The organism is Klebsiella sp. 141161 (genome assembly GCF_050600815.1).
In the GTDB taxonomy this organism is placed as follows: Bacteria; Pseudomonadota; Gammaproteobacteria; order Enterobacterales; family Enterobacteriaceae; genus Klebsiella; species Klebsiella aerogenes.
Map to the genome: position 1 here is coordinate 858,382 of NZ_JAQIRN010000001.1, position 105,926 is coordinate 964,307.

The 105,926-nt window shown below is 47.9% G+C and carries 86 protein-coding genes and 1 other annotated feature (1 of these 87 running past the window's edge); of the genes, 30 read left to right on the forward strand and 56 right to left on the reverse strand.

Annotated elements, in window-relative coordinates:
- The 3 genes from PGR79_RS04145 to PGR79_RS04155 form a co-directional block, all read right to left on the reverse strand.
- Nucleotides 1–740, reverse strand: partial view of a glycoside-pentoside-hexuronide (GPH):cation symporter gene (locus PGR79_RS04145; RefSeq protein ID WP_113373529.1) — the 5' portion only. It extends 694 nt beyond the left edge of the window; 740 of the gene's 1,434 nt are visible here — the first part of the coding sequence; its start codon is at nt 738–740; the stop codon falls past the left edge of the window.
- 94 nt (nt 741–834) lie between these two features.
- Nucleotides 835–1,845 carry a LacI family DNA-binding transcriptional regulator gene (locus PGR79_RS04150; protein WP_113373528.1) on the reverse strand — a complete coding sequence of 337 codons (1,011 nt, stop codon included), beginning with the start codon at nt 1,843–1,845 and terminating at the stop codon, nt 835–837.
- A 271-nt stretch (nt 1,846–2,116) separates the two neighbouring features.
- Nucleotides 2,117–2,689: a hypothetical protein gene (locus PGR79_RS04155; RefSeq protein WP_113373527.1), complete on the reverse strand. Its 573-nt coding sequence runs from the start codon at nt 2,687–2,689 to the stop codon at nt 2,117–2,119.
- Nucleotides 2,690–2,820: 131 nt separating this feature from the next.
- Here PGR79_RS04155 and PGR79_RS04160 point away from each other — a divergent pair, with 131 nt between their 5' ends.
- Nucleotides 2,821–3,711, forward strand: a complete 891-nt coding sequence (locus PGR79_RS04160; RefSeq protein WP_087860491.1) for a LysR substrate-binding domain-containing protein — start codon at nt 2,821–2,823, stop codon at nt 3,709–3,711.
- 47 nt (nt 3,712–3,758) lie between these two features.
- Here the strand turns inward: PGR79_RS04160 and PGR79_RS04165 are convergent, their stop codons facing one another.
- The 4 genes from PGR79_RS04165 to PGR79_RS04180 all read right to left on the reverse strand — a co-directional run bounded on the left by PGR79_RS04165 (nt 3,759) and on the right by PGR79_RS04180 (nt 7,078).
- Entirely contained in the window at nt 3,759–4,097 is a 339-nt protein-coding gene (locus tag PGR79_RS04165) for a DUF1869 domain-containing protein (protein ID WP_113373526.1), read from the reverse strand.
- Nucleotides 4,098–4,106: 9 nt separating this feature from the next.
- Nucleotides 4,107–4,439 carry a DUF1971 domain-containing protein gene (locus PGR79_RS04170; RefSeq protein WP_087860660.1) on the reverse strand — a complete coding sequence of 111 codons (333 nt, stop codon included), beginning with the start codon at nt 4,437–4,439 and terminating at the stop codon, nt 4,107–4,109.
- 214 nt (nt 4,440–4,653) lie between these two features.
- Nucleotides 4,654–6,570 carry a putative bifunctional diguanylate cyclase/phosphodiesterase gene (locus PGR79_RS04175; RefSeq protein ID WP_113373525.1) on the reverse strand — a complete coding sequence of 639 codons (1,917 nt, stop codon included), beginning with the start codon at nt 6,568–6,570 and terminating at the stop codon, nt 4,654–4,656.
- A gap of 10 nt (nt 6,571–6,580) precedes the next feature.
- Nucleotides 6,581–7,078: a molybdopterin-dependent oxidoreductase gene (locus PGR79_RS04180; RefSeq protein ID WP_113373701.1), complete on the reverse strand. Its 498-nt coding sequence runs from the start codon at nt 7,076–7,078 to the stop codon at nt 6,581–6,583.
- A gap of 287 nt (nt 7,079–7,365) precedes the next feature.
- On the opposite strand from PGR79_RS04180, the gene shiA reads away from it, so the two are divergent.
- Together shiA and PGR79_RS04190 are read left to right on the forward strand one after the other, a co-directional pair.
- Nucleotides 7,366–8,685, forward strand: a complete 1,320-nt coding sequence (gene shiA / locus PGR79_RS04185; protein ID WP_113373524.1) for a shikimate transporter — start codon at nt 7,366–7,368, stop codon at nt 8,683–8,685.
- A 13-nt stretch (nt 8,686–8,698) separates the two neighbouring features.
- Nucleotides 8,699–9,439, forward strand: a complete 741-nt coding sequence (locus tag PGR79_RS04190; RefSeq protein ID WP_113373523.1) for a lipoyl protein ligase domain-containing protein — start codon at nt 8,699–8,701, stop codon at nt 9,437–9,439.
- Between the two features lie 5 nt (nt 9,440–9,444).
- Here the strand turns inward: PGR79_RS04190 and PGR79_RS04195 are convergent, their stop codons facing one another.
- Entirely contained in the window at nt 9,445–10,182 is a 738-nt protein-coding gene (locus tag PGR79_RS04195; protein WP_087860486.1) for an HPP family protein, read from the reverse strand.
- 199 nt (nt 10,183–10,381) lie between these two features.
- Between PGR79_RS04195 and PGR79_RS04200 the strand changes: the two genes are divergently transcribed.
- A complete protein-coding gene (locus PGR79_RS04200) occupies nt 10,382–11,491 on the forward strand; it encodes an adenosylhomocysteinase (protein ID WP_087860485.1) in 1,110 nt (369 codons plus the stop codon).
- Nucleotides 11,492–11,529: 38 nt separating this feature from the next.
- Here the strand turns inward: PGR79_RS04200 and cobT are convergent, their stop codons facing one another.
- From cobT to dacD, 7 genes are all read right to left on the reverse strand, one after another.
- Entirely contained in the window at nt 11,530–12,588 is a 1,059-nt protein-coding gene (gene cobT, locus PGR79_RS04205) for a nicotinate-nucleotide--dimethylbenzimidazole phosphoribosyltransferase (RefSeq protein ID WP_113373521.1), read from the reverse strand.
- Between the two features lie 27 nt (nt 12,589–12,615).
- Entirely contained in the window at nt 12,616–13,356 is a 741-nt protein-coding gene (gene cobS, locus PGR79_RS04210) for an adenosylcobinamide-GDP ribazoletransferase (protein WP_113373520.1), read from the reverse strand.
- Nucleotides 13,353–13,895, reverse strand: coding sequence for a bifunctional adenosylcobinamide kinase/adenosylcobinamide-phosphate guanylyltransferase (gene cobU, locus PGR79_RS04215; protein WP_308958549.1), 543 nt, complete (start codon nt 13,893–13,895; stop codon nt 13,353–13,355). Before cobU ends, cobS begins: the two co-directional genes overlap by 4 nt.
- A gap of 172 nt (nt 13,896–14,067) precedes the next feature.
- Nucleotides 14,068–14,391, reverse strand: a complete 324-nt coding sequence (locus tag PGR79_RS04220) for a DUF496 family protein (protein ID WP_015365834.1) — start codon at nt 14,389–14,391, stop codon at nt 14,068–14,070.
- 168 nt (nt 14,392–14,559) lie between these two features.
- Entirely contained in the window at nt 14,560–15,618 is a 1,059-nt protein-coding gene (locus tag PGR79_RS04225; RefSeq protein WP_045391654.1) for an FUSC family protein, read from the reverse strand.
- 98 nt (nt 15,619–15,716) lie between these two features.
- Nucleotides 15,717–16,190, reverse strand: coding sequence for a DNA gyrase inhibitor SbmC (gene sbmC / locus PGR79_RS04230; RefSeq protein ID WP_087860481.1), 474 nt, complete (start codon nt 16,188–16,190; stop codon nt 15,717–15,719).
- Nucleotides 16,191–16,340: 150 nt separating this feature from the next.
- Nucleotides 16,341–17,507: a serine-type D-Ala-D-Ala carboxypeptidase DacD gene (gene dacD, locus PGR79_RS04235; protein WP_162750160.1), complete on the reverse strand. Its 1,167-nt coding sequence runs from the start codon at nt 17,505–17,507 to the stop codon at nt 16,341–16,343.
- A gap of 406 nt (nt 17,508–17,913) precedes the next feature.
- On the opposite strand from dacD, the gene PGR79_RS04240 reads away from it, so the two are divergent.
- The 4 genes from PGR79_RS04240 (at nt 17,914) to sbcB (ending at nt 23,998) form a co-directional block, all read left to right on the forward strand.
- The gene (locus tag PGR79_RS04240; RefSeq protein WP_113373517.1) at nt 17,914–19,062 is read left to right on the forward strand and encodes an acyltransferase family protein; all 1,149 of its coding nucleotides are present in this window, start codon (nt 17,914–17,916) and stop codon (nt 19,060–19,062) included.
- 382 nt (nt 19,063–19,444) lie between these two features.
- Nucleotides 19,445–20,704: an O-antigen ligase family protein gene (locus PGR79_RS04245; RefSeq protein ID WP_113373516.1), complete on the forward strand. Its 1,260-nt coding sequence runs from the start codon at nt 19,445–19,447 to the stop codon at nt 20,702–20,704.
- A 21-nt stretch (nt 20,705–20,725) separates the two neighbouring features.
- Nucleotides 20,726–22,405 carry a hypothetical protein gene (locus PGR79_RS04250; RefSeq protein WP_162750159.1) on the forward strand — a complete coding sequence of 560 codons (1,680 nt, stop codon included), beginning with the start codon at nt 20,726–20,728 and terminating at the stop codon, nt 22,403–22,405.
- Between the two features lie 171 nt (nt 22,406–22,576).
- Complete coding sequence (sbcB, locus tag PGR79_RS04255; RefSeq protein ID WP_430921109.1) at nt 22,577–23,998, forward strand: exodeoxyribonuclease I; 1,422 nt, start codon at nt 22,577–22,579, stop codon at nt 23,996–23,998.
- Between the two features lie 38 nt (nt 23,999–24,036).
- Here sbcB and fusA read toward each other — a convergent pair whose 3' ends face one another.
- Nucleotides 24,037–26,139, reverse strand: coding sequence for an elongation factor G (fusA, locus tag PGR79_RS04260; protein ID WP_430921111.1), 2,103 nt, complete (start codon nt 26,137–26,139; stop codon nt 24,037–24,039).
- A 238-nt stretch (nt 26,140–26,377) separates the two neighbouring features.
- Here fusA and PGR79_RS04265 point away from each other — a divergent pair, with 238 nt between their 5' ends.
- A complete protein-coding gene (locus tag PGR79_RS04265; protein ID WP_015365828.1) occupies nt 26,378–26,689 on the forward strand; it encodes an ArsR/SmtB family transcription factor in 312 nt (103 codons plus the stop codon).
- 112 nt (nt 26,690–26,801) lie between these two features.
- On the opposite strand, the gene plaP is transcribed toward PGR79_RS04265, so the two are convergent.
- The 4 genes from plaP to PGR79_RS04285 all read right to left on the reverse strand — a co-directional run bounded on the left by plaP (nt 26,802) and on the right by PGR79_RS04285 (nt 30,191).
- Nucleotides 26,802–28,160, reverse strand: a complete 1,359-nt coding sequence (plaP, locus tag PGR79_RS04270) for a putrescine/proton symporter PlaP (protein WP_015365827.1) — start codon at nt 28,158–28,160, stop codon at nt 26,802–26,804.
- On the reverse strand, nt 28,150–28,212 hold the full coding sequence (gene yoeI / locus PGR79_RS04275; protein WP_096335043.1) for a membrane protein YoeI: 63 nt from the start codon (nt 28,210–28,212) through the stop codon (nt 28,150–28,152). Before yoeI ends, plaP begins: the two co-directional genes overlap by 11 nt.
- 236 nt (nt 28,213–28,448) lie before the next feature.
- The gene (locus tag PGR79_RS04280) at nt 28,449–29,330 is read right to left on the reverse strand and encodes a LysR substrate-binding domain-containing protein (RefSeq protein WP_113373513.1); all 882 of its coding nucleotides are present in this window, start codon (nt 29,328–29,330) and stop codon (nt 28,449–28,451) included.
- Nucleotides 29,331–29,366: 36 nt separating this feature from the next.
- Nucleotides 29,367–30,191: an SDR family oxidoreductase gene (locus tag PGR79_RS04285; RefSeq protein ID WP_045379289.1), complete on the reverse strand. Its 825-nt coding sequence runs from the start codon at nt 30,189–30,191 to the stop codon at nt 29,367–29,369.
- Between the two features lie 176 nt (nt 30,192–30,367).
- Here PGR79_RS04285 and hisL point away from each other — a divergent pair, with 176 nt between their 5' ends.
- From hisL to hisIE, 9 genes are all read left to right on the forward strand, one after another.
- Entirely contained in the window at nt 30,368–30,418 is a 51-nt protein-coding gene (gene hisL, locus PGR79_RS04290; RefSeq protein WP_009654477.1) for a his operon leader peptide, read from the forward strand.
- Nucleotides 30,394–30,516 (forward strand) — a sequence feature (His leader region). Its footprint overlaps the gene before it by 25 nt.
- 47 nt (nt 30,517–30,563) lie before the next feature.
- Nucleotides 30,564–31,463, forward strand: coding sequence for an ATP phosphoribosyltransferase (gene hisG, locus PGR79_RS04295; RefSeq protein ID WP_045379285.1), 900 nt, complete (start codon nt 30,564–30,566; stop codon nt 31,461–31,463).
- A gap of 39 nt (nt 31,464–31,502) precedes the next feature.
- A complete protein-coding gene (gene hisD, locus PGR79_RS04300; protein WP_430921113.1) occupies nt 31,503–32,807 on the forward strand; it encodes a histidinol dehydrogenase in 1,305 nt (434 codons plus the stop codon).
- Nucleotides 32,804–33,865 (forward strand): histidinol-phosphate transaminase, encoded by a 1,062-nt coding sequence (gene hisC, locus PGR79_RS04305; protein ID WP_430921115.1) that lies wholly within the window; start codon nt 32,804–32,806, stop codon nt 33,863–33,865. Before hisD ends, hisC begins: the two co-directional genes overlap by 4 nt.
- Nucleotides 33,862–34,929, forward strand: a complete 1,068-nt coding sequence (gene hisB / locus PGR79_RS04310; protein ID WP_271031465.1) for a bifunctional histidinol-phosphatase/imidazoleglycerol-phosphate dehydratase HisB — start codon at nt 33,862–33,864, stop codon at nt 34,927–34,929. The genes hisC and hisB overlap by 4 nt, the downstream gene beginning before the upstream one ends.
- Nucleotides 34,929–35,519: an imidazole glycerol phosphate synthase subunit HisH gene (gene hisH, locus PGR79_RS04315; RefSeq protein ID WP_087860475.1), complete on the forward strand. Its 591-nt coding sequence runs from the start codon at nt 34,929–34,931 to the stop codon at nt 35,517–35,519. The genes hisB and hisH overlap by 1 nt, the downstream gene beginning before the upstream one ends.
- On the forward strand, nt 35,519–36,256 hold the full coding sequence (gene hisA, locus PGR79_RS04320; protein WP_213794935.1) for a 1-(5-phosphoribosyl)-5-[(5-phosphoribosylamino)methylideneamino]imidazole-4-carboxamide isomerase: 738 nt from the start codon (nt 35,519–35,521) through the stop codon (nt 36,254–36,256). The genes hisH and hisA overlap by 1 nt, the downstream gene beginning before the upstream one ends.
- Nucleotides 36,238–37,014, forward strand: a complete 777-nt coding sequence (gene hisF, locus PGR79_RS04325) for an imidazole glycerol phosphate synthase subunit HisF (protein WP_045391773.1) — start codon at nt 36,238–36,240, stop codon at nt 37,012–37,014. The genes hisA and hisF overlap by 19 nt, the downstream gene beginning before the upstream one ends.
- Complete coding sequence (hisIE, locus tag PGR79_RS04330) at nt 37,008–37,604, forward strand: bifunctional phosphoribosyl-AMP cyclohydrolase/phosphoribosyl-ATP diphosphatase HisIE (RefSeq protein WP_113373509.1); 597 nt, start codon at nt 37,008–37,010, stop codon at nt 37,602–37,604. Before hisF ends, hisIE begins: the two co-directional genes overlap by 7 nt.
- A 78-nt stretch (nt 37,605–37,682) precedes the next feature.
- Here hisIE and PGR79_RS04335 read toward each other — a convergent pair whose 3' ends face one another.
- On the reverse strand, nt 37,683–39,287 hold the full coding sequence (locus PGR79_RS04335) for a phosphoethanolamine transferase (RefSeq protein WP_162750158.1): 1,605 nt from the start codon (nt 39,285–39,287) through the stop codon (nt 37,683–37,685).
- A gap of 341 nt (nt 39,288–39,628) precedes the next feature.
- On the opposite strand from PGR79_RS04335, the gene PGR79_RS04340 reads away from it, so the two are divergent.
- Entirely contained in the window at nt 39,629–40,762 is a 1,134-nt protein-coding gene (locus tag PGR79_RS04340; protein WP_113373507.1) for an acyltransferase family protein, read from the forward strand.
- 49 nt (nt 40,763–40,811) lie between these two features.
- Here PGR79_RS04340 and PGR79_RS04345 read toward each other — a convergent pair whose 3' ends face one another.
- From PGR79_RS04345 to PGR79_RS04380, 8 genes are all read right to left on the reverse strand, one after another.
- Nucleotides 40,812–42,296, reverse strand: a complete 1,485-nt coding sequence (locus PGR79_RS04345) for a glycosyltransferase (RefSeq protein WP_271031461.1) — start codon at nt 42,294–42,296, stop codon at nt 40,812–40,814.
- Nucleotides 42,297–42,300: 4 nt separating this feature from the next.
- Complete coding sequence (locus PGR79_RS04350; RefSeq protein ID WP_087860469.1) at nt 42,301–43,470, reverse strand: glycosyltransferase family 2 protein; 1,170 nt, start codon at nt 43,468–43,470, stop codon at nt 42,301–42,303.
- Nucleotides 43,471–43,636: 166 nt separating this feature from the next.
- Nucleotides 43,637–45,391, reverse strand: a complete 1,755-nt coding sequence (locus PGR79_RS04355; RefSeq protein WP_113373504.1) for a glycosyltransferase — start codon at nt 45,389–45,391, stop codon at nt 43,637–43,639.
- Between the two features lie 23 nt (nt 45,392–45,414).
- Nucleotides 45,415–46,551 carry a glycosyltransferase family 4 protein gene (locus tag PGR79_RS04360; RefSeq protein WP_113373503.1) on the reverse strand — a complete coding sequence of 379 codons (1,137 nt, stop codon included), beginning with the start codon at nt 46,549–46,551 and terminating at the stop codon, nt 45,415–45,417.
- 6 nt (nt 46,552–46,557) lie between these two features.
- Nucleotides 46,558–47,448: a glycosyltransferase gene (locus tag PGR79_RS04365; RefSeq protein WP_113373502.1), complete on the reverse strand. Its 891-nt coding sequence runs from the start codon at nt 47,446–47,448 to the stop codon at nt 46,558–46,560.
- Nucleotides 47,445–48,596, reverse strand: a complete 1,152-nt coding sequence (gene glf / locus PGR79_RS04370) for a UDP-galactopyranose mutase (protein ID WP_113373501.1) — start codon at nt 48,594–48,596, stop codon at nt 47,445–47,447. The genes PGR79_RS04365 and glf overlap by 4 nt, the downstream gene beginning before the upstream one ends.
- Nucleotides 48,597–48,607: 11 nt before the next feature.
- Nucleotides 48,608–49,348 (reverse strand): ABC transporter ATP-binding protein, encoded by a 741-nt coding sequence (locus tag PGR79_RS04375; RefSeq protein WP_045391802.1) that lies wholly within the window; start codon nt 49,346–49,348, stop codon nt 48,608–48,610.
- Nucleotides 49,348–50,115 (reverse strand): ABC transporter permease, encoded by a 768-nt coding sequence (locus PGR79_RS04380; protein WP_087860464.1) that lies wholly within the window; start codon nt 50,113–50,115, stop codon nt 49,348–49,350. The genes PGR79_RS04375 and PGR79_RS04380 overlap by 1 nt, the downstream gene beginning before the upstream one ends.
- Nucleotides 50,116–51,080: 965 nt before the next feature.
- Between PGR79_RS04380 and PGR79_RS04385 the strand changes: the two genes are divergently transcribed.
- Nucleotides 51,081–52,085 carry an NAD-dependent epimerase gene (locus PGR79_RS04385; protein ID WP_087860463.1) on the forward strand — a complete coding sequence of 335 codons (1,005 nt, stop codon included), beginning with the start codon at nt 51,081–51,083 and terminating at the stop codon, nt 52,083–52,085.
- Between the two features lie 258 nt (nt 52,086–52,343).
- On the opposite strand, the gene ugd is transcribed toward PGR79_RS04385, so the two are convergent.
- The 21 genes from ugd to galF form a co-directional block, all read right to left on the reverse strand.
- Nucleotides 52,344–53,510: a UDP-glucose 6-dehydrogenase gene (gene ugd / locus PGR79_RS04390; protein WP_113373500.1), complete on the reverse strand. Its 1,167-nt coding sequence runs from the start codon at nt 53,508–53,510 to the stop codon at nt 52,344–52,346.
- Between the two features lie 223 nt (nt 53,511–53,733).
- Nucleotides 53,734–55,086, reverse strand: coding sequence for a TolC family outer membrane protein (locus PGR79_RS04395; protein WP_228302325.1), 1,353 nt, complete (start codon nt 55,084–55,086; stop codon nt 53,734–53,736).
- Between the two features lie 23 nt (nt 55,087–55,109).
- Entirely contained in the window at nt 55,110–56,441 is a 1,332-nt protein-coding gene (locus PGR79_RS04400; RefSeq protein WP_430921119.1) for an HlyD family type I secretion periplasmic adaptor subunit, read from the reverse strand.
- A gap of 52 nt (nt 56,442–56,493) precedes the next feature.
- The gene (locus PGR79_RS04405; RefSeq protein WP_087860460.1) at nt 56,494–58,269 is read right to left on the reverse strand and encodes a type I secretion system permease/ATPase; all 1,776 of its coding nucleotides are present in this window, start codon (nt 58,267–58,269) and stop codon (nt 56,494–56,496) included.
- A gap of 255 nt (nt 58,270–58,524) precedes the next feature.
- The gene (locus tag PGR79_RS04410; RefSeq protein ID WP_113373499.1) at nt 58,525–61,119 is read right to left on the reverse strand and encodes a beta strand repeat-containing protein; all 2,595 of its coding nucleotides are present in this window, start codon (nt 61,117–61,119) and stop codon (nt 58,525–58,527) included.
- A gap of 510 nt (nt 61,120–61,629) precedes the next feature.
- On the reverse strand, nt 61,630–62,691 hold the full coding sequence (locus PGR79_RS04415) for a glycosyltransferase family 4 protein (protein WP_430921121.1): 1,062 nt from the start codon (nt 62,689–62,691) through the stop codon (nt 61,630–61,632).
- 156 nt (nt 62,692–62,847) lie between these two features.
- The gene (gene gndA, locus PGR79_RS04420; RefSeq protein WP_113373497.1) at nt 62,848–64,254 is read right to left on the reverse strand and encodes an NADP-dependent phosphogluconate dehydrogenase; all 1,407 of its coding nucleotides are present in this window, start codon (nt 64,252–64,254) and stop codon (nt 62,848–62,850) included.
- Nucleotides 64,255–64,473: 219 nt separating this feature from the next.
- Nucleotides 64,474–65,625: a glycosyltransferase family 4 protein gene (locus tag PGR79_RS04425; RefSeq protein WP_113373496.1), complete on the reverse strand. Its 1,152-nt coding sequence runs from the start codon at nt 65,623–65,625 to the stop codon at nt 64,474–64,476.
- 83 nt (nt 65,626–65,708) lie between these two features.
- The gene (gene cpsG, locus PGR79_RS04430; protein ID WP_113373699.1) at nt 65,709–67,082 is read right to left on the reverse strand and encodes a phosphomannomutase CpsG; all 1,374 of its coding nucleotides are present in this window, start codon (nt 67,080–67,082) and stop codon (nt 65,709–65,711) included.
- 16 nt (nt 67,083–67,098) lie between these two features.
- Entirely contained in the window at nt 67,099–68,517 is a 1,419-nt protein-coding gene (locus PGR79_RS04435) for a mannose-1-phosphate guanylyltransferase/mannose-6-phosphate isomerase (protein WP_113373495.1), read from the reverse strand.
- A gap of 55 nt (nt 68,518–68,572) precedes the next feature.
- Nucleotides 68,573–69,562 carry a polysaccharide pyruvyl transferase family protein gene (locus PGR79_RS04440; RefSeq protein ID WP_049047040.1) on the reverse strand — a complete coding sequence of 330 codons (990 nt, stop codon included), beginning with the start codon at nt 69,560–69,562 and terminating at the stop codon, nt 68,573–68,575.
- 1 nt (nt 69,563) lies between these two features.
- Nucleotides 69,564–71,105 carry a hypothetical protein gene (locus PGR79_RS04445; RefSeq protein ID WP_113373698.1) on the reverse strand — a complete coding sequence of 514 codons (1,542 nt, stop codon included), beginning with the start codon at nt 71,103–71,105 and terminating at the stop codon, nt 69,564–69,566.
- Nucleotides 71,106–71,165: 60 nt separating this feature from the next.
- Nucleotides 71,166–72,149, reverse strand: a complete 984-nt coding sequence (locus tag PGR79_RS04450) for a glycosyltransferase family 4 protein (RefSeq protein ID WP_113373494.1) — start codon at nt 72,147–72,149, stop codon at nt 71,166–71,168.
- Nucleotides 72,150–72,166: 17 nt separating this feature from the next.
- Nucleotides 72,167–73,213, reverse strand: a complete 1,047-nt coding sequence (locus PGR79_RS04455; protein ID WP_113373493.1) for a glycosyltransferase — start codon at nt 73,211–73,213, stop codon at nt 72,167–72,169.
- A 113-nt stretch (nt 73,214–73,326) separates the two neighbouring features.
- On the reverse strand, nt 73,327–74,754 hold the full coding sequence (wbaP, locus tag PGR79_RS04460) for an undecaprenyl-phosphate galactose phosphotransferase WbaP (RefSeq protein ID WP_430921125.1): 1,428 nt from the start codon (nt 74,752–74,754) through the stop codon (nt 73,327–73,329).
- 100 nt (nt 74,755–74,854) lie between these two features.
- Nucleotides 74,855–77,020, reverse strand: a complete 2,166-nt coding sequence (locus PGR79_RS04465; RefSeq protein WP_113373491.1) for a polysaccharide biosynthesis tyrosine autokinase — start codon at nt 77,018–77,020, stop codon at nt 74,855–74,857.
- Between the two features lie 16 nt (nt 77,021–77,036).
- A complete protein-coding gene (locus PGR79_RS04470; protein ID WP_072047967.1) occupies nt 77,037–77,471 on the reverse strand; it encodes a protein tyrosine phosphatase in 435 nt (144 codons plus the stop codon).
- A 1-nt stretch (nt 77,472) separates the two neighbouring features.
- A complete protein-coding gene (locus PGR79_RS04475; protein WP_113373490.1) occupies nt 77,473–78,609 on the reverse strand; it encodes a polysaccharide export protein in 1,137 nt (378 codons plus the stop codon).
- Nucleotides 78,610–78,719: 110 nt separating this feature from the next.
- The gene (locus PGR79_RS04480; protein ID WP_047046462.1) at nt 78,720–80,159 is read right to left on the reverse strand and encodes a capsule assembly Wzi family protein; all 1,440 of its coding nucleotides are present in this window, start codon (nt 80,157–80,159) and stop codon (nt 78,720–78,722) included.
- A gap of 920 nt (nt 80,160–81,079) precedes the next feature.
- On the reverse strand, nt 81,080–81,709 hold the full coding sequence (locus PGR79_RS04485; protein WP_113373489.1) for a phosphatase PAP2 family protein: 630 nt from the start codon (nt 81,707–81,709) through the stop codon (nt 81,080–81,082).
- A 448-nt stretch (nt 81,710–82,157) separates the two neighbouring features.
- Nucleotides 82,158–83,048 carry a UTP--glucose-1-phosphate uridylyltransferase GalF gene (galF, locus tag PGR79_RS04490; protein WP_015706060.1) on the reverse strand — a complete coding sequence of 297 codons (891 nt, stop codon included), beginning with the start codon at nt 83,046–83,048 and terminating at the stop codon, nt 82,158–82,160.
- Between the two features lie 854 nt (nt 83,049–83,902).
- Between galF and PGR79_RS04495 the strand changes: the two genes are divergently transcribed.
- Nucleotides 83,903–85,489, forward strand: coding sequence for a TerC family protein (locus PGR79_RS04495; RefSeq protein WP_113373488.1), 1,587 nt, complete (start codon nt 83,903–83,905; stop codon nt 85,487–85,489).
- Nucleotides 85,490–85,537: 48 nt separating this feature from the next.
- On the opposite strand, the gene asmA is transcribed toward PGR79_RS04495, so the two are convergent.
- The 4 genes from asmA to alkA all read right to left on the reverse strand — a co-directional run bounded on the left by asmA (nt 85,538) and on the right by alkA (nt 89,689).
- On the reverse strand, nt 85,538–87,385 hold the full coding sequence (asmA, locus tag PGR79_RS04500; RefSeq protein WP_113373487.1) for an outer membrane assembly protein AsmA: 1,848 nt from the start codon (nt 87,383–87,385) through the stop codon (nt 85,538–85,540).
- A gap of 27 nt (nt 87,386–87,412) precedes the next feature.
- Nucleotides 87,413–87,994, reverse strand: a complete 582-nt coding sequence (dcd, locus tag PGR79_RS04505; RefSeq protein ID WP_015365790.1) for a dCTP deaminase — start codon at nt 87,992–87,994, stop codon at nt 87,413–87,415.
- A 90-nt stretch (nt 87,995–88,084) separates the two neighbouring features.
- Nucleotides 88,085–88,726, reverse strand: a complete 642-nt coding sequence (gene udk / locus PGR79_RS04510; RefSeq protein ID WP_015365789.1) for a uridine kinase — start codon at nt 88,724–88,726, stop codon at nt 88,085–88,087.
- Between the two features lie 114 nt (nt 88,727–88,840).
- A complete protein-coding gene (gene alkA, locus PGR79_RS04515; RefSeq protein WP_113373486.1) occupies nt 88,841–89,689 on the reverse strand; it encodes a DNA-3-methyladenine glycosylase 2 in 849 nt (282 codons plus the stop codon).
- A 136-nt stretch (nt 89,690–89,825) separates the two neighbouring features.
- Here alkA and yegD point away from each other — a divergent pair, with 136 nt between their 5' ends.
- Nucleotides 89,826–91,178 carry a molecular chaperone gene (gene yegD, locus PGR79_RS04520; RefSeq protein ID WP_430921129.1) on the forward strand — a complete coding sequence of 451 codons (1,353 nt, stop codon included), beginning with the start codon at nt 89,826–89,828 and terminating at the stop codon, nt 91,176–91,178.
- A 102-nt stretch (nt 91,179–91,280) separates the two neighbouring features.
- Here the strand turns inward: yegD and PGR79_RS04525 are convergent, their stop codons facing one another.
- Nucleotides 91,281–91,340: a type I toxin-antitoxin system Ibs family toxin gene (locus tag PGR79_RS04525; RefSeq protein ID WP_113373696.1), complete on the reverse strand. Its 60-nt coding sequence runs from the start codon at nt 91,338–91,340 to the stop codon at nt 91,281–91,283.
- Nucleotides 91,341–91,593: 253 nt separating this feature from the next.
- Between PGR79_RS04525 and PGR79_RS04530 the strand changes: the two genes are divergently transcribed.
- From PGR79_RS04530 to yegS, 8 genes are all read left to right on the forward strand, one after another.
- Nucleotides 91,594–92,838, forward strand: coding sequence for an MdtA/MuxA family multidrug efflux RND transporter periplasmic adaptor subunit (locus tag PGR79_RS04530; protein ID WP_113373485.1), 1,245 nt, complete (start codon nt 91,594–91,596; stop codon nt 92,836–92,838).
- Nucleotides 92,838–95,960: an MdtB/MuxB family multidrug efflux RND transporter permease subunit gene (locus PGR79_RS04535; protein WP_113373484.1), complete on the forward strand. Its 3,123-nt coding sequence runs from the start codon at nt 92,838–92,840 to the stop codon at nt 95,958–95,960. Before PGR79_RS04530 ends, PGR79_RS04535 begins: the two co-directional genes overlap by 1 nt.
- Nucleotides 95,961–99,038 carry a multidrug efflux RND transporter permease subunit MdtC gene (gene mdtC / locus PGR79_RS04540; protein WP_430921132.1) on the forward strand — a complete coding sequence of 1,026 codons (3,078 nt, stop codon included), beginning with the start codon at nt 95,961–95,963 and terminating at the stop codon, nt 99,036–99,038.
- Between the two features lies 1 nt (nt 99,039).
- Nucleotides 99,040–100,455, forward strand: coding sequence for an MFS transporter (locus PGR79_RS04545; RefSeq protein ID WP_113373482.1), 1,416 nt, complete (start codon nt 99,040–99,042; stop codon nt 100,453–100,455).
- Entirely contained in the window at nt 100,452–101,906 is a 1,455-nt protein-coding gene (baeS, locus tag PGR79_RS04550) for a two-component system sensor histidine kinase BaeS (RefSeq protein WP_113373481.1), read from the forward strand. The genes PGR79_RS04545 and baeS overlap by 4 nt, the downstream gene beginning before the upstream one ends.
- On the forward strand, nt 101,903–102,625 hold the full coding sequence (baeR, locus tag PGR79_RS04555; RefSeq protein WP_087860434.1) for a two-component system response regulator BaeR: 723 nt from the start codon (nt 101,903–101,905) through the stop codon (nt 102,623–102,625). The genes baeS and baeR overlap by 4 nt, the downstream gene beginning before the upstream one ends.
- A gap of 145 nt (nt 102,626–102,770) precedes the next feature.
- Complete coding sequence (gene yegQ, locus PGR79_RS04560; protein WP_430921134.1) at nt 102,771–104,132, forward strand: tRNA 5-hydroxyuridine modification protein YegQ; 1,362 nt, start codon at nt 102,771–102,773, stop codon at nt 104,130–104,132.
- Nucleotides 104,133–104,389: 257 nt separating this feature from the next.
- On the forward strand, nt 104,390–105,283 hold the full coding sequence (gene yegS / locus PGR79_RS04565; protein WP_047078109.1) for a lipid kinase YegS: 894 nt from the start codon (nt 104,390–104,392) through the stop codon (nt 105,281–105,283).
- Nucleotides 105,284–105,317: 34 nt separating this feature from the next.
- Here the strand turns inward: yegS and PGR79_RS04570 are convergent.
- Nucleotides 105,318–105,926, reverse strand: a 609-nt coding sequence (locus tag PGR79_RS04570; RefSeq protein WP_430921136.1) for an MFS transporter, incomplete at its 5' end; no start/stop codon positions are given.

Sequence of the window (105,926 nt, forward strand, 5' to 3'; positions counted from 1 at the left end):
AAAGTAATAAAAATCATCAATAACCATTGATCGTTTTTGATGATATCTTTTAGATCATTTATTAAAGAGTCATTAACTTTAATTGCAGTAACACGTTCTTTGATACTGGCAAAACAAAAGAAGAACATTAGTGTCGCAGCACCTCCCATGATTACCATAGTCAACTGAAAACCAGCCGCTCTGTTACCGTTACCTAACCAGTCTGTTAAGGGTAAAATTGAAGAGGAGACTATTAGCGTCGCCAATCCATTGAGGAAAAATCGCCATGACAAACAGCCTAAACGCTCTTTCTGATTTAGCGTGATCACACCAGCTACTGAGCAATATGGAATATTGATAGCAGTATAAATCAATGACATCACAAGATATGTCACCCAGGCATAAACAATTTTTCCATTCATGCTTAAATCGGGTGTTGTGAACATCAGTACTGCTCCCAAACCAAATGGCAATGCCATCCATAATAACCATGGTCGGAATTTACCCCATCGGCTACGAGTACGATCGCAAATCGCCCCCATAACCGGGTCGCTAAAGGCATCAAAAATACGAATGACCAGAAACAAGGTACCGACAACACCGGGAGCTAAACCATAAACATCCGTGTAGAACCATGTTAGATATAACGCCAGTACACTCCAAATCATACAAGAACCAGCATCTCCCATTCCATAACCAATTTTTTCTTTTAAACGCAGTTTGCCGTAAACACCTTGCCTTTCGATTGAGTTTGCAGACATAGAAGACCTCTAGAGTATACAGTCATAAGTGTTCAACAGAGGTTAGTAAACCAATGTTAGTTTATATTTATAAGTTGATAACGGCGTATGTAGATTAAAGCAAAGTAATATTAATACTCACGCTACTCTCCCGTATAATTAACCGAGAGACAATTTCGTGCATTTCAATACTTTCTTGTTTTGTTTCGTTGTTAATCATTTGAAATGCCAGATGGGCGATTTCACTTATCGGTTGCGCCACACTAGTGATTTTTTTAGTTTGTGCCAGTAAAGTATTATCAAAACTAGCGATGGCAATATCTTTAGGCACAGATATTCCTTTTTCTTTCAAGCCATCAATAATATAACTAGCAGCCACATCGTTATAGACCCAGAGAGATGAACAATGATTTATTCTCTCGGCTAGCCTGACAATAATATCATCGAGTATACTAATATGCCCTGATGTTTTCTCACCCTCGCCTTTCGCTATCCAAAACTGATTCTCTTTATCTATAGTCAATCCCTGAGCGGTAATTCGTTTTGCCCATGAAAAAACCTTTCGGTTATCCGCGCCTTCCTGCGCTACAAATCCAAACGTGGTATGACCGGTCTGAATAAAATGCTCGGCTATAACTTCCGCCCCTTTACTTTGATCGATAGAAACAGAATTGAAAAATCGCGATACCAGCGTAACCACTGCAACGGGGATATTAGTCGCGATGAGCCATTCTGCAAGTTCGCTTTCGGCTTCTGTTGGCACCCATAGCAAACTGTCAATACCCATACTAATAAGCGTATATATTATTTGCTTATCTATCTGCGGTTGATTCTGATGAGTTTTGACGATAACCGTTTTACCGATGTATCTTGCCTCTTCTTCAAATGTCGCCAGCAGTTCACAAAAATGTGGGTTGACAAGGTTTGGCAGAACAACTGCAATCAGCCCAGAACATTTCCCACTCAATTGAAACGCACTCTTGCTAGGCACATAGCATAAGAAATCCATTGCCTCACGAACTGCTTTGCGAGTTTCTGGCGCCACGCTGGGATGATTATTCAGCACGCGTGAGACCGTAGCGGTAGATACTCCAGCTTTTATTGCTACGTCTTTAATGGATGCCATAGTAAATAACTGCGTCGACCAAGAATGACGTAACTATAAAGTGTGATGGAAGTCAAAAATGTAAGCCACTTCACATGTTGCCGCGTTACATAAATCCCCGCTTTTTCTCTCAATTCTGCTGTCACTAAAATAACTAAGCGTTCACGACTAATATTTAATGGATTCACTGACAAACAGAGAATAACGGGCGCCACGCCAGAACCAAAGTCGTCGTGGTGTTACGCTTGCGCAGATGATAGGTAGGATTTGCTATGGTAAATAACGGGCCGATTTACGACATTTCCTGCTGTCTAATTTTCACCAGCACCGCTCCCAGCAATGCCAGATCTACCAGGACCGCCAGTGCGTAGACAAAACCTCCCTTTCCCGAATCCGCATAGTGATTGGTTAGCAGAGTCGCCAGGATAATAATAACGATACCTGTTGTCATCGGGATGTTCGCCATCATGCCCGACGAGAATCTTGCTGTAGCATTGTTTTTCCAGACAATACCCGCACCTAATCCACCAAAGGCGATCCCCGGAATTTGAGATAGCCAACCGTGTCCGCTATTCCACAGCACCAGTAACATTAACCAGCCCATAGCGGACAGCACAAAGGCGTAGCACGATACCCTAACGCTATAATGCGCTGGCCACAGCTGCCAACGCGCGATTGCATAGCCAACAGCAAAAGCTCCCGTCAGCGTCAGCAGCGACGCCAGAGTACCGAGAGCGCCAATCATGGAGGAAACGCTCAATAGCAGCGCCCCCGCCGCGAATACGCCACTTAGCGCGATAGTTTGCGTGAGCGGGGCCTCGCAAGTGGTTGCCCCACCAGCTCGCTGATTACGGTAGATATTCATTATTCACTCCTGATAATCGCAAACACTGATGAATTTAATTCAGTGTCTATTTCACATATCAGTAGGCTATCCTCTGTATAATAAGTACGGCAAACGCATAAATTTCAGCAATAGATGAGAAAAACTCAGCCATGAGAAAAACCCGCCTCCCGCCGCTGGGCGCGCTACGCGCCTTTCATGCCGTTGCCCGCTGTCGCAGTTTTAAACGCGCCGCCGATATGCTTGGGGTGAGCGCTACCGCAGTGAGCCACCAGATAAAACTACTGGAATCTGTGCTGGAGTGCCGCGTCTGTGAACGCAATGCCCTGGGAGTCAGCCTTACCGACAGCGGTGAAATTCTCTATGCAGGGACTCAACGCGCCTTTAGCGCGCTGGAAGAAGCGACTACGCAAATTGTTCGCTCACACCAGCCGCCGTCACTCACCGTCACCACCACCTCCAACTTTCTAACTCACTGGCTGGTACCACGGCTGGCAGCATTTAAAGCGGAATTCCCCGCTATTGACCTGCGGCTGCATACCAGCGTCGAGCGGGTGGATCTCAACCAGCGCAGCGTTGACGTCGCGATTCGCTATCGTGAAACGCCGGAGCGCGAACTGCACTGTACCTTGCTACATGAAGACCGCTTTATCGTCGTCGCTAGCCCAACGCTGGGTATTACACGGCTGGAGGATTTGCATCACGCAACCCTGTTCCACGTTGAACATCGTCACGTTCCGGCTGATTCGCCGGGCTGGGAAAACTGGCAGCGTCGCTACGGGCCACCGCAGCTGAATATCGATGCTGGGTTAACCTTCAGCGATGAGACGCATGCGCTACAGGCGGCGGTAGCAGGACAAGGCGTAGTGATTGCCAGCGAGCTGCTGGCGCGCGATCTGTTGCAACGCGGGGTATTAGCGGCACCATTTGAGATGTCCTTACCGGGAGCAAACTATTATCTGGTGGCGACACAAGAGTTAGCCCAGCGCGACGATATCAGCGCGTTGCGGGACTGGCTACTGCAGCAGATAGCGATGAGTTGAAACCGGAGAAAGAGGCAGATATCGGACGATATCTGCCAGACGGTGTGTTACCAGCCGCAGACGTTAGTCTCTTCGTCAGATTCATAACCGCGCACAATATTGATGAGCTCTTTCACCGCGTCAGCGGCATGCAGTGGATCCTGAAGCGCCTCGATTGAGGCGAAATCTTTATCTACCGATACACCATTATTATTGTTAGTCACCATCAGGCTGAACCCTTTGCCCTGTGCGTTATCGGCAGAAAGATCCTGAAGCAATTCCGCTACTGCCTGAACCGCAATATCAGGGACATAAAGCGCCATCGGCTTCAGATAAATTTTCTCTTTTTTTTCATTATTGTTGTTATTGGTTATCGCTAATGAGTAACCTTTATTTTCACTATTCATAGACTCAGCTTATCCCTCAATCAGAATTTTAGGGTCGACGTAAAAATCGACATTAAATACGGTATCGTCAGTTAATGCCTCAATGCAGTGCCATTTTTCCGCAGGGAAGACACCAAACTGCCCCGCTTCAATAGTCATCGTTTCAACAGGGTCTGGGCTCGTTTCATCGGCATAACCATAATAGCGTATTGCACCCTGCATCACCGATAAACGCGGATAGACGCCCTGTCGCGTACCGGCATCAAGATGGCGCTTCCAGATGGACGCGGGCGCGGTCTCCTTGGTCCACATGGGGGTGGAGCGGGTCTGAACATAATGGGTAGGTATAATGATTCGCTGCATGATTTGCCTCTCTTTCCGCGCCGTGAAATAGCGCCGCGAATGAAACGATATATTGCATATCATATACCCCTTTTAATTGCTAAGGGTATTATTTTTTTGATCCTATTTTATCTACCACTATTTATACCCATTACGGATTAGGTTTATTTAAAATATAAAAAAGCGCCTGTGATAGTTCACAGGCGACAGTTTAAAGACCGAAGATTATCTTTTTTCAGTTGTTATTTAAAAGCCCCGGCTTCCCGATTAAATATCCCTGAACGAGATCGCAACCCAATTGTTGCAGCGAAGTTAACTGTTCCTCGGTTTCAACACCTTCGGCGACAATGCGCATATGTAAACTTTTCCCCATACTGATGATCAGGCGCACGATATCGAGGTCATCTTTTTGCATAGGAATATTGACCACAAACGAGCGGTCAATTTTGATCTTATCAAAAGGGAAATAACTCAGCCGCGACAATGACGAATAGCCGGTACCAAAATCGTCAATTGAGATCTGAATCCCCTGCTCGCGCAACTGGCTGAGGATCTCCAGCGAGCGCGTATTCTCGTTAAATACATCAGATTCCGTAATCTCAAGATCAAGGCGCCGCGGGTCGAGACCGGTCTTCTTTAGCACCGCCGCCACCGTGTCTGTGAGTGAGGTATTGATAAGTTGAATCGGTGAGACGTTTACCGAAACCTTCAGCGGTTGCTCCCAGCGGGCCGCCTCCTCGCAGGCGGTCTTCAGCACCCACTCGCCAAGTGGGTTAATCAGGCCGGTTTTCTCCGCCACTGGGATAAATTCTGTAGGCGGCACCATGCCGCGCAGTGGATGAAACCAGCGTACCAACGCTTCGTAACCGTAGATTTCACGCGACACCGTGTCGGCGATCGGCTGGTAGTAAACCTTGAACTGGTCGTTTTCCAGTGCATGTAGCAGATCGTCCTCAAAGGATTTGTTTTCCTGTAAACGTTGTAACATGCCGGGACGAAAAATCTCCACGTTGCCCGCGCCCGACTTTTTCGCTTCATACAACGCTAAATCGGCACATTTGTATAAGTAATCAGTGCGACTTTCACCATCGGAGATAACGATGCCGATGCAAGCGCCAATGTTAATTAAGGAATCGTAGATATAGTACGGCTGGCTGATTTTTTCGCGGATCACATCCGCCCGCTCCAGCGCCATTTCTTCGCTCAGATCCTGCGATACCAGGGCAAACTCATCGCCACCAAGGCGGTACAGCGTCTCTGATGTTTTACGAAAGAACGACAGACGGCTGGCGAGCTCCTGCAGCAACTTATCGCCGGCATCATGTCCTAAGGTATCATTAACATCTTTAAAATTATCGAGGTCAAACAACATAACCACTGCGCAACCATTATAAGGTTTCACGTGATTAACCACTTCCTGTAGCCTCTGCCAGAAAGAGAGGCGATTAGGCATACCTGTTAACGAATCGTGATAAGCGTCATACTGCAAACGGCGGTTCTGTACCTGAAGTTTCTCTTTCGACAGCTGTAAATCATTAGCTAACAGCTTCATGCGCACATGCGCGCGACGCAAGTTGTTATTTTGTCGAAGCATCAATAGGCCAAGAGTGATACACATCGTAATCAGCAAGATTGAAATCACCGAATAGATGTAATAGAGATGCTGAATCTTATCATGCGTAAGATTAACGACATCAAAGTCCTGCGCCAGGGTCATGGAGGCCAGTGAGGTCATTGGGCCATCCAACTTACTCATCGTGTATAGCAGAGTCATCATCTGCTCAGGCGTCATGGAATCCAGTTGCCTGTCGAGTTGATCGAGGATCTGAATCAGACTGGTGACCGTCGCCTGCCGCTGCTCGCTTTTTCTGATGAACTGACCAAGATCGCCCTGCTGCAGCAATTCAATCTGGCTCATCATTATTTCCAGGCGCAGGCGTACCTCATCGCGGTCGGTCCCCTTCACGTTCAGCGCCAGGGCGCTTAAACGAGCCTCCAGACGCATGTATTCAGAGACCATCTGGGACACAGACCACGAGTCGGTATAACGTGTTAATTTTTGCAGCTCACTCTGCCGCTCATGCACCAGATAGGTAATGTATCCGGTGACGATAAAAAGCGACAAAATAATGGCAGTGAGTATTCGATTCAAGATCAGAGCCTTACTCAATTATAATCTTTGAAACCTGCCATGCCGAGCGGGAATAATAGATTTGGTTCTGTAACTCCGCGCTACTATCGTAGGGATAAACAATAAAAAGGGGCCCTTTGTCACGAATGCGCATATATTCACCATTCATCTTCAGCGCGAGGATCACCGGGAATTTATGAAAATCATCCACCGGCACCTCGGTCGTATAATCGTTAAGGGCCATCACCTTCGCCGTCTTACCTTGCGCACCCACTAAGTCCATAAGTTTGCTAAGTGAAATACCATCAAAGCGCACTTTTCCTGAATACCAGGGAGTGGTTGTGATCACTGTCTCATTGCCCAACTTTTCTAACGCGGCGACGTCAAATACGGCAGTATCGCCTTCGTTTGTATTGGTAATCTTTCCTGAAATGGTTAAAACGGGTTTGCCCGTTGGCACAGGCAGTTTTTCTGCGAAAGCATTAGGTAAAACTAAAACATAAAATAAAACTGCAAAAATTAGACGCATATCACCCACCATATCCAGCGTTGGAGATAGTAATTGTAAACCATTTACGTGAATTCTTAAAAGCCGTCCCAATGGGGCAACAAAAATAAAATAGCAGTAATGGTCAACAGTTAACCCACGCCAGTGGTGAAAATTAAATGTTCGATTTAGACATTTTTTACTTTATTGTCTTTCCGGCAGGTAAAAAACTTTTCAGTTGCGCTTATGCACGGTAATCTCCCTAACGGCGCGTAGATAAGAAAGCGTCTCATTCAAATAATAACAAGTTAGCAACAAACAGGACAGGCATGGACTCAACGCTTATTTCTCCCGACTCCGGCAACGGGGTTGCCTCTCTTCATCGCGCTCGTCGTGCGGCATGGGGCAGCTTTGCCGGCGCCGTCGTCGACTGGTACGATTTTCTGCTGTACGGCATTACCGCCGCACTGGTGTTCAACCGCGAATTTTTCCCACAAATTGGCCCGGCAATGGGCACGCTGGCAGCCTTCGCGACCTTCGGCGTCGGCTTCCTCTTCCGCCCGCTCGGCGGCGTGATCTTCGGCCATTTCGGCGACCGCTTAGGTCGTAAGCGCATGCTGATGATGACCGTGTGGATGATGGGGATCGCCACCGCCTGTATCGGGCTCCTGCCTTCCTTTAACCAGATTGGCTGGTGGGCGCCGGTTTTGCTGGTGATTTTGCGCGCAGTACAGGGCTTCGCCGTCGGCGGCGAATGGGGCGGCGCGGCGTTGCTGTCAGTTGAAAGCGCGCCGAAAAACAAAAAAGCGTTCTATAGCAGCGGCGTGCAGGTGGGTTACGGCGTCGGGCTGCTACTCTCTACTGGGCTGGTATCGCTTATCAGCAGTTTCACCACCGATGAGCAGTTCCTTAGCTGGGGCTGGCGCCTGCCGTTCCTGTTTAGCGTAGTGCTGGTACTGGCGGCATTGTGGATCCGCAACGGCATGGCCGAGTCGGCAGAGTTTGAGCAGCAGGTGCAGAAAACACCCGCCGCGGTGAAAAAACGCCTGCCGGTACTGGAAGCGTTGGTACGCCATCCGGGTGCCTTCTTATTAATCATTGCCCTGCGCCTGTGTGAACTGTTAACGATGTATATCGTGACCGCATTCGCCCTCAACTACTCGACACAAAACCTCGGCCTGCCGCGTGAACTGTTCCTCAATATTGGGTTGCTGGTGGGCGGCATTAGCTGTTTTACCATTCCCTGCTTTGCGTGGCTGGCAGATAGGTTTGGCCGCCGACGTATCTATATTACCGGGGCGCTGATCGGAACATTAAGCGGCTTCCCCTTCTTTATGGCGCTGGAGCAGCACTCGCTGTTCTGGATCCTGTTTTTTGCCCTGATGCTGGCCAACATCGCCCATGATATGGTGGTCTGCGTACAGCAACCGATGTTTACCGAAATGTTTGGCGCCAGCTATCGCTACAGCGGCGCAGGCGTCGGATACCAGGTGGCCAGCGTGGTCGGCGGCGGTTTTACGCCATTTATCGCCGCCGCGCTGGTCACCTTCTCTGGCGGCTCGTGGCACAGCGTGGCGATTTATCTGACGGTCGGCTGCCTGATCTCTGCCGTCACGGCGATGTTGATGAAAAACCGGCATCCGACATAACAAGGGAGGCTTCGTGATAACACAACAGAACACAGACTGCTGGCCTGCCGGGTTCAACGCCGACGAATTACCGATTGTCCGCTGCGATGATCCCACGCTCGCCGAACAGCCTCTGTTCGAGCGCGCGCGCCGCGGCGAAGCCGTCGCTCAACTCTGGCAGGCGCCGCAAGGGTTCGTGGTTCCCGGCAGTTACCGGAAATTCGCCAATCTGGCCACCGTCAGTGAATCCTTTGCCGCCCGCGGCTGGCCGGTGTGGATGCGTCGCTCCGGCGGTGGGCTGGTGCCGCAGGGGCCGGGGATCCTCAACCTGAGTCTTGCCTGGCCGGTAACCCAGCCGTTAGGCGAAGCCGCCGAACCTATCTATCTGTTGCTGTGTGGAATATTGCAACGCACGCTGGCGACCCTCGGCGTCGAAAGCCATTTTCAGGCCGTCAGCGGTTCCTTCTGCGACGGCCGCTATAATCTGGCCTGCGGTGAGGGGGAAAATGCACGCAAGATTGCCGGTACCGCTCAATACTGGCGGCCCATAGCCGACAGCCAGGGGCACATCGTCCTGGCTCACGCCGTGATATTACTGGATGCCGATCTGCAGGCCGCACATCAGGCGGCCAATGATATTGAGGCGCTGCTCGGCAGCGGTAAGGTCTACCGCGCGGACAAAACGATTACGCTCGCCGAATTATTGCCTGGTGAACCCGACCTCATCGAGCGATTCAGGCTGGCGCTAGCTAAGGCATTGCAACGGGTGCCTTAATAGCATCACTGGCGCGCTTTTTGACCGGCGGCGAGACGCAGCCGGGCCTGCTGTTCGATATTCTCCAGTAGTTCCTGCACATCGTCCTCGCCGATATCAAGGAACTGCCCTTCCATCAGCGCGGCGTGAATATCTTCGCGAGTGACTGCAATCCCCATCGGCACTACATTCGGCTTCACCTCTTCCGCCGCCAGCGGATGCGGATAGCGGCGCCCGACCAGATTGTTGAAGACGATCGCCAGCAGCGCCAACATCATGGAGTTCAATAATACCGGCGTCAGCACAAACTGGTAGCCTTCACTGTGTACGCCGGCGCCGCCAAGAATGGCCGTGAGCGCCACCGCGCCGCCAGGTGGATGCAGACAACGCAAAAAGTACATCCCGGCAATCGCCAGCGCCGCCGCCAGGCCGCAGGCGATTGCCGTATCCGGCACCAACAGTCCGACTGTGACGCCGATCAGCGCCGAAAGCACGTTGCCGCCAACGATAGACCAGGGTTGAGCAAGCGGGCTGCTGGGCACGCCGAATAGCAATACCGCCGAGGCCCCCATCGGCGCAATAAACCACAGATTCACCTCGCCCAGCAGCCAGTGGCTGAACATACTGGTCACCGCAAGTCCCGTTCCGGCGCCGATTGAGCCCAATAAAATATGCTTTTTAGCAACGGGTAAGGCATGAGGTTTTAAACGGCCGAGAAAAATACGCGCGCGGGAAAATAGCGGGCGCTGTAAAACGCGTAACATCGAACGAATCGCTCACATCATAGGAATAAATGATGTTTCATTGTCTTTATTTAACCATTCATTAACAACCATGTATTTATGATGCCTATTATTTGCAACTTTACCGGGCAGTGTGGGTTATGTGATTTATACACCCTGCGTTAGAATCATCTTCCCCACTGGGGTTAAACCCACTCTACGGATTAAAGGTCACAATACGGTGAATAATAAGACAAATTTAACGAAAGAAGTGGCATGGGCCAGCCAGAATATGCCGCGTACCCTGCGTCAGGTGGCGGCCCTTCCCGACCTCAGCGAAGTGCGCCTGGCCTGCTGTATGCATCTCGATATGAAAATGATCCCGCTGGTGCAGGGGCTCCTTGAGAAAGGGGCGAAAGTCTTTTTGACCACCTGTAATCCAACCACCGTGCAGGATGAGGTTGTCTCCTGGCTGGTGGAGCGCGGCGCGGAAGCCTGCGCCTGGCGCAATATGAGCGATGCTGACTGGCAACAATCATGGGAAAAAGCCATCGCCTGGCAACCAACCCACCTGTGCGAGATGGGCGCGGATATTACCACCCTGCTCCACCAGCGCGGCGAGTTCGGCAATGTCGTCGCCGGCCTTGAAGCCACCGGCTCCGGCGTCAATCGCCTCGGTGATATTCGCCCCGGCTACCCTATCTTTAACTGGGATGATCTGCCGGTCAAAGAAGGGCTACATAACCGCCATATGGTCGGCCTGACGGCCTGGCACACTTTCTTCCAGACCACTCACCTTACCCTACATGAGAAAAAAGTACTGGTGATCGGCTACGGTCTGGTCGGGCAAGGCGTTGCCGCGGCGGCAAAAGCCTTCGGCGGCCAGGTTATGGTGGCGGAAATCGATCCGGCGCGCCGTTTACAGGCCGCTTATGACGGCTGGCATGTCGTAGATTTACAGGATGCAATCGCATCAGCCGATGTCGTCGCCACCGCCACCGGCGGCAAGAAAGTGGTCAACAGCCTGGCGCTGGATAGCGCTAAAGATGGCGTGTTTATTCTCAACGTCGGACACGTGGCGGAAGAGATTGATTGCGAACACCTGCGCCAGTTCCCGCATGAAGAGGTTATGCCCTATATCAACGCTTATCGGATGCCGGGGAAAACAATCTATCTGATGGCCGATGGCTCAATGCTCAACCTTACCGCCGGTTTTGGCGATAGCCTGAATGCGTTTGATGTCACCCTTGCGGTGATGGCCAGCGGCATTCGTCATATCGTTACCGACGGTATGCAGGCTAAAGCGGATGTTTATCTGCTGCCGCAAAGCGTGTGGCAGCAGGCGCTGTAAGCACTATTTCGGGGGGCCGGTCGGCGCCCCGAAGCCGGTTAACGGTTTTCCGGCAGCACGATATTGCTCTCAGCCAGCGTCCCCATGTCGTTGAACATCGCTCCTGCCGCCTCCACCAGATGCATGGCTAATGCCGCGCCGCTGCCCTCGCCTAAGCGCATGCCCATCTCCAGATAAGGTTGCAACTGCAGGTGCTCCAGCGCAATACGTGCCCCCTTCTCCGCCGACAGATGCGACGGAATCAGGTACGGATGCAACTGTGGCGCGATCCGGCAGGCCGCCAGTGCCGACGCGTACGATAAAAAGCCATCGAGTATTACCGGCAATCCGCAGGAAGCGGCGCCCAGCATGACCCCGGCCATCCCGAGCAAGTCAAAACCGCCCACTTTTGCCAGCACGTCGAGGCCATCTTCGGGTGAAGGCTGGTTGACCGCTATCGCCCGGCGTACCACTTCCGCCTTGTGCGCCAGCTGCGATACTGGAAGGTTCGCGCCGATGCCCACAACATCGCCGGCATCATGATCGGTCAGCACGCTGACTACTGCCGCAGCGGGGGTCGTGTTAGCCATTCCTAATTCGCCCACGCCGAACAGACGCACGCCCTGCTCCGCAAGCTGGCGGGTGTAGCGCATGCTCGCCAGCAGCAGCGTTTCAGCCTGCTCCCGGTTCATCGCCGCGGTACAGGCAATATTACCGCTACCGCGCGCCACTTTCATATTCACCAGACCAGGGATTGGTTCGGCGTCAATCCCGACGTCAATCACCTGAACATCAGCCCCCGCCTGCGCTGCCAGCACGCAAACGCCGGTATTCTTACGGGTCATATTGACCGCCTGAATCGCGGTCACCGCCTGTGGCGAGACGGTAACACCTTCATGCCAGACGCCGTGGTCGGCGCACATGACCACGATAGTTTTGCGTGTAAAACGTAATGCGCCCTGTAGCCCCGGCATACCGGCTAACTGAATCGCCAGCGATTCCAGACGCCCCAGGCTGCCGGGCGGTTTCAACAAGCCGTCAATATGCTGACGAGCCAGCGACATCGCGCTTTCGTCCGGCCGCGGGATGGCCGCTAACCATTCACTTATTGTATCCATATGCTTCCTGTCTGCGCGGTGTGTGCTCTATAGCAACGCCAGTAAAAAGATAACTTCGCCCAGTTCAATGGCCGCTCCCAGCGTATCGCCGGTTTGCCCGCCCAGCGTGCGCTTCAGCGCCTGACCAAGCGCCGATACCACCAGCAGCGTTATAACCGCAGCCAGCAGGCCCTGCACGCCCAGCAGCAGCGTTGCCAGCGCCAATGATAGCGCCAGGGTAATGACGGTCTGCCGGAAAGTCACCTTGCCAATAAATACGTTACCAAGCCCCTGCTCCCGGGCATAACGCTGGCGGTACATTAGCAGCACCGACATCCCGCGCGCCACAGCGCAGGCGGCAGCCAGCGCCGCCAGCATCGAGGTACCGCGCAGCGCCAGTTCGCTAATGACCAATACCTTTGCCACCAGCACAAAGATCAGCGCCAGCCCGCCGTGCGTCCCCAGCCGACTATCACGCATGATCTCCAGCATCCGCTCGCGGCGACGGGCTGAAAAGATCCCATCGCAGGTATCCGCCAGGCCATCAAGATGAAAACCGCCGGTCAGCAGCGCCAGCGCCAGTACGGCGAACAGCGCGGCCAACGGCAGGCCGCACCAGGCATGAAGCGCCAGCATCACCAGCCCGGCAATCGCGCCAAGTAGTAACCCCACCAGTGGGAAAGTCACGATCCCGCGCTCATATTGATCGATTTCCAGCCCCTGCGACCAGCGGGCCGGAACCGGTATGCGGCTCATAAAGGAAAGCGTGGCAAAGAACGATTTAATCATTTGATTTTGACTCCTATCCCCGAAACAACCAGCCACACCTCATCGGCAGCCGCGGCCAGCATCTGATTCACACGCCCGGCAATATCGCGAAAATGCCGCGCCAGCCGGTTGTCCGGCACGATTCCCAGCCCCACCTCATTGGTGACCAGCAGCACCGGCGACGGGCAGGCACGGCAGGCAGCAATCAGCTGAGTGATTTCTTGCGTGACTATCCTTTCCAACGCAGCGTAATCCCATTCATCAGGATCCGTTTCCCCACCTTCAGCGAACAGAATATTGGTGACCAGTGTAGTGACGCACTCAAGCAAAATGGCTTCATCGGGTGCGTTATCGGGGGTAATGAGTGGCGTCAGGTCACGGCTGCGCTCCGCTGTACGCCAGTGCGGCGGTCGGCTATTGCGGTGATGTTGAATGCGTGCGGCCATTTCATCGTCAATAACGGCTGAAGTGGCGATATAGAGCACCGACGTGCAGGATTGGAGTAAAGATTCGGCGTGACGGCTTTTGCCGCTACGCGCGCCGCCGGTAATCAGTATCATCGCGGCGGTACCTGAATCTGGGACAGCATGTGATAAACCCTTCCGGTATCAATAAGTTCACGGCGGCAGTATAACAAACTGTCGGCTTAAAGGGCGATGCTTATACGGAGGTTTAAGGCAGGAAGACGGAAAAGCCCGGCGGCCAGCAATGCCGCCGGAACTAATGAGTGGTTTATTCGCCGACTTTGGCTTCACCCATCACTTTGAGTTTTTTAGAGATGTCGCGACGCTCTTTCGACAGCTCGGCGTTTTTGATGATGTAATCGTCAACGCGGTCTTCATAATCGGTTTTCATGCTGGCGATGATACCCTGAATGGCTTCAACGCTCATACCCGGCTTGATGTAGTCGCTGAGGTTGTCCAGCAGCAGGACACGCTTCTGGTTATCACGGATCTTTTTCTCAACGTCCTGAATTTCACGCTGCAGCTTGTTCTTACGACGGAACAGACGAACAAACTCCAGAACGTCCTGGAAAGAAGGCTTAGTTGTTTCCATTTTTACACCCCTAATATTTGAGATTCGGATTCGCTAAAGCGACTGCCCTATAGGGCTAACATAACTGCTAGCAGTCGCTGATGACAATGTTTTTTCCTTTGCGTTTATCATAACCCTAAATGCTGCTGAATCGAAGCAACCTGTTCACTTCGCGCACGTATCTGTCTTTTATTTGCGCAGCGCGCGGCAAATAAGGTGCGACAGCAGCTCAAGCTGGCGCGCCAGCTCAATGGTCAGCCAAACATAGCCGTGAATCGGCGTTTCCGACAGATTATCGTCCTGATGCTCTTTGATAAGCTGTCGCAACTCGACCACAATCTCGTTGAGCTTCTCGGTGTTGGCGCGTACCGGCTGCGGGTTTCCCTCATACAGGGCATGGGCGATGGTCAGCAACGTTTGCTGGGTCATCCGTTGGGTTTCGCGCAATGTCTGGGCGTTGAGCATCACAAAATGGCCCTGACGAGAGGCCCAATAAGCGTTGATTTGCAGTTCCAGCATGCATACCAGATTACGGCTGACGGTCTGAATGGCTTCGAAGATTGCTTTCTGAATATGCGTTTCTTTGCTGGCCGGGGTTATCAACCCGCGCATTTTCACCACGTCATTGAGCGCTTTCTGAAGATGTTTTTCCAACCGCGGGCGCTCAACCAGATTCGGCGAAAAACCGGCCTGATACAGCCGATTAAACGTTGTGACGTAATTCGCCATCTGGATGCGCCAGTGCAAAAACGCCCGCTGCGGCCAGATACCGGTAAACAGCATCGCCAATAGCGAGCCGAAAATGACATCGCCACTTCGCCACAGCGCGGTGTTCATATCACCCGGCGGCGCGCCGACCACCACCGCCAGCGTAATGCCAATCAGCAGCGCCTGGTAGGGCCGCTTGCCGAGCGCCAGCCAGCCGCAAAGGAACATCGCCACCGCGCACCACAGCACCATGATTGGCAGTGAGATAAGTTCGAGTTTGAGCGCCACCAGCCCCAGTACCGAACCGAGGATAGTGCCGCCAATACGTTCGAAGGCCCGCGGCACCACATTGCCCCAGAAAGAGATAGGCCCCATCACCACCACCAGGGTGATCAGAGGCCAGGTGCCCTCCGGCACGTTCAGCAGACGCACCAGCAGGAAGGTCAGGACAAAAGCCAGCGCGATGCGGATACCGTGCACAATTCGGTAATGACGATACAGACGGATCTCAAATGGCTTAAGGGATTTATCAGCGCGCACGGCCTGCTCCGGCAAACAGAAAAGGCCAATTGTAGCCGCTTTTTTCGCAAGCGCACTGCGCTAATGTAAAAAACCTTGTCAACATAAGGGATAACGACTTACGAGCCGATGCGGTTCACCGCCACGTACATCTCAATATCCCAGTGACCGTCCTGGTTGCCGTCATTAAGGTAGATTTCAAAACAGGGTTTATCCGCGATTTCTAACTCGCTGCTCTGCAGCAGGCTGTCAAAGAACTGCAGCCAGGGCGTGGAGAAATCATGGTTAATGACCCGCGCGCTGGCGCAGGCGTAGTCGCCGCCGGCAATTGCGGTGAGGATCACCCCTTCGCTATTAGGCGGGATGACGTAATCATCCGCCACGGTAACAACGGTGTCACAACGCAGTTTTTCCGCCGGTACCTGCTGCGGATTATCGTAATAAACCGCGACCCACTCCTGCGCCGGCACCTGGTGGTGACTGACCCACGCCGCCAGTTGTTCAAACCCCTGTTTTACGGTCTGCTCCCAGGGGCCAACCATATGAAACCCGGCAATCTTGCGGGGAGAGAGAGATTGAATGCTGTAGTTCATAGCGCCTCCAGTGTTGATAAAATACTGTATAAACATACACTAAATTTAGCAGCCGGCTGAACAACAGTATGTGCGCGGATTCACAGAGTCGCCACAAGCGCGAAATGAATGAAGCCCGCCGCGGAGTGCGGCGGGCCGGAGGTAACGAGATTAAATGCCGTGATGCAGATAATCGCTCAGGCGGGAAAACATCCCGCCCTTGCCGACGCTTTCAAGGGTCACCAGCGGCCAATGCCCGACCACTTTGTCGCCATCGTAAAGCGAGATTTCGCCCACGCGTTGGTTAGCGGCGAGCGGCGCTTCCAGATCCTTAGTATCCAGTACATATTTTGCTTTGATACGCGGAACTTCTGATTTCGGGATCGCGAGCCAGAAGTCCCGATCGGTGCCGAGCTTGATCTGCTCTTTGTCGCCATACCAGATATGTTCGACGCCGACCTGCTTACCTTTTTGCAGCACCTGCACGGTGTCAAAGTTCTGTTGACCCCAGTGCAGCAGCTTAGCCGCCTGCTCTTCTCGCCCTTTTGGACTATCGGCCCCCATCACCACGGCAATCAAACGACGCTGGCCATCGACCGCCGAGGCAATAAGATTGAAGCCCGCTCCTGAGGTATGGCCGGTTTTCAGGCCATCGACATTCATGGTTTTGTCCCACAGCAAACCGTTACGGTTCTGTTGGGTGATACCGTTCCACGTCAGGCTTTTTTCGCTATACATGTGATAGACATCCGGCTCGCCGTGAATAATCGCCCGCGACAACACCGCTAAATCATAGGCGGAGCTATGCTGGCCAGGCGCGTCGAGTCCGTGGACGGTTTCAAAATGGGTATCTTTCAAATGCAATTTTTCAACGTAGCTATTCATCAACGCGACAAATTGCGGTTGGCCGCCAGCAACATAGTCAGCGAGCGCGACGCAGGCGTCATTACCGGAGTCGACGATCAGACCGCGGCTAAGATCGCGAACGCTGACGCGATCGCCCTCTTTAAGGAACATCAGCGAAGAACCGTTAAACACCGGATTGCCCTTGGCCCAGGCATCCTTACCGACGGTGACCATATCATCAAAGGTAATGCGGTGGCTGTCTATGGCCCGGTCGACGACGTAACCGGTCATCAGTTTGGTTAGGCTGGCGGGGTTACGCTGTTGGTGTTCGTTACCGGCGGTCAGGATTTGACCGGTAGTGTAGTCCATCAGCACCCAGGAACCGGCCTGGATCGAAGGCGGCGTCACGGTGACGGGCAAATCAGCGGCAGCAAATGCGCAGGAAACGCTCGAAGCGAGCAAAGTTACAGCAAATAAAAAACGGCCTTTCAACGGCATATCCTCAAGATTTACAGATTCGCCGTCCTTTTTACGGAAGTTCGCCTGAGAGATCAGGGTTAAATTGCAAGAAAATATGACATGATCTTTTTATCTAATGTTATTCAAAGACGCCATGTACAGAAGCTAGTCTCTATTGTTGTTAATAGATCAATAAAGCGCCAACAATCACCATGCAATCAATAAGGATAAATTATTGTCTTTTTATTGAATAAAAAGCTTTCATGAAAGAAATCGGAAAGAAGTACGGATGTATTACCTACTAAAATTTTGGATCACAACCATTACTCAGTGAACTCCTAAAATCATGTACAAGCCATACTGGCGTTAGACATTTGTTTCATATTATAGTAGGTATTGGAAGATCTTTTACATGTTATTACTCAATGATGGTGGAAAAATGCATCAAAATAAAAACTGGTCTCCTGAGCTTGATGGCTTGCGAGGCTATGCTTCCTTGTGGGTCCTGCTCGGTCACATTTGTATTTTGACACGATGCAACATCCCTATCCTGAGTAACCCGGATTTTGGTGTCGATCTTTTCATTTTGCTGTCCGGCTACCTGATGGCCAAGAATTACATAGAGAGGCAGCATGTCGAACCCTGGACGTCCGTGAAAACGGTAACTTCATTTTGGACAAGGCGCTTTTTCCGAATCGCCCCGCTTTACTATGTCCTTCTAATTGTGGCATTTATTTTCGGTGAAACCTTTGGCCATTACCGGGATGCTATCGCGCTGGCATGGCCTGAAACGCAAACGGAGACCGCGAGATATACCGACTCTTCAATGGCGAACGTGTTAACGCACATCTCATTCACCTTTGGTTTCCTTCCTTATTATTCATTCAGGACAGTTCTTCCTGACTGGAGTATTGGGCTTGAAATGCAATACTATGCCCTGTTCCCGTTTATCATGATGCTGGTTTTGGGGATTGGTTTCATTAGGACTTGCCTGGCAGTGATTGTAATGTGCGTAATGGCAGCATTTATTTTTCCTGGATATTTCGCCGCATTCCCTATGCCCTCAATGATTTTATTCAAACTACCTTTATTTATATCAGGAATGTTGCTCTATAAAGCCGTAGCAGAGAACAGTAAGATTTATGTTATGGTTGCATTGCTTTCCCCACTCGCTGCATTTTTAATGGGTTACTTTACTTCACCTATCCGGATGATCATTGAGATTATGATAATCCTTGGGATGTCGACTCTTCTGATGCCACATAGTGAGAAATCGCCACTAAAAGGTATTGTCTTCCTGGGCAGAAAGCTACTTTCCGCCCGCTTCAGCCAGTTCCTCGGCGACGTATCTTATTCGGTATATCTGTTGCATTTAATGATTGTTATTCCAGTTATAGGAATACTTGTCAAGTATAATGGATTTATTGATTTGGCCTCCCCATTACGTAGTCTACTAGTTGCCGTTATTTCATTACCAATTATCTACATGCTGTCATTAGGTCTTTATCAATACATTGAGAAAAAGGGAATTATGCTTGGAAGAAAAATCATTAATTCCAAAAAAGTAAAAACAAATGAAGTGATGTAATTACTTCGAGCACATTATTTTCGCGCGATGTTTATTATTTAAAATAAAATCGCGCTCATTTTATATAACAATACAAAAAAGAACTTTAACAACTTAACACATAAGTATGTCTATTAAATGTTATCCCAAAAACAGTTGATACTATTAACATCTAAATTCTCTTATACAGTCTCGATAGCAAATTGTCCTAAAGTTTATCCCAACAAATTTTTGCAGTGGAAAAATGCGCTTACTCTTGAGATACTGAGTATAGCCATATGACGCTTTAGCTGTAAATTTACACAGCGTCATTTATTGCTTATAAATCATATGGTTATCTTGTAACTATTATTACTCAGGTGAATTTTACTATGAAATCACAGACTACAGGGAACGCTCAAGTATGATGCTCAAAGTAAAGTATGCATCGTTTATCATGTTCATCTGTGCACTAGGAAGCCAGCTAACTGACGTGAGTGTGGGGGTGCTGAAGCTATGGGAGTTGATGGCGATTATCATTTTCCCATTTTTCATGACTAAAATACACAAAAAGACATTACCTTTCGTATTGTTCTTTTTTTCTTTATTAGTGATATCATTAGCTACACAGCTTTTTACAGATGTTTTCTTCTGGAATTATGGTGGCCTAAAACAAAAATATATAATATCAGTAGTTCGTTTCGCTGAACTTATGCTATGTATCTCAACCGCTATTGTAATGCTCAACGTTGCACGAAAATATAAAGTTGAACTTCCCGAGTTGATTAGTAAATTCATTACTTATAATTTCTACATGACATTATTTGTACTTGGGTTATTAACGATAGATATAGTCGCAGGGACACATATTGTTAGTTATTATCAGATCCATCGATTGAAGGGATTCTATGTTGAAGGTGGACCTTACGGTTTATATTTAGCGTCTCTGATATTTCTTGAGTTTCTTTACAAGAAAAGAAAAATGATGATGTTTACATTTGCAATAGCACTTGTGTTTTCACAGTCAAAAGCAGGGATATGTGCAATTGCAATTTTCCTTTTTGTTAGTTTTATGATGAAAAACAAATACTTAAGCGGGTTCCTTAAACCTGGAAACTTCATAAGATTTTCTTTCTTTGTAGTATTGAGTATTTCTATTTCGGCATTCGCAATTTTTAAGATTGCATATAACTATATTGATGACTATCAGAATGTTTATTCATTAATAAAAGGGCGTGCAGGTGATCCAAGTTTGATTATGGGTCGAATTGCTGCATCCCACATTGGCCCGAAAATTTTCGAAGACAATCCTATATTTGGCGTTGGCCTCGGTGGTTATTCGTTAGTAAGAAATAACTTAGAGTACAGGGAAGGTTTCCCCGTTGTATCTGGATGGGATCTAACTGGTCTTGGAGGATTTTTCAATTTAATGATTGAAAATGGTATATTTGGCGTATTGGGCTTCACTATCATTATTTTATTGACTTACAAAAAAGATCTTCCAGGCATGTGCTTTATGATGCTATTTATTATTCCTTTTATTTTTGGTGCACAGTTGTATATGTTCTATCCTTGGGTATTTCTTGGATTCTACTTTGTATATCGTTATGGAGACCCAAAATTGAGTTCTGTTCAAAAAGTCACTGTCGATAGTGCATTAACGGCTAGTCAGGCAAAGCTCTAATTAAGAATACTGGAGAAACTGATGATTTTTTCACGAAGGAATTTTCTTAGATATATACTTCCATCCGCCTTTATTGTGGATGCAACCCTTAACAAATCAGAAGCTTCTCCAGTTGCTATTGCTAACGATAACACTCATTTAGAAAATAATGCAGTCCTTTCCGCCTCTCCCTTACATTATAAGGCTCAATACAGTAGTCAGCCAGATGATACGTCTGCGGTTCTTACAGCGATTAACGATTGTATTAAAAATAATAAATATCTTGACCTTAGGGGCGGGCCGTGGAAAATATCGAAAACTTTAGATCTGACAGGTGTCAAATCTATTATCACAGACTGGTCAGGTCGGCTAATTATCAATACAGATAATTTTCAAGCAACTAATAATAGTAATTTTGCTGTAATTATCGGAAACCCGGACTCTGATTATAAAAGTGATCGAGCAAATTATACAACAGTTAATGGCCTTTTGTGTATTATTGCTGAAGATCGAAAAATGCTTTTAAATGGATTGTTTATAAAAGGCTCACTTTTAAGCTTCGATTCTATACGAGTCATCGGATTTAATGGTTCAGGTATAGTATTATCTTCAGTATGGGATAGTTCTTTTAAAAGTCTGTCAAGCGAGCTTTGTGGCAACGTCCACAAATACCAAATAGCAATAATTAGCGGAGGTGATACCTCAAATTGCCTTTCAATCGATAGGATACAGTCGGAAAGAGCATTTCATAAATGTTTATATATAAACGCGATCCGTTCAACACTAAACACTCTACATGCGGAGAGAACTACGATTTTAACTAGAGATGATGGCTCAAACCTTTCATCTTCCTTAAAGTACACCAATGTCTCTATAACATTGAGTAACTGCGTTCTAAATCAAGTTATTCATGACACGTCCGCAAAAAGTAATGATCTTAGCAAATCAGAGAAAATTGTTGCAGATAAATCATCCGTTGTCTTAAATTTAGTTGATACTATTCTTAATTCTGCTCATTTAAATGGATGTGTTCTATCAACCTCAATGGCAATAAGATCTCAATTTAATTCTGTTTTCTGCGAATCATGGTTCTTTGAGGATATCCAGTCAATAGATAATTCTTCAATCGACTGCTCAAACATTAGTAAAACACTTGTAATCACTCGAAATCTATTATTACAAAATTCAAACCTGGCATCACTCACTATGCCAGAGAATGCCCACAACATACTTATCGATAAATGTAAAATCAGCAACGTTTCTATAAGTAAAAAAATCACCGGCAATATACTATTTCGCTCCTGCCTATTCCAGCCAGAGATGGAATTATTGGAAACAGGTAGCCAAAGTGATACAACGCCACAAATATCACTTTCAGCAAACATCCCTGTTTCTTTTAATGATTGTATTTTCCTTGGCAAGGTTAAAGGAATGCAGAACTCCCAAGCAATATTTAAGGGGGGGTTTATTAATGATGCAGACATCGCGAGTGGATTTGTTGGTCAATTTTATAATGTGCAAATTAAAAAATTCACTTTCTCTGGTGAAGCGGCCTTTATAACCAATCAATGCATTATTGAGGATGTTATTTCATGGAGTCCTCCTAAGAATTTAATCGCGCCATTAGGTGTAAAATCTGAAATAATGAGTATTAAAAATGGACATACTCAATATTATTCCCCTGGAAACAATGGCCAGTGGCTATTAAAACAAAAAGATTAATATTTTAGAGGAAGTGCCACGTGGGAGTCTATCAAAGACTCCCATTTGAACTTGTATTATGTAAAAACATCATTTAAAAATGCGTCAAAAATGCTATAATCAATTAAATTGATATTCTCCATTTAATTTTATATCTTTTCTTTCGGAAGACTATATGGATTTTATGTAACTATGATAGAAAGAGAACAACAATCTTTCCTCTTCCACGACTACGAAACCTTCGGTACCAGTCCTTCGCTCGACCGGCCGGCGCAGTTCGCCGCCATCCGCACCGATAGCGATCTGAATGTCATTGGCGAACCGGAAGTCTTCTACTGCAAGCCTGCCGACGACTATCTGCCGCAACCGCAGGCGGTGATGATTACCGGAATTACGCCACAGGAAGCGCTGGCCAAAGGTGACAACGAGGCCGCTTTCGCCCGCCGCATCAACGATCTGTTCACGGTGCCGAAAACCTGTATCGTCGGCTACAACAATGTCCGCTTTGATGATGAAGTCAGCCGTAATATTTTTTACCGCAACTTCTACGATCCGTACGCCTGGAGCTGGCAGCATGATAATTCGCGCTGGGACCTGCTGGATGTGATGCGCGCCTGCTATGCCCTGCGCCCGGAAGGTATAAACTGGCCGGAAAATGAAGACGGTCTGCCAAGCTTCCGCCTTGAGCATCTGACCGTCGCGAATGGCATTGAGCATAGCAATGCCCACGATGCAATGGCCGATGTGTACGCCACTATCGCGATGGCGAAACTGGTGAAGGCCCGTCAGCCGCGCCTGTTTGAATATCTGTACAGTCATCGTAATAAACGCAAGCTGGCGACGTTAATTGACGTGCCGCAGTTGAAACCACTGGTCCACGTTTCCGGGATGTTCGGCGCCGCCCGCGGCAACACTAGCCTGGTCGCGCCGCTGGCCTGGCATCCGGATAACCGCAATGCGGTGATAATGGTTGATCTGGCGGGGGATATGTCACCGCTACTGGAGCTTGAGGCTGATACTCTGCGCGAGCGTTTGTACACCCCGAAAGACGAACTCGGCGATTTACCGGCAGTGCCGATTAAGCTCGTTCATTTAAATAAATGCCCGGTGCTGGCGCAGGCCAATACGTTGCGCCCGCAGGATGCCGACCGTTTAGGTATCAATATTCAGCGCTGCCTGGAGAACGCCCAACTGCTGCGCGCAAATCCGCAGGTTCGTGAGAAAGTGGTGGCCCTGTATGCCGAAGCCGAGCCGTTCGTGCCATCGGATAATGTTGACGCCCAACTGTACAACGGATTCTTTAGCGATGCCGATCGCGCGGCGATGAAGATAGTGCTGGAAACCGAACCCCGTAATCTGCCGGCGCTGGATATTACGTTTGCGGATAAACGCATTGAACGCCTGCTGTTTAACTACCGCGCGCGCAACTTCCCCGGTACGCTTGATGAAAACGAACAGCAGCGCTGGTTAGAGCACCGCCGTAACGTCTTTACGCCGGAATTTTTGCAGGCCTACGCCGATGAACTGCAGGTGATGTATCAACAGTATGCAGACGATAGTGAAAAACAGGCCCTGTTGAAGGCGCTGTGGCAATATGCGCAGGAAATCGTTTAACCCGGGCCAGGCCTTCACCGTAGCCCGGGAGTACTGACTTAACTTTTCGCGCGGCTGGCGATGATGTCGTCGGCCACGTTACGCGGCGCTTCCGCGTAATGATGGAACTCCATGCTATAGGTCGCGCGGCCTTGCGACATCGAGCGCAGCGTGGTGGAATAACCGAACATTTCGGCCAGCGGCACATCGGCACGAATAATCTGGCTACCGAAACGCTCCTCCATCCCCTGCACCATTCCGCGACGGGAAGAGAGATCGCCCATAATATTGCCGGCGTACTCTTCCGGCGTCTCCACTTCGACGTGCATCACCGGCTCCAGGATCACCGGGTCCGCTTTTCGCGCCCCTTCCTTAAAGCCGAAAATCGCCGCCATACGGAAAGCCATCTCGGACGAATCGACGTCATGATACGAACCAAACGTCAGGGTCGCTTTAACGTCGACAACCGGATAGCCCGCCAGCACGCCGGCGCCCATCGCTTCACGCAGCCCTTTTTCCACAGAAGGGATGTATTCACGCGGTACCACCCCGCCTTTGGTGGCATCTTCAAACACAAAACCGCTACCCGCAGCCAGTGGCTCCAGGGTCAGCACGACGTGCCCATACTGCCCCTTACCGCCGGACTGCCGCACAAATTTCCCTTCCACATCCTTCACCGTTTTACGGATGGTTTCCCGATAGGTAACCTGCGGACGGCCAATATTTGCCTCAACGCCAAACTCGCGTTTCATACGGTCGACGATAATCTCCAGATGCAACTCCCCCATCCCGGAGATAATCGTCTGCCCGGACTCTTCATCGGTATGCAGGCGGAAGGACGGATCCTCGGAAGCCAACCGCTGTAGCGCAATGCCCATTTTCTCCTGGTCGGCCTTGGTCTTCGGTTCAATCGCCAGCGAAATAACCGGTTCCGGGAACTCCATACGCTCGAGAGTGATGACCGCATCCGGATCGCACAGCGTATCACCCGTCGTGACATCTTTTAAACCCACGCAGGCGGCAATATCACCGGCATGCAGCTCGTCGACTTCGTGGCGATCGTTGGCATGCATCAGCACGATGCGCCCGATACGCTCTTTCTTGCCCTTCACCGGGTTAAAGACCGCATCGCCTTTTTTCAACGTTCCGGAATAGACGCGAATAAAGGTCAACTGGCCGACGTAGGGATCGGTCATGAGTTTAAACGCCAGCGCCGACAGCGGCTCATCGTCGCTCGGGTGACGTTCCGCCGGTTGCCCCTTGTCATCAATGCCCTGAATCGCCGGAATATCCAGCGGCGACGGCATTAACTCAACGACCGCATCGAGCATCCGCTGCACGCCTTTATTTTTAAAGGCGCTGCCGCAGAGCACCGGCTGGATTTCGCCGTCGACCGTGCGTTTACGTAGCCCGGCCACAATTTCCACTTCGCTCAGTTCACCGCTTTCGAGATATTTATCCATCAGCTCATCACTGGCTTCCGCCGCAGCCGAAACCATTTTTTCCCGCCACTCCTGAGCCGTCGGCAGCAGGTCATCAGGCACAGGCGCATAGCTGAACGTCATCCCCTGCGTTGCATCATCCCACAGAATGGCCCGCATCTTTATCAGGTCGACGACACCGGTGAAATGCTCTTCGGCGCCAATAGGGATCACAATGGGGACCGGGTTGGCCTTCAGGCGATCGATCATCATTTGCACCACGCGGAAGCAATCGGCGCCCGGGCGGTCCATTTTGTTCACGAACGCCAGTCGCGGAACGTGATACTTGTTGGCCTGCCGCCAGACGGTCTCTGACTGCGGCTGTACGCCGCCGACCGAGTCATAGACCATCACCGCGCCGTCCAGCACGCGCATCGAGCGTTCTACTTCGATGGTAAAGTCCACGTGCCCCGGGGTATCAATGATATTGATACGATGGGGCTCAAAGCTGCGGTCCATCCCGGGCCAGAAGCAGCTTACCGCTGCCGAAGTAATGGTAATCCCACGCTCCTGCTCCTGCGCCATCCAGTCGGTAGTTGCCGCGCCATCGTGTACTTCACCCAGCTTATGGCTCATCCCGGTGTAAAACAGAATGCGCTCAGTGGTGGTGGTTTTGCCGGCATCGATATGCGCGGAGATACCGATGTTGCGATAACGTTCGAGGGGGATGGGTCGGGGCATGATGCGTCCTTAGTCATTTTGACTGTCAATGAGCGGCTAAATCTGCCGCGGTTAGGTTTACGGCATCTATAATAGTACAATTGTACGAGTATACTCGAACTATTTTCACTATCACTGCTATCGGTCAGCTTGCGACGGCGCGCGTGGCGCAAGAAAAGGAGTTTGGGTATAGTAGCCGCCAGCCGCCAATACGGGTTGCTGTTCGCGTGAACAGCACAACCGCCGACACAGGAATATTATGATCGCCAATCACCCCGAACGTGAACAAATTCGCCTCGAAAATGTTCTTTTTGCCCTCGGCAACCCCTTGCGGCTGGAAATCATTCGCACGCTATCCGACGGCAGCGAGCAGAGCTGTAACGCGCTGCGCAAAGAAGATATCGCTAAATCCACCATGACTCACCACTGGCGGGTGCTGCGCGACAGCGGCGTGATCTGGCAGCGGCCACAAGGGCGTGAAAATCTCATTTCGCTGCGCCGCGACGATTTGGATGCCCGTTTTCCAGGACTGTTGGATACACTGCTTAATGTGATGCGACAGGAGAAGTAAGCCATCCCTGTCCCCCCGGTAAGGCGACAGGCGCCAGCGGGGGAAAACCAGCGGACGCCAAAAACAAAAAAGCCGGAGGTCTCCCTCCGGCTTTTCTTATCATAAAGCGTAATTACGCAACGTCTTCGTACTGCGGTACCGGGTTGCGGAAGCTTTTGGTTACGCACGCCAGGTAAATCAGACCGATACCGGCCCAGATCAGACCCAGGATCATCGAGCTCTCTTCCAGGTTAACCCACAGCGCGCCAACGGTCAGAGCGCCGCACATCGGCAGGAACAGATACTGGAAGTGGTCCTTCAGCGTCTTGTTGCGTTTCTCGCGGATCCAGAACTGGGAGATAACCGACAGGTTAACGAAGGTAAACGCCACCAGCGCGCCAAAGTTAATCAGCGCAGTCGCCATCACCAGATCAAAGTTAATCGCCAGCAGCGCGATCGCGCCAACCAGGATGATGTTCATCGCCGGGGTGCGCCAGGTCGGGTGAACGTAGCCGAAGAAGCTTTTCGGGAATACGCCATCACGGCCCATCACGTACATCAGACGCGCAACGCCAGCATGCGCCGCCATACCGGAAGCCAGCACGGTGATGGTGGAGAAGATCAGCGCGCCCACCTGGAAGGCTTTACCTGCCACATACAGCATAATTTCAGGCTGTGAGGCATCCGGATCCTTAAAGCGCGAGATATCCGGGAAGTACAGCTGCAGGAAGTAGGTGGCAAAAATGAAGATCAGGCCGCCAATCAGCGCAGTCAGGAAGATAGCGCGCGGAATAACGCGTTCAGCATCTTTGGTCTCTTCAGACAGATTGCTGATACCGTCAAAACCGGTAAATGAGAAGCAGAGTATCGTCGCCCCGGTAATCATCGGGATAACGTGCGCATCGCCGGACCAGAACGGACGGCTGCTGGCCAGCGTACCGGCGCCCTCGCCTTCAAATACGCCATACACCACCATGCCAAGTATCACGGCAATCAGCACCACCTGCAACACCACGATAACGGTATTGAAGTTGGCGACGGACTTGATGCTGCGCAGGTTGAAGGCGGTCATGAACGCGACCAGCGCGATAACAAACACCCACGATGGAATCGAAGGCACCAGCGCTTCAAAGTAGATTTTCGCCAGCAGGATGTTGATCATCGGCGCGAACAGGTAGTCGAGCAGAGAGGACCAACCCACCATGAAGCCTACGGTCGGGCTAATGGATTTCTGGGCGTAGGTATACGCGGAACCCGCGGAAGGATAACGGCGTACCAGCTTCCCGTAGCTCAGCGCAGTAAAAAGAATAGCGATTAACGCAAAGGCGTAGGCCGTCGGCACGTGACCGTCGGTCATACCAGAGACGATACCAAACGTATCGAACAGCGTCATCGGCTGCATATAGGCCAGGCCCATCATTACAACCGGAACTAACGTAAGCGTTTTACGTAATTCCACGCGAGAGGTATTTGGAGTAGCGTTATGCGACATAGTTATCCCCTTTTACGGTGAAGGCCAGCGCGTAAGCAAAAAATTGCCCCATTTCTTTCTATTCCTCAGCGACAACGACTGTCGGTTTTTAGTAAATATCTATCCGGTACGAAGCCCGGCCTCTTGGTATTGAATGATGTGTCTTTCGACCAAAAAAATAACCGACACTTTAAAAAAAGCGTCGGCTAGTCTCTGGTTTTCAGGCTGCGTATTTTGCAACAACTTCTGGCTTAATGACAAGATGTTGTAGGGTTTATTAATAGGCTAAGAATTCTAACCGACTAATATTCATACTATTTTAGTATTGTAGATCTGACGAATAGCACTATTTGCTAATATCGCTTGTAACCACCATTGCGCGGCAAGGCCAAAAACGTCTTCATTCCAGCCAATCCATGCCCGATGCAACCGCGCGGGTGTGGTAATGCGTTTCTCGACCAATTTTCCCTTCTCCAGCAAGGCCTCTGCCAGATAGCGCGGCAGGTAAGCCCAGCCCAGCCCGGCGCATACCAGCTCCAGCAGGCTATTCATATCATAAACCGTCACACTCTCCTGCTTTTCGCTTTGCAGCAACCCGGCATTGCAAATAATCGCCCGATATCGCTGTAACACCCGCAAATTCAACGGTTCCTTAGCCTGCGCCAGCGGATGATTAATCGCGACCACAAAACACAGATCCACATCGCCAAGCAGGCTAAAACCATAACCCACCAGCGTTGGCGGCTCGTTAAGCGCGCCCAGCACCATGTCGACCTCGCCTGCCGCCAGAGCATCCCAACCACCAGCGCTAGTGAACTGCAAACGGGTCACGTTGCGTTGTTGATAAAACTGTTCCATCAGTGAAGTTAAAAGAGAGAAAGGAAAAGTCATATCGACACTGATGGTCAGGGTATTTTCCCAGCCCTGATGTAGCCTGATGGCCTGCAGCTCAAGTTCGCGAGCGGTATGGAGTAGCTCACGTCCTTTCTCCAGCAGCATCTGCCCGGTGCAAGTAAAGCGCGCCCGATGACCACTGCGATCCAGCAGTTGGATATTCAGATCGCTTTCTAATTTATGGATGGTATAGCTTAGCGCCGAGGGGGTTTTATAGAGCTTTGCCGAGGCCGCGGCAAAGCTCCCCTCTTTATCTAAGGCATCAAGAATAACGAGAACATCCAGCAGTGGTTTCATCGCCCCCCCTTACGGTACGCGATCGTCTGCTGGCGGTTACTCCATCGGCATCACCAGCGGATCGGGGTACTGGTATTCAAAGCCAAGCTCATAGCATATCCGGTTGCCATCAATGATTTTGCCTTTACCCCCCTCCGGGTTATCGGTAAATACCGGTAACGGCAGCCCAAGTTCACGGGCCATCTGCGGATAAAAGACGCCGCGCGCCGGATGCTGCGGCGCACATATATTATAGATGTGTCCGCCTTTCGGAGCCTGAAGCAATAACTCAATCGCGGCAATAACGTCCTGCAGATGCACCAGATTGACCCCGTGCTGGCCATCCGGGGCCGATTTACCGGCAAAGAAACGGCCCGGATGGCGCGATGGTCCAACCAGTCCGGCAAGACGCAGAATATCCACCGAGGTCCCCGGCAACGCATGCAGCCAGTCCTCCAGCTCTTTCAGAACCCTGCCGCTGGCGGTTTGTGGATTGCGTGGCGAATTTTCCTTCATCGTTCCTTCGGTATTGCCATAAACCGAAGTCGAACTGGTAAAAATAATGCGTGGAATATGCCGCGAGAGCGCGGTATCGACAATCTCCTGCACCGCCTGTAGATAAAAATCTTCCCCGGGCCCCGTGCGCCGCGCAGGTAACGTGATGACCAGCGCATCGACGTTCATCATCGCGTCCAGATCCTCTGCATCACAGATCAACTGGGGTTCAAGGCGCAGCGGATACCCTTCAATTCCGCACATCCGCGCCGCCTCTACGCCGTCCTGCGTCGTTTTACTGCCGGTGACATGCCAACCGCGCGCCCGCAATGACAACGCAAGCGGCATGCCCAGCCATCCTAACCCGACAATCGCGACCTTTTTCATACCCTGGCTCCTGACTCATTCGCTGTGCTGATACTAGGCTACGCTAGCCTGCGAGACCTGACAATTTGTTCGGCGAATATGAAATGAATTAATGATGGAAAAAAGGGCTTGCTTTATTCGCCGCAACTGGTTTAGGTTAAAAGACATCAAATGCATAGTCATTCAAAGAGAATTTTATGAACAGCGTTCAATTTAAAAACCACCACCATCACCATCATCCTGACTAGTCTTTCAGGCGATGTGTGCTGGAAGACGTTTGGATCTTCCAGTGGTGCATGAACGCAAAGAGAGCCCCCGGAAGATTCACTTCCGGGGGCTTTTTTTTGGACCGAATTCGGACAGATTCAGACAGGTATTCAGAGGAAAACAACAATGTTAGACAACACCCGTTTACGCATAGCTATTCAGAAATCCGGCCGTTTGAGTGAGGATTCACGCGAACTGCTCGGCCGCTGCGGCATTAAAGTCAACCTGCACACCCAGCGTCTGATCGCCCTTGCGGAAAACATGCCGATCGATATTCTGCGCGTTCGCGATGACGATATTCCGGGGCTGGTGATGGACGGCGTTGTCGACCTTGGAATTATCGGCGAGAACGTGCTGGAAGAAGAGCTGCTGAGCCGCCGCGCGCAGGGCGAAGACCCGCGCTATTTCACCCTGCGCCGTCTCGATTTTGGCGGATGCCGCCTGTCGCTGGCGACACCGGTGGATGAAAACTGGAATGGCCCGGCGGCGCTGGACGGCAAACGCATCGCCACCTCTTACCCGCACCTGTTAAAACGCTATCTCGATCAGAAAGGTATCTCCTTTAAATCCTGTCTGCTGAACGGTTCTGTCGAAGTCGCGCCGCGCGCTGGCCTTGCCGATGCCATCTGCGATCTCGTTTCTACCGGCGCAACCCTTGAAGCCAACGGTCTGCGCGAAGTTGAAGTTATTTATCGTTCCAAAGCCTGCCTGATCCAGCGCGACGGTGAGATGGACGATGCGAAACAGCAGCTGATCGACCGTCTGCTGACCCGTATTCAGGGGGTTATCCAGGCCCGCGAATCGAAATACATCATGATGCACGCGCCGACCGAACGGCTGGAAGAAGTGGTGGCACTGCTGCCGGGCGCCGAGCGGCCAACTATTCTGCCGCTGGCGGGCGACAAACAGCGGGTAGCGATGCACATGGTCAGCAGCGAAACCCTGTTTTGGGAAACCATGGAAAAACTGAAAGCGCTGGGCGCCAGCTCCATCCTGGTGCTGCCGATCGAGAAGATGATGGAGTAATCCAGCAATCCGCATACGGGACAAACAGGGGAAATGACCATGAGCTTCAATACCATTATCGACTGGAATAGCTGCAGCGCCGCACAACAGCAACAACTATTAATGCGCCCGGCGATTTCAGCTTCCGAGAGCATCAGCAAAACGGTAGCCGGGATCCTCGGCAACGTTAAAGAGAATGGCGATGCCGCTTTACGCGAATATAGCGCCAAATTCGATAAAACCACCGTCACGGCGCTGAAAGTGTCTGACGAAGAAATTGCCGCTGCCGGCGCGCGCCTCAGCGACGAACTCAAACAAGCGATGGCGGTAGCGGTCAACAATATCGAGACCTTTCATAACGCGCAGCAGTTGCAGGTTGTCGATGTTGAAACCCAGCCCGGCGTACGCTGCCAGCAGCTTACCCGCCCTATCGCCTCCGTCGGCTTATATATTCCGGGCGGCTCGGCGCCGCTGTTTTCAACGGTGCTGATGCTGGCAACGCCAGCGCGCATTGCCGGCTGTCAGGAAGTGGTACTGTGTTCGCCGCCGCCGATTGCCGATGAAATCCTTTATGCGGCGCACCTGTGCGGCGTGCGTAATATCTTTAACGTCGGCGGCGCGCAGGCTATCGCGGCAATGGCCTTCGGTACCGAATCGGTGGCAAAAGTCGCTAAAATCTTTGGCCCCGGCAACGCCTTCGTCACCGAGGCCAAACGCCAGGTCAGCCAGCGCCTCGACGGCGCGGCCATCGATATGCCTGCCGGCCCGTCGGAAGTTCTGGTGATCGCCGACGGCGGCGCGACGCCGGATTTCGTCGCCTCCGATTTACTCTCCCAGGCGGAACATGGCCCGGATTCCCAGGTTATCTTGCTGACCCCTGACGCCGACATGGGCTCCCGGGTCGCCGCAGCGGTTGAACGTCAGCTAGCTGCCCTGCCGCGTGCCGAAACCGCACGTGAAGCGCTTTCCGCCAGCCGTATCATTGTCGCCCGCGATCTCGCGCAATGTGTAGAGATCTCAAATCAGTACGGGCCGGAGCACCTGATTATCCAGACCCGCAACGCCCGTGAACTGGTTGACGGTATCACCAGCGCCGGTTCGGTATTCCTCGGCGACTGGTCGCCAGAATCGGCAGGTGATTACGCCTCCGGCACCAACCACGTGCTGCCAACTTATGGGTACACCGCGACCTGTTCCAGCCTCGGTCTGGCGGATTTCCAGAAACGAATGACCGTACAGGAACTGACGCGTGAAGGCTTTGCCGCCCTCGCCCCGACTATCGAGATCCTGGCTGCAGCCGAACTGCTGACCGCCCACAAAAACGCCGTGACGCTACGCGTGGCCGCCCTTAAGGAGCAAGCATGAGCATTGAAGACTTAGCCCGCGCCAATATTCGCGCGCTGACGCCGTATCAATCCGCCCGCCGTCTTGGGGGAAAAGGCGACGTGTGGCTGAACGCCAACGAATTCCCCACCGCTGTGGAATTCCAGTTGACCGAACAGACGTTAAACCGCTACCCGGAACCACAGCCGAAAGCGGTTATCGAAAACTACGCGCAATATGCTGGCGTAAAACCAGAGCAGGTACTGGTGAGCCGCGGTGCTGACGAAGGTATCGAGTTATTAATCCGAGCTTTTTGCGAACCCGGCGAAGACGCGGTCCTTTATTGCCCGCCTACCTACGGCATGTATAGCGTCAGCGCCGAAACTATCGGCGTTGAGTGCCGCACGGTGCCGACGCTCGCCGACTGGCAGCTCGATTTGCCTGCTATCGAAGCGAATCTCACCGGCGTGAAAGTGGTGTTTGTCTGCAGCCCAAATAATCCAACCGGGCAGATAATCAATCCACAAGATTTCCGCGCCCTGTTGGAAATGACGCGCGGTAAAGCGATCGTGGTAGCGGATGAAGCCTATATTGAGTTCTGTCCGCAGGCGTCGCTCGCCGGTTGGCTAAATGAATACCCGAACCTGGTTATCCTGCGCACCTTATCGAAGGCTTTTGCGCTGGCCGGACTGCGCTGCGGTTTTACGCTGGCGAATGCAGAGGTGATTAATGTCCTGCTGAAAGTCATCGCGCCTTATCCGCTTTCGACGCCGGTCGCCGATATCGCCGCCCAGGCGTTGAGCCCGGCAGGCATTGCCGCTATGCGCGCGCGTGTGGCGCAGATCCTTAATGAGCGCGCATACCTGGTCAATGCGCTGCGCGGCATCGCCTGCGTCGAGCAGGTTTTCGATTCCGAGACCAACTACCTGCTGGCGCGGATAACCGCCTCCAGCGCGGTGTTTAAATCTTTGTGGGATCAGGGCATTATCTTACGTGACCAAAATAAACAACCCTCATTAAGCTGCTGTTTGCGTATCACTATCGGTACCCGTGCAGAGAGCCAGCGCGTGATTGACGCTTTGACTGCGGAGAATGTATGACCCAGAAGTTTCTCTTTATTGACCGTGACGGTACGCTTATCTCCGAACCGCCGGTTGATTTTCAGGTAGACCGGTTTGAAAAACTGGCCTTCGAGCCGCAGGTGATCCCGGCGCTGCTTAAGCTGCAGCAGGAAGGCTACAAGCTGGTGATGATCACCAACCAGGACGGACTTGGTACCGATAGCCTGCCGCAAAATGAGTTCGACGGCCCGCACAACCTGATGATGCAAGTCTTCTCCTCGCAGGGCGTTAATTTTGAATTCGTCCTGATCTGCCCGCACATGCCTGGCGATAACTGCGACTGCCGCAAGCCGAAGACCCAGCTGGTATTGCCTTGGCTGGAAGACGGCGTGATGGATAAAGCCCACAGTTACGTCATCGGCGACCGCGCCACTGATATCGAGTTGGCGGATAACATGGGTATCACCGGCCTGCGCTATAACAGTGAAACGCTAAACTGGCCGACCATCTGCGAACAGCTGACCCGTCGCGATCGCTACGCTCACGTTGAACGTATCACCAAAGAGACTCAGGTTGACGTTAAAGTCTGGCTGGACCGTGAAGGCGGCAGCAAGATCCACACCGGCGTTGGTTTCTTCGACCACATGCTCGATCAGATTGCCACCCACGGCGGCTTTCGCCTGGAGATTAACGTCGGCGGCGATCTTTACATCGACGATCACCACACCGTAGAAGATACCGGCCTGGCGTTAGGTGAAGCGTTGAAGCTGGCGCTGGGTGATAAGCGCGGCATTAACCGCTTTGGCTTTGTGCTGCCGATGGATGAGTGCCTGGCGCGCTGCGCGCTGGATATCTCTGGCCGTCCACACCTCGAATATAAAGCTGACTTCACCTATCAGCGCGTTGGCGACCTGAGCACCGAGATGGTCGAACACTTCTTCCGCTCGCTCTCCTATACCATGGCGGTGACGCTGCACCTGAAAACCAAAGGTAAAAACGACCATCACCGCGTTGAGAGCCTGTTCAAAGCCTTCGGTCGTACGCTGCGCCAGGCCATTCGGGTCCAGGGCGACACCTTGCCATCTTCAAAAGGGGTATTGTGATGAACGTGGTGATCCTCGATACCGGGTGCGCCAACCTCAACTCGGTGAAATCTGCGGTGAGCCGCCACGGCTATGAGCCAGTGGTCAGCCGCGAGCCGGATGTTGTTCTGCGCGCCGATAAACTTTTTCTGCCCGGCGTCGGCACCGCGCAGGCTGCGATGGATCAGCTGCGCGAACGCGAGCTCATTGACTTAATTAAAGCCTGTACCCAGCCGGTGCTGGGGATCTGTCTCGGCATGCAGTTACTCGGTGCGCGCAGCGAAGAGAATAACGGCGTTGAGTTACTGGGCATTATTGATGAAGACGTGCCGAAAATGACCGACCACGGATTGCCGCTGCCGCATATGGGATGGAACCGGGTGTATGCCAAAGCAGGCGATCGTCTGTTCCGCGGCATTGAAGAAGGCGCTTATTTCTATTTCGTCCATAGCTACGCCATGCCGGTCAATCCGTACACTATCGCCCAATGCAACTACGGCGAGGCCTTCACCGCGGCGGTACAGAAAGATAACTTCTTTGGCGTACAGTTCCACCCTGAGCGCTCAGGTAGCGCCGGTGCGCAGCTGCTGAAAAATTTCCTGGAGATGTAATGATCATTCCAGCTTTAGATTTAATTGACGGTACCGTGGTACGCCTGCATCAGGGCGACTACGGCCAGCAGCGCGACTATGGCAACGATCCGTTACCACGCCTGCAATCCTATGCAGACCAGGGCGCGGAAGTATTGCACCTGGTTGATCTGACCGGGGCAAAAGACCCGGCAAAACGTCAGATTCCGCTGCTTAAGACCCTGGTCGCCGGTGTTACGGTACCGGTGCAGGTCGGCGGCGGCGTACGTACGGAAGAAGACGTTGCCGCACTGCTTGACGCCGGCGTGGCGCGCGTAGTGGTCGGTTCAACGGCGGTGAAATCGCCGGAAGTGGTCAAAGCCTGGTTTAAACGCTTTGGCCCCGAACATCTGGTGCTGGCGCTGGATGTACGTATTGATGCCGAGGGCAATAAACAGGTGGCGGTGAGCGGCTGGCAGGAAAACTCTGGCATCACTCTGGAAGAGCTGGTGGAAAGCTATCTGCCGGTCGGCTTGCAACATGTGCTGTGTACCGATATCTCCCGCGATGGTACTCTCGCGGGTTCCAACGTCTCACTGTATGAAGAGGTCTGCGCGCGTTATCCGCAGGTGGCGTTCCAGTCTTCCGGCGGGATCGGCGGTCTCAACGATATCGCCGCGCTGCGCGGAACCGGCGTCCGCGGCGTGATCGTCGGCCGCGCGCTGCTGGAAGGTAAATTCAACGTAACGGAGGCCATCCAATGCTGGCAAAACGGATAATCCCCTGCCTCGACGTCCGCGACGGCCAGGTAGTGAAAGGCGTACAGTTCCGCAATCACGAAATTATCGGTGATATTGTGCCGCTGGCAAAACGCTATGCCGATGAAGGCGCGGATGAACTGGTGTTCTACGATATTACCGCCTCCAGCGATGGCCGGGTAGTCGATAAAAGTTGGGTTTCACGCGTGGCGGAAGTCATTGATATTCCCTTCTGCGTCGCTGGCGGGATTAAGTCGCTGGAAGACGCGGCGCAGATCCTCTCCTTTGGCGCCGACAAAATTTCAATTAACTCGCCTGCGCTTGCGGATCCAACGTTAATCACCCGCCTCGCCGATCGCTTTGGCGTGCAGTGCATCGTGGTAGGTATCGATACCTGGTTTGATGAACAAACCGGTAAATATCACGTTAATCAGTACACCGGCGATGAGAGCCGAACTCGCGTCACCCAATGGGAAACGCTGGATTGGGTGCAGGAAGTACAAAAGCGCGGAGCAGGAGAAATCGTCCTCAACATGATGAACCAGGACGGCGTGCGCAACGGTTACGATCTGGATCAGCTCAGAAAGGTCCGTGAAGTATGTAACGTTCCGTTAATTGCCTCCGGCGGCGCCGGAACCATGGAGCACTTCCTTGAGGCCTTCCGCGACGCCAACGTCGATGGCGCCCTCGCCGCTTCCGTGTTCCATAAACAGATTATTAATATTGGCGAATTAAAAACGTTCCTGTCAGCCCAGGGCGTGGAGATCAGGGTATGTTGAGTGAACAGCTCGATTGGCAAAAAACCGACGGCATGATGCCGGCCATCATACAGCACGCTGAATCTGGCGAAGTGTTAATGCTGGGATATATGAATGAAGACGCGCTGGCGAAAACGCAAGAAAGTGGCAAAGTGACCTTCTACTCGCGCACCAAACAGCGCCTGTGGACAAAGGGTGAAACCTCCGGCAACTTTCTTAATGTGGTCAGCATCACCCCCGATTGCGATAACGATACCCTATTAGTGTTGGTCAACCCGATAGGCCCGACCTGCCACAAAGGGACTTCAAGCTGCTTTGGGGAAACCGGACACCAATGGCTGTTCCTCTATCAACTGGAACAACTGCTGGCCGAACGCAAACATGCTGACCCGGAGAGCTCATACACCGCGAAACTGTATGCCAGCGGCACCAAACGTATTGCGCAAAAAGTAGGTGAAGAAGGCGTGGAGACCGCGCTTGCAGCAACGGTACATGATACGTTTGAGCTGAAGAATGAGGCTTCTGACCTGATGTATCACCTGCTGGTGCTGCTGCAGGATCAGGGGCTGAATTTAGGGGAAGTGATCGATAATCTTAAGTCTCGACATTAGTAAAACATTACCTGCATAAAATAGACTCTGGTTTAATGTGATGACCATTTAAACCAGAGTCAATGTGTTAACCGTCTATTAAGGATGTTGCGGTAAGGGCACATCCCTTAATTCAGAGAAACGAATAGCGTCTTCTTTTTCATTCAGCACAAAATCAGAATTTTTTACCGCGTCTTTCATATGCTCATCAGAAACAGCATAGCCCATCATTTCTAACACCAGAAATTTGGTTAAATCAGATGAGAAGTAGTGGTTGTTGTTGCGCAATTTTTCAGCCTTCGCACACCAGGAGGTATCATTCATCAGCAATGGAATTTTATACATCTCATTATCGCTGGATGGGAAACCATGCCCCTGACCAACAACTTCCCCATGGTCTGATACATAAACCAACTTGTAATCTTTAAGATAGGTATCAGCAAGGGTAAAAATACTCTTTAAGGTATCATCGACGCTATAAATAGACGCATCATAATCATCAACCATTGGGTTGTCCGCTTCCCCTCTACGGTCAGAATAAGGCAAATGGTTACCCATCAAATGAATGACGTAAAAATTTCTCTCTTGCGATTGCTTAAAATAATGCTTGATTGCCGGTAATAACTTTTCATCCTGCCCCTCGTTAACTGGGAAACGGGTATTATTATCTTCCGGAGTTTGCAGTACTTCAGCATATTTTGCCAGATAACCGAAAGGCTTGTTCCACATGTTGTTTTGCATCTGAGAGTCGAACCAGTACGTGTGGTAGCCCTGCAATTGTGCCATCTCGATAAGATTCTTAAATTTAAACAAGTTGCCACGCTGCAAGGGCGTTTCAAAAGAAACCAGCATCGGTACTGCAAGTCGTGTTTGCGCAGCCGGTGAGTGAACGTTATTAACGACACATATTTGTCCATCTCTATCCATCTGCGATAAGTTTGGCGTAGTATCTTTTCCATAGCCATAAATGCCATAGCGCCCAGGGTTCGATGATTCGCCGATGACATAAATAATGTTCTTGCTACCTTCCGTCTCTTTTTTAATATAAGCAGGATATTCTTTATGCTCTATTTTTTTGTATTTAACATCATCAACTATATTTTCAGCGATAATCGACACTGAGGAAACAAGAGGCCCAAAAAAAATCTTGTACTGATCGATGTATGGCTGCGAAATAAAAGTTGGTGAATATTCGAGATTGTTAATAAAGAATTTTGTACCCCAAAAACTAACACCATCGATCACTGGCTTTGAAAGAATAAGAATAAGACTAATAGTCAAAACAACACGCTCTTTAACAGAGTAGCGTGCCTTCGGTATTTTAATCGATAACAGTGAGAGCGCAAAAAGTATGAAAAGGAAACCCACAAGGAATTTGAGACCAAACGTTTGCACTGTACCTAATGAAACGGATAGGCCTACCCCGAAGGTTGACATAACCATACTGGTAGATAGTCCACCATATTTTTGATAGATAAAATAAGTCAGGAATGTGATCAATGAAACAAAAACAACCAGACTATTTCTAATTATTTTATTACGAATACAAAAAATCAAACGTAAGAAAATAAAGACAGAGAAAAAAGTGGTAAAAAATATGTTTGTAGGTTCAAACCAACACAACACAAGGGACAGAAAAAACAGTATAAAATATAAAAAACGTCTGGTTTTTAAATACTCTAAACATCTAAAAAAAGCGCTCATGCAAACTCCGAAATAAAGCAACTTATTATTGTGCATTGTAATGTTGCTATTTTAACACACTGAATCTCACTGACAAATATCACTCCATTGATCCTGGATAATGAAAGCGTTTAAAAATAATTTATTCGGCATGATGGGAGCTGCACTCCGGGCTTAATTTCACATACTTAAGCAAATTTAATGTTAAATCCACAATCGTGAAACCGATCACAACAACAAAAAAATAACTACCAGTTAACATCAGTGTGGTAATATAAACAAATACCGTCAGGTTCTCCTACTTGACGCGTTGATTATGGAATCACAACAAAAATAAAGCCAAACAGGCTACGGGGTCTCACTTGCAACATTATAAACATCTCGACGGACTCCGCGGAGTCGCGTCGCTTGTCGTCGTGCTTTACCATATGGATGTATTTATGGGGGTGCTGGTATCGCCAAATGGATTATATTCACAAAACTCAGTATGGTGGCAGATATATCGAAGAATATTGGATGGGAACTTCTCAGTTTGTCTATTTTTCGTGATGAGTGGCTATGTGTTGCTCATTGGCTTTTATAAGCGGCAAAACGACATTTCTTATCTTAAAGAAAGTTTTATAAAAAGATACTTTAGACTTACCCCACTGGTACTCGCTTCAGTCATTCTGGCTGTTGTTTTACAAAATACGATTGGCTTCCATAATGTCGACATGGCGGCCATCGTAGGTGGACACGAGTGGTTAAAATCTAACTATCAATCAGAACTCACACTAACTGGCGCTATATACAATGGTCTGTATTCTGCTTACATAGGTGATACATCCTATAATGGCCCCCTCTGGACGATTAAAATAGAGTTAATGGGATCACTCTTTTTGTATCTCTATGCCGCATTATTTTTTGTCAAAAAAAAAGGTGCCCACATCATTATATCAGCAATACTTATCTATCTGATTGAACCGACACTTGGCTGCTATTTGATACTATTTATCATTGGCGGTACTATTTTGGTATATAACATAAAGCTTGAACCTAAGTTTTTTCTTCCAGCCAGTATATTGACAATTGTTCTTGCAACAGAAAATCCGTGGACAATTGAAATTAACTTCTTAAATGAACTCACTGGTTTTAGTAAAGAAGGTTTAGCCACATTCTGTCATTCAATCGCAGCAGTAGTTTTATTATTAATAGCAAATACATCATCAATACTTTCAAATTATCTGTCCAGACCTGTATTTACTTTTCTGGGTAAGATATCATTTTCCTTATATGTGTTTCATATCCCTATTATCATGAGTATTGGAACGGCATTATTTGTTTATTTACATGATGCAGGTATTACTAACCAATTTGCCAGTATAATAAGCACATTAGTCAGTTTATTATGTTGCGTGCTTATCTCATGGCTGGGCTATACATTTGTTGATAAACCTTCAACCAAAATCGCATCCTTAGTTGGCGACAAGTTGAATATGAGAGCCAGCGAATTGTAAAAAAAAACCGCGAAAGAAATCTTTCGCGGCTTTTAGTAAAACAGAAAAGTTAAAATGTTTTAGCTTTTAGTAGCTTTAAATAAAACATAAACCTTTCTCTTCCTTTATTTTTGGCTATTACCAGCATATCAAATTTTGACAGAATCTTTTTGGATACGAAAATTTGTGCCAGGACCTGTTTAAAATACTCATCCTTGAATTTGGCTTCAATCACACTCCACGCCCAGAAATGGACATCGAGTTCTAACTCAAATAATTTACGTTCTTCATCATAGTTGAACGTATCTGAGTTACGACTGTAGATCCAATCAAAAATAGGGAAATGAACATAAAGTCGGTCATCCCGCACAGAAATATCCTGACCTAAGCGCCCTTGACGATAATAGTAATAATCAAAAGGTATATTAGCAATAATCTTAGCGTTTAAAAAAGTCTCGAACTGGAAAGGTAAATCATCAAACCGGCGAATATGCTCAGGGAAAGAAATGCCTTTGTTTTTCAGCATGTCGGCAGAGTAAATACGACGCCACATCGTTGGGCGTTCGCGTAACAAATCCAGGCGAGTGAGATTGATGTCCAGTGGGAACTTGACTATTTCACCAGTCTCGTAAGCTTCTTTATAGCCACACTGGGAAATATCAGCATTTTTCATCACCGCGGCACGGAACAAATCTTCATACATCTGAAGATCGCACCAATCATCACCGTCAACAAAACCAATATATTGACCTTTGGCCTGGCTAACGCCGGCATTTCGCGCTGTCGCGCAACCACCGTTTACTTTATGGATGACTTTCACTCTACCTGGGTATTTCGCCGCCCAGGCGTCAGCTTTCTCACCGGAATCATCCGGCGTACCATCATCGACGACTAAAATCTCAATATTCTCAATGGACTGATTTGCCAGTGACTCTATGCACTGGTCGATATAGGCGCTGATATTATATGCAGGTACGACGACTGAAACTTCATACTCATACTTCTGGCGGCTACCCGTAAGAGGTTGGTGTTGATCCTGGATACGCCAGTAAAAAGTATCCGCCGCACGCGCGCATTGGCGATAAACAATCAATGGATCAATATCATATTGGTTGAATTCACCACAAATATGGTCAAGTTTCCACTGCGCAGTGACATATTCCAAAGCTGCCCGACTAAAGGCCGGAAGAGAAATACGTACACTAACGTGCCGCTCTCCAATCAATTCATTAATTTCGGGGTTCGAGAAATTATCAAACAGGTAGACACGATCTTTCAGTTCAGGGTTTTTGTTTAATAGTTCCTGAATACGCTTAAATTTGCTTGCATTAGATTCAACAACAATAATCGCGCGCGGCTTGCTGTTATAAAATGCGACCAGAATTTCAAGACCAGTATAAGTCCCCACAAAAGCCAGAACATCACTTTCGCAAGAAAAGAAATCTACGCCAAAAAAACTGCGCTCGATAATATGCTTATGTTGTGCTAGCTCATCATGGCTAATTGCTGAAGGTAGTTTATTTAGATATGCATTCAATTGTGTTCTATTGATCATTTTGTTAACCCACTACCCGTTTTCCGAACTTGTTTTTTGCAAAACGCAAAGCTTTTTTGAAGATCAATTTATTGACATCAATGTTTGCAGTTGAAATAGCCTTCAACAATTTAAATTTTGTTGACAGCGTTTGCTTACCAGTACTGTACTCAGTGAGGAAATCCGTAGCACCATTGAAAAACGCCAACATGAGAATGAACTCTCTGTTACGTTCCGCAAAGCCTAAGGATGTTTTTAAACGCGAACGCACAACCGGATTCGATGCCGAAAATAGATCCACACCTTGCTGGAAGTAACGCCGTCTGTCGCTCAGAGTTGTATATCGTCCACACCAGAAAATCATTTTGAATATTAGCGACATCACACAATATTGCTGATAAGCATTGAGGCCCGTAACTTCAGGCTTTTGCAATAACTCTTTCGCTGTCTTAATGATATCAAATCGCTTTTCGCTTTTTTGATCTGTAATCTTCCCTTCGCGATTAACTCGGTAAAAATAGCCGACAGTATCTATCATACCAATTTTTGTTGCGTTAACCAGACTTACAATATGCGGGGTAACATCTTCAAAATGAATACCCACTGGGAAGATAGTTATATACTTGTCAAAAAACTCTTTCTTAAGGATACGGTTGTTCGTATTTGGTTCAAGGCTGAGAATTTGCGGATATGCTGCAATATTAACAGTCTTCTTAAGTTCACCGCCTAAAATATAATCCCACGTCGCCGCATCATAGAATGGGTAGGAGTCTTTAGTTTGGTTGTCATACACGTATGAACGATATAATACAATATCAAGATCGTCAGACTCAGCAAACTTCAGCGAATCCAGAACAGCTTTTTCATTTAACCAATCATCGCTATCGCAGAAAGAAATATATTGGCCATTCGCATAGCGTAAGGCCGTGTTTCTGGCCTCTGATAGTCCTTTATTTTCCTGGGATATGAAAACTGCATTACCTTTATAGGTATCAAGCCACTGCTGAACAACTTCGACACTATTGTCAGTACTACCATCATTTACAATGATAATTTCTATTTGATCATTACCATTTTTATCAAATGAAGATAAAGTCTTCTCCACAAAACCAGAGGTATTATAGACTGGTACAATAATAGACAATTTTGGTATAACCTTCGATTGTCGAGTATCACAAACTATCATGTCGCTCATTACTGTCTCTTGTATGAATATATTTAACTTCAGGCTGGATTTTATAACCTAACCAAATCAAAATTTATATCTTTCGTATAAATACAACTCTGATTCTTACCCGTAAGAAGAAATAATTAACTGTAACAACATTATCATTAAGAATAAAGACCAAAGCAGTCAATATTTAAATAAAGTATTTCTTCCAAAAAGTCTCAGATGTAAAGTATGAAATCTTATTTCCATACTCTTCTGCAACAGCATTATAAGCAAAGTACCCTTTGCTAATGACCCATAGTGTTTTAATTATCAATCTAGCGCAGCGTAATTTATTTTGTTTCAGTACGATAAAACTACCGTCAGTAGTTTCATAGTAAACTTCAGTATTCAAAAAAACCTGTTTTGTCGGATGAATTTCTGTGTTCGGTATTCGTACACTATTTCCAGACGTGATAAAGTTAGGAACCAAATGACCATTGAGAAGAAACAGCCTGAGTATCTTAGCCCATTTAGGTTCAGGTCCATTACGGTCCGTTTTTTTCACGGCCTTGCCATCCGCTACTTCTCCAGCGCGTTCATCTTTCGACAACTCACTAATCCGTCTACGAGCTTTTTCAGCATCAGGATCGTCAATCCAAAAATCACCACCTTTCATCACATCTAAATAAGCTTCGATGATAGCCTCGGCCGAAGAATATCGGTAGGAAAAGCATAGTAAAAGCACTTTTGCTAATATCCAAAAAGCTATCTGTCTTCTTTTCTTTGGCGACGGGTATACAAACGCCGGGACCAGCAACCCTCTGACGCTTAAATATTCAACTAATGCACTATATTTTTGATTAAAATTCATCTGCCATGATGCAATGCCATTGAGAGTCACGATCGGGTAGGCGTGCATTACCCCGAATAAAATGTCATCGCCACGGACAAAGAATGGAAAAGCATAGTGTTTTGCCGCTGATACTTTAAAAGCGCAGAACCACCATGCGGCATAATTGGCCTGTCCGTCCTCTTGATTAAACACATCAAGCCCGCCTGGTGTTGAAACATCAACACCGTTTTTTAAGGGCCGCATTCGTATCTGCTTGTAAGGATAAATAGCGCCGGCCTCGTATACTGTCTGGGGTTTATCCTCATATAGCATACTGCCTGCAATCATCTGTTCATCGTTTTTTGAAAAACACATGAACCAATATGCTCTTTTGATACTTTCAATTTCACAGGATGCGTCATCATCCATAAAGATACAATAAGTTTCTTTATTGTTCTTTTTCACCTCAAATAAACCGCGGGTGAAACCACCGGCCCCCCCCATGTTTTTATTTTTTATATAGGTAACATTAGGTCCTGGCTCTAAATCTAAATTGCACCCATTATCTATAACATATACATGAAATTTTGACTGACCGATACTATCGGCAAATAAGTTCTCCTCAAATCTCGACAATGTCGATAATAATGCTGCCTGTCGATTATAAGTAGTGATGACAATCGCTAACTTACCAAAATCCTCTACTGCCCCATATGTAGTAAAAGAAAAACTCCTGATTTCACTATCATCAATTGACGACCAGTAAAAATAAAGCCTACCGTCAAGACATTCACTTAATTCTAGATTATCTATTGTGACTGCCCCTTCAACTTCGCGCTGAAAGACTTTCTTTAATACATCATGGTTTTTGAAGAAAATAGTGGCAATACCTCTACCAACAACATCAATTTTAAAACCAAGCTGATTAACCGTTGTGTATTTAGACCATTTTTGGAGATCAAATGAATTATAAAAAGTATCAAAACAAACTTCTTGATTTTTAAATACCCTAACGTACCCTGCATCATTAACACATGTAGATACATTATCAGATAAAAAATACAGAGCGCTAATTTCACGGTGGTGTATATCAGGGAATACTGATGACTGTAACGAAATACTATTATTCATAGACCTAACCGTATCTTTATTTTTCAGCGCTGGAACAGTTCTTCATATACTTGTAATGTTTTATCAATAACAATTTCTGATGTATAATGATTGACAATATTTTCCCTGGCATTGATACCCATTTTCTGTCTGTCATCATCTTCATTTATCAATGCTTTAATTCTCGCGGCCAGTTCTTTGACATTTTTGCGTTCAACTATATAACCATTATAGCCGTCTTTAATTAGTGAGTTACACCCACCATTATCATAGACAACACAAGCTCTACCCACGGCACCAGCCTCAAGCAGAATTCGTGGTACACCTTCGGGATATACAGAAGGAAGAGCAACAATATTTGCCCCAGCAATCAATTCTCTAATATCATCTCGAGTACCTAACCAGACAATATCTCCCGCTGCGTGCCATTTTTCTATTTGCCCCAAGGTAATTCCATCGTCGTCATTCTCAACGATAATACCTGCTACGTGGATGGTACAATCTATCCCTTCTAACTTTAGGATTCTTTTCGCCTTAATGAGGTCAAGTAATCCTTTACTGTGTAGCATGCGGCTGGCAAAAAGTATTGTTCCATGTGTCAATTTCGGCTCTTGCTGGTAAGAAAAATAACTGGTATTAACACCAGCGCCGTCAATGACCTTTGCCTTCTCCTCTTTGATTCCTAGCAGAGAAAGTATTTTTCTTTTATCTTCTCGGTGTTCAAATATGATTTTACAATCGACATTTGAGAACAAGTATCGATACAATCTAAGCACCAGCCAACGTAATATTTTAAAAATGAGTTGCTCACTTTCAAATACCCGCCCTAAACCTACAAAACTATAAACAAGTTTAGTTTTATGATATTTTGCCCACAGGCAACTTATAATACCGGGTTTAATCGTAATACAATGAAGGATATCAGGATTAATCGTTTTCAATATCTTCGAGGCATTTAAAAAGCCTTTGATAAAAGCAAATGGATTGATGCTTTTCTCATTAATTTGACTATTGATACAGTGAAATCCTAATGCAGAAAGTCTATCTGAAATTGCATCATCTAAAAAATTAGCAATAACATAGACATCATATCCATTATCTAAAGCAGCAATTCCTCTTTCTAGCCAATGAAGCTCAAAATACCAGGCAGAGTTTACAAAATAGCATAACTTCTTCTTCATAGCGGATTATGCACCTCTACCTTTTGGCTTCCAGAAACCATCCTTGATTCCATTATAGACATTAATCATACATTCTTTCCGCTTGTCATGTTTCAATGCTGTGAATATATACTTCAATAATCTTAATGAAACATCAAACAAGGTGAAAGGCGAATCATCCTGGAATATTTTACGGGACAAGATAAGGTTTCTGCTTAAATAATATAATTTCCATGGCGCAATTAATTTATTCGTAGTATCAATATCATGGACAATACATAATTCAGGAAGGTATATAATAGGTGTATGCAGTAGAACCAGATGATGACCAAAGTAAACATCGTCATAATAGATAAAAAGCTCATCATATATAAACGATATAGATTTCTTTAGTGTTTCCTGACTAATCAACATCCCTACAAATGAAACACTCACCACGGTCTCTTGTTTATGGCCGTCAGGAATAAAACGTGCAGGATTAGTTCTGTAAGCTATATTACCCAAAATGCCATTAGGAATTTTCTTCCAGGGTATATTCATTTTACAGTAATTGCCTGAAGTATCCACCACCGTGCAGACATAAACATTTTCAATTGATAGGTCAAGGGTCTGAAACGCAACGCCAAAATTATGATTCGGATATGCATCGTCATCGTAAAACAGAACCCAATCAGTGTTCAAATTTTGCGTTATCCATTGCGCTCCGTATTTAAAACCGCCAGCCCCACCATCATTCACCTCTCGATGTAAAACTTTAACTCGCTCATCGCAAACAGAATCAAGATAGGCTTGAGTATCATCGGTTGATGCATTGTTAACCACAACTATATACTGAAAAGGCAACGCCAGCGTTGCCTCAATTGTTGTTTTTAACTTTTCTAACCGATTATAAGTGACGATTAGAGCAGCTACATTCATCTGACTTTAACCGTAAATACAGGCATCACTGAATTCTGTTCTAATGACTTAAGATAAGTTCTTCCCGTTTCCAGAGCTTCAGCAATAGTTACGTCCATATCAAGATAGCGGTATGTCCCCAGACGACCAACAAAGGTAATATTTGCTTCTTTTTCAGCGCGATCGAGATAATTTTGCAGCATGGCCATCTCACCTACCTGTCGAATTGGGTAGTATGGAATATCCTCAGGCTCACATGCTCGACTAAATTCGCGGTAGCAGATTGATTTCTCGTGACTCTCCCATGGAGCAAAGTATTTATGCTCAGTAATACGGGTGTAAGGCACTTTTTGCTCACCATAATTCATTACCGCACATCCCTGATAATCACCTTCGGTTCGGAAAGCATCGAAATCCAGGGTACGATAGCCCAGGCGCCCCATATCGTATTTATAAAAACCATCCAGCGCGCCACTATAAAATACATGATCATATTCGCCACGAGTGGTCTCATCATACTGGGTGTTTAAAGCCACAGTAATATTTTTGTGATCTAATATCTTATCAACGATTACCGTATAGCCGTCTTTTGGCATTCCCTGATATTTATGATTAAAGTAGTTATCATCATAATTGAATCGTACAGGCAGACGCTTAAGAATTGAAGCCGGGAGCTCCGACGGAGACATTCCCCACTGTTTGATGGTGTAACCTTTAAAAAAGGCTTCATATAGTTCTTTGCCGACAAAACGCAGTGCCTGCTCTTCAAATGTTGCAGGTTCTTCTATCGTTTTATCACTCTTCTCATCAATTAATTTACGCGCTTCGGTTGGGGAGCACGTAGTATGGAAGAACTGATTAATTGTGTGTAAGTTGATTGGTAAGGAAAAGACTTGCCCATTGACCGTCGTCTTCACTCGGTTCACATAAGGCATCATTTCCGTGTATTGGTTGATGTACTCCCAAACTTCAGCATTGTCAGTATGGAAAATATGAGGGCCATAAGTATGAACCATAACATTGGTTTCACTATCCCGCTCACTATAGCAGTTACCAGCAACATGCGGCCGGCTGTCAATAATCGTCACCTGATGACCAGCTTCAGCCAATAAGCGACCAATAACCGCGCCTGAAAATCCTGCGCCGACAATAAGTACATTCTTCTGCATTAGTTTTTCCATCAAGCCATTGAGGCTACATATTCATCAACAATTGAGCTTGCCTCACCGATCGCTTTCAACCGATGATTTTCAACCCACACAACTTTATCGCAAATCTGCATGACATCTTTCATGCTGTGGCTAACAAACAGGATTGTTACCCCACGTTTTCTGAACTCATTGATTGTTTCAATGCATTTGCGTTGGAATGCGATATCACCAACCGCAAGGACTTCGTCGATAATCAATACATCTGGATCAACCTGACTAATTACTGAAAAGCCCAGTTTCGCCAGCATTCCACTGGAGTATACGCGAATAGGCTCATCAATAAACTCGCCTAGCTCTGAGAACTCGATAATTTTATCAAGCCGCTTGTTTACTTCTGCTCTGCGTAACCCCAGTAAGGTGGCATTAAGTTTGATATTTTCGCGCCCGGTCAGTTCCGGATGAAAACCGCCTCCCAACTCCAGCATCGAAGCCACGCGTCCGACAACTTTAACCTCGCCCTTACTTGGCTTTAGCACACCAGCAACGAGACCAAGGGTAGTACTTTTGCCTGCGCCATTGCGTCCAATCAATGCAACTGATTCACCCTTATTAACGGTGAATGACACGTTTTCGATCGCCAGATATTTGCGACCTTTTAGCAAATTAAAGGCCCGACGCGGATGAAAAAACAGATCTTTAATGCCAGAGCCAATATGATGATATAGAGGATACTCTTTTGTTACATTGCAAAATTCAATAACAGCTGTCATCACAAAATCTCTGCAAATCGATATTTTAATTTATTAAAGACCCACACCCCTAGCAGCAATACAACCATGCCTGATGAGTATAGATAAGTGATATGCACATAATCCAGGTTGCCATTCATAAGCAGATCTCGCCAGGCCATAATCATGCTAGCCAGTGGATTATAATCAATGATCCAGGTAAATTGTTGCGGGATCATATCGGAATTATAGAGTATCGGGGTACAGTAGAACATCAACATGATACCTAAAGCGACAAATCGCTCCAGGTCACGGAAGAACAAATTTAGCGTTGAGAAAATTAGAGCAAATCCAAATGTAAAAATAATTTGACCGATCGCCAGTAGCGGAATGCCCCAGAACCAACTAAGCGATGGCGACATACCATAAATATAAAGAAATACTGCAATTACAGGAATTGTACACAAGAAATGTAACCCTTCCATCATTACATTGCTCAAAGGGATAACCGAGCGTGGAAATACTGTTTTCTTAATAATCTGCGCGTTGGAGATAAATGAATACAATGAATTGGTTGCTGAACTTGCAAACCATTGCCATGGGAACAATCCAGTGATTAGAAAAACGGTATAATTTGGAATTTGTACTCTCATTACCATTTTAAAAATAAAATAGTAAATCATCGCAAATAATAAAGGGTTTGCAATAGACCATAAATATCCAAAGATGCTACTTTTATAGCGAACTTTTAAATCTTTATTAGTTATCACAACAAGTAGATCAAATAAATATCCTAATTTAAACTTCATTATTTGCACTCATTTTTTTGAAATCGACCACGCAACCATACTCACCTTTATTACCTCGGAGAAAATAGTGCATAGCTATAATATCAACATAATTATTATATAGTCACCAAAAGCGGCCGTTGCCTTTTAACCCACTGTATGGATAAACCCTTCTCAGCAACCATACGCAGTTCCACATAATAGCGTACTATACACCATCATTTAGAGTATGTTACGGGGGGAACTATACGGCCACAAATGATTAGCTTTCTCATTTTGACCTGCTTCAGCCATCTACCTCACCAATCAGAGACACGCTACCGCCATTGGCTATCGCAACCAAAGCGCGCAGAACAAGTCTATAATTTTATAAATCTTCATAAACTTCAATGCATTGCAATCTAAATGCTACCGCAAGAGCCTATGATCTCGCTCTATCTCAAGCATCATTCTTGAGCTCAATCTGAGTGCGGTCACTCTCTCTGCTTTAGAGGCAACTTGCCATCAGGTTAGTCTCATTTCAGACAACGGACCTGGCAACGGAGATGCTTAACGTTAAGTGAGTTGCCCCATTCGGCAGCATCATTAATGTTAGTGGTATACTTGTCTATTATGGTAATAAAATCAGAAAGTTGCAATGTGAGCTTCTCAAGCGAATACCATATGAATGAAACAGCAGCATAGTATACTCCCGGCCTATAAGATTAAAAGCGAAAAAGCAGGATTGACTGGCAAAGAAGATTCATACACCAGGTAAGTACAATGCCATTTAAACGTTTGTTACAACTTAGAAAACTTGCTCACCAATGAGAATAATTTTCACTCTCATAATTGGACATGGCGTGCGCTTTACCGGGCGGTTTAGCTTTAAATGTTATTCTCCCCATCCTTTCCAAGCCAACCAGTAAACAAGATGATCGTTACCTCCCCCCTGTGTAAAATAGGCGCCTATAAGTAGTGGGACATCATGATCCTGGAGGATATAAATGAAATTTTTAGTCACTGGCGCTGCTGGCTTCATCGGCTTCCATGTATGTAAACGCCTGCTGGAAGCTGGTCATGAGGTTGTCGGGATCGACAACATGAATGACTACTACGATGTGAGCCTCAAACAAGCCCGCCTGGATCTTCTGAAAACGCCTTTGTTCAGTTTTCACAAAATTGATCTCGCCGATCGGGTTAACATGGAGCAGCTTTTTTCTAGAGAGAAATTTAATCGCGTAATCCACCTTGCCGCGCAAGCCGGCGTACGCTACTCACTGGAAAACCCGCACGCTTATGCTGACGCCAACCTGATGGGGTTCCTGAATATCCTTGAGGGGTGTCGCCATACTAAAATCGAGCATCTGGTCTACGCGTCATCCAGTTCCGTTTATGGTTTAAATCGTAAGATGCCGTTCTCAACCGATGATTCGGTAGATCACCCAGTATCGCTTTACGCGGCAACCAAAAAAGCTAATGAATTGATGGCGCATACTTATGCGCATCTCTATGGAATTCCAACAACCGGTCTGCGGTTTTTTACCGTCTATGGCCCATGGGGACGTCCGGATATGGCATTATTCAAGTTCACAAAAGCCATGCTCGAAGGTCAAAGCATCGACGTATACAACTACGGAAAAATGAAAAGAGACTTCACCTATATTGACGATATAGTTGAAGCTGTTGTTCGTGTTCAGGATGTCATTCCGCAGCCAAATCCGGACTGGACGGTAGAAACCGGGTCTCCGGCCACCAGTTCTGCCCCCTATCGGGTCTATAACATTGGCAATAGCTCGCCGGTTGAACTAATGGACTACATCACCGCGCTTGAAGAAGCTATGGGTATGGAAGCTAAGAAAAACATGATGCCGATGCAGCCAGGCGATGTTCTGGAAACAAGCGCTGAAACTCAACCGCTGTATGATCTGGTTGGTTTCAGGCCGCAAACTACGGTCAAGCAAGGCGTGAAAAACTTCGTGGAGTGGTATAAAGACTACTACGCAATTTGATAATTTCTTATCTTCTGTTTTTACCGCAATCCACCGATTGCGGTATATTAACAGCCCATAGTGTAATCAGAGTAGTAGTTTCCTCAACGTTATATACTTCTAATTCGACAGGGATATCTTTCGATGTAGAATACAGAGATAGTCTCGTAAATGCCACGGTAGCATTAGTATTTTATTTCAGCACATAATGATGCTGCGTTTTTATCATCATAAAAATTAAGGCAGGTAATTTTGCAAACCACCTGCCGTTATTAGAATTTAATCGTTACCAAATAGGTCTCGCGTATACACTTTATCTTTCACATCCGCCAATTCTTCTGCCATGCGGTTAGAGATAATTACATCCGACTCCTGCTTAAAAACATCAAGGTCGCGAATAACACGCGAGTTAAAAAATTCATCTTCCTTCATCACTGGCTCGTAAATAATTACAGGTATACCTTTCGCTTTTATTCTTTTCATTATACCTTGAATAGAGGAAGCACGGAAATTATCAGAGCCGCTCTTCATAATTAACCGATACACACCAACAACCTTCGGATTTTTCGCCAGGATGGAGTCTGCAATAAAATCTTTCCGCGTGCGATTTGCATCAACAATTGCCGAAATAATATTATTGGGTACCGACTCATAATTCGCCAGCAACTGTTTGGTATCTTTCGGTAAGCAGTACCCACCATAGCCAAAAGAGGGATTGTTGTAATGATTACCAATTCGCGGATCCAGACATACACCCTCAATAATTTGTTTACTGTTTAGCCCCTGGCTTTCAGCGTAGCTGTCTAACTCATTAAAATAGGCAACACGTAGTGCTAAGTAAGTATTAGCAAAGAGCTTAATAGCTTCAGCTTCAGTTGAATCAGTAAAAAGGGTCGGAATGTCTTTCTTAATCGCACCTTCTTTCAATAGGTCTGCGAATCGCTCAGCACGAGCAGAACGCTCACCAATGACAATTCGCGATGGATATAAATTATCGTACAAAGCCCGTCCCTCGCGGAGAAACTCCGGCGAGAAAATGATATTTTCAATTCCAAGGCGCTCTTTTATGCCGCGAGTGAAACCAACTGGGACCGTTGATTTTATAACCATAACAGCTTTCGGATTGATAGCAGTCACATCACGGATGACAGCCTCAACAGAAGACGTATTGAAGTAATTTGTCTTGGGATCATAATCTGTCGGCGTAGCTATAATAACGTAATCAGCGTCATGATACGCATCGAGTTTGTCTGTTGTTGCACGAAAATTAAGCTTTTTTTCCGTTAAATATTGTTGGATCTCATTATCTGCTATAGGTGAAATTTTCTGGTTAAGCAAATCTACTTTGGCCTGAATGATATCCAAAGCGACCACTTCATGGTTCTGGGCAATCAGAACACCATTCGATAAACCAACATAGCCTGTACCGGAAATAGTAATTTTCATAGAGCAACACTTCTACAGTTAACGGGTGATGGCAAATCGCCACAGTAATGATGGATACTGCTGGCGTTTTACTCTTTGCGAATAGTGAAGTCAAGACGGGGACGGGTCTTAAAAGTCCCCTTCATGTGAGCATACAGATTGAAGCGTAGTATCGATACGGGTTTCAGAGATGCAAAAAACAAACTATTTTACACTCTTTCTGTTTCGAACTTCACAGTTTCACTCAAGAACGATGGAAGTACCCCGCGACTTGCATAATATCTTTTTCGCTCAGCGTACCCGAATCTCCAAGCAACGTAATCCAGGCCTTAATATAAGTGTATTTAGCTTCTGCTAAATCTCGCTGTGCAGCATAGAGTTGCTGCTCCGCATTAAGCACATCAACGTTCACCCTCTGCCCGGCGAGCACACTTTGCCGTGTAGCCTCTACCTGCGTCGTCGCAGATTTTACAGCCAATTCATAGGCCCTGAGCTTAGCCTGGCTACTAATACACTGATTAAACTGTTTACGAAGGTCGTTCATAATCGAACCGACCTGGGCGTCCAGTTCATACTTAGCCTGCCCATAACGCGCCGCAGCCTGCCTCGTCGAGGCTGCAACTCCCCCGCCAGAATAAATTGGCATTGATACCTGAACCCCAACACTGTCGGTTCGATATTTCTGATTTACCGTATTGTCGCTGCTTGAATCATTTTCCGAGTGTGATGCATATAGCTGAACTTGTGGCATAAAACCAGCCCGGTTGCGTTCAACATCATAACGCGCGGCATCCACACCATGACGTGATGAAGCTAGTTGTGGATTTCGTTCCATGGCTAGTTTTTGCCAATCATCGAATGCTGTAAAACGTAGCGGTGAGACCTGGAATTTACCCTGCCGTAACGTCTGCAATGCATCTAACTGATCGAGAGGAATTCCGATGATGACTTCAAGCTCCCGCTGAGCTGAGTCTAAGACATCTCGAGCCTCGATGACCTGAGCTTCAGCAAGACTATACCGTGCCTGAGTCTCAGCAACGTCCGTCACAGTGCCCTCACCAGCGGACATCAGGCGATCATTCAACGCAAGTTGTTCTTTATAGGCTGCCTTTTGCGCCTCAGCTAGTGCAATTTGATCTTTGGCGTATGCAACACTGACGTAAGCCGAAATGACCCGGACTGCAAGATCGAGGTATTTACTGCGATATTTTTCGTCAGCCATCAAACTTTGTGCGACTCCGGTTTTATATTTCGCATAAGCCTCATAATCAAATAGAGGTTGCGTTAGGGTCACGGAACCCGCATAACTGCGGTACTGCTGCCGTTTAGTCACATCGCTAACATTGCCAAAAATATCACTCGTCTGATATTTTTGAGTCTGCCAATTACGTGGCGCATTCTGATAATTGAGAGAGACTTTTGGTAATAACCCTGCTCGTCCAATATTTTTTGCTTCATCCCCGGCTTCCTTTTCTTTAATCGCCGCCTGAAATGTCGGGTCTTTTTCCAGCGCTAGCGAATAGGCGTCCAGAATGCCCAATGCATACACCGGTGAGGATACCACCCACACTATCGAACTAAGGGTGAGATTAATCATCTTCCTTTTCATGAAAATCACGATTATTCCTCGGTCAATGAAGTACGCGCACGATCCAAAATTGGTTTAAACAGATAACTTAACAGCGAACGGGACCCCGTCCTTACGAACACCTCAACTGGCATCCCTGGTTTGATTTCCTCACCCTGGAGCATTTTGATTCCTTCCGGAGTGACCGTTACCTGCATCTGATAATAAGCTTCCCCATTTGCTTTATCGATTAAACGGTCGGCAGAAACAAGCGTCACCGTACCAGGTATTTTAGGCGTCCTGTTTTGGTTAAAAGCAGTAAACATAAGCTCAACGGGGAGCCCGGTATATACTTTATCGATTAGTTGTACTTTCAATTGAGCATCAACAACCAGCGCAGCTTCACTGGGTACCACATCCATAAGGTGATCTCCAGCCCCCACCACGCCGCCTTGGGTAAATATATTCAGTCCAACAACGGTACCATCAACTGGCGAAATAATTTCGGTATTCCTTAGCTCAAAATTAGCCATATCCAGTTTGTTTTTATAATCATTTACATCCATTTGCGTTTGCGCTAACTGCGTTCTCACTTCACGCTGATAGTCCGCATACCGCTGGTCGATACGCTGCTGCGACTCCAACAGTTGCTTTTGTAGCTGTCCGATCCTGCCTATCGTCTCATCGATGCTGCTACTGATCTCTGCAAACTGACGTTGAGCCTCCAGATAACGGTTCCTCGGCAAATACCCTTCCGCAGAAAGCTGTTTCATACTTGTCATCTGCTCACGGATGCTGTTTAGTTGAATCTGTTTGTTCGCCCGGGAATCCTGTAATCCCTTGAGCTGGAAACGGATACCGTCAATTGACTGCCTAAAACCATCGACTTCACTACGTAATGCCTGTCGGCGAGAAATAAAAAGCTGTTGCTGCAAGGCAATTATTTCCGCTGCACGAGGCTTATCTTTGATAGCATTGAAAACGTCAGAGAATTTAATTGCATCCAGATTATCTCTTTCAGCTAACAAACGCCCCTCTGTTGCCAGTGTTGTGTAATATTGGATCTTCAGGGAGTCCACCTGCGCCTGTGCCTGCACCTGGCTCATTTGAACCAGTACCTGCCCGGCCTTGACCTTATCCCCTTCTTTAACCGCGATATTGCTGATAATACCACTGGTTGGAGATTGAATAGTTTTACGGTTTCCTGAAACAGTTACCGACCCTTGAGAGGCAACGCCTTTATCCAGAGGAGCGAAAGCTGCCCATAGCAGGAAACCGCATAAACCAATCGCGATCACCAACCAACCAAAACGCGTATATTTCCGCTCATCAGTAGAATCTGATGGCACATCGCCACTAAAAGACTGATTCATTTGAGAAGACATATTCCCCCCTTTAACAACAGATAGTTGCAGCTTTTATCTGGCAAGCCGTTATTTAGTTTATTTGTGTTTTAGGGGTAACCCCGTTGCCGTCATGCGATTCACTATTAACTGCATGCATTGCCTGTTGCTGTGCTGCCTGAGTCCTCTGAGCATTATTCAAAGCCTGAAGTACCTGCTGGGTGGTACCAAATGCGTTAACCTTACCATTGACTAACAATAACAACTTACTGGTCATTGAAAGCAAGTTAGTTCGATGCGTAATCAGTACCACCGTTTTTTGCCGCTCCCGAAGAAAGGCAATAGCCTTATTTAGGGCTAATTCGCCAGCGTCATCCAGATTAGAATTCGGTTCATCAAGAACAATCAACGAGGGATCGCCATATAAGGCCCTTGCAAGACCAATTCGTTGCTTTTGACCTCCAGAAAGTCCGCTCCCGCCGTTGCCAATCACTGAGTCATAGCCATGTGGGAAACGTAAAATCAGTTCGTGTACCCCTGCCAGTTTCGCGGCAGCAATCACTTTCTCAGCATCGACGTCATTAAATCTCGCTATGTTCTCCGCTATGGTTCCAGCGAACAATTCAATGTCTTGAGGTAAATAGCCAATATGCGGCCCCAGTTCATCTTTATTCCACTGATAAATATCAGCGCCATCCAACCGAACAATTCCTTCACTTACCGGCCAAATCCCAACTAATAATCGTGCCAGGGTCGATTTTCCGGATGCACTAGGGCCAATAATGCCAAGCACATCACCCGCCTGTAAATTAAATGACACAGTGTGCAATACCGGTTCACCCTGTGCGCCCGGCGGTTTCGCCGATACATTTTCTACGCTCAGTACCCCTTCAGGTTTCGGCAGAGACATCCCGGTGCCACGGGGTGGGTTACTATCCAGTAATTTAACCAACCGGCGATAAGATAGTTTTGCCGAGCTCCAGCTTTTCCAGACGTTAATCACTTGTTCTATCGGAGCAAGCGTCCTCCCCATCAAAATAGAACCGGCGATCATCATTCCAGGAGTAATATGACCATCGATAGCCAGCCAGCCCCCCAGCCCGAGCACCAAAGATTGCAAGGAAAGACGCACAAATTTCGTAATAGAATTGATACGGGAAGCTCGTTCACTCGCGACTCGCTGACTGTTCAGAAATCGTTGATGTAAACTAAACCATCGTCCCTTGATATTTGGCAACATTCCTAATGCTTCTATAACTTCCGCATTGCGCAAGTTAGTACTGGCAAGACTTCCTGATTGCAACGCAAGCTTACTCGCTTCAGCCAATGGTTCTTTTGATACTATTTCATTCACCACGGCCAGCGCTATCAATATTAATGAGCCAATTAATGCAAACAACCCTAACCAGGGATTAAACAGAAAAATGACCAACAAATAGATCGGGAACCAGGGCGCATCAAAAAAAGCAAAAAGCGCGCTGCCGGTCAAAAACTGACGCATATTAGTAAGATCGTTAAGCATTTGCCCGGCATCAGCAGATTTATTTTTGAGATTATCTTCGTATGCTGCGGTATAAACACGTGTATTTAAACGCATATCTAGCTGCGCGCCAATCCGTATGACCACCATGCTACGGACATACTCCAGCAATGCCATCATACCAAACATGGCCAGCATGATAAGGGTTAGCATCAGCAGAGTGATTTCATTACCAGAGGGTAGCACCCGGTCATAAACCTGGAGCATATAAATCGAAGGTACTAACATTAAGATATTAATGAATGCGGTAAAAACACCGACTGTCCAGAATATTTTACTGCGAGTGCGTATTACGTCCGCAATTTCATTGCGCGGTAAATAGTGCTCCACTGCTTTTTCCCTTATTTTTGTGTACCTTCAGCCACACCTCTACCGACAGTAGAGCAATCAGATCCCAACAACTCAGGCTGGAGATATTTATAATATATAGATAGGAAAACACTAAAATATCAAGCTACCAAAAAAATATTTTTTCATAATCCATGCAAAAATTAATGTTAATAAAAATACGACAAAGATCACAATAAAAAGGGGGAAGAGCATCCTCCCCCCTTTTTTTATAAAACAGCCATCACATCACGCTACTCAAGCGTAGTGCAAAGTATCAACCAACTGCTGATGGGTTTGCCCGTTGAGATACACTACTGTATCGTTCGCATCCAGAGTATGGTTGTTGTTGTTATCAACAATCAGGTAGTTACTAGCCTCGTGGGAGTTATCAGTCCAGACAACCGACGCGACACCCACCTTAGCAGTGAGATCACCGTTACCACCGATACCAAGGATTTGCCCTAACAGACCGACAACGCCGCCAACCACACCACCAACCAATGTACCTAACAACGCGTCAACAACATCAGTCGTACGTACACCATAATCAGCTACCTGGGTATGCGTGGCATCATTGTTAATAGTCAGACCTGAAGCAGTGTCAAAAATGCTATCTTTACCGCTATTAAAATCTGAAATGGTCACACCAGAGTTGACGGTGCTTGCTTTCAATTGGTAAAGGTTCGCACCGTCACCACCTGAAACAATGGTGTTACCGAGAACCTTAAAGGTATCCGCAACGCTAGTTCCTTGAACCGATAAGTTATGCCCACCACCTAACCCCAACAGATTAATAATCGTTGTTGTCACACCAGCAGCAGGAAGAATAGTCAGAAGTTGATAAAGGATTCCTTTACCAGTTCCCCCCACATTAGCATCCAGATTCAATCCTGCGGAATTTGCCGAAGCATTAATAGTCTCCAGGTTGCCGTAACCTGTGCCTACCGTCAGATTAAGCAAATGATCGCCGGTGACATTGATAGTTTGTAGTTGGCTACCGGTTCCCGCCAAGCTGATGGCGTTAGCGAAACTACCGGTACCACCCGAGCCGACATTCAGGGTTGTCAACGCAGTGGCGCCACTGCTGTTTAGGGCCAGCGAGCCTGCGTTGATATCGCTATTACTGGTTGCGGTGAAGTTAACATTGAAATGATCGGTGATACCTGGACGGAACGTAATATCGACACTACTTGCCGCAGTCGCGTTACCTGTGACTTCAAGTTGCGCGGAATTGCCACCTGCCGCATTAATCACATGGACATTACTTGCCAGGCCCGATAACACAAATCCCTGCGAGCCGACTGTTGAAGTTCCGGCCTGGGTGATATTTGTCCCAAGAGTACCAGTCAAACTCGATTCGGTGGTTGCATTACCCGTTAATACGCCAAAGTCAAATGTATGGGCCTGAGCGGTAGAACTTGCACTAACAGTTGCCTGCCCTACATAGCCAGCAAGATCCAGCTTTTCGAAATTACTGAACTGCGAAGAGTTGGAAGTGATAACTGCAGTTCGGGTAACAATATTCCCACCCATAACGACATTTTTCGTAATAAAGTTAGCCGAAATGGTATCAATCCCAGCTCCACCATCAGCGGTGACAGATGTGCTCACCGTATTTGCCCCGCCAGTAGAGTTACCGGCCCACTTCAGCGTATCGTTACCCGTTCCGAGGTTAAACTTAGCCGTGGCGGTGGTCATATTAACAAGGTTACTAACAAGAACATCATCAGCGCCGGAACTGGCATTGAGGATCACGCTACCGTTGTTAACAACGATGTCTACCCCAGGGTTCACCCCATTATCGGACAGGTTAACAGTGGCTGCGCTTGAACCATTAATTTCTAGATTTGCCAAATGATCGGCGAATTTGAGGTTAACGGTGCTCGCCACGTTAGCATTGAGTTGCGCGTTAGTCAGAACCGCAGTTTCAGCATTAGTGAGCTGATGGCTAGCATTGGTATTGACTGTACCAGTGGCGTTGCCGCCTGTAGCGCTGGCGCTGAGGACAGCGCTAGTTTTATAAAGTAACCCGGTACCAATCTGATATTCAAAGGCATGCTGATTGGTTACAGTGGCCACATCTGTAGCCGTAGAACCGCGTAAATCGTTGATAATTGCCTGGGTAATGGTTGCCTTATTGGTGCCGAGAGCGCTGTATTGCGCTAAAACCGCTGCACTAGGGGCGACGCCGTAAATTCCCTGATAAACATGCGTGATAAAGGCATCGCCAGTTAAATTAGAACCTTTGCTTTGAAACTCAGAAGAAGCAATTAATTTTGTCAGTAATGAACTATATGTATTACCACCGGTGGCAAGATAATTAGTCCAGTCGCCAAGCCCGCCCATGTCAACTGAACGTCCCACTAAAGAAATGTACGCAGCTTCGACTTGCTCCTTACTACTTAGAGCGACGCTCCATGTATTCCAGTTCGCTGAGCCATAGTCTTTGTACATGACTTTATTCAGCGCATTATCAAAGCTATTTTGTGCCGTTAGCGTCGCAGAATCGAATCCTGTATAATTCAGAACACCATTAATTACATTATTAAGAGCCGCGTTTAAATTTGAGCCTGTTAAAAAAGTTTGGGCGACACTATCTGCTGGGGTACTTCCCCAAATGGACGCATAGACAAGTTTAACTATCTCAAGATCGGTTTTGCCAGAATACAAAGTCTGACCCGCTGTGGATGCTAACAGGTTAGAAATATATTGTTCTTGGCTAATCGCCCCCGTACGAAACTGGCCTGCTACGGCATCATAGGTGGAAGCCGTCGTATAGGTGTTTTTCCCAAGAATTGCAAATTGTATAGCTGCAACTGCTTTTTGTGTGAGTAGCACTTGAGTAACCATTTAAGAATCCTCAAAATTTCGTATCAGGAGCAATCCAGGCCCAGAGTTATTGGGAGTTCATTGGAAGCGTTTGCATCAGCATAGATGCACCTTCCCCTTAATAAGAAAAGTCTAAAAAAATCACACCGTCAACACGCTAGAATAAAAAAATAAATTACGAATAGTTTCCATAAGTTATGCAGGTATGAATTAAAATCTCACTGCCTCACTCCCCACTAAATTCAGTAGGTAAAAAGACAAAAAGATAAACGTGTATTAGCAACGGCAGATACCATTACATAAAACAAGGATATTATAGATATTGATAGAATAACGGAAATTTTAAGGGTACCGTCAAAAGCAGGTGTGGTAAAAGTAAAAAAAGGGGCAGGATTAGCAAATGCTGGCAGTTTGAGGTCAAAGCAAGTGGAGTTAACAATAAATGTTAATTAGCTAAAACAATTAACATTATCATGAGTAAAATAAATTGGTTGGCAGTTAATTAAGTTCGATACGAACCATAGTGTATAATTAATAAATTTTAGCAATAAGTATATTCAGCTTTTCAGCAGAACATTCCCATGAATACCTCTCTACATTAGACTTACCATTATCAATCAACAGGTTGCGTTCGTCAGCGTTATTATTTAATTTAATGATCGCTTTGATAAGCTCATATTTTGAGTCTGGGTCAAAGTACAACACACTATCCCCCAAAGTCTCTTGAAGAGACGCTCTATTTGAGGAAATAACCGGACAAGAGCATGACTGGGCTTCCAGTGGAGGTATACCGAACCCTTCATAATATGATGGAAAAATAAAAGCCTTTGCGCCTCTGTATAAAGCAATTAATTCTTCATCAGGTACACGCCCCAAAAAATCTATTCTTGGGTCATCAGTTTTGATATTTACACAATTAAATACCGTGTTCCTGTCACCTATTATCTTCAAATTTATATTTAAATCTGCAGATAGTACAGTTTCAATAAGACCATGAATATTTTTATGATGATTAACCGAAGACACGGTCAAAAAGTAATCACCTCCACATATTTCATTGTCCCTAACCATACTATCATCTGGTTTAAAAAAAACATTACTTACAGCATTCGGGATAATGTGAATTTTACTCGCATCACAATTATAATAATTTAATAGCTCACTTTTCGAAAAATCACTGACAGTCACTATTAATTTTGAATTCTTTAGTAAAACAGGAGTGAACAATGAGTATAACAGCCTGAAACCGAATGAAAAACTTTCAGGATAACGTATATAAGTAATATCATGTTGCGTTACAATCTGCCTTTTGAAAAACAAAGGGCCACTATTGCATAAATTGACTAGCACGCAATCTTTTTGTTTTTTTAGAAAAAGCGGTAATGTAAATTGTTCCCAAAAATGACCTCTCCCCCCCTTGATTTCTTTAATACTAAAATTTGAAATGTTATAGCTTTTATCAATGGCTGACATATCAGGCACCAATACCACAACATCATGTCTCAATTTTGATAACCTAAGACTCATTTCATAAGCAAATCGCTGCACACCGGTAAGTTTTTGAGTAAGAAAACGACCATTAACATAAATCATTAGCGACCTACTTGAGGTTTATTATTATAAGAAACTTATTATGACAGGATTATAAATTTAAAAAAACCATTTTCGAAGAAAATGTAATAACTGATTAGTCATAGGTAAAAAAAAAGCCCTGTAAAAACAGGGCTTAGAAAGTAAAACTTTACTGGCTTAGTTAATCCATTCAGTATGGAACACACCGTCTTTGTCAATGCGCTTATAAGTATGTGCGCCGAAGTAATCACGCTGAGCCTGAATTAGATTTGCTGGCAATACTGCAGAGCGATAACTGTCATAATAAGCGATGGCGGCTGAGAATGTCGGAACAGGGATACCATTTTGCACCGCATAAGCTACAACATCACGTAATGCCTGCTGATAATCATCAGCAATCTGTTTGAAGTAAGGAGCTAATAACAGATTAGCAATTTTTGCATCCTGATTATATGCATCGGTGATCTTCTGGAGGAACTGAGCGCGGATGATGCACCCTGCACGGAAAATTTTAGCAATTTCTCCGTAGTTAAGATCCCAATGATACTCATTCGAGGCTGCTCGCAACTGAGAAAAACCTTGAGCATAAGAAACGATCTTACCTAAATATAATGCTCTACGGACTTTCTCAACAAATGCTGTTTTATCACCGGCAAGTTTAGCTTGTGGGCCCGTCAATACTTTAGACGCTGCAACACGCTGCTCTTTAAGGGACGAGATATAGCGAGCGAAAACTGATTCCGTAATAAGGGACAATGGTTCACCTAAATCAAGAGAGCTCTGGCTTGTCCACTTACCAGTGCCTTTATTCGCGGCCTCGTCAAGAATGACATCAACCAAATAGTTACCTGCCTCATCTTTCTTGGTGAAGATATCTTTTGTAATATCAATGAGATAACTACTTAATTCACCTTCATTCCATTTGGTGAAAGTTTCCGCCAATTCCTGGTTGGAAAGATTTAAACCACCCTTCAACAATGCATAGGCTTCAGCGATTAGTTGCATATCGCCGTATTCGATACCATTGTGAACCATCTTAACATAATGGCCCGCGCCATCAGCCCCGATGTAGGTTACGCAAGGCTCACCGTCTTCCGCTACAGCCGCAATTTGTTTAAGAATTGGCGCAACCAGTTCATAAGCTTCTTTTTGACCACCAGGCATAATTGAAGGGCCTTTCAATGCCCCTTCTTCTCCGCCGGATACACCTGTCCCGATAAAGTTGAACCCTTCAGCAGAGAGTTCGCGATTACGGCGGATAGTATCCTGGAAGAATGTATTACCCCCATCAATTATGATGTCACCTTTTTCCAGGTATGGCTTCAACGATTCAATTGCACTATCAGTGCCGGCACCGGCTTTAACCATCAACAGGATACGTCGAGGGGTTTCCAGAGATTCAACAAACTCTTTCACTGTGAAATAAGGGACTAATTTTTTGCCTGGATTTTCAGCAATAACTTCTTCAGTCTTTTCACGGGAGCGGTTGAAAACAGAGACGGTATAGCCACGACTTTCGATGTTGAGCGCAAGGTTTCGGCCCATCACCGCCATACCAACAACCCCTATCTGTTGCTTGGACATTACTTACTCCTGTCTGGTGTGGTCACTGCGACACGTTCGCAGTTTAAATGTGATGTTTATATTAGCTCAAAGCCTGTATGACGTATAGTGTAAAAATGTTAACAAATGAAGAATAAAAAACATAACCCATTGAAAATTATGGAGTTCCAATCTTACATACAGCACCATTAACGCAATAAAAGCCAACCGATATGAAATTGTTTAGTTTTTCTGCATTTATTAATAATTGATTTTTTTAGTTTCAATAAACTCCGAATATTTAGAATTAACGTATTCAGCAATTTCCTGATTAAAGCGCTCGGTAGAAAATTTTAACGCATGCGCGCGGCAATCATTTGGAAGAATTTGATCTTGCATCGTTTCAAACTTTTGCACAGCATCAATGACTGAAGCTACATCCTGTTTGTCAAAAAGGATACCTGTTGGATTATCTACACCAAATGGTCTTACTGTTTCAAGTGAACCACCTTTTCCAAACGCAATTACAGGCGTCCCACAAGACTGTGCTTCAACTGGAGTAATTCCAAAATCTTCTTCTGCAGCAAAAACAAATGCTTTAGCATTCCTCATATGCTCTTGCATGACCTCATTTGATTGATAACCCAGAATTTCAATGTTAGCCGTGGCTTTAGACTTTATCTTTTGCATCTCCGGGCCATCACCAACGACGACGAGTTTACGATCTGGCATGTGACTGAAAGCCTCAACAATCAGATCAATACGCTTATAAGGGACAAGCCGTGATGCTGTAAAGAAATAATCTTCTTTATCTTCATTCAGGAGGAAGCGATTGACGTCAACAGGCGGATAAATGACATCAGCTTCACGCCCATAAACTTTTTTAATCCGGCGCGCGATGAAATGAGAGTTAGCAATGAAATGATCAACGCCATTTGCAGTTCGATAATCCCACATACGCATTTTATGCAGAATCAATTTTGCAATCATTCCCTTTAAGCCATGATCTAAACCTGCTTCTCGAAGATACTGATGCTGAAGATCCCAAGCATATCTTATAGGGGAATGAACATAACTAATATGGAGTTGATCAGGACCAGTTAAAACCCCTTTAGCAACAGCATGGCTGCTTGAAAGAATGACATCGTGCTTTGATACATCAAGTTGCTCAATTGCTATTGGCATCAAAGGAAGATATGTTTGATATTTTTTCTTCGCTTTCGGTAGGCGTTGAATGAATGTTGTGGTTATTTCTTTATTCTGAAAGTGTTTTTTATTTTCAGAGGAGAGAAAATCCACAACAGAATACAAGTGCGATTCTGGATAGGATTTAATAAGTTCAGCTACAACTTTTTCTGAACCAGCATAAGTTATAAACCAATCAGCAACAATACCAACATTTAAATCGCGCATAAAAACCCATCGTATATTTATAATTCAACATGCAAAATATATAAGGTGCTTCATAATTGCAAAGCACCTTTAGGAATTTAAATTTAAGCCCTTAATAATGCCAAAATCTCTGCAGTTTTGTTTTCCATTAAAGTAACATCACCTCTGGACTCTACATTTAGGCGAACTACAGGCTCAGTGTTAGAACTACGTAGATTGAAGCGCCATTCCGCAAACTCAAGGCTTATACCATCAGTATGGTTGATATCAAGGGCTTCCCCCTGATAGCGTTCAAGAACCCGTTTGATCGCAGACTGTGGATCGCTAAGGGAGCTGTTGATTTCTCCAGAAGCTGGGTAAGCTTGCATCCGCGTATTAACTAATTGGTTCAGCGTTTTATCTTTGATACATAGCAACTCGGCAACAAGGAGCCATGGGATCATCCCGCTATCGCAATAGGCAAAATCGCGGAAATAATGGTGAGCACTCATTTCGCCACCGTATATCGCATCTTCTGCGCGCATACGTTCTTTAATGAAAGCATGACCTGTTTTGGACATCACGGGAATGCCGCCCGCTTTATTTACAATATCAATTGTATTCCAGCTTAAACGCGGATCATGAATAATACGAGATCCTGGATTCTTTTCAAGGAATGCATCAGCCAAAAGACCAACAATATAGTATCCTTCAATAAAGTTACCCATATTATCGAATAGGAAGCATCGATCGAAATCACCATCAAATGCAATCCCCATATCAGCTTTATTCTTTATGACAGCGTCAGTGGTATCTTTTCTGCACTCAGGTAATAATGGATTAGGTATACCATTTGGAAAGGTACCATCAGGTTCATGATGCACCTTTATAAATTCAACAGGAACATTCTGTTTTATAAATCGCTTCTCAAGGGCATCAATAACGTGGCCAGCTGCGCCGTTTCCAGAATTAACAACTAATTTTAGCGTTCTATTAATATTATTAAGATTAATATAGCTCAATAATTTATCAATATATGCATCTAATACTGAAATCGATTGATAAGTACCTTTAGGCTGTGATGAGTTTATAGCAAAATTATTCTCTTCGGCCAGACGCTGGATCTCCCTTAGCCCAGTATCACCACTGATTGGCTTTGAGTTTTCACGCACGAGTTTCATGCCATTATAATCAATTGGGTTATGACTGGCTGTTACTTCCACTCCCCCATCAACACCGAGATAGGATGTAGCAAAGTAGATCTCCTCTGTACCTGATAATCCGATGTCAAAAACATCAGTACCAGCGTCCTGTAATCCTTTGGCAAGGGAAAGTTTAAGGGATTCACTAGTTAGTCTAACATCGCCTCCAACAACCATTTTTTTAGGCTTAAGATACTCACCATAGGCACGACCAATACGATATGCGATGTCCTCCGTAAGTTCAGAGCCTAATTTGCCGCGAATGTCATACGCTTTAAAGCAGGTTAATAATTCCATCATTTTCCCCAATTAATCAAATTCCATAATGATCTTTTAGACGAACAATATCATCTTCACCTAAATATGAACCAGACTGAATCTCAAGGATTTCAAGAGCTATTTTTCCTGGATTTTCCAGCATATGAGTCGAACCTGCAGGAATAAATGTTGACTGGTTTTCAGTAAGTAAAAACTCACGATCGTTTAAGGTAATCTTCGCTGTTCCTGATAATATAATCCAGTGCTCGGCACGGTGATGATGCATTTGTAATGAAAACTTACCGCCCGGTTTAACTGTGACTTTGTTAATATGATATTTAGTTGTATTAACAACTTTATCACTATGCCCCCAAGGGCTATAGGATTCGCGGTGGATTCTATACTCACGGCGCGAAGTCATTTTAAGATGTTCAACTACGCGTTTAACGTCCTGCACTTGGGATTTATCAATAACGAGCACAGCATCTTTGGTACTAACTACTACCAGATTATTAACCCCAACCGCAGCTACAAGTTGTTCTTCGCTGTTTATATAACAATTAGAAGAATCATGGACAAAAACATCCCCTGATAGTGAATTCCCTTTACCATCCTTGTCGTTAACTTCCCACAATGCGGACCATGAACCCACATCATTCCAACCAGCATCCAATGGTACCACAGATGCAGACTGCGTTTTTTCCATCACTGCATAATCAACTGACTCATCAGGACAAGCAGAGAAAGCATCTTTGTCAACACGAATAAAGTCACGTAAAGAATCGGTATGCACAGTCTGCATTGCCTGTTTACATGAACTGAGAATATCTGGACGAAACTCATCCAACTCTTGTAGAAAGCGACTTGCTCGAAACATGAACATGCCGCTATTCCAGTAATATTCACCGCTGTCTAGATATTCCTGTGCTGTAGGCAAATTGGGTTTTTCAACGAAACGTTTTACATCATAAGCTACATGATCATCAAAATGTTCTTCGCTACCCCGCTGGATATAACCATAACCCGTTTCGGGACCAGTAGGCACAATCCCAAATGTTACAAGCTTTCCTTGATTTGCATAAACTACAGCACTGTTGATTGCAGCTTGAAAAGCTTCATTATTCTCAATAACGTGGTCTGCAGCCAAAACAAGGAGCAATGGGTCATCATCATGTGCAACTGCGTGTAACGCGGCAAGAGCTATAGCTGGAGCCGTATTACGCCCAATTGGTTCAAGAATAATATTATTAGAGAGCTTCTCGATTTGACGTAGTTGTTCAGCGACTAAAAAACGATGTTGTTCGTTACAAATTACAATAGGTTCTTTAGTCTCTAAACCATTAAGGCGAGTAATAGTCTCCTGAAGCATCGATAGCTCGCCGTGTAAACGTAAAAACTGTTTCGGATATAGCTCTCGCGACATCGGCCATAAACGACTTCCAGTACCTCCAGCCATTATCACTGGGAGAATCATGACTTAACCTCATTTAGTATATTAACAGTTCGATATAGAGACATTAAGAATTACATTAAACAACAAAACTTTTGCATTTATCAGCTAATTCATTAGCATATTGTTCATGCAAAGTTTTATTTTTAATAATGGTATTCATTCCAATTTTCTTACCATCAAATTCAAAATTAGCAGTCGCATTGGCGTTCATATCGACGTCAATTCTATTAAAGAAGTCAAACAATCCATCGAAACGGCAGTTATCAACTTTATTTTTAAAGCCACCATTTACAAAAATAACTGGAGTCCCCATAGCCAGGCACGGAAGAGCTGTATGGATCCTGGATGTTACAACCAGTTTTGCATTAGCTAATTTCCTCAGAAATTCATCAGCTAATTTAAAACCTTCATCCGCAGAAAGGTACGGGATGATCTGTTTTTCATATTTAGCATGCTTTAGTAATTCACTATCAAAAAACTGATTAAGGACTTTACTTCTATGATTAAATTCAAATGCACGACCATTTAGTAAGCGCTTACCAAAACGTAACGGTTGGCTAATTAACTCTGGTAATGACATTGAGTCATACATTACATCAATAAAATAAACATCATCCGTTACATTATCTCGTTTATATTTATTCCCCAAAGTAAGGGTCATGCAACCTGAATAATATGCATCAATTCCTTTTGAAATAAGCAAGTCACGTGTGTAAAAATCACGGCAACCTATAGGTGCATGCTTTTTAAAATGCTCGATACTCGCAGGTGTGAAAATTTTGTCTACAATAGTAGAGTTAATATGGATTGATACATATAAAGGAGTTATATCTTCAGATGGTGGAAAGTTTTCTGGTATATCCATGTACCACGCATTCATGATCATTTTTACTTTATTACCACTATAAGTATTCATATGATCTCGTGGTATATACTCATTCACGCAAGGTAAAAACTGGCGTGCTGCTGTACTTTGTACATAATCACCCAGATTGATCCAGTTTCTTTTGACATAGATGTCACTTTCGTATGTCAGGACGCCATATTGAGTATTGTTTACTTGCATGTTATTTCCTACCTAATTTTTTCTTTATTAAAGATATTAAATATTTTCTTTCTGAACTAATTAGCACCAAATAGAAAAAGAGTATAGTCACTGCAATTGTGTTTAAGGATATTAGAAGCAGTAATCCTAAAAAACCTACAGGAAGAACGGTGTTGATATAAAATGAAATTGCAAATGATATTAAAGAAACAGATAATAATCGCGGAAAAATATTAAGAAAAAATATTTTACTATTTAATCCTGTTACCTTTTCCACATACAGAACCCTGAATATAAGCATTGCAACTGCACAAAGTATACGACTCGAAACCGCCACGACCAATGCAAACCCTAATGAGTAAAGAGCATATGTAACTACTAAAGTTAAAAGCATTATCAATGATGCTATTAATTGATAGTTACGCAATTTCCCCACTGCATATGCTACTGTAACGAAAGGTCCTGAAAGAGAATCAACGATGACATACAGTATGACAATTCTTACCAACACCACCAAATGTTCTGGAACTTGTTTCAACCATAGGTTAATAACAAAAGGCGCATCTACAAAAGCAGGTACCGCTGCAATCAGTACGATAAAGCCAGTCAACTTACATGATAAAGACAGAAGAGAGGAAACCTCTTCATGATTTCCAGTTGAATGCTGCTTTATCAGTTGAGGATTAAATGCGGTTTGCAAAGTACCTATGACACGGTTAAATGCAATCAATACCTGCTCCGCTAACCAAACAGAACCATTCGCCACTACACCTACAAAGAAATATGTCAGCAGAGCGATACCTTGAGAAAGCCCAACTAAACTCAATGAGCCCATCATGGACCAACTCGAGAAGGTTAATATTTCTTTAAGCAGTTCTTTATTTTCTTTGAAACTCACCTTTACAGTGCATATATCTATTTTTCTAATACAGTTAACAAAATAGACAAAATACACTGAAATATATCCAAAAAGCAAGAACGCAGCATACCATATCAATTTCGAGTCGAAATCAAATAAGGTAAATAAATACACCATCCCCCAACGCTGAATGGCATCAAATATCCCTATTTTGGCAAACAAATCCATTTTTTCAGTAGCGATTAAAGCTGCGATAAATGGTGTTTGCATTATCTGAACGAGGAGAGATACGACAGATAGTTGATACACCCAAAATATTTCTGTCATACGCTCAACAGGAACTCTTAATTTATAGATTAAGAACCATAAGCCAATTGTTTCAGCGAGGAATAAAACAGCACCGCATATTATAAAATGGACCAATATACTTGTCGAAAATACTCTTTTAGTCCAGGAAAAATCCCTTCTACCTAAACCAACTGACAAGAACCTTTGAGTTGCCAAAGCCGACACGTTTTGAATGAACGAAAATAAAACGATAATACTGCCAATGACACTGTAAAGCCCAAAGTCATAAACCCCAAGCGCATTTAAAACCAAGCGTGAGGTATAAAAAGTTGCAAACATTATCAGTAGCATCCTGCCATAAAGCATGAATGTGTTCTTTGCAACTATTTTTTTATTTGTAGCGTATTTTTCACTCATTTTTACCAACATTATCGTCAACACAGAAAAGTTAATTCTTGTTTTACGATTTCTATACTCTTAATTACTTGTTAGATACTTATTAACAAGTTCAGCGGTAGCACTCCACGAATATTTACCGACCTGTTTAGAGCCTTTTCTAATAAGTTGGGTTTTAAGGTCAATATCAGAATGTAATTTAGATATTGCTGTTGCTATTTGCTGTATATTCTCAGGGTCGACCACCAGTGCTGCATCGCCAGCGACCTCTCCGAGGGAGGTTGTTTTGGAAGTAATAACGGGCACACCACTGGCCATTGCCTCAATGACCGGAAGACCAAAACCTTCATAGAAGGAGACAAAAATCAGTCCTTCTGCACCACGGTATAACTCAGGTAATTCTTCGGTGTTAACGAATCCAGTAAATACAACTCTATCAGTAAGTTCATTGATTTCAATGAGAGTCGCTAACTCATCTGTTTTCTTCCCAGTAAAAACAAGTTTTACGCTTTTAGGGATATCTGCTCTGGCAAAGGCCTGAATCGTTCCAACCTCATTCTTATGGCTTTTTCTGTTGCTGACACATAAATAATAAGGATAGCCAAACTCTTTCTTTTTTCCATCAGGTCTGAAATCGTTGGATACTCCATTACCTACATTTACAACCTTTTCAGCAGGAACTCCGGACCATTGAATGATTTTTTGTCGCGAAAACTCGGAAACAGTAAAAATATACTTAGCTTTTTGACACCCTCTTTTTATGACAACCTTATAAAATATTTTTTTTAACAAGCTTGAGTTTTCAGGACGTTCCAAATGATTCAAATCATGGATTGTAAATACATATGGTACCCTGGCAAATAACGGAGGAATATAACCTGGAAAAAAAACAATACCATCACGCATCTTCAACATCTTTAATGATGTTTTTATGCAATCAACAGGGCTGAATGGTTTGCCAGTGAAACCCGCACTTTTAAAATTTGTTATTTTATTAATTTCTTCAGCAAATGTTCCGATTCCGCCTGAACCTGACCATCGGTCATCAATTAGAATGTTTTTCATATATTCCTTGATACATTTCAGTGGTTATTTATTATTGTCTGGATCTTATTAGCTAACGCTGTAGCTTCAGAGTTACGACTTCCCGGCTCATATAAATTTGCGGGAGGAAGAAAATCAATCATACCATCACGTGCAGGTGCAATAATCGGGATATTGGCTTGGTTTGCTTCTAGCATCAAAAGCGGCACACCTTCAAATCGAGATGGCAAGGTAATAAGATCAACATCCTTGCTATACTCCCATACATTTTGCTGCCAACCATAATAATTTACTCTAACATTATTATTAGATCGTCTTGTTAAAGTTTTCAATTTCTCAAGATCAGGCCCATCTCCAATAACGTTAACTACTATTTCTTTAGAGGTCGAAACAGAATTTAACGCCTGGAATAAAATATCTTGCCCTTTTTGTCTAAATGAAACTCGCCCTGCCATTAAGATAGTAAACTTATTATCATCTTTCTTATAAATATACCCCTTACCTCTAATGTATTCTTTTGGTAACTTAGATGAAAAATTATGTAATACTCTTACTTTGGCTCGTTTGTTTTTGAGGGAAATTTGCTCTGCAAAAACTTTGCTAATCGTAATATAATTCTCGCAGTTCTTGTAAACAAAATTTGCTAAAAAGTCTTTTAACCACCCTAACTTGCTACCCATCAAACGAAAACTATGCGCATAAGGTATATAGCTAACTAAGTTTTGAACTCCCGCGGCCTTCGAAGTATTCACAAATACAGAGCCTAATTCAATATCACCTTGCACAATGATAATAGCTTTATGTTTTTCCTTCAGGGATACTAGTAGTTCTTCAGCTTTTTTCCGAAAAGGATAATTAAAAATAGAATGAAGTATTTCAAATTTCTTATGGAGTACTTCATGATTCTCATATGAAATATTATGCTCAGTGAGTATTTTTTTTAACGCTATATTATCTGAAGGGACAAAGCATGCAAATTTAAACCCTTTATTTCTAAATTTATTTAAATGAGCAATCGTCATCAATTCATGACCGCCAACGATTGCTGCAGTAAATACGACAGCGATTACTTCTTTTCTATTCATAGATAGTCCATGGAAAATGCAGTTCGCATACCACTCATTTGTAAATAATTAAAAAACCATTTAACCTATAAGTAATATGCAAAACTGTTTTTATTTTTCACCTTTTAGATGATTTAATATGCGCCATCTTTTTTTAATACAACACCTACAGTTTTAAAAAGGATAGCTATATCGTTCCACATAGACCAGTTTTTAACGTACCATGCATCCAAATAGACACGAGTATCATAATCAACGTCACTCCTGCCACTCACTTGCCATAGTCCAGTCATTCCAGGTTTACTAAGTAAATAATAATCGACTTCTTCGTTATATCTTTCTAACTCTGCGGTAATAATAGGCCGTGGACCAACCAGACTCATCTCCCCTTTTAAAACATTAAACAATTGAGGGAGTTCATCAAGACTTGTGCTACGTAAAAATTGGCCAATTTTGGTGATTCTTGGATCATCTTTCAATTTAAACGTCGCCTCCCATTCAGCTCGAGCTTCCGGATCGCTCGCCAATAAGTTATCCAAGACTTCTTTTGAATTAACCACCATAGATCTAAACTTGAGGCATTTGAAGGATTTACCATCTTTACCTACGCGCTCGTGACCGTAAATAGCAGGGCCACCATCCTTTTTTACTTTATTATATATATATAGTAAAAGAGGAGATAAAATTAAAATAATACCTAGAGAGCCAAAAATATCAAAACCTCGCTTAATTACCCGTGAAGATAATTTTGCCAAGTTTTGTTGTACTCTGAATATCATAACCTCATGACTAAATATGAAAGACATATCCGTGCTGTCTAATGGTACACCTCGTAGAGTTGGTATTACCGAGACAAAACGATACCCTTTGATCATAAACTCGCGAAGCCAGTTATTTCGGATTTCACTTTGATTTGATTCGACTGCAACAATGAACTGCGTACGCTTATCAATGCTAGCTAGCCAATTTTTATTGGCATCTAGCACTACTGTTTTATTAGTATGTTCAACAGTTTTCGTTTCACCATCGCAAGAAATAAAACCAATGACGTCTAGACCAAGATTTCGTTCACTATTTATTGCGTTGTAGGCATCGATAGCGTTTTTACCATTTCCCACTATCCACGTATCTCGTAACCAAAGGCCCATTCGATTCAACAGCCATTTAGTAAACATCCTGGTTAATGGTAGCAAAATAGCTGCAATTACCCATGTTAAAAGCCATACATACCGTGAAAAATACCATTTTGCAAATGCTATCACAGCAATTTCAATAACAGCAAATATTACCAAAGTACGGAGAATTTCTTTTAACTCAAACCAAAAAGTTTTACGATAAAAATAATGCCGCAGACGAATTCCGTACCAACTAATGCAACAAATACCTAAAAGCCAATGTAAAGCAACCCACCCTTCAATTTGCTCAGTAGGAACTCTTTCGTCAAAATGACTCATTGTAAGCGAAAGAATTCCCAGAGATAAATATAGAGATATTACAAAGCTTAAAAAATCAGATACCGCTAAGGATACACTGCACCCAACATTTCTAGCAAAACGGGTCATGATTCCCTCTGCTTATACCACGATTAACATGGAGAAAGTTACTATGGAATAGAATACGGACTCTATAAATAGAGTCCGTTTTGTTTTAATCTTTCAAATTTTAACTTTTTTCTTTATCTGAATACGAATAACCGTAATAACTATAGCCATAGCCATAATAGCTACTTGCTTTTTTAACGACTCCGTTCAAAATAGCGCCCTTAACATCAATGCCACTTTGCTCAAAACGTCTTACACTAACTGCAATTTCTTTGACAGTATTTGATTCAAATCTTGCTACCAGTAATGTTGTTCCTGCATAACGACCAATAATTGCAGCATCGGTGACAGCTAAAATAGGAGGAGTATCTATGACGACCAGGTCATAATTAGATGAAGCCCACTTAAGTAAATCTGAGAATCTCGAATGCATTAGTAGCTCGGCAGGATTTGGTGGAACTTGACCACGTCCAATATAGTCAAATGCTCCACTGGTGACCTTCTCGATTGTACTTTCAACAGAACTTTGGCCAGAAAGTATATCTGATAATCCTTTTGTCTGTTTGTGGCCGAGCATCTTATGCACATAACCTTTTCTGAGGTCAGCATCTATAAATAGAACTTTCTTCCCAGTCAGAGCAATGATCGCAGCCAAGTTAGTACTTATAAATGTCTTACCAGCATTTGGGCTTGCTCCGGAAATCATCAGTATATTATTTTCGGCTTCCATCATCGCAAAATGTAAGCTCGTCCGAAGACTCCTTATCGCTTCTACCGCAAGGTCTGCAGGGTTCTCTACAGCCAGCAGTCTATCCGATTGATTTTTGTTTCGTATATTGTTCTTCGCAGAATGTTTAGTTAACCATTCAGATACTGGAACGCTCGCATAAACGCTTACTCCCAGCTCCTCTAACTGTTCTGGAGACTCAATACCACGACGCAGGAATACTTGTACAAAGACCATAGCTATTGACATGATAAAACCAAGTACAATGCCAGCTAATATTACAATTATTTTTTTAGGTTTAACGGGTTTCGGATCGGTTACAGCATCATCAATGATTCTGACGTTACCAATTGCGCTTGATTTGGCAATATTCAACTCTTGCTGACGGTTGAGTAATTGCATATATACAGCCCGACCAGATTCAACATCCCTACTAAGGCGCAACACTTCTTGTTGAGTCGAGGGCATTCCACTCACACGTTTATTTAGCTTATTTTTTTCATCTTGAAGTGTTTTCCTTTTCTCCATCAGCGCTTTGTAAGTAGGATGTTCTTTTGTATAAAGTTGAGAAATTTCTGCTTCACGAAATGTTAATTCGTTCAATTGATTATCAACGTTAACAATCTGATCCAGAACGGATTTTGCCTCCATGGTAAGGTCAACAGAGTCTTTTTGTTGTCTATATTGATTCAACTTATTTTCAGCTGAATCTAAATCTCCACGTACCAATGGCAATTGATTATTAAGGAATTCCAGGCTTTTAGCATCCTGCGCGGCTTGACGCGCAACGTTTTGAGCCAGATAATTTTGACTGATACTGTTTAACACTCGCGAAATGAAATCAGGGTCTTCACCGGTCAAAGTTAAGTTAAGCATTCCCGTATCTTTGCCCTGATCTAAAGCGCTAAATGATTCCTGCAGATTCGTGATTGCTTTCAGTCGAGAATAATATTTAACCTCAAATTGCGTTCCAGGTTTTGCATCAATCGATTTTATATCGAGAGCAATACCTTTCTCATCCAGTGGAATACCAACGGTTCCCTGTAAAACGGTACCTTCAAAATCGACAGTATAATGTTTATCATCTTTTACTGTTACCAAGATCTCAGGTACTTTTCCCCCAGCATCTTTCGGCAAATAAAGACGATTAATCTCCAGGCTACCTTCTTTCTCACCTAATAGTCTAGCAAACCCCTTGCCTAATAGAGGGAAATGTGTCTGTTCAACAAGAGCTTGAAGATTAAGATCATCGACAGTCTTTCCTAAAATCATACGTGACTGCAGTAATGCTATCTCTGGCGCAGATTGAGGTTGACTATCCGGCAACATTTGGCTGAGGCTATCTATTAATGCGTTACCCTGCTTTTGTTCAACCTGTATTAATGCATTAGCTTCATAAATTGGGGTGGCAAACAGAGCATATAAAACTGCTATAACTGTAAAGCCAGTGGTTATAGAAATAATGAGTTTGCGATGATCAATTAATTCACCGAACAAACGGCCAAAATCAATCTCATTATTTTCTTGAGGTGTTACTTTTTTATCAATTACCGATGTCATGCGGTTTTTCCCGATATTATTGCCCTAACTTCTCAGCCCAAGAACGACAACTTAAGTCAATCAGCTGATAAACTGATTCGAATGCTTCATCGCTCTTCCTGTAAGGGTCTGGTATCTCTTTACCTGATAGCCAATGTCCAAGAAGCATTGTTTTACCCCTAACTTCTGGAGCAATTCGACTGACTTGTTCCAAATGAACTTGCTCCATTACTAAGAGCAAATCATATTGGCGCCCAAGACTTGCGCTAAATTGCTTACCTTCATGCCCTTCCAAAGAAAGACCATGACTTTCAGCAATTCGTATCGCTGAGGGATCTGCAGGATGACCGATTAAGGCACCAACGCCCGCTGAGTCTATTTTCTTAGTCGGTAATGCCTTACGTAACAATCGCTCTCCAATCGGAGAGCGGCAAATATTACCTGTACAAATAACTAATATTGAGTCAAACATATTATGGCCATGTTTTAATATATCGGACAGTTTCGGTCATATCATGTACCCCAGTAATTGTCGGAACTAGCTGAGATATCACGCGATTCCATCGTACCAATGGGGCTGTAGTGACATAAACGATATCATACGGCTGTAGCTGGAATTCTGTACCTAACACCATGGCCGATGCATCCTGTGCATTAAGCTGGTAAATATTGGCAATTTTACCCTCTTTATCGCCTTTTAACTGCCGCACAACAAAGACCCCAGTGGCATCACTAAACGCCTGTGACATCCCTTCAGCATTACCCAATGCCTCAGCTAATGTCATGCCACTTCGATCCATTTTCATGGTACTTTGTTTGCCAACTTCCCCCATGACAAACACTTTTAGATCATCATTTCTTGGTACGAACAATATATCGCCAGGGTAGAGTAAATGGTTTTCTGTCAAATCACCTTTTTGCATTAATGCAAACAGCGATATTTTTGTGTCTTTGCCGTTGTGAGTCAAAACAACGTTACGCCAGTCTGCATCTGGAGCTAATCCACCAGCATTATTTATTGCATCCATTACGGTTAGCGGTATATTTGTAATCGGCTGTTGTCCAGACTTAACAACCTCTCCGGTGACATAGGCTTTTTGTGAACGAAATGCAGCAATACTCACGTCTACTTGCGGGCTTTCTATATAGGTTGTTAATCGGCTCGCTATGTCGTGACGTACCTGGCTCAACGTTTTGCCTGCAACCTGGACCTTACCAATATAAGGATAGAAGATAGTTCCATCGGAGTTTACCCAGTTACCTGTATCACTCGCACTACGATACTGACCTGCAGGAGTTGTTAGTTCAGGGTGATCCCAAACAGTCACCATCAGTACATCGCCAACACCAATTCGGTATTCATAGCTATGAAGCAACTGATCGAGCTGCGGATTTGGGCGAGCAAGAATGGTCTCAGGTCGAAGCTTTTCAACCAAACTCGGAGTCATTGGATATACGTTCACCAACTTGTCCAGGTCATAATCGCTATCCGGAAGTTCAACTACATTTTTGCGTAAGCTGTTCAGCCCCTGACCCGGAACAATAGTACACCCCGTCAAAAAGCTAATTGCCAATGCCACTGCTGAAACCCTAACAATTTTTTTCTTCATAATGTCACATCATCAATAAACCAAATTTTTTCAATTACTGATTTGCTGTCTGAGTTTTACCGATTAACAATTTACAATCAGTAATCCTTACCCTCTTCTCAGCATCCAGCCTATAAACTAAATGGAATCTCTATCCCTGCACTGGCGCCAACATCGTCACTATCGCTGTTATCGGCATTGGTATACCAAAGATTAGTATTCAATCGAACAGATTTATAGACATCGCCACTCCAGCCCAACTGTATCCCTTTTAAGGTGTCTGAATTAGGAAACGCTTTATTGATAGTCTGATTTTCCGGGTTCACTTTCGCGTACACCAGACGGGTACTCCAGCGTTGATTATCTTCAGTCACCAACTCAACTTTGCCTGCAAACAACTGGCCATCACCCCCCATCGCGTCACCAAGTGGATAGCCTTGCTGATAATAACCATCTTTATAGATGTGATGGGTATAACTGTAATTGGTGCGACTCATATTCGTACGGGTATCATGCGCTTCCACATACCAGTTAATCGCATCTTTACCCCAGCCGTGGTGGCCTTCAATACCACCAAGATACATATTCGCCGAAGGTAAGAATCCTGACTCATCTTCGCCAATCATTTGGCCATAGAAACTCACCGGCCAGCCCAGGGTAGGTTCGAGCTTAAACTTAAAATCAAAACCGGCAAGTTGGTTGCCCGGTTCATTTGGGTCGTTGGCTGAGGTGTTGTCTTTACCGGTGAACCCATCCCAGAAGTTGCTAAACGACTGAGGGCGTCCCTCCCCCCCCCACTGCATTATTCTTGAAGCGCCAAGCTCAAGTGACTGGAACGGGGTAAAGGTAAAACGGCCACCGATAATTTTGGTATGAGGTACGGCCGTGTATTGGTTCATCTGGCTAGCGGAAATCTGATACTGCCACGGACCAATCCAGCGCAGCCACCATGTCTCAGGAGCAGCTTGCTCAGCACGTTGCATTAAAAAACCGGTCATCGGTCTGGCCGCATCGCCACGAATCAGACTACCTTCATAACCAGGGCCCCACCACTGAGGCACCTGCCCGAATGATAACCACTGGTTCCAGAACTTGACTGCGCCATAAGCGCCGTTGGCATTAAAACGTGATCCATTGCTAATTCGCTCCCCGCCTTCGACATTCCCCTGTAGATGTACATCCCACCACTCACCGCTGTTGTTGAAGGCAAGAGACAAGGAGTTATCCGCTGGTTGACTTTGGCCAAATCCCTGCGGTGTTCCTGGTTGGTCAGTCGACGTATAGCCGCTTACGCGAAAATCCGCCTTCAAATTAGAAAGACGTTGATTGATGCGCGCAAGGACAACTTGTTCAGAGGAATATGAAGGTTTTGCTTTTTTCAGCGCTCGGGTAATTTCTTCCTGGCTGAGCGGCCAGGTGGAGAGACTTAGATGAATGACTCCGCGATCGGATAACCATGCCAGGTCGTTGCGAAGTTCATTATCATTTTGCACCAATCCTGCTGCATATACCTGCGAGCTAACTGATGCAACCAGACCCAAAGCAAGTGCGATACGAGCAATTTTTATCATTGTTCAAGTTCCATTTACGAGTCCCTTCCCACCAGGTGGGTACGGCAATGGGGATTTTTAAGAATCAGGAGCTTATGAGTTCGACAAGCCTTTTTTTACAACAGCGATCCATTGCCTCGATGGACAACTCCTCAAGCACGAGCGGTTTGCTGCAAACGGATGTGAACTTAACGCATTCATAATGTAAGCGATATTGGTTGCTAAGGCTACTTTCATGGCCTCAATAATGTGCACATGATCAGAAGTCTGACAACGTCGCTAAGCGTAGGATGAGTATTCAAAACGCTGGGTACCGTGAGTGTCAGGATACGCTACCGCCCTTGGCTTAACAGCTACCAACGCACTGTACCTCTAACCCAGCAATTTTCTTTACATTGACTGTTGGTGAATTAACCACAGCAATTATTTTTTACCGCCTCGAGTTTACGAGATTCTTCTCTTAATTGGGAGTATAAATTCAACCCTACAAAGCGGATAAAGCGATATTTTTCATTTTTACCGGCAAGGATTCATCTGTTAATAAGATTATTTAATGGAATCTCTCAGCAACCGGCCAGATTATTACCACCCAAAGCGCAACGCCTTGTAACCACATGATTTTAAAGGGATAAAAATAAATCCTTTGTTTAAGAAAAAAAATAACCATGCAGTAGTCAACTACAAAATATGATAGCTATCATTACCCACTTCTTTTTTGGGTTCCAGAACGACAACTCTGATTTCCGTTATTCTCTTTTCATTTAAGAATCATCTTACTCGTAATAACATGCTGAACCGTGCTTTCAGATAGTCTGTTACCATTATTATGTTTCACCATTATGAAAGTCACGATTCTAAAATCCCCATGTTATCGATGGACAAGCTATTTATCATACTAATCACTACAGCAGTTAATTTGTAAACTTATCGAACCAGTATGATTAATATATATGCTTATGTAGATCGGCTCTGGTGAATGGCTTCTCAAATGGTCCGATCATAGTTGCAACCTCGCCTAACAACGACTGCGTCGGCGCTTTAACCCCAGTGTTTAATAATATGAGCGGGATGATGACCACGCTCAACGCCCCCATCCATGAAATCTGCGCAGAGCGTGAGGCCGGCGTACGCCATTGCAACAGCAGAAAAGTCAAACTTCCGCAAGCGCCCAGGATAAATCCACTCACTACTTCAGATACCGAATGTGCATGAATCATCAAACGGGAATAACCAACAATGCCCGCAAGAACAAAGCCCAAAAGTACGGCCCCCCCGCGAAGGGATGATGAAGCTCGGGAAGTTAACAGCCATATGAGTATTGGCCAAAATGCGGTAGAGAGCGCGGTATGCCCGCTGAAACCAGTAAAATCGATTTCACGTATGCCAATTCCCCAGCCCATAAAAGCCAGCTTTGAAATGCACACGACAGTTCCCGTAATCCCAAATAGCAACGCCCATTGCCAGGCCAGCGTCCGGGATGTTTTACGAAGCACCAGCACCGCGAACAGCACCACCGCGCTGGGCAGTAACACGGTACTATCGCCAAAAAAAGAGACAAATTGCCAGTTCATTTACGCTTCATCCTCTGACGATACATCCCTTTTCCCTGTACCTTATCCATGAATTCCTTATGGGCATATTCATCCATTAACATCACGTTTATATGCATACATCACCGTTGTTTAATGGCTAAACATGATCTCAGTCAAGTTTTATTTCGCATCTCTAACTGTGCTGCAGTGCACTTGTTTAAGAAAGAGCGCACTAAACAACTATCAGTTAAGCAATTTTTTGACTCATCTGACCAAATGACAGCCCCACGCGCGACAATCACCGATAAGCCGTTACATCTACGTACTCAATAAGATTCAACTGAGATGAAAATTCTTCATTGCAATTAATGAACCGAATAAATAGGAATCTCGGTTTCATTTCAGTTGGATCTTATAATGCTGGCGTGGCACTCAACATTGTGATGTCACCTGCACGCCAGCTCTCGCCCGTATTAACCGTTTAGTTTCACGCCAGCAGCTTTTTGATGCTCTCGCGGAATTTGGTTCCTTCTTTATGGTTACGTAAGCCGTAGCTTACAAACGCCTGCATGTAACCCATTTTTTTGCCGCAATCGTAGCTCTCGCCGGTCATCAACATGGCATCGACAGACTGTTTCTTCGCCAGGGCAGCAATAGCGTCTGTCAGCTGAATACGACCCCATGCGCCAGGTTCAGTACGCTCAAGTTCTTCCCAGATATCAGCGGATAGCACATAACGGCCAACGGCCATCAGGTCGGAGTCCAGCGTTTGCGGTTCGTCTGGTTTTTCAATAAATTCAACAATACGGCCAATCTCCCCTTCCACTTTCAAGCCATCTTTGGTTTGAATGACGGAATACTCGGAGAGATCGCCTGGCATTCGTTTGGCCAGAACCTGGCTGCGCCCGGTTTCATTAAACCGCGCTACCATTGCCGCCAGGTTATAACGCAGTGGATCCGCGCTTGCGCCATCAAGAATGATATCCGGTAACACCACAACAAATGGATTATTGCCAACCGCCGGACGCGCACAGAGGATAGAGTGACCCAGGCCCAGTTGCTGGCCTTGTCGAACGTTCATTATTGTTACGCCTGGCGGACAAATCGCCTGCACTTCGGCTAATAATTGGCGCTTAACACGTTGCTCCAGCAGCGCTTCCAGCTCATAAGAGGTATCGAAATGGTTTTCAACAGCATTCTTAGATGAATGGGTGACCAGCACAATTTCTTTGATTCCGGCGGCGACAATCTCATCGACGATATACTGAACCATCGGCTTATCAACGATCGGCAGCATCTCTTTCGGTATCGCTTTGGTCGCAGGCAACATATGCATCCCTAACCCTGCTACCGGAATAATTGCTTTCAAACTCACCATTATTTCATCCACCTATATGGTTATAAACTTTCGAATTTTTGTCAGAACGTTGATGTCACTGGCATTTGTTTGTGATGGTACAGCATCGTACCGTGCACGACTTTAACCAAAATCCTAAATTACTCTCTTAGTCCAAGAATACACGCAAAAAATGCTAGCTGACAGGTAGCTTTAAGAAAATTCTCACACTTTTGTCCTGGCCAATCGCCGCTTGAGGAAATAGAGCAAAAACAACGTTTAATACATTGTTATTTAACAATAATAATTGACAAACTCTCCTGATGATAAGCTACTGTCTTTGCGGATTTAACACCATCATTCTTAAAAATGATAGTGATGAGCCACTTCAGGAAAAGTCAAATCCCACGCGAAATAGCAATTTGCCGATAGTAATCAGTAAAATCGTCTAAACTTTGGACAAAAGCTTCTCTGACTAACCTTCTTACACGCGGATTAACCCGTTGACCATCGCTGATACTGCTGCTTTTATGCAACAATGAGCCATCTTAAGGGTCTTATTAAACCCGAGTCCTGACAAGCTACGGAATTCAGTAGGAATATTCCCCTTAATAACATTTTGGTGAAAAATACGGCAATATTTTGGCATTGCCCGTAGTTAATAACTCTTCCTTATCCTTGCTATTACCGCACAGTAATTGCATGGATTTCTAATTAATTCCGAAACAGCCCAGATAGATCTTAAACGCCCGATATTTAACCATCGTTTATTACGTTATAACTTTCGTTTGTATCCCAACCCACTGCCCATTGCTACGATAAAACGTTGCATTTTACCTGGCGCTTATCCATGATCGGTAGATGATTCGATTAGGTTGTAAAGGTTCTTAGTGATTATGGAATGGATTGCCGATCCCTCAATCTGGGCTGGTCTCATTACGCTTGTGGTTATCGAACTGGTTCTGGGGATAGATAACCTGGTATTTATTGCGATCCTTGCCGAAAAGCTCCCCCCTGCTCAGCGCGATCGTGCACGCGTTACCGGTCTGTTGTTGGCAATGGTGATGCGTCTGGTTCTGCTGGCGTCAATTTCCTGGTTAGTCACCCTCACCACACCGCTCTTCAACTGGCATGACTTAAGCTTCAGCGCCCGTGATTTAATTATGTTATTCGGCGGGTTGTTCCTGTTGTTTAAAGCCACCGTAGAGCTTAATGAGCGGCTGGAAGGAAAAGACAGCAATAACCCCACCCAGCGTAAAGGCGCGAAGTTCTGGGGCGTGGTGACGCAAATAGTCGTGCTTGATGCCATTTTCTCGCTGGATTCGGTCATTACCGCAGTGGGTATGGTTGATCACCTGGCGGTGATGATGGCTGCGGTCATCATTGCTATTACGCTGATGCTAATGGCCAGCAAAGCTCTCACTCGCTTTGTCAACAGCCACCCCACGATCGTCATTCTGTGCCTTAGTTTCCTGCTGATGATCGGTTTTAGCCTGATTGCCGAAGGATTTGGCTTCCCAATCCCGAAAGGCTATCTGTATGCCGCCATCGGTTTCTCGGTAATGATCGAATCGTTCAACCAGTTAGCCATCTTCAATCGCCGACGCTTCCTCTCGGCCAACCTGACCATGCGGCAGCGGACTACTGAGGCGGTGATGAATCTACTAAGCGGGCGTAAAGAGAACGCTGAGCTTGATGCTGAGACGGCAACCATGGTCGCGGACCAGGGAGAAAACCCGCTGTTTAATCCGCAGGAACGCTTAATGATTGAGCGCGTCCTGAATCTGAATCAACGCACCGTCAGCAGCATTATGACTTCACGTCATGATATCGAGCACATCGACTTAAGCGCGCCCGAAGAGGAAGTTCGCGCACTGCTGGAGAAAAACCAGCATACCCGAATTGTCGTCACCGGCGGCAACGACAATGAAGATCTTTTAGGAGTTGTTCATGTTATCGACTTGCTACAGCAGTCGTTACGAAATGAGCCGCTCGATTTACACATTTTGCTGCGCCAACCGCTTATTTTCCCGGAGACCTTGCCGTTGCTCCCGGCGCTGGAGCAGTTCCGCCTGGCGCGGACGCACTTTGCTTTTGTGGTCGACGAATTTGGCTCCGTTGAAGGGCTTGTAACCATCAGCGATGTTATGGAAACCATTGCGGGTAATCTGCCTAATGAAGTAGAAGAGATCGATGCTCGTCATGATATTCACAAAAACGCCGATGGCAGTTGGACCGCTAACGGCCATATGCCGCTGGAAGATCTGGTGCAGTACGTTCCACTGCCGTTGGATGATAAGCGTGATTACCACACGATTGCCGGGTTACTGATGGAGTATTTGCAGCATATTCCTGCCGCTGGCGAGGAAGTGAAAATCGGCGGTTATACCCTGCGTACACTGGAAGTTGAAAGCCATAGGGTGCAGAAAGTACAGATTATCCCGCCGGTTGAAGTAGAAGATGAATTAGATTATGAAGTGTGAATGAAGTTGAGGGCTCAGCCGCCGCGAGCAACTCGCGGCGGCTGATGATTACAGCTTATCGAGTAGTTTCTTCACGTCTTTGCCGTTCTGGCTATTACTATTGCGTTCCGCCCACTCATTCAAACGCTGTCTCGCTTCATCCTGCAACTGCTTGCGCAGGATCTGATCTACCTGCAGGCTATAGCTTAACGACTGCCACTTACCATAAATGCGCAGCGGAATTGCCGTCTGCTTGAGGCGATCAATAAGCTTGCTTTCGCCTTTCCAGCCACCTAACACCCGCACGTTGAAATGCATGTCGCAATCCTCTGCGAGCAGATTCAGATTGCCTTGTCCATTCAACGCCATCATTGCCGACTGTCCCTGCAAGTCGTTAAGCGTTATCTGGCCATTGTTCAGGGTTAAATCACTGCTTAGTGCGTCAAGCTGAGTTGCGTTATCGAAGTTTTCCTGCGCCTGAACATTGGTGCTCCTCGCTACAGCCTGCTGTACTAGCTGCTGGAAGTTGAGCCCTTCGGTACGCGTATCCTTCATTTGCAGCTGCGCCTGTCCACGCCAGTTGCGACGGAAGTCATCTGCATCAATGCGCGGCCCGGAGAAATCCCCATTCAGGGATAATTTCCCCGTCAGGCTAATCGGGTAGTTAAACGCCTGCAAGATGGTACCGATTTCTACATTATCCAGTTGCGGTTGGAAAGCAGCATGCGCAGTGTTGCCTCTGACATCCAGCACCCCAGGTAACGAGAGATGCCCTTCCCCCAGACTACCCTGCAGTTGTTTCACCGTCAGCAGCCCCTGCTGGTTAGTGATATCACTCTTCACCTGGCTGAATCGCATACCACGCCACTGCACCTGGTCCGCCGAAATCGCCAGCTGGCCGTTAAAGCCAAGCAGACTATGATAATCCTGCTGGATATCGCTATCGGCAATCACAGGGCGCAACTGTCTCGGCTGGCTTTGTCCACGCTGATCGGCATTGCCTTCATTAGCCGCCGCGCTTTGCGCAAGCAAACTATCCAGATTCAGTGTGGTTGCCTTCAGATTTAGCAGCCAGTCAGGTTTATCCCCCAGCACAACGCTACCGCTACCGGTAATTGCGCTGCCATTAGCAGTGAGATTGAGATTGTCGAAATTGAGTTTTTTCGCCTCTTCAATCCAGCTGGCTTGCAAACTTCCTTGCCCGCTCAGGCCGTCCGGCGGCAACTCCGCACCACGTACCTGCCAGTTGAGCTGCGAAAAATCCGCTTTCAGAGAGTGAGGATAATCGCCGCCCTGAACCTGGGCTGTAAAGGACAACGCTAAGTCACGTTGATCGCGATTGACCCTGCCGGAGAAATCAACCGTCGCCAGATGGTTGTCATCCTGCTCCATTTGTAAGCGTATATCGCGCACGGTGACCTGTTCGCCATTTTCATGCTGGAAGAACAGGACACTATCGGCCACCTGCAGTTTACGGACATCGTATGACCATCCGCGATCTTGCGGCGCCTGCGGCAACGTATTGTCATGCGGCACCACCGGCGCGTTCTGGTCACGCACCGCTTCCGTTTTGGCGGTCAGCTGAATGACCGCGCCTTTCAGCATCACCTGCTTCACCTGCAGTTGATGAGAAAGTAGCGGCATCAGCGCAACATCCAACCGCATGTTATCGGCACGCACCACCGGTTCGGAAGCGCCTGGCGCCGTCAGCGCCATACGGCCGGAGAGAATACTCAGCTGCGGCCAGACATGCCAACGCAGCGGTCCATCAAGCTTCAGCTGATAGCCGCTACGCTCCGCCACTTCCTGCACCATATAGTTGCGGAAGTCATTAGGGTTGACCAACAGCACCAGCGCAGCGAGCCCCGCGACAATGACGGTCAACAAGATCATCAGCGTGGTCAGAATTCGTCTCATGGCATCCTCGATAAGCCGCTAACTTTATCAATCCTTGTCGATTCGACTCGCTACCGCGCCCTGCTGGTCGCGATATTTGGCATCTTCACGGCGGTTATATGGCCGCGCCGCCGGGCCCGAAAGCGGCTCAAAGCTCAGCGCGCCAATGGGCATTCCCGGGCGCAACGCCAACGGCAGCTTTCCGGAATTATAGAATTCCAGCACGATGCAGCCAGACCAGCCCGGATCAATACGGTGCGCAGTGACGTGTACCATCAGCCCAAGGCGCGCCAGCGACGAACGGCCATCAAGCCAGCCGACGAGGTCTGCCGGAAGCGTTACTGACTCATAAGTCACAGCCAGCGCTAATTCTCCTGGATGAAGATAGAAAGCCTCGCCTTCCGGCAATACGATCTCTTCGCTCATTACCCGGTCCAGCGCCGCGCTCACTTCCGCCTTCGGGCCGCTCAGGTCAATAAACGGCGCCGTATGACCGCGGAAGGTACGGAATTTATTGCCTAAGCGAACGTCAACGGTGGCGCCGTTAATTCGATCCACCGGCGGGCGCGGGCTGATTGCCAGGCGCCCTTCATCCAACCAGGCTTCTATATCTCGGTCACACAGACGCATGAGCTTTCTCCTTTAAGGCATCTAGCCCTTACGCTTTCCGGGAATAAGGGCAATTGGGATTCTCTTTGCACGTTACACAATTAGCACGTGTTATTCAAAGAACTGACTGATTTTGGCCTTCAGAATATCGATGGCAATACGGTTTTTACCGCCGCGCGGGACAATAATGTCAGCATATTGCTTGGAAGGTTCAATAAATTGCAGGAACATTGGCCGCACCGTCTTCTGATACTGCGCCATCACCGAGTCCATGGAACGGCCACGCTCGTTAACATCACGCTTGATGCGGCGCATCAGACAGATATCCAGCGGGGTATCGACGAAAATAGAGAAGTTTAATTCATTGCGCAGTCTGGCATCCGTCAACAGCAGGATCCCTTCGAGAATGATCACTTTCTTCGGTTGAATATGAATAGTTTCCGGCATACGCGTATGTTCAACGTAGCTATACACGGGTAATTCAATTGGCTGGCCGCTTTTCAGCGTCTGCAAATGCTGGAACAGCAAGCTATGGTCCATCGAGCTCGGATGGTCATAGTTGGTTTTTACACGCTCTTCCATCGACAGATGGCTTTGATCTTTGTAATAGCTGTCTTCTGGAATAACGCCAATATGCTCATCGCCAACTTGTTCACGTAATTCACGATAAAGTGTGCTGGCGATAAGGCTTTTGCCCGAAGCCGATGCGCCGGCGATGCCTACAATGACGCACTGATGAGACGTATCAGTCATAAATTTTTGCGACCTGATTAACCTGGATGTAGATGGAGGGTGACGGTTGACCGTCAAACGCGGCAATTATAGGGATTTCAGGGCGGCGATACCAGTGATATGCGCCCTGTACGCCTATTCCTCGTCCGGCGCCCAGCCTTCGGTGTACCAGATATGCAACAAAGCATAGGAGCGCCAGGGTTGCCAGCGGCTGGCATAACGCGCAATACGCGCAGGCGTCATTCCGGGAAAACGCTGTTTAATCAGATAGTCATCGGGCAGAAAAATATCTTTTGCCTGCCAACCGCGCAGCGCATAGTAATTCGCCGTCCAGCGACCGATGCCCGGCAGACTCTGCAATTGTTTCATGCCGGTTGCCATATCAGCAGGCGCCGTCAACGGCAATTCTCCGCTCAATGCCGCTTTGCCGAGGTGAATTAACGCTTCCGCGCGGCGAAGCGGCATCCCTAACGCCTTAAGCGCCAAAGGGTCGGCTTGCGCTAGTTTCTGTGGTTCGGGAAAAATAACATAACCAGGCGCTTCGCTTAACGCTTCCCCATAGACCGCGGCCACTTTCGCCGTCAGCTTCGCCGCCATCGCTACGCTCACCAGTTGCCCCAATACCGCACGCACCGCCTGTTCAAACGCATCCAGCGCCCCCGGCAAGCGAAGTCCTGGTCGCGGCTGCGCCAGTTTGCCTAAGGTTTTCGTGACCTCAAATGGATCGCATGCTAAATCAAACAGTTGTGCTACACGCGCCAGGCACTGATCTGCTACCGGTAACAGCCCATGAGAAAGCGTAACCTGGAACCCCTGGCTGCGTTCATCCGGTTTAACGGTAATCAACCCACGATGCCCATCTAAACTGAAGCTGCGGGTATATTCATCTTCATGGAAGGTTTCAATTCCCGCCACCGCACGCGCGCTGAGAAACGCGAACATCCATTGCCAGTCATAGGGGGGTTGCCAGGATAATAATGTCATGCACTCTCCTTATTAATCGCAACAAGCATAGATGCTCTGCGCCAGATGCGCCTTGCTTTTAAATTCCAGTTGTCGGCATGGCGGCAATCCGCTAAAGTCGCCCCCCTTCTTCACTGGCATGGGGATTTTTCCGGTTATGTTTATTGGTTTTGACTATGGTACCGCCAACTGTTCGGTCGCCGTTATGCAGGGTGGCAGCCCACGGCTTTTAACGCTGGAAAACGGTAGCCCATTGCTGCCGTCGATGCTTTGCGCCCCGACGCGCGAAGCGGTCAGCGAATGGCTGTACCGCCATCACAATGTCCCGGCCGACGGCGCGGAAAACCAGGCGCTGCTACGACGCGCCATTAATTATAACCGTGATCAAGATATCGAAGTCCTCAGCAACAGCGTTCAGTTCGGACTCGCCTCTCTGCATCAATACGTTGACGATCCGGAAGAGGTCTACTTCGTTAAGTCGCCAAAGTCGTTTCTTGGCGCTAATGGCCTTAAACCCCAGCAGGTCGCGTTATTTGAAGATCTGGTCTGCGCGATGATGCTGCATATTAAACAGCAGGCGCAGTCTCAGCTTAGCGAACAGATTACCCAGGCGGTCATTGGTCGACCGATTAACTTCCAGGGTCTTGGCGGTGATGACGCTAACGCTCAGGCACAGGGTATTCTCGAACGCGCGGCGACGCGAGCAGGATTCAACGATGTCGTGTTTCAGTTTGAACCCGTTGCAGCGGGGTTAGATTTTGAAGCCACGCTCGACGACGAAAAACGCGTGCTGGTCGTCGATATCGGCGGCGGTACCACCGACTGCTCGCTGCTGTTGATGGGGCCACAGTGGCGGCAGAAAGCCGAACGTCAGGATAGCCTGCTCGGCCACAGCGGCTGCCGTATCGGCGGTAACGATCTCGATATCGCCCTGGCCTTCAAATGCCTGATGCCGTTACTCGGCATGGGCGGCGAAACGGAAAAAGGCATCGCGCTGCCGGTACTGCCCTGGTGGAATGCGGTGGCGATTAACGACGTCCCGGCGCAGAGCGATTTTTACAGCGCCGCCAACGGTCGTATGCTTAATGACCTGCTGCGCGACGCTCGCGATGCCGACAAGGTCGCACTGCTGCTTAAAGTCTGGCGACAGCGTCTGAGCTATCGCCTGGTGCGCAGCGCGGAAGAGAGCAAAATCGCCCTTTCCGCTCAGCCGGATTTCAACGCCGAACTGCCGTTTATCAGCGATGAGCTGGCAACCGCTATCAGCCAGCAGGGGCTGGAAGAGGCGCTCAATCAACCGCTGGCTCGCATTATGGAGCAGGTAAAGTTAGCGCTGGAAAGCAGTCAAGAAACCCCGGACGTTATCTATCTCACCGGCGGTAGCGCACGATCGCCGTTAATTAAGAAGGCGCTGGCCGCGCAGCTGCCGGGGATACCGATCGCCGGCGGCGATGATTTTGGTTCCGTTACCGCCGGGCTTGCCCGCTGGGCGCAGGTGGTTTTCGCCTGAAACGCGAGCGCCATTCGGTAACCTGAGTTGACTTTGCCGCTTTTTCGTCCTAATTTGCAGGGTGAAGGGTAAGGGAGGATTTCTCCTCCCCCTGATACACTGTTAGTAAGTCGGGAAACTTATCAGTAACAGCACTATCAGTATGATGACCAGATTCATCATAACCCTTTCCTTATTTAAGGCCCCTTCCTCAGGAGGGGCTTTCCTGTATTTAGCCTCCGCTAAATCAAGCTGACGTTACCATGCCGCGTCTGACACATTTCTTTTCAGCGTTCGGCTTTGCGAGCCTCCTCGTGAAAGCCCGCCAATTCAGACCTTTCCATACGCTCTTTTCATAATTCCTCCATTTTTGCGGGGCGTTCCGTTACTAAACTAGTATCATTCAGCGAAAGCTTCAGGATGAGATAGCAAAACAATGAAAAGCAGTAACACACTTCGTTGGGGAATAGTCCTGACGGTAATTTTGGTGGCGGGAGCCGCCTATTGGTTCTGGCACGATCGTTCCGAAGAGACAACCGCAGGCGCCGCTGGCGCAAGTCAGCAAGGAGCAAAAGCGCCTGCCGGGGCGCGTCACGGGCGTTTTGGGGCAACGCTGGCCCCGGTGCAGGCGGCAACAGCCACCAGCGAAGCCGTCCCCCGCTACCTTACTGGCCTGGGGACTATCGCCGCGGCGAATACCGTGACCGTGCGCAGTCGGGTTGACGGCCAGTTACTGAGTATTCATTTCCAGGAAGGTCAGCAGGTCAAAGCCGGCGATCTGCTGGCGCAAATCGATCCCAGCCAGTTCAAGGTGGCGCTGGCCCAGGCGCAGGGGCAGCTTGCCAAAGATAACGCCACCCTCGCAAACGCACGCCGCGATCTCGCCCGCTATCAACAACTGGTGAAAACAAATCTTATCTCCCGTCAGGAGCTGGATACCCAGCAGTCACTGGTGGTCGAATCCGCCGGTACGGTTAAAGCCGATCAGGCCGCCGTCGCCAGTGCGCAACTGCAGCTGGACTGGACCCGCATCACCGCGCCGATTGACGGGCGCGTGGGCCTGAAGCAGGTCGATATCGGCAACCAAATTTCCAGTGGCGACACCACCGGTATTGTCGTTCTCACGCAAACTCACCCTATCGATTTGGTCTTTACCCTGCCGGAAAGCGATATCGCCACCGTGGTACAGGCGCAGAAAGCTGGTAAAACGCTGAGCGTCGAGGCCTGGGACCGAACCAATAAACAGAAGATCAGTACAGGCAGCCTGCTGAGCCTCGATAACCAAATCGATGCCACTACCGGCACTATTAAGCTTAAGGCCCGCTTTAATAACCTCGATGACGCATTGTTCCCGAATCAGTTCGTCAACGCCAGAATGCTGGTGGATACCGAGCAGGATGCGGTCGTGATCCCCACCGCCGCGCTACAAATGGGCAATGAGGGGCACTTCGTATGGGTGCTGAACAGTGAGAATAAAGTCAGCAAACATACGGTTACGCCGGGTATTCAGGATAGCCAAAAAGTGGTGATTAACGCCGGACTGTCAGCGGGAGACCGGGTGGTGACCGATGGTATCGACCGCCTGACCGAAGGCGCTAAGGTCGAAGTCGTCGAAGCTCACAGCGCCGCGCAGGAACAACCTGCCGCCCGCCAGAGTGGTAAAAACGGAGCGGGCGCCTGATGCAAGTCTTACCCCCGAGCAGTACGGGCGGTCCGTCCCGGCTGTTTATTATGCGTCCGGTGGCGACAACGCTATTGATGGTCGCCATTCTGCTGGCCGGGATCATCGGCTATCGCTTCCTGCCGGTCTCCGCGCTGCCGGAAGTTGACTACCCGACCATTCAGGTGGTGACACTCTACCCCGGCGCCAGCCCGGATGTGGTGACGTCATCGATTACCGCGCCGCTGGAACGCCAGTTTGGCCAGATGTCCGGCCTTAAGCAGATGTCCTCGCAAAGTTCGGGCGGCGCGTCGGTCATCACCCTGCAGTTCCAGCTGACCCTGGCGCTGGATGTCGCTGAACAGGAAGTGCAGGCGGCCATCAACGCCGCGACCAATCTGCTGCCGTCTGATTTACCCAACCCGCCGGTTTACAGCAAAGTGAATCCGGCGGATCCGCCGATCATGACCCTGGCCGTCACCTCCAGCGCGATGCCGATGACGCAGGTCGAAGATATGGTGGAAACTCGGGTGGCGCAGAAGATTTCTCAGGTTTCCGGCGTCGGTCTGGTGACGCTTGCCGGCGGCCAGCGTCCTGCGGTACGCGTTAAGCTCAATGCCCAGGCGATCGCCGCGTTAGGTTTGACCAGCGAAACCGTGCGTACCGCTATTACCAGCGCCAACGTGAATTCAGCGAAAGGTAGTCTTGATGGTCCGGCCCGCGCGGTCACCCTTTCCGCCAACGATCAGATGCAGTCGGCAGAAGATTACCGTCGGCTGATTATCGCCTATCAGAACGGCGCGCCGATCCGTCTTGGCGATGTCGCGACCATCGAGCAGGGCGCCGAGAACGCCTGGCTTGGGGCGTGGGCCAATAAGCAGCGGGCGATCGTGATGAACGTCCAACGCCAGCCGGGAGCGAACATCATCGCCACCGCCGACAGCATCCGCCAGATGCTACCGCAACTGACCGAGAGCTTGCCTAAATCCGTTAAGGTACAGGTGCTTTCTGACCGCACCACCAATATTCGCGCGTCGGTCAGCGATACCCAGTTCGAATTGCTGCTGGCCATCGCGCTGGTGGTGATGATCATTTATCTCTTCTTACGCAATGTCCCGGCGACAATCATCCCCGGCGTCGCCGTGCCGCTGTCGCTGGTCGGCACCTTCGCGGTCATGGTGTTCCTCGATTTTTCGATTAACAACCTGACGCTAATGGCATTGACCATCGCCACTGGTTTCGTGGTCGATGACGCTATCGTGGTCATTGAAAACATCTCCCGCTATATCGAAAAAGGTGAAAAACCGCTCGCCGCCGCGCTGAAAGGCGCGGGGGAAATCGGCTTCACGATTATTTCATTAACCTTCTCGCTGATTGCCGTACTGATCCCGCTGCTGTTTATGGGTGATATCGTTGGGCGATTGTTCCGCGAATTCGCCATTACCCTCGCGGTGGCGATTCTGATTTCGGCGGTGGTCTCGCTGACCCTGACGCCAATGATGTGCGCGCGGATGTTAAGCCACGAATCGCTGCGCAAACAAAACCGCTTTTCGCGGGCCAGCGAGCGTTTCTTCGAGCGGGTGATTGCCGTTTATGGCCGCTGGCTAAGCCGGGTACTGAACCACCCATGGCTAACGTTGAGCGTAGCGTTAAGTACCCTGGCGTTATCGATTCTGCTGTGGGTCTTTATCCCGAAAGGCTTCTTCCCAATCCAGGATAACGGCATTATTCAGGGCACCTTACAGGCCCCGCAGTCGGTGTCGTTCGCCAGTATGGCGCAACGCCAGCAGCAGGTATCCGATCTGATTCTGAAAGATCCGGCGGTTGAAAGCCTGACGTCGTTCGTCGGCGTTGATGGCACCAATCCGGCGCTGAACAGCGCGCGTCTGCAGATTAACCTTAAACCACTGGATGAACGCGACGATCGCGTGCAAACGGTCATCAGTCGTCTACAGCAATCGGTGGCAAGCGTCCCTGGTATTGAGCTCTATCTCCAGCCAACGCAGGATCTGACTATCGATACCACCGTCAGCCGAACTCAGTATCAGTTTACCCTGCAGGCTAACTCGCTTGATGCGCTGAGCAACTGGGTGCCGCAATTGCTGTCGCGCCTGCAATCCTTACCCCAGCTTGCCGACGTCAGCAGCGACTGGCAGGATAAAGGGCTCGCGGCTTATATTAATGTCGATCGCGATAGCGCCAGCCGGCTGGGTATTTCCATGGCGGATGTCGATAACGCGCTGTATAACGCCTTTGGCCAACGGCTGATCTCGACAATTTATACCCAGGCCAACCAATATCGCGTGGTACTGGAGCACGACACCCAGGCGACGCCGGGGCTGGCGGCGCTGGATAATATCCGCCTCACCAGCAGCGACGGCGGCATCGTGCCGCTGAAATCCATCGCCAGCGTCGAGCAGCGTTTTACCCCGCTGTCGGTTAACCATCTCGATCAGTTCCCGGTAACCACCATTTCATTCAACGTGCCGGATAACTACTCCCTCGGCGAAGCGGTAGAGGCTATTTTGTCAGCCGAGCTGTCGCTGGATTTCCCAAGCGACATCCGCACCCAGTTCCAGGGCAGTTCCCTCGCGTTCCAGTCGGCGCTCGGTAGCACCGTCTGGCTGGTCGTCGCGGCGGTAGTCGCCATGTATATCGTCCTCGGCGTACTATACGAAAGCTTCATTCATCCCATCACCATTCTTTCAACCCTGCCGACCGCGGGCGTCGGGGCGCTGCTGGCGCTATGGCTGGCCGGTAGCGAGCTGGACGTGATTGCCATCATCGGCATCATTCTGCTGATTGGTATCGTGAAGAAAAACGCCATCATGATGATTGACTTTGCCCTCGCCGCCGAGCGCGAGCAGGGGATGCCGCCGCGCGAAGCCATTTACCAGGCCTGCCTGCTGCGTTTCCGGCCAATCCTGATGACCACCCTCGCCGCCCTGCTTGGCGCGCTGCCCTTGATGCTTAGTACCGGCGTCGGCGCCGAATTGCGCCGCCCACTGGGCATCGGTATGGTCGGTGGCCTGATGCTCAGCCAGGTACTGACGTTATTCACCACGCCGGTCATTTATCTGCTGTTCGATCGGTTATCGCTGTATATGAAGAGCCGCTTCCCGCGCCGTGAAGAGGAGGCGTAAGTGAAGTTCTTCGCTCTCTTCATTTATCGGCCGGTGGCGACGATTCTTATTTCGCTGGCGATTACCCTATGCGGAGTCCTCGGATTCCGCCTGCTGCCGGTCGCGCCGCTGCCGCAGGTGGATTTCCCGGTGATCATGATTAGCGCCTCGCTGCCCGGCGCCTCGCCGGAAACCATGGCCTCATCGGTGGCAACACCGCTGGAACGATCGCTGGGGCGCATTGCCGGGGTCAATGAAATGACCTCGTCGAGCTCGCTTGGCAGTACCCGCATCATCATGGAGTTTAATTTCGATCGCGATATTAACGGCGCCGCCCGCGACGTGCAGGCGGCGATTAATGCCGCGCAAAGCCTGCTGCCGAGCGGGATGCCCAGCCGCCCCACGTATCGCAAAGCTAACCCGTCCGATGCGCCGATCATGATCCTGACGCTCACCTCGGATACCTATTCGCAGGGCGAGTTGTACGATTTCGCGTCAACCCAGCTGGCGCAAACCATCGCGCAGATTGACGGCGTCGGCGATGTCGACGTCGGCGGCAGCTCACTGCCGGCGGTGCGCGTCGATCTTAACCCGCAGGCGCTATTTAACCAGGGCGTCTCACTGGATGCCGTGCGCAGCGCCATTGATAACGCCAACGTGCGTCGCCCGCAGGGCGCTCTGGAAGATGAAACCCATCGCTGGCAGGTGCAGACCAATGATGAACTGAAAACCGCGGCGGAATATTTGCCGGTGATCGTCCACTACAACAACGGCGCGGCGGTACGCCTTGGCGACGTGGCAAAAGTGACGGATTCAGTGCAGGATGTGCGTAACGCCGGGATGACCAACGCGAAACCAGCGATCCTGTTAATGATTCGCAAGCTGCCGGAAGCCAACATTATTCAGACGGTCGACAGCATCCGCGCCCGCCTTCCTGAGCTACAGCGTACTATCCCGGCCGCCATTGATTTGCAAATTGCCCAGGATCGTTCGCCCACTATCCGCGCTTCGCTGGAAGAGGTCGAACAAACGCTGGTGATCTCGGTCGCGCTGGTGATTCTGGTGGTCTTCCTGTTTTTGCGCTCCGGGCGCGCAACGCTTATCCCGGCCGTCGCCGTGCCGGTATCGTTAATCGGTACCTTCGCCGCCATGTATTTATGCGGTTTCAGCCTCAATAATCTGTCGCTAATGGCGCTGACCATCGCCACCGGTTTCGTTGTCGATGACGCCATCGTGGTGCTGGAGAATATTTCCCGCCATCTTGAGGCGGGAATGAAGCCGCTGCAGGCCGCGTTACAAGGCAGCCGTGAAGTCGGCTTTACCGTGCTGTCGATGAGCCTGTCGCTGGTGGCGGTGTTCTTACCGCTGCTGCTGATGGGCGGCCTGCCGGGTCGCCTGTTGCGCGAGTTCGCCGTCACGCTATCGGTAGCGATCGGTATTTCGCTCGCCGTGTCACTCACGCTGACGCCAATGATGTGCGGCTGGCTGCTGAAAAGCGGCAAACCTCATGAACCAACGCGGAATCGCGGCTTTGGCCGCCTGCTGGTCGCTATTCAGGGCGGCTATGGCAAATCGTTAAAATGGGTGCTGAAGCATAGTCGCCTGACTGGCCTGGTGCTGCTCGGTACGATGGCGCTCAGCGTGTGGCTGTATATCGCCATTCCGAAAACCTTCTTCCCGGAGCAGGACACCGGGGTGCTGATGGGCGGAATTCAGGCGGATCAGAGTATTTCCTTCCAGGCGATGCGCGGCAAACTGCAGGACTTTATGAAGATCATCCGCGAGGATCCGGCTGTCGATAACGTGACCGGCTTTACCGGCGGCTCGCGGGTGAATAGCGGTATGATGTTTATCACCCTGAAACCGCGCGACCAGCGCCACGAAACGGCGCAGCAAATCATCGACCGGCTGCGGAAAAAGCTGGCGAAAGAGCCCGGCGCGAATCTGTTCCTGATGGCGGTGCAGGATATCCGCGTTGGCGGGCGTCAGTCGAACGCCAGCTACCAGTACACCCTGTTATCGGACGATCTGTCGGCGCTGCGTGAATGGGAGCCGAAAATCCGCAAGGCGCTGGCGGCGCTGCCGGAACTGGCCGACGTTAACTCGGACCAACAGGATAACGGCGCGGAGATGGATCTGGTCTACGATCGCGACACCATGTCACGCCTGGGCGTCAGCGTGCAGGATGCCAACAGCCTGTTAAACAACGCTTTCGGCCAACGGCAAATCTCGACCATCTACCAGCCGCTCAACCAGTACAAAGTGGTAATGGAAGTCGATCCGCTTTATACCCAGGACGTTAGCGCGCTGGAGCATATGTTTGTCATCAGTAAAGACGGGAAACCTATTCCGCTGTCGTATTTCGCCAAATGGCAACCGGCGAACGCGCCGCTTTCGGTCAACCACCAGGGGCTATCGGCCGCCTCGACCATCTCCTTCAACCTACCGACCGGCAAATCGCTGTCGGAAGCCAGCGACGCCATTGACCGGGCGATGACCCAGCTCGGCGTGCCGTCGAGCGTCCGTGGATCCTTTGCCGGCACCGCGCAGGTATTCCAGCAGACGATGAACTCACAGGTGATCCTGATTATCGCCGCCATCGCTACGGTGTATATCGTGCTGGGGATCCTCTACGAAAGCTACGTGCATCCGTTAACGATCCTCTCTACCCTTCCGTCAGCGGGGGTTGGCGCGCTGCTGGCGCTGGAGTTGTTCGGTGCCCCATTCAGCCTAATCGCCCTGATAGGGATCCTGCTATTAATTGGCATCGTGAAGAAAAACGCCATCATGATGGTCGATTTCGCCCTTGAAGCGCAGCGTACCGGCAATCTTCCGCCGGAAGAAGCCATCTTCCAGGCCTGCCTGCTACGTTTTCGCCCGATCATGATGACCACCCTGGCGGCGCTGTTCGGCGCGCTACCGCTGGTGCTGTCTGGCGGGGATGGTTCAGAGCTGCGGCAGCCGTTGGGGATCACCATCGTCGGCGGTCTGGTCATGAGCCAGCTGCTGACGCTGTACACTACCCCGGTGGTCTATTTGTTCTTTGATCGTCTGCGGCTGCGTTTTACGCGCAAGTCTTCTCAACCGGTAAGCGAATAAGATGACAGATCTGCCCGCCAGCGTACGCTGGCAGTTATGGATTGTGGCCTTCGGCTTCTTTATGCAGTCGCTGGATACCACCATCGTCAACACCGCCCTCCCCTCGATGGCCAAAAGCCTTGGGGAGAGCCCGCTGCACATGCATATGGTGGTGGTCTCGTATGTGCTAACGGTGGCAGTCATGCTACCGGCCAGCGGCTGGCTGGCGGACCGGGTTGGCGTGCGCAATATTTTTTTCAGCGCCATTGTGTTGTTTACCGTCGGCTCGCTGTTCTGCGCCCAGGCAACCACCCTCGATCAGTTGGTGATGTCCCGCGTGCTGCAAGGCGTCGGCGGCGCGATGATGGTACCGGTCGGGCGGCTAACGGTGATGAAAATCGTTCCACGCGATCAGTATATGGCGGCGATGACCTTCGTCACCCTGCCCGGCCAGGTTGGCCCCCTGCTCGGCCCGGCGCTTGGCGGGGTACTGGTCGAATATGCTTCCTGGCACTGGATTTTCTTGATCAACATCCCGGTTGGCATCATCGGCGCTATCGCCACATTATGCCTGATGCCGAACTACACCCTGCAGACCCGGCGCTTTGATATCCTTGGTTTTATTCTGCTGGCGGTGGGAATGGCCACCCTGACGCTGGCGCTCGACGGTAAAAAAGGGCTCGGTATCTCGCCGCTGCTGCTCGCCGCGCTGGTCGCCGGTGGCCTGATGGCCATAATTTTTTATTTGTGGCACGCCCGCGGCAACGTTAACGCATTGTTCAGCCTCAATCTGTTTCGCAATAAAACCTTCTCGCTCGGTCTTGGCGGCAGCTTTGCCGGGCGTATCGGTAGCGGGATGTTACCGTTTATGACTCCGGTATTCCTGCAAATTGGCCTCGGCTTCTCGCCGTTCCACGCCGGGCTGATGATGATCCCGATGGTGCTGGGCAGCATGGGGATGAAACGCATCGTGGTGCAGGTAGTAAACCGCTTTGGCTATCGCCGCGTACTGGTTTTCGCAACCCTCGGCCTGGCGCTGGTGAGTTTATTGTTCATGGCCGTCGCTCTGGCCGGCTGGTACTGGCTGCTGCCGCTGGTGCTGTTTCTGCAGGGTATGATTAACTCCAGCCGTTTCTCATCAATGAATACCCTGACGCTAAAAGACCTGCCTGATGAGTTGGCCAGCAGCGGCAACAGCCTGCTCTCAATGGTTATGCAGCTCTCGATGAGTATCGGCGTGACCATTGCCGGGCTCTTGCTGGGTATGTACGGCCAGCAGCATATCAGCGCCGATGCGCCAGCCGTTCATCAGGTTTTCCTCTACACCTATCTGAGCATGGCGGTGATTATCGCCCTCCCGGCACTTATCTTTTCCCGTGTACCGAACGATGTCGGCAGCAACACCGTCATCCGCCGACGCAAAAGGAGTGAATCGTGAAACTTTGGCGCCCGGGTATCACCGGTAAGCTGTTCCTGGCTATTTTCGCCACCTGTATCGTGCTGCTGATTAGCATGCACTGGGCGGTGCGCATCAGCTTTGAGCGCGGCTTTATCGACTATATAAAACGCGGTAATGAACAGCGATTAACGATGCTCGGCGATGCGCTCAGTGAACAGTACGAGCAGCACGGCGACTGGAAGTTTTTGCGCAATAACGATCGTTTTATCTTCCAGTTACTGCGCACCTTCGAGCGCGATAACGACGAACGCCCACCGGGTGGTCCGGGCCCGCATGGCGAGCCAGGGCCAATGCCCGGGCCTGGCCCGCGGCCCGATATGCCGCCGCACGGCTGGCGCACGCAATTTTGGGTTGTCGATCAACAAGGGCGCGTGCTGGTAGGCCCGCGGGCGCCGGTACCGCAGGACGGCACCCGGCGCAACATTGTCGTCGACGGCGTGACCGTTGGGGCGGTGATCGCCTCGCCGGTCGAGCGGCTCACGCGCAACACGGATATCAATTTCGACCGCCAGCAAAAACGCACCAGTTGGTTGATCGTCGCCCTCGCCACCATCCTCGCCGCGCTGGCTACTTTCCCGTTGGCCCGCGGGCTGCTGGCGCCGGTCAAACGGCTGGTGGAAGGCACCCATAAGCTGGCGGCGGGCGATTTCTCTACCCGCGTCACGGTCACCGGCGGGGATGAACTGGGTCGTCTGGCGCAGGATTTCAACCAGCTTGCCAGTACGCTTGAGCGTAACCAACAGATGCGCCGCGATTTAATGGCCGATATTTCGCATGAACTCCGCACGCCGTTAGCGGTCCTGCGCGGCGAGCTGGAGGCCATTCAGGACGGAGTGCGTAAATTTACCCCGGATTCGATCTCTTCGCTGCAGGCGGAAGTCGGTACGCTCACCAAGCTGGTGGACGATCTGCATCAGTTGTCGATGTCCGATGAAGGCGCGTTAGCCTACCAGAAAGAGTCGGTGGATTTAATTGCGCTGCTGGAGGTCGCCGCAGGGGCGTTCCGCGAACGTTTCGCCAGCCGCGGGTTGACCATCGGCGTCTCGCTGCCGGATAACGCTGTCGTGTTCGGCGATCGCGATCGGCTGATGCAGTTGTTCAATAACCTGCTGGAAAACAGCCTGCGCTATACCGACCACGGCGGACGCCTGCTGATTAGCGCCAAACAAAACGGCCGCAGATTAATACTCGATTTCGCCGATAGCGGCCCCGGCGTTAGCGACGAGCAGCTGGCGCGGCTGTGCGAGCGTTTTTACCGCACCGAAGGTTCGCGTAACCGCGCCAGCGGTGGATCCGGCCTTGGGCTGGCAATCTGTATGAACATTGTCGCGGCCCACGGCGGCAGCCTGAACGCCAGCCATTCGCCTTTTGGCGGGGTTAGCATTAAAGTAGAATTACCTCTGGAACAGGATTTATCGAGGGACGTATGAGCGAATTACCCATTGATGAAAACACGCCGCGTATTTTAATCGTGGAAGACGAGCCTAAGCTCGGTCAGTTGTTAATCGACTATTTGCAGGCCGCGAGCTATGCGCCAACGCTCATTGCGCATGGCGATCGCGTACTGCCCTATGTCCGCCAGACGCCCCCGCATTTAATCCTGCTGGATTTAATGCTGCCCGGCACCGACGGCCTGACCCTGTGCCGTGAGATCCGCCGTTTTTCCGATGTGCCAATCGTGATGGTCACCGCCAAAATCGAAGAGATCGATCGCCTGCTAGGGTTGGAGATCGGCGCCGACGACTATATCTGCAAACCGTATAGTCCGCGTGAAGTCGTGGCTCGCGTGAAAACGATCCTGCGTCGCTGCAAGCCACAGCGCGTTCTGCAGGCGCTGGATGCGCAAAGCCCGCTTATCGTTGATGAGAGCCGCTTCCAGGCCTCGTGGCGCGAAAAATTGCTGGACCTGACTCCCGCCGAGTTTCGGCTATTAAAAACGCTGTCGCAGGAGCCGGGTAAAGTCTTCTCCCGCGAACAACTGCTCAATCATCTGTACGACGATTATCGCGTGGTGACCGACCGCACCATAGATAGCCATATTAAAAACCTGCGCCGTAAGCTGGAATCGCTGGATGCCGAGCAGTCGTTTATTCGCGCCGTCTACGGCGTCGGCTATCGCTGGGAAGCCGACGCCTGTCGAATGGCTTGATCACCGCGCCTCTTAGCGCAGAGAGGCGCAAAGGTTTACTCCCTCTTTCCACGGCGCTACAATGCCCGCCCTTAATGTGGGGACACTCCCCCGAATCGCCGTACCTGGTGCGGCGAGTCTGACCTGTCATCAGAACGAGAACATCATGTTTAAACCGGAACTCCTTTCCCCGGCGGGAACGCTGAAAAATATGCGTTACGCTTTCGCTTATGGCGCCGATGCGGTCTACGCCGGCCAGCCGCGTTACTCACTGCGCGTGCGCAACAATGAATTTAACCACGAAAACCTGCAGCTCGGCATCAATGAGGCCCACGAGCTGGGGAAAAAATTCTACGTAGTGGTTAACATCGCGCCGCATAACGCCAAGTTGAAAACGTTCATTCGCGATCTCAAACCGGTAGTGGAGATGGGCCCGGACGCGCTGATTATGTCCGATCCTGGTTTAATCATGCTGGTGCGCGAAAACTTCCCTGATATGCCGATACACCTTTCGGTACAGGCTAACGCCGTCAACTGGGCGACGGTGAAATTCTGGCAGCAAATGGGACTAACCCGCGTGATCCTGTCCCGCGAGCTGTCGCTGGACGAGATCGCCGAAATTCGCAGCCAGGTGCCGGAAATGGAAATCGAGATTTTCGTCCATGGCGCGCTGTGCATGGCCTACTCCGGCCGCTGCCTGCTCTCCGGCTATATCAACAAACGTGACCCTAACCAGGGTACCTGCACCAACGCCTGCCGCTGGGAGTACAACGTCCAGGAAGGCAAAGAAGATGATGTGGGTAATATTGTCCACAAGCATGAGCCTATCCCGGTGCAGAACGTTGAACCCACTCTCGGTATCGGCGCGCCAACCGACCAGGTATTTATGATTGAGGAAGCCAAACGTCCGGGCGAGTACATGACCGCCTTCGAAGACGAACACGGCACCTACATCATGAACTCTAAAGATCTGCGCGCAATCGCCCACGTGGAGCGCCTGACCCGGATGGGCGTGCACTCGCTGAAAATTGAAGGCCGCACCAAATCCTTCTACTACTGCGCACGCACCGCCCAGGTGTACCGTAAAGCGATTGACGACGCCGCCGCCGGTAAACCGTTCGACACCAGCCTGCTGGAGACGCTGGAAGGTCTGGCCCACCGCGGCTATACCGAAGGCTTCCTGCGTCGCCACACCCACGACGACTATCAGAATTATGAATACGGCTATTCGGTTTCCGAACGCCAGCAGTTTGTCGGCGAATTCACCGGCAAGCGTAACGGTAATTTGGCCGAAGTGGCGGTGAAAAATAAGTTCTCGGTCGGCGACAGCCTGGAGGTCATGACTCCGCAAGGCAACGTCAACTTTACGCTCGAACATATGGAGAACGCCAAAGGCGAAGCAATGCCGGTCGCGCCGGGAGACGGTTATATCGTCTGGCTGCCGCTGCCGGAGGATATGGCGCTGGAGTATGGTTTGCTGATGCGTAATTTCAACGGCGAGTCGACGCGCAATCCGCATAAAAATTAGTTTATTGGCGTTATTTTTTCACTATGTATGGATATTAGAATCGGATCACATACCGTTACGTTCGAAGCAGGTATCATCCATTTCGCTGAAAAACATAACCCATAAATGCTAGCTGTACCAGGAACCACCTCCTTAGCCTGCGTAATCTCCCTTACGCGGGCTTATTTTTTATGCATCCCATTTTCCCGACTTTCTTATTCCATGACGCCATTCATGCGATACACTGAGGATGACGACTAAGAATGAGGCGATAAAGGATGACCCAATTTCCAGCCAGCTTATTAATTCTCAACGGTAAAGGCGCAAATGAACCCCAACTGCGCGAAGCCGTTAATCTCCTGCGCGAAGAAGGTATCGAGATACACGTCCGCGTGACCTGGGAGAAAGGCGATGCGATTCGTTTTGTCGAGGAAGCCGAAACGCTCAAGGTGGCGACGGTAATTGCCGGCGGCGGCGATGGCACAATTAATGAAGTCGCCACCGCGCTGGTCCAGCGCGGCAGCAATATGGCGCTGGGAATACTCCCCCTCGGCACAGCCAATGATTTCGCCACCAGCGTCGGCATCCCGCAGGATTTAGCCAGCGCGCTGAAGCTGGCGATAGCCGGGCGCGATGTCCCTATTGATGTGGTACGCGTTAACAACGAGGCCGGGTTTATCAATATGGCCACTGGCGGCTTTGGTACCCGCATCACCACCGAAACGCCGGAAAAACTAAAAGCCGCGCTCGGTGGCGTCTCCTATCTGATTCATGGCCTGACGCGCATGGATACCCTGAAGCCGGACCGCTGCGAAATTCGCGGCGAGAACTTTCACTGGCAGGGCGATGCGCTGGTTATCGGCATCGGCAATGGCCGTCAGGCCGGCGGCGGTCAGCAACTGTGCCCTGAAGCATTAATTAACGACGGGCTACTGCATCTGCGTATTTTTACAGGCGAAGAGCTGTTACCGGCATTGTTCAGTACTCTCGCTAATCCCGATAATTCGCCAAACCTTATCGACGGCGTATCGCCGTGGTTTGAAGTCACCGCCGCCCATGAAATGACCTTCAACCTTGATGGCGAACCGCTAAGCGGCAAATCTTTCCGGATGGAAATCCTCGGCGAGGCGCTACGCTGCCGTCTGCCGCCGGACTGTATGCTACTGCGTTAAAACATCAGGGCGGGATATACCCGCCCTGACAACGTTATGAATATTCTACCCCTTCCCTGACGCCGCTTGCCTTACGGGCAAAGCCCGGCTGATCGACGCTAATAAACGGGCACAGACAAAACGCCAGCAGATAGAGCGCGGTATAAGCCACCACCACGCCGATGGTGCTGAAGTGCGGCAGCAGCACCACCGCAATCGCCGGCGCGAGGAAGTTCGACAGCCCGGCCGACAGGTTATAGACCGAAATCGCCGCCCCTTTATGCTCTGGCTCCAGCGCCGGGAATACCGCGGCCATCGGCACAAACGCCGCGACGAAAATCCCCAGCGCAATTGCCGGCACCAGCGCCATGGCGAAGTTATGGCCGAAGTGCTGCGGCAGGTAGTAAAACGCCAGGCTCGACAGCGCCATGCCGATGCAGCCGAACCAGCGCACCACTTTCATCCAGCCCATTTTCTCCGCCACAATCCCCCAGAAAACGTTGGAGAAGATGGTGGTGAAGAAGAACGCCGCCCACACCTGCAGCCATTCGGAAGTGGTGAAGCCAAGCTCATCGACGAACATCATCGGCATGACCACCGCGAAGCCGAACAGCGACAGGGTGTTGATAATGCGCACGATGCTGGAGAGCATAATGCTGCGGTT

Bases quoted from the DNA above. Each gene is read 5' to 3' on its own strand.
- PGR79_RS04150 (WP_113373528.1), bottom strand. From the start codon at position 1,845: ATGGCATCCATTAAAGACGTAGCAATAAAAGCTGGAGTATCTACCGCT.
- PGR79_RS04155 (WP_113373527.1), bottom strand. From the start codon at position 2,689: ATGAATATCTACCGTAATCAGCGAGCTGGTGGGGCAACCACTTGCGAG.
- PGR79_RS04160 (WP_087860491.1), top strand. From the start codon at position 2,821: ATGAGAAAAACCCGCCTCCCGCCGCTGGGCGCGCTACGCGCCTTTCAT.
- PGR79_RS04165 (WP_113373526.1), bottom strand. From the start codon at position 4,097: ATGAATAGTGAAAATAAAGGTTACTCATTAGCGATAACCAATAACAAC.
- PGR79_RS04170 (WP_087860660.1), bottom strand. From the start codon at position 4,439: ATGCAGCGAATCATTATACCTACCCATTATGTTCAGACCCGCTCCACC.
- PGR79_RS04180 (WP_113373701.1), bottom strand. From the start codon at position 7,078: ATGCGTCTAATTTTTGCAGTTTTATTTTATGTTTTAGTTTTACCTAAT.
- shiA (WP_113373524.1), top strand. From the start codon at position 7,366: ATGGACTCAACGCTTATTTCTCCCGACTCCGGCAACGGGGTTGCCTCT.
- PGR79_RS04195 (WP_087860486.1), bottom strand. From the start codon at position 10,182: ATGTTACGCGTTTTACAGCGCCCGCTATTTTCCCGCGCGCGTATTTTT.
- cobT (WP_113373521.1), bottom strand. From the start codon at position 12,588: ATGGATACAATAAGTGAATGGTTAGCGGCCATCCCGCGGCCGGACGAA.
- cobS (WP_113373520.1), bottom strand. From the start codon at position 13,356: ATGATTAAATCGTTCTTTGCCACGCTTTCCTTTATGAGCCGCATACCG.
- cobU (WP_308958549.1), bottom strand. From the start codon at position 13,895: ATGATACTGATTACCGGCGGCGCGCGTAGCGGCAAAAGCCGTCACGCC.
- PGR79_RS04220 (WP_015365834.1), bottom strand. From the start codon at position 14,391: ATGGAAACAACTAAGCCTTCTTTCCAGGACGTTCTGGAGTTTGTTCGT.
- sbmC (WP_087860481.1), bottom strand. From the start codon at position 16,190: ATGAACTACAGCATTCAATCTCTCTCTCCCCGCAAGATTGCCGGGTTT.
- PGR79_RS04240 (WP_113373517.1), top strand. From the start codon at position 17,914: ATGCATCAAAATAAAAACTGGTCTCCTGAGCTTGATGGCTTGCGAGGC.
- PGR79_RS04245 (WP_113373516.1), top strand. From the start codon at position 19,445: ATGATGCTCAAAGTAAAGTATGCATCGTTTATCATGTTCATCTGTGCA.
- PGR79_RS04250 (WP_162750159.1), top strand. From the start codon at position 20,726: ATGATTTTTTCACGAAGGAATTTTCTTAGATATATACTTCCATCCGCC.
- sbcB (WP_430921109.1), top strand. From the start codon at position 22,577: ATGATAGAAAGAGAACAACAATCTTTCCTCTTCCACGACTACGAAACC.
- fusA (WP_430921111.1), bottom strand. From the start codon at position 26,139: ATGCCCCGACCCATCCCCCTCGAACGTTATCGCAACATCGGTATCTCC.
- PGR79_RS04265 (WP_015365828.1), top strand. From the start codon at position 26,378: ATGATCGCCAATCACCCCGAACGTGAACAAATTCGCCTCGAAAATGTT.
- plaP (WP_015365827.1), bottom strand. From the start codon at position 28,160: ATGTCGCATAACGCTACTCCAAATACCTCTCGCGTGGAATTACGTAAA.
- PGR79_RS04280 (WP_113373513.1), bottom strand. From the start codon at position 29,330: ATGAAACCACTGCTGGATGTTCTCGTTATTCTTGATGCCTTAGATAAA.
- PGR79_RS04285 (WP_045379289.1), bottom strand. From the start codon at position 30,191: ATGAAAAAGGTCGCGATTGTCGGGTTAGGATGGCTGGGCATGCCGCTT.
- hisG (WP_045379285.1), top strand. From the start codon at position 30,564: ATGTTAGACAACACCCGTTTACGCATAGCTATTCAGAAATCCGGCCGT.
- hisD (WP_430921113.1), top strand. From the start codon at position 31,503: ATGAGCTTCAATACCATTATCGACTGGAATAGCTGCAGCGCCGCACAA.
- hisC (WP_430921115.1), top strand. From the start codon at position 32,804: ATGAGCATTGAAGACTTAGCCCGCGCCAATATTCGCGCGCTGACGCCG.
- hisB (WP_271031465.1), top strand. From the start codon at position 33,862: ATGACCCAGAAGTTTCTCTTTATTGACCGTGACGGTACGCTTATCTCC.
- hisH (WP_087860475.1), top strand. From the start codon at position 34,929: ATGAACGTGGTGATCCTCGATACCGGGTGCGCCAACCTCAACTCGGTG.
- hisA (WP_213794935.1), top strand. From the start codon at position 35,519: ATGATCATTCCAGCTTTAGATTTAATTGACGGTACCGTGGTACGCCTG.
- hisF (WP_045391773.1), top strand. From the start codon at position 36,238: ATGCTGGCAAAACGGATAATCCCCTGCCTCGACGTCCGCGACGGCCAG.
- hisIE (WP_113373509.1), top strand. From the start codon at position 37,008: ATGTTGAGTGAACAGCTCGATTGGCAAAAAACCGACGGCATGATGCCG.
- PGR79_RS04335 (WP_162750158.1), bottom strand. From the start codon at position 39,287: ATGAGCGCTTTTTTTAGATGTTTAGAGTATTTAAAAACCAGACGTTTT.
- PGR79_RS04345 (WP_271031461.1), bottom strand. From the start codon at position 42,296: ATGATCAATAGAACACAATTGAATGCATATCTAAATAAACTACCTTCA.
- PGR79_RS04350 (WP_087860469.1), bottom strand. From the start codon at position 43,470: ATGAGCGACATGATAGTTTGTGATACTCGACAATCGAAGGTTATACCA.
- PGR79_RS04355 (WP_113373504.1), bottom strand. From the start codon at position 45,391: ATGAATAATAGTATTTCGTTACAGTCATCAGTATTCCCTGATATACAC.
- PGR79_RS04360 (WP_113373503.1), bottom strand. From the start codon at position 46,551: ATGAAGAAGAAGTTATGCTATTTTGTAAACTCTGCCTGGTATTTTGAG.
- PGR79_RS04365 (WP_113373502.1), bottom strand. From the start codon at position 47,448: ATGAATGTAGCTGCTCTAATCGTCACTTATAATCGGTTAGAAAAGTTA.
- glf (WP_113373501.1), bottom strand. From the start codon at position 48,596: ATGCAGAAGAATGTACTTATTGTCGGCGCAGGATTTTCAGGCGCGGTT.
- PGR79_RS04375 (WP_045391802.1), bottom strand. From the start codon at position 49,348: ATGACAGCTGTTATTGAATTTTGCAATGTAACAAAAGAGTATCCTCTA.
- PGR79_RS04380 (WP_087860464.1), bottom strand. From the start codon at position 50,115: ATGAAGTTTAAATTAGGATATTTATTTGATCTACTTGTTGTGATAACT.
- PGR79_RS04385 (WP_087860463.1), top strand. From the start codon at position 51,081: ATGAAATTTTTAGTCACTGGCGCTGCTGGCTTCATCGGCTTCCATGTA.
- ugd (WP_113373500.1), bottom strand. From the start codon at position 53,510: ATGAAAATTACTATTTCCGGTACAGGCTATGTTGGTTTATCGAATGGT.
- PGR79_RS04395 (WP_228302325.1), bottom strand. From the start codon at position 55,086: ATGATTAATCTCACCCTTAGTTCGATAGTGTGGGTGGTATCCTCACCG.
- PGR79_RS04400 (WP_430921119.1), bottom strand. From the start codon at position 56,441: ATGTCTTCTCAAATGAATCAGTCTTTTAGTGGCGATGTGCCATCAGAT.
- PGR79_RS04410 (WP_113373499.1), bottom strand. From the start codon at position 61,119: ATGGTTACTCAAGTGCTACTCACACAAAAAGCAGTTGCAGCTATACAA.
- PGR79_RS04415 (WP_430921121.1), bottom strand. From the start codon at position 62,691: ATGATTTATGTTAATGGTCGTTTTCTTACTCAAAAACTTACCGGTGTG.
- gndA (WP_113373497.1), bottom strand. From the start codon at position 64,254: ATGTCCAAGCAACAGATAGGGGTTGTTGGTATGGCGGTGATGGGCCGA.
- PGR79_RS04425 (WP_113373496.1), bottom strand. From the start codon at position 65,625: ATGCGCGATTTAAATGTTGGTATTGTTGCTGATTGGTTTATAACTTAT.
- cpsG (WP_113373699.1), bottom strand. From the start codon at position 67,082: ATGGAATTATTAACCTGCTTTAAAGCGTATGACATTCGCGGCAAATTA.
- PGR79_RS04435 (WP_113373495.1), bottom strand. From the start codon at position 68,517: ATGATTCTCCCAGTGATAATGGCTGGAGGTACTGGAAGTCGTTTATGG.
- PGR79_RS04440 (WP_049047040.1), bottom strand. From the start codon at position 69,562: ATGCAAGTAAACAATACTCAATATGGCGTCCTGACATACGAAAGTGAC.
- PGR79_RS04445 (WP_113373698.1), bottom strand. From the start codon at position 71,105: ATGAGTGAAAAATACGCTACAAATAAAAAAATAGTTGCAAAGAACACA.
- PGR79_RS04450 (WP_113373494.1), bottom strand. From the start codon at position 72,149: ATGAAAAACATTCTAATTGATGACCGATGGTCAGGTTCAGGCGGAATC.
- PGR79_RS04455 (WP_113373493.1), bottom strand. From the start codon at position 73,213: ATGAATAGAAAAGAAGTAATCGCTGTCGTATTTACTGCAGCAATCGTT.
- wbaP (WP_430921125.1), bottom strand. From the start codon at position 74,754: ATGACCCGTTTTGCTAGAAATGTTGGGTGCAGTGTATCCTTAGCGGTA.
- PGR79_RS04465 (WP_113373491.1), bottom strand. From the start codon at position 77,020: ATGACATCGGTAATTGATAAAAAAGTAACACCTCAAGAAAATAATGAG.
- PGR79_RS04470 (WP_072047967.1), bottom strand. From the start codon at position 77,471: ATGTTTGACTCAATATTAGTTATTTGTACAGGTAATATTTGCCGCTCT.
- PGR79_RS04475 (WP_113373490.1), bottom strand. From the start codon at position 78,609: ATGAAGAAAAAAATTGTTAGGGTTTCAGCAGTGGCATTGGCAATTAGC.
- PGR79_RS04480 (WP_047046462.1), bottom strand. From the start codon at position 80,159: ATGATAAAAATTGCTCGTATCGCACTTGCTTTGGGTCTGGTTGCATCA.
- PGR79_RS04485 (WP_113373489.1), bottom strand. From the start codon at position 81,709: ATGAACTGGCAATTTGTCTCTTTTTTTGGCGATAGTACCGTGTTACTG.
- galF (WP_015706060.1), bottom strand. From the start codon at position 83,048: ATGGTGAGTTTGAAAGCAATTATTCCGGTAGCAGGGTTAGGGATGCAT.
- PGR79_RS04495 (WP_113373488.1), top strand. From the start codon at position 83,903: ATGGAATGGATTGCCGATCCCTCAATCTGGGCTGGTCTCATTACGCTT.
- asmA (WP_113373487.1), bottom strand. From the start codon at position 87,385: ATGAGACGAATTCTGACCACGCTGATGATCTTGTTGACCGTCATTGTC.
- dcd (WP_015365790.1), bottom strand. From the start codon at position 87,994: ATGCGTCTGTGTGACCGAGATATAGAAGCCTGGTTGGATGAAGGGCGC.
- udk (WP_015365789.1), bottom strand. From the start codon at position 88,726: ATGACTGATACGTCTCATCAGTGCGTCATTGTAGGCATCGCCGGCGCA.
- alkA (WP_113373486.1), bottom strand. From the start codon at position 89,689: ATGACATTATTATCCTGGCAACCCCCCTATGACTGGCAATGGATGTTC.
- yegD (WP_430921129.1), top strand. From the start codon at position 89,826: ATGTTTATTGGTTTTGACTATGGTACCGCCAACTGTTCGGTCGCCGTT.
- PGR79_RS04530 (WP_113373485.1), top strand. From the start codon at position 91,594: ATGAAAAGCAGTAACACACTTCGTTGGGGAATAGTCCTGACGGTAATT.
- PGR79_RS04535 (WP_113373484.1), top strand. From the start codon at position 92,838: ATGCAAGTCTTACCCCCGAGCAGTACGGGCGGTCCGTCCCGGCTGTTT.
- PGR79_RS04545 (WP_113373482.1), top strand. From the start codon at position 99,040: ATGACAGATCTGCCCGCCAGCGTACGCTGGCAGTTATGGATTGTGGCC.
- baeR (WP_087860434.1), top strand. From the start codon at position 101,903: ATGAGCGAATTACCCATTGATGAAAACACGCCGCGTATTTTAATCGTG.
- yegQ (WP_430921134.1), top strand. From the start codon at position 102,771: ATGTTTAAACCGGAACTCCTTTCCCCGGCGGGAACGCTGAAAAATATG.
- yegS (WP_047078109.1), top strand. From the start codon at position 104,390: ATGACCCAATTTCCAGCCAGCTTATTAATTCTCAACGGTAAAGGCGCA.